This window comes from Urechidicola vernalis (assembly GCF_031846385.1).
Taxonomy (GTDB): domain Bacteria; phylum Bacteroidota; class Bacteroidia; order Flavobacteriales; family Flavobacteriaceae; genus Urechidicola; species Urechidicola vernalis.
Map to the genome: position 1 here is coordinate 173,015 of NZ_JAVRHV010000002.1, position 115,343 is coordinate 288,357.

Sequence of the window (115,343 nt, forward strand, 5' to 3'; positions counted from 1 at the left end):
AAAAGAAGGCGTATCTGCTTTGCAAGTAGTAATGACCAAAATTGGTGCCGGTGGTAAGTTTGACAAAGATTCTTATAAAGTTTCTGGTGGACTGCACGGTGTTGGGGTTTCTTGTGTAAATGCACTTTCTAATCATTTAAAAGCGACCGTTTATAAAGAAGGTAAAATTTGGGAGCAAGAATACGAAAAAGGAAAAGCGCTTTACCCAGTTAAATCTATTGGAGAAACAACAGAGAATGGAACAGTTGTAACATTTACTCCAGATGATACGATCTTTACGATTACTACAGAATATAGTTACGATACTTTATCTGCAAGATTACGTGAGTTAGCGTATCTTAATAAAGGATTAACGATTTCTATTACAGATAAAAGAAGAACAGACAATGAAGGAAATCTAGTTTCTGAAACTTTTAAGAGTGAAAGAGGTTTGCCTGAGTTTATCGAATACCTAGATGCAACTCGTGAGCAATTAACTGCTGGAGTTATCTCTATGGAAGGTGAGAAAAATGGTGTACCTGTAGAGGTTGCCATGGTTTACAATACTTCATTCTCAGAAAATTTACATTCATATGTAAATAATATCAACACACATGAAGGTGGAACACACCTTTCTGGATTTAGACGTGGATTAACGGCTACCCTTAAAAAATATGCTGATAATTCAGGGATGTTGAAAAACTTAAAATTTGAAATTGCTGGTGATGATTTCCGTGAAGGATTAACGGCAATTATTTCTGTAAAAGTTGCAGAACCTCAGTTTGAAGGGCAAACCAAAACAAAATTAGGAAACAGAGAAGTTACTGCTGCTGTAAGTCAGGCTGTATCTGAAATGTTAACCGATTATTTAGAAGAAAACCCGAACGATGCTAAAACAATTGTTCAAAAGGTAATCTTAGCGGCACAAGCCAGACATGCTGCACGTAAAGCACGTGAAATGGTGCAACGTAAAACAGTGATGTCCATTGGTGGTTTACCTGGAAAATTAAGTGACTGTTCTGAGACAGATCCAGAAAAATGTGAGATATTCTTAGTCGAGGGAGATTCGGCGGGTGGAACTGCAAAACAAGGACGTGATAGAATGTTCCAAGCAATTTTACCATTAAGAGGGAAAATATTGAATGTTGAGAAAGCCATGCAGCACAAGGTTTTTGAAAACGAAGAAATCAAAAATATGTTTACTGCTCTTGGAGTATCCATTGGAACAGAAGAAGACCCAAGAGCTCTAAACTTATCAAAACTTAGATATAAAAAAGTAGTAATTATGTGTGATGCCGATGTTGATGGTAGTCACATTGCGACGTTGATTTTAACATTCTTCTTCCGATTTATGAAAGAATTAATTGAAGAAGGTTGTGTGTATATTGCTGCTCCACCTTTATATTTAGTTAAGAAAGGTCAAAAAAGAGAATATGCTTGGAATGATGACCAACGTGATTTAATTGTTCAAAAAATGGGTGGAAGTGCATCGATTCAAAGATATAAAGGTCTTGGAGAGATGAATGCTGAGCAACTTTGGGATACAACAATGAATCCAGAGTTCAGAACTTTACGTCAAGTTGTAATAGACAATGGAACAGAAGCAGATAGAGTATTCTCTATGCTAATGGGTGATGAAGTGCCGCCTCGTAGAGAGTTTATCGAAAACAATGCGAAATATGCAAATATTGATGTATAATATCGATAAAATATAAATTTAAAAGCCTCGTTTTTACGAGGCTTTTTTATTGAATGTATTTTACCTTTTTATTATAAAATCTATTCTTTTAATCGTCTTAAAATCACTAAATTTGCGACTCAAAATTTTATCAATCTAAAAAAATACATAAATGAAAGTAACAGTTGTTGGTGCAGGTGCCGTAGGAGCGAGTTGTGCAGAGTATATCGCAATGAAAGATTTTGCTTCGGAAGTTGTAATTCTTGATATTAAAGAAGGATTTGCAGAAGGAAAAGCAATGGACTTAATGCAAACTGCCTCTTTAAATGGTTTTGACACTACTATTGTTGGAACAACAGGTGATTATTCTAAAACTGTTGGAAGTGATGTAGCAGTTATCACAAGCGGTATTCCTCGTAAACCAGGAATGACACGTGAAGAATTAATCGGAATCAATGCTGGAATTGTAAAAATGGTTTCTGAAAATCTAATTGCACAGTCTCCAGAGATTATTATAATTGTTGTATCGAATCCTATGGATACAATGACTTACTTAACTCATAAATCAACTGGATTGCCAAAGAATAGAATCATTGGTATGGGTGGTGCTTTAGATAGCGCTCGTTTTAAATACCGTTTAGCTGAAGCATTAGAAGCTCCAATTTCTGATGTTGACGGAATGGTAATTGGAGGTCACTCTGATAAAGGAATGGTTCCTTTAACCAGAATGGCTACAAGAAATAGCGTAAGAGTTTCTGAATTTTTATCAGAAGAGCATTTAGGACAAGTTGCTGCTGATACTAAAGTTGGAGGTGCTACTTTAACTGGCCTTTTAGGTACAAGTGCATGGTATGCGCCAGGTGCTGCTGTTTCTGAATTGGTAAAGGCTATTGCTTTAGATTCTAAAAAGATTTTCCCTTGTTCTGCTCTATTAGAAGGAGAATATGGATTGAATGATTTATGTATCGGAGTACCTGTCGTTTTAGGTAAAAATGGTATCGAAAAAATCGTTGAGATAGAATTAGATGGGGCTGAAAAAGCAAAATTAATTGAAAGTGCTGAAGGCGTTAAAAAGACCAACAGCCTATTGAATTAATTCTTAATTCAAACTGAATAAAAAAATCCTCATTTTTTAATTAGATGAGGATTTTTCCATTTTTAAAAATGTATATTTACGGAACTATCGGATTAATGAGAAAATTCAAATATTTCTTTATTTACATATTACCTTTATCTGCTTTTGTAGCATTTGTATCTGAAGGTCTTTTTACTTTCTTACCTTTTATTTTAGCATTTATAATCGTTCCTCTCTTGGAACTTTCTATAAAACCAGATCATTCAAATCTTTCTAAACTTGAAGCAGATATTGCTAAGCACTCATTTCATTACAGAGCCATTGTATACAGTATGGTACCGATTCAAGTTGGATTACTAGTTCTGTTTCTAACAACCGCTACAAATTATTTTTCTACATTAGAAATTGCTGGACGTATTTCTTCAATGGGGATTTTATGCGGAATTATTGGAATAAATGTTGGTCATGAATTGGGTCATAATGATTCTCGGTTGAATCAATTTTTGGGGGAATTACTGCTTTTAACTTCACTTGAGACTCATTTTTTAATTTATCATAATTACGGGCATCATGTAGAGGTCGCAACTCCAAATGACCCAGCAACTGCAAGAAGAGATGAATGGCTTTACACATTTTGGTTTCGCTCTCAAATTGGAAGTTATTCTAAAGCTTGGCAACTACAAAAAAAGAAATTAATAATTCAAAAAAAAGCGTTCATATCACTAGAAAACAAAATGTTATGGTATACAGTTTCACAACTTATATTATGTATTGTTATTTTTTCCACCCTTGGAATTTCAATTCTGCTTCAATTTATAATTGCTGCTATTGTTGGGATTCTTCTTTTAGAAACAGTTAATTATATTGAACACTACGGTCTACTGCGCAAACGGAAGAAAAGTGGTAGATATGAACTCGTTAACCCAACACACTCATGGAACTCCAATCATATTGTAGGACGAATTTTGTTATTTGAATTATCACGTCATTCAGATCATCACCATAGAGCAAATAAGCCCTACCAAATATTAAACTCGCATAAGGATTCACCTCAAATGGTCACAGGTTATCCCGGCATGATGTTTTTAGCCTTATTCCCTGTAATTTGGATAAGAGTAATGAACAAGAAATTACCTCAGTAAAAACAAAAAGTCAGAACATATTTTCTAACTTTTTGTTTTTTAGATTCATCTTTTCCTAAGATAATCCGGAAATAACACCGTTATTATCTATAGTCATATTTGTTGATGCGGGCACACTTGGTAATCCTGGCATCCGCATCATTTTTCCAAGGATTGGAATTACAAAACGAGCTCCCGCAGCAATTTCAATTTCTCTTACTGTAACTTTAAAGCCAGTTGGCCTTCCAATTCTAGATTCTACATCAGAAAATGACTTTTGGGTTTTTGCCATACATACTGCAAAATCATTAAATCCTAATCGGTCTATTCTTTTTAAATTTAATGCTGCTTTCTTATCGAATACCACGCCGTCAGCGCCATAAATTTCTTTCGCAATGGTTTCTATCTTTTCTTTCATAGGCGATTTCCAATCGTAAATTGGCTTAAACTGAGTTGCTTTGTTTTCTACAACATCTACAACTGCTCTTGCTAAATCTTGAGTACCTTCACCTCCTTTCGCCCATCCTTCTGAAAGGACTGCCTGCACTCCTAAATTAGCACACGCATCTTTTATAAATTGTACTTCTTCATCTGAATCAGAAATGAACGAATTAATTGCAACTACTGGTTCAATATTAAACTTTCTAATATTTTCAATATGCTTTTCAAGGTTTTTAAACCCTTCAGTAACGCGCTCTAAATTAGGCGTATTGTATTCTTCCTTCTTCGCTCCACCATGATGTCTTAGCGCTCTAATAGTCGCTACTAACACCACACATTTAGGATTCAAATCTGCTGCCGCACATTTTATATCTAAAAATTTCTCAGCGCCTAAATCTGCACCAAAACCAGCCTCTGTTACCACATAATCACTTAAAGAAAGTCCCATTTTTGTAGCAATAATAGTATTGGTGCCTTGCGCAATATTCGCAAAAGGACCTCCATGAATAATTGCTGGGTTCTCTTCTAAAGTCTGTACTAAATTTGGTTTAATTGCATCTTTCAATAAAATAGCCATCGCATTTTCTGCATTTAAATCACGAGCAAAAATTGGTTTCTTATCAAATGTAAATCCGATAAAAATATCCCCCAAGCGCTGTTTCAAATCTTCAAAATCTGTTGCCATACATAAAATGGCCATCACTTCAGATGCAGGTGTGATATTGAATCCGTCTTGTCTAGGAATTCCGTTAGCAGTACCTCCCAGTCCAATTGTTATATCTCTTAGAGCGCGGTCATTCATATCGATAACTCGCTTCCATAGAATTGTTCTCGGATCAATATTTAAATTATTGACCTTACTTTGTAAATTGTTATCAATTAAAGCTGATAACAAATTGTTTGCCTTCTCAACCGCATTAAAATCACCTGTAAAATGCAAATTGATATCTTCCATCGGAACTACTTGAGAATAACCTCCACCAGCAGCACCACCTTTAATTCCAAATACTGGCCCCAAAGAAGGTTCTCTTAAAACAACGGTTGTTTGTTTTCCAATTTTATTCAATCCTTCTGTAAGACCTATCGACACCGTAGTTTTTCCTTCACCAGCCGGTGTTGGAGTTAATGCCGTAACCAACACTAAATTGCTGTTTTTTATTTTCGATTCATTAATTAAGCTAAGCGGTAATTTCGCTTTATACTTTCCATACATCTCCATATCATCCTCATCAATATTGATTTTTTTAGCAATATTTTTAATGTGAATTAAGGTTGCTTCTTGTGCTATTTCAATGTCTGTTTTGTAACTCATGGCATAAATTTTTTAGTATGTAAATATACTATTTCCTAAATTGTGCATTCCTGATAATAATCAGTTTTTTACGGAACAATCAACAATCCCATGTACATAGTGAATTCGCTAACAATCAAGCCCTTGAATTAATCTTAAAAAATACTAGCATTTCGTGCTGAAAATTTTATATTTGCACGTTTATAAAAAATATTAGATTAAAATTAGTTTAGAATGCAAAACAAAGGACTTATAAAGTTATTTGCAATCCTCTTTGGATTAGTGAGTTTGTACCAATTATCATTTACTTGGTTCGCAAAAAATGTTACGGATGATGCAAAAGAATTTGCGATTGAAAAAGCAGCGGGTGATGCTACACAAATAGCAAGGTTTGAGAGAATCTATTTAGATTCTGTAGCAAACGATACCATTGTTCCTCTTTTCAATTATTCTTACAACGATATTAAAGACAAGTCTATGAATTTAGGGTTGGATTTAAAAGGAGGGATCAACGCTATTTTGCAAGTATCTGTTAAAGACATCTTAGTAGGGTTATCTAACGATTCTAAAAACCCAGTGTTTAGAGAAGCTTTAGAAACTGCAAGTGCAAAACAAAAAAGTAGTAACCAACGTTTCTTAGATATCTTTTTTGAAGAATTTGAAACAGCTAGTAATGGAACTGTTAAACTAAGTGACCCTAGTATTTTTGGTAACAAATCTTTAAGTGATAAAATTACATTTAGAAATACAAACGACGAAGTAAAACCAATTATTGAAGAAGAAATTAACGCTTCGATCTCTACTGCGTTTCAAGTATTAAGAAACAGAATTGACAAATTTGGTGTTACACAACCAAACATTCAACGTATCGGAACTTCAGGAAGAATCTTAATTGAATTACCAGGAGCAAAAGACGTTGATCGTGTTGAAAAATTATTACAAAGCACAGCTGAATTAGAGTTTTGGGAAGCATATAAAAATGTAGATATTCAAAGTTTCTTATATGCTGCTGATGCTAAAACTGCGGAGTTATTTGCTACTGAAGAAGTTGCAGACACTGCTTCAACTGAAGAAAACTTAGACGACTTATTAGGAGAAGTTTCTGATTCAATTACGACTCCAACAAGACAAAACAGATTATTTGCTTACTTATATCCAAATGTTGCTCAGAACCCACAACAAGCAAGTTCTTTAATTGGACAAGCGGCCGTTGCAGATACAGCAAAAGTAAATGCATTCTTAGCAAACAAAGATATTAGAGCATTATTACCATCAGAACAGCGTTATGCTAAGTTCTTATGGGACGCAAAACCAAATGGAGAAATCTTAGGTTTATATGCTATTAAATCTAACCGTGAAGATATTGCTCCAATTGAGGGAGATGTAATTGACGATGCTAGACAAGGGTTTGACCAATTTGGTAATAACCCAGAAGTTAGTATGAAAATGAATTCTGTTGGAACAAAATTATGGGCTAAATTAACTACGGAAAATGCAAACGGAGGGTTTGTTGCTGTAGTTTTAGATAACGAAGTACACTCTGCTCCTAGAGTAGGTGATCCTATCTTAGCGGGTAGCACTTCTATTTCTGGTGGTAACATGACCATTACTGAAGCAGAAGATTTAGCAAACGTATTAAAAGCCGGTAAACTACCAGCTGCAGCACATATTGTTCAAAAAGCGGTTGTTGGACCATCTTTAGGACAAAAAGCAATTGATAGCAGTTTTAGATCTTTTGGATTGGCCTTAATCTTGGTTTTAATTTGGATGGTATTCTATTATGGTAAAGCAGGTTTGTATGCTAACATTGCCTTAGCGGTAAACATTCTATTCTTATTTGGTTGGTTAGCATCGTTTGGTGCAGTATTAACATTACCAGGTATTGCAGGTATTATCTTAACAATTGGTATGTCTGTAGATGCGAACGTAATTATCTTTGAGCGTATTAAAGAAGAATTAGCGGGCGGCAAAGGATTGAAAGAAGCCATTGCAGGTGGATTCAGTTTTAAAGGAGCCTTATCTGCAATTTTAGATGCCAACGTTACTACTTTCTTAACCGGTGTTATCTTATTTGTATTTGGTACTGGACCAATTAAAGGATTTGCTTACACCTTAATGTTAGGTATTGTAACTTCATTCTTTACAGCAGTATTTATTACGCGAATTATCTTAAACTGGTCTACGAATAAAAACAGCAGTTTAACTTTTAACACGAACATCACAAAGAGTTGGTTCCAAAATATCAATGTAGATTTCTTAAAGAAAAGGAAAATTGCATATGCTATTTCAGGTTTGATTATATTAGGAGGTATTGGTTCTTTGTTTACAAATAGCTTAAACTACGGAGTTGATTTTGTTGGAGGACGTTCTTACGTTGTTAAATTTGAAAACGCTATGAATGCTTCTGAAGTTGCAGGAACATTGAAAGATGTTTTTGAAGATGCTCCAGAGGTGAAAACATACGGTGCTGCAAGTCAGTTAAAAATTACAACGAAGTTCAGAATTGACGAAGATGGAAACACTGTTGATGATGAAGTAAGAGATTTACTATTTACAGGATTACAAACTTATTTACCAGACGGAATGACATTAGATCAATTTAAAGTTGATTATGAAGGTCCTCGTGCTGCTGGTATAGAAAGTCAGATAAAAGTTGAGCCTACAATTGCAGATGATATTAAAACTGCTGCAACTTGGGCTATCGTTGGATCGTTATTGGTTGTATTCTTATACATCTTGATACGATTTAGAAAATGGCAATATAGTTTAGGTGCTGTTACCGCAGTATTCCACGATGTATTAATCGTATTATCTATATTCTCTTTATTATACAAAGTGATGCCATTTGATATGGAAATAGGACAATCATTTATTGCAGCAATCTTAACAGTTGTTGGATATTCATTGAATGATACCGTGGTAATATTTGACCGTATTAGAGAGTATACAAATCAGCATAGTTCTTGGAAATTCAATAGAATTGTAAACAGCGCATTGAGCAATACCTTAGGTAGAACAATTAATACTTCTATTACAACATTAGTAGTGTTATCTGCCATATTCCTTTTCGGTGGAGATTCTATTAGAGGATTTATGTTTGCTTTAATTGTTGGTGTAATTGTGGGTACATACTCATCATTATTTATTGCATCTCCAATTATGTATGACACGACAAAAAAATTAGACGAGGGTAAAAAATAAACCCTACTCAAATAAGCTAAGAAACCGTCTCACTATGAGGCGGTTTTTTGTTATTTTTGCATTTTCCTATTTGAAAAGATATGAGCACTATTAAACTGCACGACAAATACTTTGAACCATATATTTCTAAAGAAATTGTTCAGAAAGTAACCAGCAATTTAGTTAATGAAATAGCGAATGACTGTAAAGATGAAGTGCCAATTTTTATTGGAATTCTAAATGGCTCATTTATGTTTGTTGCTGATTTTATTAGAGAATACCCTCGTGCATGTGAGGTTTCTTTTGTAAAAATGGCGTCTTATGAAGGCATACAATCAACAGGAGAAGTAAACGAATTGGTTGGTATAAATGAAGATTTAACGGGTAGAACTGTAGTAATCTTAGAAGACATTATTGATACCGGAAACACACTTCAAAAAATCTATGAAATTTTTAAGGATAAAAATGTTGGTAAATTAAAAATTGCCACGCTTTTCTTTAAACCAGATGTATTTAAAAAGGAATTACCAATAGATTTTATTGGTTTATCTATTCCCGATGAATTCATTGTTGGGTACGGATTGGATTATGATAATTTAGGAAGAAACATAGACAGCATATATAAAATAACAACACCCAACATGACTAATATTGTATTATTTGGCCCTCCAGGTGCCGGTAAAGGAACACAAGCAGATTTATTAAAAGAAAAATACAACCTTGTACACATTTCAACTGGAGATGTGTTTAGATTCAACATCAAAAACCAAACAGAGCTAGGCCTTTTAGCTAAGTCTTATATGGATGATGGAAATTTGGTTCCTGATGAAGTAACAATTAATATGTTAAAAGCAGAAGTAGAGAAAAATGCGGAAGCCAATGGATTTATTTTTGATGGATTCCCAAGAACATCTTCTCAGGCAAAAGCATTGGATGTATTCTTATCCGAAAAAGGAGAAACCATTAATGGAATGATTGCTTTAGAAGTTTCTGAAGACTTATTAGTTGAGCGTTTATTAGAACGTGGAAAAACGAGCGGAAGATCGGATGATCAAGATGAAGAGAAAATCCGTAATCGATTTAATGAGTACAATACAAAAACAGCTGTTTTAAAGGACTATTACGCAAAGCAAAACAAATACTTTGGTGCAAACGGTGTTGGAGGAATTGAAGAAATTACAGATAGATTAAGTGCTATCATAGACACGCTTTAAAAGAGCCGCAAATTAAATTGTTTCCCTGATTTTATCATTCGGAGTTGAACAATAAAACTTGAAATCATGACTGAAGGAAATTTTGTCGACTATATAAAAATTCACGCTGCTTCTGGAAAAGGAGGTAAAGGCTCTGTGCATTTACATCGCGAAAAGTATATTGCCAAAGGTGGGCCCGATGGTGGTGATGGAGGACGTGGAGGCCATGTTATTTTACGTGCCGACAAAAATCTTTGGACTTTGTTTCATATGAAGTTTAAAAAACACTTTAAGGCCGAGCATGGTGGTGACGGCTCTTCTGGCAGAAGTACTGGTAAAGATGGTAAAGATGTTTATATAGATGTACCGCTTGGCACCATTGTACGAGATCCGGAAACCGAAGAAATAATTCATGAAATCACTGCTGATGGTGAAGAAATTATTTTACAAGAAGGTGGTAAAGGTGGTCGCGGTAACTGGCATTTTAAGTCTTCTACAAATCAAACACCTCGTTATGCACAACCTGGAATTGATGGTAAAGACGGGTGGTTTCAAATCGAATTAAAAATATTGGCTGATGTTGGTTTAGTTGGCTTTCCGAATGCTGGTAAATCTACCTTACTTTCTGTTTTAACGGCTGCAAAACCAAAAATTGCTGATTATGCCTTTACAACATTAAAACCAAACCTTGGTATTGTAAAATATCGCGATTACAAAACATTTGTAATGGCTGATATTCCGGGTATTATTGAAGGAGCACATGAAGGAAAAGGTTTAGGACATCGATTTTTAAGACATATAGAGCGTAATTCTACATTGCTCTTCTTAATTCCTGCTGATAGCGATGATATTGCTAAGGAATATGCAGTATTATTAAATGAATTAAAACAGCACAATCCAGAACTTTTAGATAAAGAACGCTTATTGGTGGTATCTAAATCTGATATGTTAGATGAGGAATTGAAAACAGAACTTGAAAAAGAAATTCCAAAAGAAATTCCACATATGTTTATTTCTTCGGTGGCGCAAATGGGCTTAGTGGAACTAAAAGACAAGTTGTGGCAAATGCTAAATGATTAATTCACAATAACTATTGGAAGGCTAAATTCTGTCGCAACAGGAATCCCTCTTTTCAATGCTGGTTTTAAAACCGGCATAGTTACGATACTATTTTTAAGCAAACTATCTATTGTAGGTATTTGCTTTAATAAATTATCTGACATTTCTACATTGGTAAGTGAAACTTTTCCCGAACTTGAAACAAGTAGCTTTACTCTAACCGTATCAGCAACCTTTCTGGCAGTTATAATATTACTTTCAGAGAGCGACGCAAATATATGCTCCGATAATTTTATTTGAGAACATACACGTTGTTTATCCTGTGAAGGAATACTGTCACAATCAGGAAATAATGGAAACGTATCTACCGATTTATAATCTATTATGGTATCAATCATTTCTTCTTCAGCAAGTTTTTTCTTTTGAAAAAAATCGCATGACATCAATAACAATCCACAAAAAAATAAACAAGTAAAGCGTTGTATCATTTGGAATAAATAATAACGTGAAAATACAATTTTAATTTGGAATAGGAAGATCTATATAGATTTGAGTCCCGGTATTCTCAAATGGTTTAATTTCAATTTTTCCATTCATAACCTTCACTCTCGCCTTCACTTGTGTTAGACCAAGTCCATCCTTTTTAGTCACTTCTTGTAAATTGAATCCATCTCCATCATCAAAAATTTCGATATTTAATTTATTCTTTACAACCCTCATTCTAATAGATGCATTATAAGCATTACTATGCTTCATAATGTTATTTGCCAACTCTTCAATAATATGATGCGTCTTCACTTCAAAATGTTCATCATACCGGCCAACGTCCTTGACCTCGAACTTAAATGTTAATCTCGAATTTGAATATTTCTCACATAAATCCTCAATTGCTGTACGCAATCCAAATTTTAATAATACCGATGATATCAATTTATGAGAAAGATCTCTAACCTTATCAGAAGTCTCTGAAATAATAGCCTGAATCTTTTCTACCTCCGAAGGTGACTGATCTTTCAATTGCATTTTAACAGCAACTACATGTAAATTAGCCGAAGACAACAAAGAACTAACAGTATCATGCAATATTTCAGAAATATGTCTACGCTCTGCTTCCCTTCCATCTAAGGTTGCATTTAATATTTTCATTTGCACATCATTCTGCATTTTTTCAATTTCGTGTGCTTGTTCAATCTTTTCTCTTTCAAACTCAAGTTTAGTCTTCGCTCTTTTTAATTTAGTTGCTCTAATAAAAAGAAATATTGAAACTAAAGTTCCTGCCAAGGCAATTCCTAAAATGTATAAAAGTAATTCACGACTTTCTTTTTTTGAGCGCTCTATTTCCGTTTGCTTTTCTTTTTCCTCTAAAGCATATTTCGCACCAATTTCAGATATTTTGTTTTCTAGTTTTTCCTTACTTAACTCACGTTCTATTGAGGTGCCTTCAAACAAATAGTCATACCCATTCTTGTAACTTTCTTTTAAATAATACACCTGCGAAATATTATCTAAAGTTAAGGCTGTTATCTCTCTAGACTTAGTATCTGTTCTATCTTTCAACAATTCGTACGCCTTAAAATAATAATCGTTAGATTTATCTAATTCTTTTAAATACATACTAATAGAACCCAAATTAGAAAGTACTCCAGCTAATTTTAATGTGTCTTTATTTTGAGTGTGAATTTCGAGTGATTTTATACCATAATCCTGTGCCAAATCAAATTCTCCTTTACCTAAAGCTATTCCAATTAAATTGCTATAAACCGTTGCCAATGTTTCCGTATCTCCTCCTTCAGTAGGAAAAAAGCGCAGCACTTTTTCATAATTTACCTCAGCAATACCCATCTCTTGCTTCATTTGATAAATGCTTCCAATATTTAAATAGGCACTACTAATTGCAAGCGAATCATTTTGTTCAGTTGCAAAACTTAAACCTTGTTTAAAAAAATCTATCGCTAACTTAAAGTCATTAGCTCTTCCATAAATCCGTCCAATCTCTTCGGCGTATAAATGATGATATTTTGATGTTTTTAATTTCTTTAATTTTGTAAATCCCGTTAACAATCCTTCCAAAGCCAAATCATCCATATCATCTCCAATATTAATAGCTGCTTGATAATAGATAACGCGCAAAGCGTCTTTTACAGAAAGTTCTGGATATAATTCTTGAATTTGATTCAAAGCATTTTGAGCTTTACATTCCTTGCTTAAATTTAATTGGAATGCCGTTTCAGCAAATAAAGAATCTAATTGTTTTTGTGAATATAAAGATTGAATAAATAATCCATTAATAGCAATAAAGACTACTATTAACAGTCTATAGGGACTACGATACATGTAAACTTTTTCTTTGGTTAATTTAACACTTAACCTAGCAATATAATTAAGTGATTATTACAAACATAGGCTTTTAAATTTTAATAACCTCAATAATAGCCGCTTATATTTTAACCAACTATTCCGCTACTGTTTCTCCTTCCAAAAATAGTTCTTCTTTAATTTCTTGAATGCGCTTTTTAATGAACATGGTCATCTCTTCATCTTTAGAAGCAAACCTTTTCAAATAAGAATTATAGTGTTTGTAAACTCCTTTTTTGTCCTTATAAAAGGCATCAGAAGTAGTTGCCAATGCATACAAACTTTTATAATTTCTTGTATTGTTGTAATATGACTTTTCAAAACTAGTTAAAGCTTGTTTTAATTTACCCTGTTCTTTTTGCAATAATCCAAGTAAGTAATATTCTTTGTCAAAATCTGGTTTCAGTCCCATAACAGCGGTCATTGCATAAAAAGTTGCCTTTTTAATACTGTCTTGTGCATGATATAACTTTGCCATTCGATAAGAAATAATTGGATCTCCACGCTCAATTTTTAAGGCTTTATCAAAATATATTTTAGCGGAATCATATTTTTCTAATTTTAAGTAAGACATGCCAAACATGTCGTAAATATTCTTAGTTCTATAATTCAATTTTTCCAACTTTTTTAGTTGTGCAATTGCCAATGGATACTGTTTATCTGTATAAGAAAAGTTTGCCTTTAATTGTAAAAAATTAATGTCGTTCGGTAAAATTGCTAAGCCTTTATCGATAAACAATTGCGTAGAATCTTTTTTAGAAATGGCTTTATAAAACTTAGCCAATCGATACATGCTTTTGGTATGAGTCGAGTCTAATTCAAAGGCTCTTAAAAAGTAATCTACCATTTCAAACTTTTTCCCTTTATCATTTAAAGCACGCCCCAGTTGGTATTGAAAATTTGGATTTAGCGAATCTTTTTTAATTAAATAACGAAAGACTTTCTCTGCACTTTTAGGTCTCATTTTTGCCAAATACAAATTACCTAATGAGTTTAAGGCTAGAAGATTTAAGGAATCTTCTTTCACCAGATTTTCATAAATTCCTATGGCCTCGTTAGATCTTTGCACATTATTATATGCCTTCGCTAATTTCATTTGAACTGAAGTACTTTGTTCCAAAGTTACACCCTTTTCAAAATGTGTAATGGCCTTGGATATGTCTCCAATCTGATAATAAACATCACCAATCCGTTCATGTAATTTTAGGGTCTTAGGAGTTTCCAACTCTAATTTTTCCAATGCCACTTGGTACTTCCCTTGCAATAACAAACTATCTACAACGGTAAAAACCGAAGACTGTGCTTCGGTTTTTAACACTATCAAAGATATGATAGCAAACAACAATTTCTTTTTCATAGAATTTTTTTTATTTATTTTCGCTGTCGTCAGCAATGTTAAATGTAATTGGTAACATATACGTTACATTTACTTCTTTTCCATCAAACTTTCCAGGTTTAATTTCTGGCAATAATCCAATTACTCTTCTTGTTTCTTTTTCAAGATCAGGATGCGGAGCACGTACACCAACTATTTCAATTTCGCCTGTTTTCAAAATTTTAAACTGGGTGTAAATTTTCTTTTTACCAGGCGTTATATCCGAGTTCTTAGCCACGTTCATATCGAAATTGATTGCAACAAATTTTTGTAACTCCTTATTAAAACAGCTTTTCAATTCTTCTTGAGTGCCAGTACAAATTTCAAAAGTTGGAGATTCATCTACAACAGCAAATGGTACATCTTCTGCATTTTTATAATCTGCTTTATTAAGCTTTTTACTTTTAGGTAATTTATATACAACTACTTTCCTTCCAGTTTCTATTTGAATAACTGGTAAATCTTCGATCTTCATTTTAAAATTGTTCGCGAATTCCTCTAACTCAACTTGCTCTTCTGCCGATAAATTTTCTCTTTTAATTAAATTACCTTTTAATAATGGTTCGCTCCCGTCAAAAGAGGTGTACATATCTAAATAAGTTTCTTTTCTTCCTTTCTCCACATTTAGTTTTCCTTTCTTAGAAGAATAAAGCGTTACTAACTCCTTTTTAGCCTCAAAATTTTCAACTTGATTGTTTTGTATGTCTTTAGTCTTACAAGAAGAATACATTAGCATCCCCCCTAAAAGAGGAACTAAAACCAAATATTTTAGTTGTTTCAATTTGTGCGACTGTGTTTTTGTAATCATAGCAATTCGTTTTTTAATTAAAGATTTTTTATAAAATTGATTGGTAAAAGAGATACCCTCAACATTAAATGTTTGTGACAATAAATTATTGAAGTAGGTTTTCTTGTCGTTCTCTTTTACCACCTCAGCATCGGATATGAACTCGTGCAACACGGTTATTCTTTTTTGATAGATAAAAATCAATGGATTGAACCACATTGCAATTTTAAAAATTTCAAAAAAGAGTAAATCAAGTGTGTGGTATTGTTTTGCATGCACTAACTCGTGTTGAATTATTTGAAAGTCATCTTTCTTTAAGGTGTCTTTATGAATAAAGATATAGTTGAAAAATGAAAATGGAGATTTTTGATTGTCCATCAAAACCAACGAAAACTGTTGCTGCTTCACCTTTTTGTTTTGACGAATTAATCGTACTATTTTGGTTAAATTCCATAAAAATAATAGCACTGATACACCAACTCCAATATAAAACAGCCAATTTAAAAGGTTAAATGTTTCAGTGGGATTCGACATCTGTTCTACCATTACCATTTCAGGGTTAAGCACTACTTCTGGTAGCCAAATGATGCTTTCTTGAGATACCGAATTCTTTAAAGACTCGAACTTAATAAATGGAATAATAAATGACAAAACCGGAGTTGCTAAAAGGTATAACCGATTCCATTTAAAGAAGGTCTCTTTTTGCAAAAACAAATCATACACCACCAAAAACAAAATCTGAAATAAAACGACTTGTACTATATAATTTATCATACCTATTTATTTTCTTTATTAATTTCTTTCATAATTGACTCTAAATCTTTCAAGTCGACGTCATTCTTTTTCATAAAAAAGGACACCATACTTTTAAAAGAACCACCAAAATAGCCGTCCACTAATTTGTGCAAACTTTGATTTGTATATTCCGTTTTTTCAATAATTGGAAAATAAATATACCCTCTACCCATAGGTCTATGCCCAACAAATTCTTTGGTTTCTAATATCCTTATAATTGTGGAAACGGTATTATAAGCAGGCTTTGGATTGGGTAATTTTTCAATAATATCCTTTACCGAACTCTCTTCTAAGTCCCATAACACGTGCATAATTTGCTCTTCTGCTTTTGTTAATTGTTTACTCATTTTTCAACTAATTTTTTAGTTCAACAATACAAATGTAACTAATTATTTAGTTTAAACTAATTTTTTAGTTAAAAATATTCTCACCGATGAAACAAACTTCTGTTAGAATCGTTTTACTTTTACTAACAATTTATAAGCATGGATATCTTTTTACTCATCATCGGATTTTTATTTGTAATACTCGGCATCATTGGGTCATTCCTTCCGGTATTACCCGGTCCAATTACCGGTTGGGTCGGATTACTCCTACTCCACTTCACAAGTATCATACCAATGGATTGGACTTTTTTAGGTATCGCTTTAGCAGTATCCATATTTGTTTGGGGAATCGACTATGTGATTCCCGCTTGGGGTACCAAGAAATTTGGCGGCAGTAAATTCGGGGTTCGTGGCTCAATGATTGGCCTTATTGTTGGATTAATTTTTATGGGACCATTGGGTATAATTCTTGGTCCATTTGCTGGTGCACTTATCGGCGAACTAATCTACAATTCTAAAGACTTTAACAGAGCTCTCAAAGCGGCTTTCGGTTCCTTTGTTGGATTCCTTTTGTCAACAGGATTAAAACTTGGGGTAAGTATTGTGTTTGTGTATTTATACTGGATTGAGTTTTGGGAGTATAAAGAGTTGTTTTTCTAAAGATTATTTCCAGAACATTAGAAACCGCAAAAAATGAACTCCCGTAAAACAAAAAAAGCGTCCCGAAATACGGGAAGCTTTCCATTGGTTTTAATAAACCTATTGACGTCTTTCAACGCCAAACAACACAACTAATCTGTATCGTTAAATACAGACTGCAAACATAGCGCATTTATTTAACTATTCGTAATATTACTATGTATATTTTACAAAATCTACTATTTGTTATTAATCAATTGGTTGTATCTTTGCAAACTAATTAATTAAGACACTAAAAAGTTTCCATAATGCAATTATCAGAATTAGAAATTGTAAGAAGACAATCACTACAACAATTACGCGAACTAGGTATCAACCCGTATCCTGCGGCGCAGTATAAAACAACCGCAACAATTAAAGAAATTGTTGAAAATTTTGATACGTTTGAAGATAAACAGGTAGTATTGGCTGGCCGTATTATGAGCCGAAGAATTATGGGAAAGGCTTCTTTTGCAGAATTAAAAGATAGCAGTGGGCGTATGCAAATCTATATCAATCGTGATGAGATTGCAGCGGGAGAAGACAAAACATTGTACAACACCGTATTCAAAAAATTATTGGATATGGGAGATATCATCGGTATTAAAGGAACTGTATTTAAGACGCAAGTTGGTGAAACTTCGGTTAAAGTTACAGAATTGACTTTGTTATCAAAATCCTTAAAACCATTGCCTGTGGTAAAAACAGACGCCGATGGTAATGTACACGATGCTTTTAATGATGCTGAGTCTAGATATAGACAGCGTTATGTAGATTTAATTGTAAACGACCATGTAAAAGATACCTTTATTAAGCGTACAAAAATTACAAATTCTATTCGTCAGTTTTTTAATGAACGTAATTATTTAGAAGTAGAAACACCTATTTTACAACCGATTCCTGGTGGTGCAGCGGCAAGACCGTTTATGACACATCACAATGCGTTAGATATGCCATTATATTTACGAATTGCCAATGAGTTATACTTAAAAAGATTAATTGTTGGTGGTTTTGATGCAGTGTATGAATTCGCAAAAGATTTCCGTAACGAAGGAATGGATAGAACGCATAACCCAGAGTTTACTGTTATGGAATTGTATGTTGCTTATAAAGACTACAATTGGATGATGGAAATGACCGAGGAGTTGTTAGAGAAAGTAGCCATGGATTCTAACGGAACAGCTGAAGTGCCTGTTGGTGATAATATGATCAACTTTAAAGCACCATACGCACGAGTGCCAATTTTAGAGGCCATTAAAATTCATACTGGGCATGATGTTGCTGGAATGAATGAAGAGGAGTTACGCGATGTTTGTAAACAAGTTGGACTAGAAGTTAATGAAACCATGGGTATTGGTAAAATGATTGATGAATTATTTGGCGAAAAATGTGAGCATTTATACATTCAACCAACGTTTATCACAGATTACCCAAAAGAAATGAGTCCGTTAACTAAAGAGCATAGAGATAATCCTGCGTTAACAGAACGCTTTGAATTAATGGTAAACGGAAAAGAATTGGCCAACGCTTATTCAGAGTTAAATGACCCAATTGATCAAAGAGAGCGTTTTGAAGATCAAATGAAACTGTCTGAAAAAGGAGATGATGAAGCTATGTTCATTGACCAAGATTTTTTACGTGCCTTAGAATATGGAATGCCTCCGACATCTGGAATCGGAATTGGAATTGATCGGTTGGTTATGTTTATGACCAACAATGCTTCTATTCAAGAAGTATTGTTCTTCCCGCAAATGAAACCGGAAAAGAAAGCACCAACTGTGGAATTGAATGATGAAGAAAAAGTAGTGTTGGCAATCATACAAAAAGTTGAAAAAATTGACTTAAATGAATTGAAATCTCAAAGTGGATTAAGCAATAAAAAATGGGACAAAACCATTAAGGGACTTACTAAAAAGGATGTTGCCAAAGTAAACAAAACTGACGAAGGTTTATTCGTAGAATTGGTATAAACGTATAATGTCATCCTGAGTTTATCGAAGGATCTTATTAATATAGAAAAGGAATTACTTAATGGTAATTCCTTTTTTTTGTTCATCTAATACCAAATATAACTTTCATATATTTATAAAACCAAACCAACCTACTGAACATGATAAAATTTTTTAGAAAAATTAGACAACAATTACTTTCAGAAGGAAAAACTAGAAAGTATTTTAAATATGCTATTGGAGAAATAGTTTTAGTTGTTATAGGCATTTTAATCGCATTGCAAATTAATAATTGGAACGAGGCTAAAAAATCTAAAACCAATGTTATTCAGTTAATGGAAAATGTTCAAAAGGAATTAATTTTAAACATAAATAAGGCTAATGCCGTTATTGCTGAATCTGTAGAAAGAGATGACATCTTACATAAGATAAACAATAAAATCTATACGCGCGAAGATTATAAAAATGAAAGAGAACTTACTCGAATTATAAGCCACGAATATCCATTTTATATTGCTGATAATGCTTTCGCAAATCTAATGCAGGCTGAAGATAGAAACCTGCAAGAATTTTATTCAATAATAAATGAATTAAAGAGGTTATATATTGATTTAAAGCAAGTAAGTGAATCGACTGACGAAATTGAAAAGAAAATGGTTTGTGACTTTGCGAATTATTTACGGGACACCAAAGATTGGTATGCAACTTGGAATGTGTTTAATTACTTAAATGACAATTACACCGATGAAATGTATACCTACTTTCTTACGGATCCTTCATATTTTAATTTCGCCTCAGATTATTTTCAAGTGGCTATACATCAAAAATTTACTTTAGCACATAACTTTAGAGCACTTGCTCTAAAAGTATATAGAGAAATTGATGAAGTTTTGGATGATGAGAAAATATTACACACTAAAATTTCACCTACCCCAAGTTACAAACTAGCAGATTACGAACATTATGTTGGAAGTTATAAAAGTCCTTGGGGAAGAGCCGAAATTAAAATTAAAGACGGGAAATTATTTTATAGTTGGGACGGAAATCATGGTGGACATTTTGTTTCAGAAATTTACCCAATCAATAAACATTCATTTACGTATGAAGCATTTACTAATGCCTCATATATGTATACCCTTCAATTTAACGATAACGACAAAGTTGTAAGTATTCAATCGCATTATGGTGCAAAGCGAGATTTGATGCCTAAAATAAAACCATAAAGGAGTCTTTAAAAAACCTTGTCAAAGTAAATAAAATTGGCAAAGAGTTATTCATTGAATTAGTTTAAATTCGTCAGCAATAAAAAAACTTTAAAATGGAATTTACAAAAAGTGAAAACGAATACAATATGTTTGACTGGTGGAAAAAAGTGGTCATCGATAATTACTTCAATTTTGAAGGAAGAGCCAGAAGATCTGAGTATTGGTATTTTACCTTAGTCAATTTAATTATATTACTTGGAATATATGCTATAGGGGCGATAGGAATATTAGCCGAACTTGAAATAATATTAATCTTAACTGGTATTGTTATGTTCGCTTTTGCAATATTGTTGATTATTCCTAGTATCTCGGTTGCAATAAGACGGTTACATGATACCAACAAAAGTGGTTGGTGGTATTTAATTGGATTGATTCCGCTTGGAGGAATTGTACTACTTGTTTTTTACTGTACAGATGGAGATTATTCAACGAATGAGTACGGGGAGCCAACAAAATAAAACAATCCGTCATTACAATCATGATTCTTTTTAACAATACCAAAAGTCACTAAAAACCTTGAATTCTCTTCGCTTAATTCTTACAAACAAACGTTATTTTGCACCATGTTGGGTCTTTGCATCTATTAATTTATTAATGGGTACGTGGGTGTTATACATTCCAGATATTAAAGAGAAACTGCGTTTAAATGATGCCGAATTAGGAATTGCGTTATTCTGCTTAGCTGCTGGAATTATTCTTATTCTACCTTTTGTACCGTTTTTATCAAAAAAAATAGGAACGGGAAAACTAACATTAATAGGAATTAGTCTATTTGCATGTTCCTTTATTCTTCCTTTTTTAGCAACTAATTATTCGTCGTTATGCATGAGTTTATTTGTAATCGGAATCTTTTCTGGAACTACGGATATAACAATGAATGCCTTAGTATCAGAAATAGAGAAATCTGAAAGTTCAAATTTCATGTCCGCCGCTCATGGATTTTTTAGTTTAGGAGGTGTGCTTGGAGCAGGTATTGGTAGTCTTTTAATTGGGTTGTATATCCCAAGCCTTACTCACGTTATTTTGATGATAGCGCTTGTGTTAATTACTAATTTTATAGTTTCTAAAAACTATATAAAAATAAAAGAAACTTCAAAAAATGAGGATAAGAGCGCGTCAAGTTTTAGCAAATTAATACCGCTATTAGGTCTTGCATTTATTGCCTTTGGAATAATGGCGAGTGAAGGTGCCATTGAACATTGGAGTAATTTATATTTTTTAGAAATTGTTGGAGTTTCTAATAAAAGTGTTGCTGGGCTAGGATTTGTTCTATTTTCTACCACCATGACTATTGGTCGATTTTTTGGCGATAAAATAAGTACTGAAATCGGAGGTTTAAAAGTCATTATTTACGGAGGCATATTAGCATCAGTTGGTTTCGGGTTTGTTTTAACTTCTCAATATTTAATTACACTATTAGGGTTCGCAATTATTGGACTTGGTTTATCAGTAATAATTCCTGAAATATTTAGAGCCGCAGGAAAGGCAAAGAACATATCAGCTTCTGCAGCGATATCCTTTGTTTCTGGTGTTGGTTTTATTGGTTTTTTAATTGGACCCGTTGTACTAGGTTTTATCTCTAATAACAGTAATTTAAAAATGAGTTTTATTACGCTTTTAATTGTCGTTATTATTTCCATTTTAATCGCACTTGGAAAATTCAAATCTAATACGTCAAAAAACAATAATTAACTCTGTAGTTTTTGAAAATCCTTACCTTTAAGGAAATATTCAAACTAACTACACTATGAAAAACAACAACTTAACCTTACTTACCACATTCGTATTCTTATTATTTACTTCTCAAATTTTCTCACAAGAAAATGAAGTAAAAAAAGATTCTACCAAAAAAGCAACCAAAGAACTTCCTTTAGAACCTGAAAGGAAAATTTCATTTACAACCAATGAAGGGACATGGATTTCTGTAGATGTACACCCAGATGGAAAATCAATTGTTTTTGATATGATGGGAGATATATACTCCTTGCCAATTGCGGGTGGAAAAGCAACAAAAGTTACTTCTGGAATGCCCTATGATGTACACCCAAGATTTAGTCCTGACGGAAAATCAATTGTATTCATTTCAGATAAAAGTGGAAACGATAACATATGGACTTTAAACCTCGGCTCAAAAAAAGACAAACAGCTTACTAAGGACAAAAACAAGTACCACTTCTCTGCGGACTGGAGCCCAGACGGAGAATATATTGTTGGGGTAACTGGTCGAAGAAATATTAAACCATTTCTATATCATATAGATGGTGGTAGTGGCGCCCAATTAATTAAAGAACCAAAGAACCTAAAACTAATAGACCCAGCATTCAGTGCTGATGGAAGTCATATTTACTTTTCTTCTAGAACAAATGCTTGGAATTACAATGCTCAATTTCCGCAATATCAAATAAGAAGTTTTGACAGAGAAAATGGAGATACAGAGGTTATTACTTCTAGATATGGCTCTGCCTTTACTCCTACTTTTTCACCAAATGGAAACTATATGGTGTATGGTAGCAGATTTGAAGATAAAACAGGATTGGTTCTTAGAAATATTAAAAATGGTGACGAACGTTGGTTAGCCTATCCTGTGCAAAGAGACGACCAAGAGTCAGTTGCTGATTCAGGTGTTCTACCAGGCATGTCATTTACTCCAGATAGTCAAAGTCTAATTGCTTCTTATGGCGGTAAAATTTATTCTATATCAGTAGCGAATAATGTTGCAACTGAAATCCCATTTGAAGTTGATGTTGAACTAGATCTTGGTCCAATGGTGTCTTTTGATTATGAAATTGATGATGCTCCTGAAGCCTTCGTAACACAAATTAGAGACGTAACTCCTTCTCCAGATGGATCAAAAATTGCCTTTACAGCGTTGAACCGATTATACCTTTTAGACGTTTCAAATAATGATCTAAAAAGATTAACCAATAACGATTTTACAGAAGCATTTCCTGCCTGGTCTCCAAACGGACAATTTATTGCTTTCTCTACATGGCAGCATGGAGGTGGGCATATTTATAAAGTTGCTGTAAGTGGAGGAAATACTATAACTCAATTAACAAAAGAACCGGGAACCTACGCTTCACCGGCATGGTCTTATAAGAGTGACCGTATCGCTTTTATGAAAGGAAGTGCACAAACTTATAATGATGCAATTGACCCATTTAAACCAAGGGTATTTGAAGAACTAGCATGGATACCTTCAAATGGAGGGTCAATTTCAGTTATTGAAAAATCGAAAGGAAGAACACTACCACATTTTACAAAGGTAAATGACCGTATATATTTAAATCATGCTAAGAAAGGATTGATCTCTATTCGATGGGATGGTACAGATGAAAAGTCGCATCTCATATTAACTGGTATTACAACTTATGGTTCTTCTGACATTTTTAACGATAGCCATGGACATCATATTTTACCTTCTGAAGAAGATGCTTGGAGAGAAAACAACAAGGCTTCTAAACCCTCAGTAATAAAAATTTCTCCTGATGGATCAAGAGCTTTAGCTCATATTAATAATGATATTTATTCAGTTATAATTCCAAATATTGGCAAAACACCTACAATCTCTTTAGCCGATGCAAATAAATCGGCATTCCCTTCACAAAAATTAACTATTATGGGAGGTGAATTTCCTTCTTGGTCTGACAATAGCGAGTCTGTAAATTGGTCATTAGGTTCTAGTTATTTCAGTTACGAATTAGCAAAAGGAAAAGCATTTAAAGATAGTCTGACACTAGCCAAAAAGAATGAAAAAAAACTAGAAAAGAAGAAAGATACGGTTCAAAAGGATAAAACAGAAAAGAAAAAGAAAGATCCAAAATTTGAGGCTAGTGAATTAAAAGTCAAAGTTCCATATCAACGTGCAACTCCACAAGGAACAATTCTGTTAAAAGGTGGAAGAATAATCACTATGAATGGAGTAGAAGTTATTGAAAATGGAGATCTATTAATTGAAAACAATCGAATTAAAGCCGTTGGTGCATCAGGCAGTTTGACGGTACCAAGAAACACAAAAACAATGGATGTTTCTGGTAAAACTTTAACTCCTGGTTTTGTTGACACCCATGCGCATATGTGGCCTCATTGGAATCTTCATAAGAATCAGGTTTGGATGTATAGTGCAAATTTAGCCTATGGTGTTACTACAACAAGAGACCCTCAAACCGCAACAACCGATGTTTTGACATATGCCGACATGGTTGATGCAGGAATGATCCATGGCCCACGTGTGTATAGCACAGGTCCAGGAGTAGGTTTTTGGGCATACAACATTAAAAATCAAGAACACGCGAAAGAAGTTTTAAAACAATACAGCGAATACTATCATACCAAAACTATTAAAATGTACATGGCTGGAAACAGGCAACAACGCCAATGGATTATAAAGGCCTGTAAAGAATTAGAATTAATGCCTACAACCGAAGGTGGCTTGCAGTTTAAAATGAATATGGTTAATTTAATTGATGGATATCCAGGACACGAGCACTCGTTCCCTGTTGCTCCTATTTACAAAGATGTTATCCAAACCGTTGCCGAATCAAAAATGGCGGTTACTCCAACGCTTCTAGTTTCATATGGTGGCCCATGGGCTGAAAACTATTATTACTCACGAGAAAACCCATACCATGATGCCAAAATGCAATACTTTACTCCTTACCAAGAATTGGCTGGTAAATCTAGACGCCGACCAGGATGGTTTATGGATGAAGAACATGTATTTAAAAAACATGCCGCTTTTATGACTGATTTAATTGAAGCTAATGGAATTGGTGGTATTGGAAGTCATGGTCAATTGCAAGGACTTGGTTATCATTGGGAGCTATGGTCTGTTGCAAGTGCAAATATGAAAAATTTAGATGCTTTAAGAACGGCAACCATTATTGGAGCAGAAGCCATAGGTCTCGAAAAAGAACTCGGTTCATTAGAAGTTGGAAAAATGGCTGACATCGTAATATTGGATAAAAACCCTCTGGACAATTTAAGAAATACAAATACCATTACACATGTTGTTAAAAATGGAATTGTATATGATGCCAACAATTTAAATGAGGTTTTACCAATTGAAAAAAAGGCCGAAGAATTTCATTGGCAAACAAAAAAACCAGAAAACATTCCAGGAATAAAAGAATAACTAAAACTATTTAACAAGTCAAAACTAATCTATAAATAAACCAACACTATGAAAAAACATACTATCATGATTTTAGCAATTTTAGTTGCTAGTATATCGTGTAAAAAAAATGAAGCACAACCAAGTAAAACTTATCCAAAAGGACCCACTGCAAAGAAAATCCCAGAAACGCTATCAATTCACAACGATGACAGAATTGACAATTACTTTTGGATGCGTTTAAGCGATAAACAAAAAAATGCTGAAACTCCTGATGATCAAACACAAGATGTCTTAGATTATTTAAATGCAGAAAATGACTATTTAAAAGAAACCACGAGTCATACTGAGGGTTTACAAAAAAGCCTTTATGAAGAAATGATTGGTCGTATAAAAAAAGACGATCAATCTGTTCCTGTTACCGAAAACGGGTACTCCTATTATTCAAGATTTGAAAAAGGCGCAGATTATAGATTGTATTGCCGTAAAAAAACAGGAACTGACAAGGAAGAAATTATGCTTAACGGTCCAGAACTTGCAAAAGGCTATGCTTATTATGGATTTAGTGGTCGCTCTGTAAGTCCAAACAATAAATTATTAGCCTACGGAATAGATACTGTTTCTAGAAGACGATATACTATCTATTTTAAAGATTTAACCACAGGAGAATTATTAAAGGACAAACTGGAAAACACTACTGGTGGAGCTACTTGGGCAAATGATAACAAAACTGTGTTTTACACAACAAAAGATCCACAAACATTACGTTCAAATAAAATTTGGAGACACGTTTTAGGTTCAGATCAATCTGAAGATGTTTTAGTTTTTGAAGAAAAAGATGACACCTTTAGTACGGGTATTTATAAATCTAAATCTAAACAATACTTGTTTATCTGGAGTTCTCAAACCCTATCTACCGAAATGCAATTTTTAAATGCAAACACACCTAATAAATCTTTTAAAGTAATTCAGCCTAGAGAAGAAAATCTGGAATATGATGTAGAACATTTCGGAAATGAATTTTATATCAAAACAAATTTAAATGCTAAGAATTTTAAAATTGTAAAAGCCCCTATTTCCAAAACTACAAAGGATAATTGGACAGATGTTATCCCTCATTCTGAAGATACTTTTATAAATGGATTTGATGTTTTTAAAGATTTTCTTGTTATTTCTGAAAGGAATAATGGGCTGTTGAAAATTAAAATTAGAAAATGGTCTGGACAACCATATGACTTACCTTTTAACGACCCAACCTATTCGGCATATACAACTTCAAATTTAGATTTCGACACTGCTACACTTCGTTATTACTACACTTCTCTAACAACACCAGGCAGTACTTTTGAATTTGACATGAATACAAAAGAGCAAGTTTTATTAAAACAAAACGAAGTGCTTGACGCTAATTTTAAACCGGGAAATTACACATCGAAAAGATTGTTTGCTACCGCCAAAGATGGTACTAAAGTTCCTATTTCCTTAGTCTATAATATCAACACAACATTAGACGGTAATAATCCTTTATTACTTTATTCATACGGTTCTTATGGAAGCAGTTCGGATGCTAGCTTTAATAGTTCTAGGTTAAGTCTTTTAGATCGAGGCTTTATATACGCAATTGCACATATTAGAGGTGGACAAGAAATGGGAAGAGATTGGTACGAAGATGGAAAATTATTGAATAAAATAAATACGTTCTCAGATTTTATTGATTGTGGAGAATATCTAATTAAAGAAGGGTATACAAATTCTGACCATCTATATGCCTACGGTGGATCGGCTGGAGGATTACTAATGGGTGCAATTCTTAACATGCAACCAGAATTATGGAACGGAGTTATTGCTGCAGTTCCTTTTGTAGATGTGGTATCAACCATGCTAGATGAAACCATTCCGCTAACTACATTTGAGTTCGACGAATGGGGAAATCCAAAAAACAAAGCGTATTATGATTATATGAAATCCTATTCTCCGTATGACAATGTAGAAGCCAAAGATTACCCTAATATATTAGTTACTACTGGTTATTGGGACAGTCAGGTACAATATTGGGAACCTGCAAAATGGACGGCAAAACTAAGAGAACTAAAAACCGACGACAATCTCTTAATAATGGATTGTAATATGGAAACTGGACATGGCGGCGCTTCAGGAAGATTCGAACGCTACAAAAGAACAGCACTTACATACGCCTTTATGCTAGACCTTGAAAATATAAAGGAGTAATTTTTTAATATTCAAATAAAAACGGGTTGTAATTAGGTAGAAGTTCTAAATACAATCCGTTTTTAATTTATGTCATTTTTAGTTATTAGCCAAGCCAGCCAAGAGGGCCATCCCACCAAAAACGAATAAGAAAAAGAAAACTAATACAAATCCTAAAACCATTATTAAAAGATTTCCTTTCGCCCAATTTTTTTTATGAATATTGGTATTACTATCGAAGGCCCAAACCAAGACCATTATCAATCCAATTAAAGGCAAGGATGCAATAAAAATTGTTAATGCCCATTCTTTAAATGACATTACTTTTTCTTGATGAGATAAATTTTCCATTATTTTTTAATTTTAAGTTACTTTCAAATATAACACAATCACAACTCTTTATCAATTACTTACAACTTTTCTATTAACAATTACAATTTCTCTTTAACACTTTTTTAAGAAATTTTAACATTTAGTTTAATACATTCGTTCACTCATTATTTAACAATAATTCAAATATAAATTATGATCAAAAAATTACTACCAGGGTTTTTGGCATTTGCGCTTATAACCACGTTCAGTTTAGATATTTCTGCCCAAAGGAAGAAAAAAAAGAACGACAAAAATGCTCCCGCTACAGAAGCAAAAAAACCTGAACCAAAACCTAAAAAAGGTGCAATTCAGCCTTATGGAAAGGTTATTACCAAAGACGCTAAGACTGACGAAGGTCTTTTTAAAGTTCACAAAATAGACCAAAAATATTTCTTCGAAATTCCAGATTCACTTTTGGAGAGAGAAATGTTAATGGTTACAAGAATTGCTAAAACTGCAACCGGAATTGGTTTTGGTGGCGGTAAGCAAAACGAACAAGTTTTACGCTGGCAAAAGAAAGATAATAAAATAGTATTGCGTGTTGTATCTCATGATATTGTTGCCGCAGATTCTTTACCAGTTCATGAAGCGGTTGTAAATTCTAATTTTGAGCCTGTCTTATTCACATTTCCAATCAAGGCATTTGGTAAAGATTCTACCTCTACAGTTATTGAAGCTACTGACTTATTAGCTAAAGATGTAAAGTCTTTAGGCATGCCTGTAAGATCTAGAAAACGTTACAAAGTAACGCGTATGGAAGCTGACAAATCTTATATTGAAAGAATTAGCAGTTACCCGTTAAACATTGAACTTAGACATGTAAAGACTTATGCAGCTAGTGCCGCACCTTCAAATTCAAACCTAGGAACCATTTCTTTAGAAATGAGTAATTCTATGATCTTATTACCAAAAGTACCAATGCAAAGAAGGAATTTTGACGAGCGTGTTGGTTGGTTTACATCTAGCACACAAGACTATGGAGATGAAGCTCAAAAAACGAAAACAAAGACGTTCTTAGATAGATGGAGATTAGAGGTGAAAGATGAGGATATTGAGAAATTCAAAAGAGGTGAGTTAGTAGAACCTAAAAAACAAATCGTTTATTATGTAGATAGAGCAACACCAGAAAAATGGAGACCATTTATAATGCAAGGAATTAACGATTGGCAAGTTGCTTTTGAAGCAGCTGGATTTAAAAATGCCATTGTTGCAAAGGAAGCTCCGACACCTGAAGAAGACCCTGAATGGAGCCCTGAAGATGTTCGTTATTCTGTTGTACGTTATTTAGCATCTCCAATTCCAAATGCAAATGGGCCTCACGTAAGTGACCCGAGATCTGGTGAGATTTTAGAATCTGACATTAACTGGTACCACAATGTAATGAGTTTATTACAAGGTTGGTTCTTTGTTCAAACTGCTGCCATCAATCCTGATGCTCAAAAAGTTGGATTTAAAGATGAAGTAATGGGCGAATTAATCAAGTTTGTTTCTTCTCACGAAGTTGGTCACACAATTGGATTACCTCATAACATGGGTAGTTCTTCTGCAGTACCAGTAGATTCTTTACGTTCTGCTTCATTCACTCAAAAATACGGAACAGCACCGTCTATTATGGATTATGCTCGTTTCAACTATGTAGCGCAACCAGGAGACGAAGGTGTTTCTTTAATGCCTAATATTGGTGTATATGATAAATATGCAATCTCTTGGGGATACCGTCCTATTTTAGCTGCGGAGAATGCTGCTGATGAAAAAGCAACATTAGATGCTTGGATTTTAGAACATGCTGGTGATGCTAGATACAGATTTGGTCATCAACAAGCAGGAGGTGTCGTAGATCCTAGTTCTCAAACTGAAGATTTAGGTGATGATGCTATCAAAGCAAGTGAATATGGAATTGCTAACTTAAAGAGAATTGTTCCTAATCTAATGGAATGGACAACTAAGGACGGTGAAAATTATAGCGATTTAAGCGCTATGTATGGTCATGTAGTTTCTCAATTCGGAAGATATATTGGTCATGTTTCATCTAATGTAGGTGGCGTTTATGAGTTTTACAAAACTAGCGACCAAGACGGTGCTGTTTACACCCACGTGAACAAAGACAAACAGCGTAATTCTGTAAAATTCTTAAACAAGCACTTATTTACTACACCAACATGGTTAATTGATAATGAAATTATTGGAAGAACTGAATACGCTGGAAATATTGAAAGAATTACATCTATTCAAAAAAGAGGATTACGTAATTTATTAGATATGCAACGTATGATGCGTATGGTAGAAAATGAAGCAATTAACGGTAGTTCAAATGCATATACCTTAACTACCTTAATGTACGATATCCGTCAAGGAATTTGGGCTAACGGAGCAAGTGATGCTTACGCAAGAAGTTTACAACGTGCACACGTAGAACATTTAGCAAGTCTTATGAACGCTAAAAATGTTAGTGGTAGATCTTCATCTCCATATGTTAAAACAACTGCAGTTACGGTTAACCAATCTGATATGATACCTGTTATTAGAGGAGAATTAAACAGAATTAAGCGTGATGCAACTCGTGCTGCTGGAAGTGCACCAAACACAATTACTCGTTATCATTTACAAGATATCACTGCTAGAATTGATGGTATTTTAGATCCTAAATAAGGTTTCTTAAAAGCATTAAACTTAAAAAGAGGTTGTCAATTAATTGGCAACCTCTTTATTTTATAAAAGTATCTGTTTTCTTATCATATCCAAACGGGCAATGTTTACATCCACTTTTACAACAATAGCCCCGTTTTAAATGGTATTTTTCTGTAAATACCCGATAGCCCTGTTCATTCCAATAAAAATCATCTGGCTCAATAGCAGGCAAATTGTTATAATCCATGGCACAAAAATACTAAAACAACCTTGTTAAAACATATGTATTTTTATGTTAATTAATAGATAGCGTTTTGATATTTTTCCATAGTTTGGTAATTTGCAACTCCTTCAAAAAATAGGATTTGATTTAATAAATGAATAAGTATTTAAAATTTACTGTAATTGGTCTCATTGTATTCTTAAGTGGGTTTATAATTGCTACTTCTAACAATCAAATATCCGATGATACTGAAGAATCTAACATCAAACCAGTTGAAGAGAAAAACGAACATTTTTCTATTGACTTGCAGTATTACCCAGAAGAAAAAACAAAAAAAGTAAACCATAAATTGGATTCTTTATTTAAAAGAATTCATAAAAGACACGATTTTCATGGAAGTGTTCTAGTAGCCCAACAAGGAAAGGTTATTTTCAAAGGGAATTATGGCTTTGCTAATTTTAGTAAAAAAACAAAAATAGACTCCAATTCTATTTTTCAATTAGCATCTGTAAGTAAGCAATTCACAGCAGGGGCAATCATGATTTTAAGAGATCGTGAAATGCTAAAATTAAGCGATACCATAACGGAATATTTTCCAGACTTCCCCTACAAAGAAGTCACAGTAAATCACCTTTTAAATCATACTGCCGGTTTACCAAATTATTTTTGGATTGCAGAACACAAATGGAAGAAAGACCTAGCACCGACAAATTCAGAAATGCTGGAATTAATGAATACGGCAGGTGTAAATCGCTTTTTTAGACCAGGTCGAAAATTCGATTATTCCAACAGCGCCTATTTTGTTTTGGCCTCTCTTATCGAAAAGGTAAGCAAACAAAGTTATGCTACATTTTTAAGAGAGAATATCTTTAATCCATTGCAAATGCACAATTCATATGCTTATAGTTTTGAGCACGATGCAGTGCATACAAATCAATTAGATGGGTATCGTTTATACCGTGGTTGGCGTCATGCCAAAATTAGAGGAACGGTAAACGATGGTGTCGTAGGAGACAAAAACATCTATTCTACCGCAGAAGATTTATACAAATGGATAACTGGGTTGAACTCAGGTAAACTTATTTCGGAAGAATCTCTAAACCTAATGTACAGTAATGGTGAAACCCGGTACGGTAGAAAAATCCCATACGGATTTGGTTTTAGACTCGATTTTAAAAATAATGAAAAACGAATTTATCATTATGGTCGTTGGAATGGGTTTAGCACAGCACTTACCCAATTTACCGATGAGGACCTTGTTGTAATCGCTTTAGACCACTCAAGCTTTAGGTCCATGACCTATCTAAACAAATCTGTCAAAAAAATTGTTTTAAACAATTTTAAACCAGATATAAATGATCTGATTTACGCGGATTCTGGAACATCTACCGCCAATTAATCAAAAAAAAAAATGCGCTGAATTTCTTCAACGCACATTTTAACTAAGTATTAATTCAAATTATTTTTTACTCTTTTTATCCTCTTCCATAAAAGGCGGATATTTCTCTAGTATCCTTTTTATAAACTCTTTTATTCTTGCCTCCTTTTTAACCGCATTATCAATAATAAGTGCTCCTTTACCTATTCCTTGCCAAACCAATTCTTTCTTTTTATTATCAATAAAATCTACAAATAACGTGCCCTCTTCATGTACAGAAACCTGTTGTCCATAATTTGGTCCATAATACCACGGGCTCCAATATCCGTATCCATATGGGTAAAAATTGTTGTAACCTCCATAGATATCCACTTTCTTAGTGGACTTAGCGAAAATACTCACAACCAAATCCGGATCATCAGATTTCACCATTCCTCTTGCCGAGAATTCAGTCTCAATTGCTCTTAAAATTCTCTTTTTATCAATATCAGATATTTCTACTTTATCAATTCCTTTTTTATAAAAAGCATATGATTTATACTGCGTAAAGTCCGCCATCGTATCATAATCTGCAGCTACCCTTATAGGAGAACATGAAAATAATATTGCCATTACAAATAGAAAGGAAAGTAGTTTTACAAATCTCATTTTAATCAATTTTAATTAAGAATTAATTCCAGCACACTGCATAGATAAAATCGAAAACAATACATCAATAATCATACCAAAGGCAATCAATTTAAAATTGCAATTTTCGCATTGAAACAAAGGAATTACACTCTTTTTTTCTACTATCTACAATCATTCTATTAAATTATTAATAATAATTTAGCCACAACCCATAAATCTACTCGAAAGCGATTAATTTTTGACTAACTTGCAACCTTATCAATCATCATTCTATGGAACAAATTGCGCCTTATACGCCAAAAAACAAAATACGTATTGTTACTGCTGCATCTTTGTTTGATGGGCACGATGCTGCCATCAATATAATGCGTCGTATCATTCAGGCAACAGGAGTAGAAGTAATACATCTTGGCCATGACAGAAGTGTTGAAGAGGTTGTAAATACCGCAATTCATGAAGATGCCAATGCCATTGCCCTAACTTCATATCAAGGTGGGCATAATGAGTATTTCAAATACATGTACGACCTACTTCAAGAAAAAGGAGCAACACAAATCAAAATTTTTGGTGGTGGAGGCGGCGTAATTTTACCTCATGAAATTAAAGATTTAATGGACTATGGAATTACGCGGATCTATGCTCCAGATGATGGTAGAGAAATGGGCTTGCAGGGCATGATTAACGACTTAGTTTCTAAATGTGATTTCCCAACTGGTGAACAAATTAATTTTGAAGTTGAAGACCTAAAACACAAAATTCCTGCCCAACTTTCAGCAGCAATATCAGGAGTTGAAAATTTCTCTGAAAAGCATGCGCAATTTATTACTGCTATAAGAAAAGAAGCGGATGCATCCACAATTCCTATTTTGGGAATAACAGGTACTGGGGGTTCTGGAAAATCTTCATCCATTGATGAAATTGTAAGGCGATTTTTAACTGATTTTGACGATAAAAACATTGCCATTGTCTCGGTAGACCCATCAAAACGAAGAACTGGCGGAGCATTGTTAGGTGATAGAATTCGTATGAACTCCATTAACAACAATAGAGTTTACATGCGGTCTTTAGCCACAAGACAATCAAACCTCGCCTTATCCAAACATATCAATGATGCCTTAAATATTTTAAAATCTGCTGAATTTGATCTGATCATTCTAGAAACATCAGGTATTGGTCAAAGCGATACAGAAATCTTGGAACACTCTGATGTCTCATTATACATTATGACTCCAGAATATGGAGCGGCAACACAACTCGAGAAAATTGACATGATCGATTTTGCCGATATTATTGCCATAAATAAATTTGATAAACGCGGTGCAGAAGACGCTTTACGTGATGTAAAAAAACAATACCAACGCAATCATAATCTTTGGGAGACATCCTTTGAAGACATGCCAGTTTTCGGAACAATTGCATCACAATTTAACGATCCAGGCACCAATCAATTATATGCTGCCATCGTAAATAAACTAAATACTAAAACAGCGGTTAATTTTAAAAGTTCTATTAATTTTGAATTAGGCGACAGTAAAAAACAATTTATTATTCCGCCTAAAAGAGTTCGTTATTTAGCAGAAATTGCAGATGACAACCGAGGTTATAGCGAATTTTGTAAGCAAGAAAAACAAACAGCTCAAAAACTTTTTGGAATATATAAAACATTAGAATCTGTAATTGGATTTGTTCCAAGTATACATGCTTCTGGATTGAACACCTCTGAAATATTAGAGCAAAGCAATTCAGAAAACAAGGATTTTGTTTCTCTTCTACTTGCTGAATTTAATCGTGTTAAAAAAGATTTAAACCCATACAACTGGGAAATTATTTGCAATTGGAAAACAGTAAAATCTAATTATTCGGACCCTATATTCAAATTTAAAGTCCGAGAAAAGGAAATTAAAATTGAAACACATACTAAATCCTTGTCTCATATAGACATTCCTAAAATTTCCTTACCAAAATATGAGGCATGGGGAGATATCTTGTATTGGACTTTACAAGAAAATGTTCCTGGAGAATTCCCGTATGCTGGAGGTATTTATCCTTTTAAAAGACAAGGTGAAGACCCAACGAGAATGTTTGCAGGGGAAGGCGGACCGGAAAGAACCAACAGACGTTTTCATTACGTAAGTGCGGCTATGCCAGCCAAAAGATTATCTACAGCATTTGATAGTGTTACTTTGTACGGGAACGATCCCGACCTTAGACCAGATATCTATGGTAAAATTGGAAATGCAGGTGTGTCTATTTGCTGTTTAGACGACGCAAAAAAATTGTATTCAGGATTTGAATTAACCAACCCGATGACATCCGTTTCTATGACCATTAATGGTCCGGCACCGATGCTATTAGGCTTTTACATGAACGCTGCCATAGATCAAGAATGTGAAAAATACATTCATGAGCAAGGAATTACAATGGAGATCGAACAGAGAATTAATGACTTCTACTCAAAAAGTAAAACCGAAAGACCTTCATATCAAGGCAAGTTGCCAGATGGAAACAACGGTCTTGGATTATTCCTCTTGGGCATAACTGGAGATCAGGTTTTACCGAAAGATGTCTATGATAAAATTAAAAAAGACACGATTGCAAAGGTAAGAGGAACAGTACAGGCAGATATACTTAAAGAAGACCAGGCACAAAACACTTGTATTTTTTCAACGGAATTTGCATTGCGATTAATGGGAGATGTTCAAGAATATTTTATTGAAAATAACATTCGGAATTTTTACTCGGTTTCTATTTCTGGCTATCATATTGCAGAAGCAGGTGCGAATCCTATTTCTCAATTGGCTTTTACCCTTGCCAATGGCTTTACCTATGTTGAGTATTATTTAAGCAGAGGAATGGATATTAATAAATTTGGTCCAAACTTATCATTCTTCTTCTCTAATGGAATTGATCCAGAATATGCTGTAATTGGTCGTGTAGCTCGTAAAATTTGGGCTAAAGCCATGAAAAATAAATATGGTGCAAATCCAAGAGCACAAATGTTAAAGTACCACATACAAACATCTGGGCGTAGCTTGCATGCTCAAGAGATCGATTTTAATGATATTAGAACAACTTTACAAGCGCTTTATGCTATCTATGACAACTGCAATTCATTGCACACCAACGCTTATGATGAAGCTATAACAACACCAACCGAAGAAAGTGTTCGTAGGGCGATGGCCATTCAATTAATTATCAATAAAGAATTGGGGTTGGCTAAAAATGAAAATCCAATTCAAGGCGCCTTTATAACAGAAGAATTAACCGATTTAGTAGAGGAAGCCGTATTGTTAGAATTTGAACGTATAACAGAACGTGGCGGTGTTTTAGGGGCTATGGAAACAATGTATCAACGCAGTAAAATTCAAGAAGAAAGTTTGTATTACGAAACCCTAAAGCATACTGGTGAATTTCCAATAATTGGTGTGAATACATTTCTAAGCAGTAAAGGCTCTCCTACAAATATTCCTGGAGAGGTTATTAGAGCAACAGAAACGGAAAAACTATATCAAATTAAGGTTATTGAAAACTTACACAAAACGCAACTAGACAAAGTTGAAAATCAATTGACTAATTTACAAGATGCGGCTGTAAAGAACGCCAATCTTTTTGAAGTATTAATGGAAGCAACTAAGGTTTGTTCTTTAGGACAAATTACCAGCACCTTATTTAATGTTGGAGGTCAATATAGAAGAAATATGTAATTAAAATTTGTTTTGCTTGACTTGCCCTGCTGCATAGTTAGCTGCCCTAGCCGATATTGCCATATAGGTTAAAGAAGGGTTTTGATACGCTGATGATGTCATACAAGCTCCGTCAGTAACAAACACATTCGGCACAGCATGAATTTGATTGTATTTCCCTAAAACAGAAGTCTTAGGATCGCGTCCCATTCTTGCCGTTCCCATTTCGTGAATGGTAGTCCCAACATAAACAGGATTTTCATATTTTTCCACGTTTTTATATCCTGCCATCTTCAGCATCTTCTCCGCTTCAATTTGCATATCAGCAATCATAGCCTTTTCATTTTCTTTGTATTCAGCATCGAAAATTACTCTAGGTTCACCCCAATCATTTAATTTGTCAAAATTTAAATACATTCTATTTTCATGATAAGGCAAACATTCTCCAAATCCTCCAACTCCAATTTTCCAAGGTCCAGGTTTCAACAATGTTTCTTTTAACTTATTACCATAGGTCATTTCAGCAATTCCTCGTTGCCAATTTTCTCTACTCGCACCACCCTGAAAAGCATAACCTCTTAAAAAGGATGTATCTTCCGATTCTTTATCTCCAAGATTCTTAAAACGTGGTATATGAAAACTTGCAGGTGTTCTTCCTTTATAATACTTACCATCGAACCCTTCTACTTCTGCTGTTGCACCGGCTCTAAATGGATGATCCATTAAATTGTGCCCCAACTCTCCACTATCATTTCCTAAACCATTTGGGAATCGATTCGAAATTGAATTCATCAAAATAGCAGTACTACCAACAGTAGATGCACAACAAAAAATTACTTTGGCTTTATAAAACGTCACTTCTTTCGTTAACCGATCAATAACCTCCACACCTGTCGCTTTATTTGTAGTATCATCAAACGATATTTTTCGAACGATCGAATTTGGCCTTAGCACCATATTTCCAGTTCTCTCTGCTGCTGGAAGCGTAGAAGATAAACTACTAAAATATCCTCCAAAAGGACATCCTCGAATACATCTATTTCTAAATTGACAATTTGATCTACCCTCGTGTTTTTTATCGCCCGTTAAATTGGCAAATCGCCCCATAAAAAGGTGTCGATTGGAATAGTGTTTCTCAATTTTATCTCTAAAATCTTGTTCGACACAATTTAGAGGAATTGGTGGTGTAAATTCGCCATCTGGCAATTGCGGCAAGTCCATTTTTTCGGCAGCAACGCCAATAAATTCTTCGCATTTACTATACCATTTTGCTAAATCTTTATACCGAATAGGCCAATCTACTCCATGCCCATCTTTTTTATTCGCCTCAAAATCCAGGTCGCTAAATCGCAGGGCTTGCCTGCCCCACATGATAGATCGGCCACCCACATGATAACCACGAATCCAATCGAATCGTTTTATTTCGTCATATGGATGATCTATATCATCCACAAACCAATGATTACTCACCGCTTTATGAACATATCCAGATCTTGCTTGTTTCTCTTGTCGTTTTGCTTGTTGAGGAGATACCTCTCCTCTATTTTCGAAATCCCATGGGTCCATATTCATGGTAGGGTAGTCCTTTATATGTTCTACCATTCTACCACGTTCTAACACCAACGTTTTTAAACCGTTTTCACAAAGCTCTTTTGCTGCCCAACCACCTGAAATTCCTGAACCAATAACTATAGCGTCGTACAGTTCATTTTTTTGCATGCAGTACTATTTAATCTCTTTAATTTTTAAATCCTTCCATCTCACTTTAATTCCTCCTCCATCATGAATTTGTAATGCAATAGAACCAACACCCGCTCCTATTTTTTCATCTGAAATATGTACCATTTCTGTACCATTTAACCAAGATGTTAAGTCGTTACCTACTACTCTGATTTTCATCTCATTCCATTCTCCAACTTTTAAAGCTTCTTCTTTTTCTGCTTCCGGCTTAATTAACCATCCTCTTCCATAAGATTCGTATACACCTCCTGTATGTTTACCCTTTGGAGCAACTTCAACTTGCCATCCAGAAACTTTTGTTCCTTCAACTGTCGAACGAATAAAAACTCCACTATTTCCGTTCGCTTCTTGCTTAAATTTCAAGGTTAAAACAAAGTCCTTGTAGTGTTCATTTGTTGCCAAATAACCATACGCCTCATCCGGTCCGCTTTCACATACTAATAATCCATCTTCTACATACCATTTCTCCGTTCCATAGTTGGTCCAACCGTCTAAATTTTCACCGTTGAACAATGAAGTTGTTCCATCTGAAGCACAACTCATTAAAAGTAATATTGACACAATTCCTAAGGCTAATTTCTTCATTTTAAATCTTTATTTATCTGTTAATTGTTTAATTCTAATATTTCTAAATTCTAAAGGCGAGCCATGACCTAAAAAGCCAATATGTCCCTTATTTTTTTTCAATCCTGGATGCTTTTTCCCATCTATGGTTCCATTTTTTGACGCCTCTAATACATCAGCGTCAACTATAACCTCACCGTTTAATGTTATTTTAAAATGATTTCCACGCACCTCAACTTCTTGTGTATTCCATTGCCCTACTGACTTTTGATGCCCTCTTTTTGCTGCAACAACTCCGTATACAGAACCATGATATTGATGTGGTTTAAGATCTGCATATTTTTTTGCTGAATTATCTAAAATTTGCAATTCTTTTCCAACATATGCAGCATCCCCTTCTAACGGTGTATGCACTCCTAATCCATTATTTGCACCAGGTGTAAGTTTAAATTCAAATCTTAATATAAAACTATCATACTCTTCTGCTGTATATAAATTTCCACTCCCACCATTTTCAGGTCGAACCTTTAAAATTCCTTTTTCTAAAAAATAATCTGTTTTATTCCCAACCCATTGGTCTAAATTACCATCTTTTAATAAGGAAACAAACCCATCTTTCCGCTCTTGTTTCGATACCTTTTTTTGCGCTATTAACACCATATTAAACAGTATGAAACCAACAATTAGAATAGTCTTTTTAAAATCCATATTTGAATAAATTAGATGTTCACAAATTAGCAACTTTTCCATAATTTTTAAGTATTAAATGCGTCTATTTTACCTTTTATAGTTCGATTACTTCAATAAAAAAACGAACAGCACTATTCAACCTATTAACTGCAATTCAAATATTTACTTAAATGAATAAAAAGTAACATTTAAATGCATCTTTTTTGTAATTTGTACGTCTATTGTATGAATTTAAAAGGAAAACCCATGAAAAATACAAATTGTACATGCAATTGTGAACCTTGTAAAACCGGACAGTGTCAAAACTGTACTTGTGAAAATTGTTCATGTTCTAATTGCAACTGTTAAAGAGCTATTTAGTTAAACTTGATAGGTGAAAATTCAAGCAATATTCACCTGTCAAAACATTTTATTTATGACTACACAGCACGTTTGGAATACGTACTCCAAAGATGTCTTTTCCTTTATTTATAGCAAGGTTAAAAATCGCACCTTGTCCGATGATTTAACGCAAGAAACTTTTCTAAAAGTTCACACCAAACTAGACACTTTAAAAGAGGCTTCTAAATTGAAATCTTGGGTGTTTTCAATTGCTAGAAATACCGTATTGGATCATTTCAGAAACTCGAAACCAGAAAGCGACACTCCTATTTTTGAAATAGAAGATGATTCCGAAGAGTTTGAGCACACCGAGAAAGATTGCTTACTAAGCCATATCATGAACCTCGATAAAAAATATAGAACTCCTCTTTTTCTAGCAGATGTAAAAGGGGTTAAACAACAAGAAATAGCAAATCAATTAAACCTTGCTTTACCAACTGTAAAATCTCGCATACAACGTGCACGTAAAAAAGTAGCCGAAGGCTATATGGACTGTTGTGGCTATGAACTAAATGAAAAAGGAGTTTTGGTCGGTGAAATGAAAAATCGCGACGAATGCAAAATTTGTCGCTAACCTAAACACCTATTTCCATTAGTTAGAGCGCCTTAATAAATACATAAAACACAAGATACAAACTACTGAAATTATTGTAAAAATGTACCAGGCACTTTCAAAACCATAACCATCTACCAAACGCATTCCGGCATTGTGCGCAATAATATGAGAAACAGAAAAAGACATGCTATACAAAGCCATATATTGGCCTTGCTTACCATTCTTTGCTCTGTCTAATGCGTAGGAGTTTGAAAACGGAAATGTTATCATTTCTCCTAAAGACATCAACAACATACCAATTACCAAAACACCTGTCCAAGCGCTAACATTTAAAATGACTAAACTCAATCCCAACAACACCGTTCCAAAAATCATATAATCGACTTTAGAGTATTTTAATTTCTCTAACCATTTAATCAGCGGCATTTCAAAAATAAATATGACAAACCCATTCATTCCAAGCAATAAACCAATATCAAATTCAGATAAAAAATGAGATTGCTTGTAAAAAATTGGAATGGTAGAAAAGTATTGCAAAAACACAATTCCGAATAAACACAACGCCACAAACAACACCCAAAATTTGCCATCAGAATAGGCAGAAACCGGATTCTCTACCACTACCTCATCCAGAACGCGTGCCTTTTTAGGATGCAAAACGTTAAGCAATAAAATACCTGCTAAGATACACGTCACTCCATCAATCCAAAATAATTTATCATAACCCATAGAAGTTATAATAATACCGCCGATAGCCGGCCCTGCAGAAAACCCAAGATTAATAGCCAATCGGATTAAAGTTACAGACCGAGTTTTATTTTCGGGTTTGCTATAAGCACTTAAAGCCACAAACATGGCTGGTCTAAATACATCTGCGGCCAAAATAACTGTGAATATCCCCAAACAGAACATAGCAAACGTTTCTAAGTATTGCAAACCAATAAATAGGACTCCAGTAACAATAATACTGCACACCATCACTTTATAATAACCGAACTTATCCGTTAAAAATCCGCCAAACCAAGTTCCAACCAATGAGCCTACGCCAAAAGCAGACATGATCCAACCCACATCTACAAGTGTAAAATGTAAATGTTCGGTTAAATACAGAGACAAAAAAGGGATTACCATTGTTCCTGCCCTATTTATTAACGTAATCAAGGCCAACCACCAAACTTCGGTCGAAAGTCCTTTAAATGAATCGCTATACGAAACGGTCATTCTTTTTAACATAGTCTAAAATTAAAAAATCCGGCGCAAGGCCGGATTTGATTATATTGATTTATCTTATTTTTAAATAACTACAACACATACAAAATCCGGCAAGTATTTTTAATACTCGACTTATAGACATTTTTATAGGTTGTACAAAGCATCATGCTTATTCTGTTTTATGAAGTTTCAAAACTACAAAATAAAATAATACCTTTAACGCAAATCAGAACAACCCATGAGAAAAACTACATATCTTCTTTTATTTTTAGTAACATTAATAGGATGTAATCAAAAGGGTCCAATGACTCACAAAGAAGAAATTGAACAATTTAGGTACAAGATGAATGTTGAATTTTCTGATTTAAAAACAACTCCACTTAAGAAAAAAGATTTTAAGAAATTTAAAGAATTGGCATTCTTTGAAATTGATGCATCATTTAAAATTGAAGCCTCGTTTAAAAGTACACCTAATGAACCTATTTTTGAAATGCAAACAACAACAGATAGGAAACCATTATATACGCAATATGGAATTGCAACTTTTAAACACAGCGGAAAGGAACATACACTGAGAATTTATCAAAATCAAGAATTAATGTTAGACCCAGAATATGCAGATCATTTATTCATTCCTTTTAACGACTTAACAAATGGAGCCGAAACCTATGATGGCGGCAGATATATTGATGTTGATATTCCGAAAGGCGAAATTATTGTAATAGATTTTAATAAATCGTATAACCCTTATTGTGCTTATAACGATGAATATTCGTGCCCGATACCTCCTAGAGAAAACGACTTAGATTTAGCAATAAAAGCGGGCGTGCTTGCTTTTAAAAAGCATTAAACAAAAAATCTAACGGCATAGATACCTGCAAAAACAGCAAGGAACCCAACTATAAAACTAGCAATTGTATAAACGGCGAAGCTCATAAAATCACCTGATTTTAAAAACACGTGGTTTTCATAAGCAAATGTAGAAAAGGTGGTAAAACCTCCACAAAATCCTGTTGCTAACAACAAGGTATGATTTTGCGTTAATGCTTCATGTTTCAAGGCCAATCCTAAAATTAATCCAATAAATAAACTCCCCAAGATATTGGCTAAAAAGGTTCCGTACGGAATTCCGTCTCCAGAATTATTCAGCGCTTTACCCAACAAAAAACGAGCAACACTTCCAAATCCTCCTCCAATAAAAACTAATAGGGCTTGTTTCATAAAACATTAAGATTTTATACTACATACACTTCGACATGCTCAGTGTGACAATCAATTAAACCAATTTGAATTTACGGTTTAAAATCATCAGCATCGATCCAGTTCCATTTACCGGTTACCGTTCCTTTATCCATGGTAATAATTCCTGGATTTGCTCTAATTATGGTTTTTAAGACAGTCGCATCTACAAATAACCATTCCATATTCAATCCAGCGTTAGCATTCAATTCTAGTAAATCGTCAATATAGGATGCAGACAAGCCATAAACGGTATATCCATTAGCCATGGCTAAATCCGTTGTAGTCTTTACCTGAGAAAATCCATTGCTATCCGCAACATCCAAATCATACATCACCACAAACATCACCTTATCTTTATTCAACAATTCATCCGTTAAATCATCTCCATCATTGGTTTCTAAATAGAAGTCATGCACTTTTGGCAATCCGTCAACCGCAATTTCAGTCATACCTTGTTGAATGTTTTTTCCAACCGCATAAGGTCTAAAATCAATTAACGGCAAATGCACTAATACATGATACGATATATACATAAACACCATTAACGAACCTAATGAAATCCAATTTAAGGCCTTATTGTTCATAATTGGCGTAATGTACTTACGTGCTAAAATTAAAAATGCAATTACGATTATAAGTACAACATTTTTGTTGAATGTTTCCCAAGGTGTCAACTTAATAGCATCACCAAAACAACCACAATCTGTAACTTTGTCATAATACGCAGAATACCATGTTAAAAACAGAAATACAAGTGTTATTAAAAACAAACTCCAAGTTGTTAGTTTTGGTTTAAAGCCTATTAAAAGCATTACACCCAACATGATTTCTATCAAAATTAAAACGATAGAAAACGGTAAGGCGTATGGAATAAAAGATTCCAAATTCAAAACATCTGCACTAAAATATTCTTGGAATTTATAAGCGGAACCCAATGGGTCAACCAATTTTACAAATCCAGAAAATAAAAAGGTGGCGGCAACAAAAAGGCGTGCAATAAGTACAAGTAATTTCATTTCTTAAAAATATTCGAGCGCAGTCGAAACCTAATTATTTTAAAATTCCACTCGACTGCGCTCGAGGGAATTTATATCTTTATTTCATGTGAATTAATGCAAATACGGCATAGTTTATCATGTCTTGGTAATTGGCATCAATACCTTCAGAAACAATCGTTTTTCCTTGATTGTCTTCAATTTGTTTTACACGAAGTAACTTCTGCAAAATTAAATCGGTTAAAGAACTTACGCGCATATCTCTCCATGCCTCACCATAATCATGGTTCTTGTTCTCCATTAATGTTTTCGTTTCTAAAATATGCTTGTCGTATAATGCTGTAGCCTCATCAGTATTTAAATCTGGCTGCTCTACAATTCCCTTTTCTAACTGAATCAACGCCATCAATGAATAATTGATAATTCCAATGAATTCAGACACTTCACCTTCATCCACTTTGCGTGTAGAATTTTCTTGTAACTGGCGAATTCTTTGTGCTTTGATAAAAATTTGATCGGTAAGCGACGGCAATCTTAAAATGCGCCAAGCACTTCCGTAATCCTTCATTTTATTAATAAACAATGAGCGACATTTTTCGATTACGTCGTCATATTGTTTGGAGGTATTTTGCATACAGATGATTTATTTTGCGTAAATTTCGGATAAATTTAACGATTTAAAAAATTTAGTTTTCCAGATGAAAAAAATCGCTGTTTTTTGTGGTGCTAGCATTGGTTTCAACCCTATTTATAAAGACGAAGCGCAACGTGTTGGGGCATTCTTTGGAAAGAATAATATTGGCCTGGTTTATGGCGGTGGTAAAATTGGAATGATGGGCGCCCTTGCCGATGAGTTGCTAAAACACAAAGGAGAAGTTATTGGTATCATTCCGCATTTATTAAAGAATGAAGAAGTGGTGCATTCTGAGTTATCACAACTTATAGAAACCAAAACTATGAGTACGCGAAAAGTAAAAATTAGCAAACTTGTAGATGGTTATATTGCTCTAGCTGGTGGATTTGGAACTTTAGACGAAATATTTGAGGCTTTAACCTTAGGTCAACTGGGTATTGAGAGCAAGCCGATTGGATTGCTAAATACACAAGGGTTTTTTAGCCCTATGTTAGCACAATTAGATTTAATGGTTGAAGAAGGGTTTCTTAAAAAAGCAAACAGGGATATGGTGTTGGTAAGCGATAACATTGAAGAACTAATTGAACTTATGTACCAATACAAAGCACCCAAAATGACAAAAATTGTTAATACCGTAGTAAAGAAATGACAATTAACTGCAAGGGAGAATTGATCGATTTATCTAGTCCAAAAGTGATGGGAATTTTAAACGTTACGCCAGATTCATTTTTTGATGGAGGCAAATACAAATCAGATCATGCTATTCTAACTCAGGTAGAAAAAATGCTGACCGAAGGTGCCACTTTTATAGATGTCGGCGCCTACTCTTCTAGACCCGGTGCAGCCCATATTTCTGAAGAAATTGAATTGCAAAGACTACTTCCCATTTTAGAATTAATTCTTGCAAAATTTCCAACAACACTTATATCAGTAGATACCTTTAGAAGTACCATTGCAAAAAAGAGTATTGAAACTGGCGCAAGCCTTATCAATGATATTTCTGGTGGTAGTATTGATACCAATATGTTTGCAACCATTGGTAAACTTAAAGTACCGTATATATTAATGCATATAAAAGGAACACCTCAGAACATGCAACAGAACCCGAGTTATACGGATGTTACTTCTGAGGTATTGTACTATTTCTCAGAAAAAATTGCAGCCCTTCATAAAGAAAAAGTGAACGATGTTATCATTGATCTTGGATTTGGATTTGGAAAAACAACAGCGCATAATTATGAACTATTAAAAAACATGGATTTGTTTCAAAAGTTAGAATTACCTATATTAACTGGGGTATCGAGAAAATCTATGTTGTATAAACTTTTAGATTCTGATGCCAAAAATGCCTTAAATGCAACTTCTATTGTCAATACCATTGCCTTGCAGAAAGGCTCCAATATACTGCGGGTGCACGATGTTAAAGAAGCCGTGGAATGCGTTAAAATCCTTGAACAAATCCAATAAATGCCTTTCATAAAATTTAGTACATTTACAAAAAACAATCCATGCTCGACTTTCTAGAATTTTCTATCCTTGATGTAATTGATGTCCTTTTAGTCGCTACTTTGTTATTTTATATATACAAGCTACTTCGCGGTACTGCAGCCATTAATATATTTATTGGTATTACTATTATATTTCTAATTTGGAAGGTTACAGAAGCGCTTAAAATGGAAATGCTAAGTGGTATTTTAGGCACTTTAACTGGCGGCGGAGTTATTGCATTGATTGTGGTATTTCAGCAAGAGATCCGGAAATTTTTATTGATGCTTGGAACGACCAATTTTACATCGAAACGAAATTTTTTAAAGCAACTGAATTTTATGAAATCAGAGGCTCAAATTACGACCGATGTAGAAATCATTGTGCATGCTTGTGAAGCCATGTCAAAGGCTAAAACTGGAGCCTTAATTGTGTTGGAACGCGATCAAAAGTTAGATTTTGTAAAAACAACTGGAGACGCCATGAACGCTCAGGTAAACAAACCTATTTTGGAAAGTATTTTTTATAAAAATAGCCCTTTACACGATGGCGCCATTATTATTAAAGACAATATGATTACGGCTACTAGAATAATACTACCGCTTTCTGATAAAACCATTCCAACACGATTTGGATTGCGCCATAGGGCTGCAATTGGTATTACTGAAAAATCGGACGCCATTTGCTTGGTAGTCTCTGAAGAAACAGGAATGATTTCTTATATAAAAGATGGTGAGTTTATGCTATATGAAAATGAGTTTGGTTTGATTGAAACGATTAAGAACGATTTGGCTTAATTAATTCATAGATACTTCGACAGGCTCAGTTTGACATCAAATTAAACCTAAAAAGTTCAAAAATTTATTGCTAAAATTCAAATGTCATTTCGACACCGAGAAGAATGAACTACGAGAAATTTAACCAATACCACTCCGCTTCATTCCCCAAAATACGCTTCAATTTTCATTCTTCATCATCAACCAACAACTAACTCGCCTCTGCGTGCTTAAATTGCATTTCGTGTAGGTTATGGTAATAGCCTTTGTTTTTCAATAATTCGGCATGCGATCCTTGCTCAACAATTAACCCTTTATCCATAACAATAATGGTATCGGCTTTTTTAATCGTTGTCAATCTGTGCGCAATTATAATAGATGTCTGGTTTTGAGTAATCTTATCCGTAGCATTCTGAATCAACTGTTCTGAATACGAATCAATAGACGATGTTGCTTCATCTAAAATCAGCACACTTGGGTTGCTTACATACGCTCTTAAAAAGGCGATTAATTGGCGCTGCCCAGACGACAACATAACTCCACGTTCTTTTACGTTGTAGTTATAACCTTCTGGTAAACTCATAATAAAATCATGAATCCCTATTTCTTTGGCTGCCTTTTGCACCTCGTCTAAACTCACTTCTTTATTCAATACAATATTGTTGTAAATCGACTCTGAAAACAAGAACACATCTTGTAAGACAACCGCTACATTGGCACGCAAACTTTCTAAGGTGTATTCATTAATAGATTTATTATCTACAGAAATAATCCCTGAATCTATTTCATAAAAACGGTTGATTAAATTTATGATCGTTGATTTACCCGCTCCTGTGGCTCCAACAATCGCCACGGTTTCTCCAGGGTTTACTTTAAACGAAATTCCTTTTAAAACTTCCTCATTTTCGATATAACTAAAATGTACATTTTCAAATTGAATATGCCCGTTAAATCCTTTAGCATCTATAGTACCAGTTGCATCAATATGACTTTCGGTATCAAACACTTCAAAAACACGAGTACCTGCAACCATACCCATTTGTAAGGTGTTGAATTTGTCTGCAATTTGACGTAAGGGTCTAAACAACATTTCAGACATCATTACAAAGGCGATTACTTCACCGGCCGTTGTATTAGAACCTTCGGCAATAATCTGAAATCCACCGAACCACACTATCAACCCAACCGTTACAGAAGTAATAATTTCTACAACCGGAAAAAAGATGGAATAATACATGACCGTATTTACCCATGCTTTTTTATGTTTGTTATTGATCTCTTTAAAGTTTTTGTACTCAATTTTTTCTCTATTAAACAACTGCACTATTTTCATACCAGATACGCGCTCTTGCACGAAACCATTTAAATTGGCCGCTTGTTCACGTATTTCTTTAAATGAAGCCTTCATTTTTAATTGGAATAACTTTGTTGCATACACAATAACAGGTAATACTGTTAAGGTAATCAAGGCCATTTTCCAATTCATAAATAGCATCATAATAATAACAGCTAACATGGTTAATAAATCTGCTATAATCATAAAAAAACCTTGCCCAAAAAAGTTCGCGATTTGTTCAATATCCGTAACTGCCCTTGTAACTAATTTACCCACGGATGAAGTATCGAAATAAGACATTTTAAAGTTAAGCATATGCTTGTACAACTTCATACGCATATCTTTAATAATACTATACCCTAATTTATTGGCTATAAAAATAAACACAAACCGAACCAGTACCTCACCTAAGAGTACCGCTGCCATTATTAGTACATAATTTAACAGCCCTGTTTTATCTTTCGATTCAAAAAAGGTATCTATAATATATTGCAACAGTTTTGGTCTTGCCACGGCCAAAAGTGCCAATAGAATAGCAGATACAGATGCCACTAAAAACTGCGTTCTGTAATTTTTTACAAAACCCATTAAACGCTTAAATATCCTGGCATCAAATGCTTTACCGGTGGTATTACTCATTTTCTAAAACTGCTTTTGGGTAGACTATCTTTGTCAAAAATAAACCTTTTGCCGGAACTGATAAACCTGCCTTTGTTCTATCTCTACTTTCTATAATATTTGCAAATTCTTCTAAGCTTGTTTTTCCCAATCCAACATCTACCAACGTACCAACTATGGCTCTTACCATGTTTCTTAAAAATCGATCTGCAGAAATATGAAACACCAACATTGCTCCATCTAATTTCCATTCGGCTTCAGTAACATTACAATTATAGGTCTTTACATCTGTTTTCGATTTTGAAAAACATTTAAAATCTTTATAATTCAACAACAATTTCGCTGCTGCATTCATTTTTTCTATATCTAAAGTTCTATGAAAAAACTGCCAAGTAGTGTCTAGTAAAAATGGATTTCTACCCAGTACTATTCTGTACTCATAACTTCGGTCAGTTGCATCAAAACGGGTATGTGCTTTATCGCTCACTTGTATAAAACGATAAACTACAATATCATCAGGTAAATAAGAATTTAACTTAAATAAGGTCTGGTCAAAATCGAACACTGCAGTAGTATCAAAATGTGCAAACATTTGTGTGGCATGCACCCCAGCATCAGTTCTACCCGCCCCCATAATATTGATGGATTCCTTTAAAATTTTAGACAAACCATCATTTAGTTTTTCTTGAACAGATATGGCATTTGGCTGATATTGCCAACCATGGTACTCCGTTCCTTTATATGAAAGTTCTATAAAATATCTCAATCGAATCGTTTATTTTTGTGCTTACAAATATACTGAACCTATTTGAAGGCAGCACAGCCAATTCAGTTAATAGAAATCTTAAAAATTGTACTAAACTTTTTAACTGAATGAAAAAAATCTTATTGCTTTCCGATACCCATGGGTTTATAGATGATCAGATTTTAAAATACGTAAAACAAGCCGATGAAGTTTGGCATGCCGGTGATATTGGTACCATAAAAGTTACCGATACCATTAAGGCTTTAAAACCCTTACGTGCTGTTTATGGCAATATAGACGGAACGGAAATTAGATCAGAATTCCCATTGAACAATCGATTTTTATGCGAAGAAGTTGATGTTTGGATTACGCACATTGGCGGTTACCCCAATAGATATGATCTTCGCGTTCGTGAAGAAATAAAACAAAATCCACCTAAAATATTTATTAGTGGGCACTCGCATATTTTAAAAGTACAATTCGATAAAAAACTAAACTTATTACACCTTAATCCTGGTGCTGTGGGTAAACACGGATTTCATAAAATTAGAACCATGTTACGCTTTACCATTGATGGTTCCGATATTAAGAATTTAGAAATTGTTGAGTTAGAAAAAAGACATTAGGCTTTTTTAACTGGCACTGGTACATTGATATAAATGCGTGTTCCAGTTTCTTCAGATGATTTAATATCGAATACACCATTCATCATTTTAATACGCGCCTCTATTTGCGTTAAGCCCAAGCCTACTTTTTTCTTTTTCTTCATCTGAGCCACATCAAAACCAGTTCCGTTATCAAAAATTCGCACTTCTAATTTACCATCATATTGTTTCAACAAAATATTGGCATATGAAGCGTTGCTATGTTTTAAAATGTTATTGATCAATTCTTCAATAATACTGTGCATTTTAATTTCGAATTCCGATTCAAAACGTTTTATGTTATTCGATTCCGCTTTAAATGTAATTTTAGAATTGGAATATTTTTCACATAAATCATCCATGGCAAAGGCCAAACCGAACTTTAGTAAAACCGATGAAATTAAAGTGTGTGATAAATCGCGGATCTTTTCACCAGCCTCGGAAACAATATCTTGGGTCTTGGCAATTTCTTCGGGAGCTTGCTCTTTTAAAGTCAACTTAGCCGCTTGTAAATGCAAGCCTGCCGATGACAATAAAGCACTAACACTGTTATGTAAAATTTCTGCTATATGCCTACGCTCGGTTTCTTTACCGTCTATGGTAGCGTTTAGAATTTTTATTTGTGCTTCGTTTTGTATTTTCTCTAATGCGCTCTCCTTTACCAAGGTTTCTTGCTCTAACACCAATAATTGTTTTTCTCTTTTTAAACGCCTACTTCTGTATACCATGAATAGCAATGATAAAACTAATACAGAACTGATACTAATGATATACAACCATAATTCTGTCCGTTGGCGCCTATTTTTTTCTTCAATCGCCAATCTTTCTTTTTCTGTATAATTATATTGACCTGCTACTAATGCATAACCTCTTTTATCCGTAACTTCAGCCAAAGAGTCTTTAATACCAATTGAAAGCAATCTATATTCATAAGCCTTTTTAAAACTATCCATTCGAGCATAGGCATCCGAAATATTACCAAAAGACCTCCCCATAGCGGTAGCCGAAACAATATCTTTTCTGTCCTTAACTAAATTATAACTAATAGAATAATACTCTATAGCCTTTTTGTAGTCTTTCTTACCAATATTAATAGCACCCAAAGTATTAAAAGTGTTTTGCGCCTTAATAGAATCTTCAAGATTTTTCAAAAGTAAAAGAGACTTGTTTCCATAAATGTCTGCTTTATCAAACTCTTTTGAATAATAACAATAACTCATTAAATTTGTATAGACTTGTCTTAAAATTGTTTTGTCAGTGTACTTTTTCGGGAATAATTTAATTGTGTTATTATAATAATAATTTAAACTATCTTCATGAATAGAGTCTAATTTCTTTTCTCTATACAATCTAAAATGCTGCCCACCTAGTCCAATATATCCCATACTTTTACCGAGAGAATCATTTTGAATTTCCGCATACTCTAAGGTAATTCTAAAATATTTAAACGCATTATCATAATTTTCAATAAGAGAAAACCCAGAAGCAATTTCATAGGAAAACGGAATGATATATGGATTATATGCATTCTGTTGGGCAATTGTGAGACCATCAAGAAGAATTGACAATGCCTCTTTAGTTTTATTTTGTACTGCATCTAACCTTGCTCTTTCTAAATCGATTTTTAATTTGATATTTCCCTTGTACTCAGGAGTATTAGTTAAACTATCTAAAAGAAATTCGGCTAAATCATAATTATCAGCCATTATAACTCTATCAACTTTACTAAATACCTTATCAAGTGAAAATGAATCTTGACCAAAAACAAGTGTAGCATTGATAAAAATCAATGCTACCGCAAATACTTTTTTAAAGAAGTTTTTCATTCCTTAAATATACACTTTTTATGGTTCAATTGTAATCTCTGGATCCGGCCCAACTGGCCCTGGGTCTCCACTTTTAGTCAGTTCTTGTGGGTGTTGAAAAAATTGTACGTTTAAAGGTCCTTTTACATTGTAGTTTTTTTGGGTATCATTACCTCCGGTTCCATAGCGTAATTGAATCTTATTGATGTCTCCATCTTGCTCAAAAGTAACACCAACACCTTTGGCAACTTTAAATTTTAACTGATACTCTTTTTCTCCATTCTTTTTACCTTTAAAGTCTAAAGAATACGATTCTAACATGTTTGACATAACATTTTGGGGTTTTAAAAAATTAAACTAATTGATTTTTATGTGCGTAAATTGCCAATCCTACGGCATTTTTTACTTTCAATTTTCGAATTAAATTTTTGCGATGCGTTTCTACGGTATTAACGCTGATATGAAGTTGGTTGCCAATTTCTTTGGTATTAAATTCCTTGGCAATTAATTTTAATATTGATAATTCTCTGTCTGTAATAGAACTTACAAACACACCATCTTGGGCTTGTTTAGATTCGTTGTCGGCACCAGAAAATAACGAAACGATTTTTTGCTGTACGCCTTCGCTAAAATACTGCTCACCGTTATGCACTGTTTTAATTGCTTGTACAATTTGTTCACCAGCACATTTTTTTGCTAAAAATCCATCAGCACCAATTTTCAAGACCTCCTTAACTAACTTAATATCGTCGTAGCTAGATAAGACTACTATACGAGGTCTTGAAGTCTGGTTACTAAATTCCTGCAAAACACCAATACCGTCTACTTTTGGCATATTAATGTCGAGTACTAACACATCAGATTTGTTTGATTTGTACCATTCTATAACGTCTTCGCCGTTTAAAGAACTTCCTACAACATCAATTTCCTCATCCGTTTTAAGCACCGCCTTAATGCCATCTATAAGCACCATGTGGTCATCTGCAATATGGACTTTTATCTTTTTCAATTTTCCCAAGTCAAAGATATTTTAATTACTAATACCAAACAATCACGGAAAACCGTGATTTTTTTAGCTCACGGTTTTCCGTGAGCTCGATTTTGTCTGCAATTGATTTTCAATGGTTTAAATATACAAAAAATCCACCCTAAAAAGGATGGATTTTTCCACTAAATATACTAAGATACTAGAATTATCGCAATCGATCTACAGATTTTACAAGGTCTTCATCTTTCTTAATTGCACGGTTTGCCATGACTAGCAATACAATAGCAATTAAAGGAAGCGCAGCCCCAATACCTTTCTCAGAAGCAAAAACTTCTCCAGATAAACTTTGTAAATGATACACCAATAACCCCAATATAAAAAGGTTGATCAAAATGTTAACTCTACCAAGAACAAACTGAGATTGTCTATTCTTGTATTTAAAAATAGTAATGAATGATACAAATGCAGAAGCATAAAATAAAACTGGTATACTGCTAACGGTTACACTATCATACTTTAATAGGTCATGTGCATATACCACATACCCATCTACACTTACCCATAAATTTAATACAAAAGGTAACACCGCTGAAACCAGCACTGCTAACAATAAATATATGGACTGAATACGTTGTAACATTCTATTTTTTAGAGATGCCAAATGTAAACTAATCTTTTATGGTATAAAAATTTTGCTTTTAATTTTATTTACTATATTTGTCATCTATTCATATAGCAAATTGCGTTACAGCGATTTATATTCAAAAAAATATTCAAACAAAACATATTTCATTTTCTACGTCAGAAAATATAATTAATCATAAATCTACATAATGTTAGACATTTCACAACTCAAGGAGAAATCTCTTGTTGATTTGCAGAAAATTGCAAAAGAAATTGGTTTACCTAAGTTCAGTCAATTAAAAAAATTAGATCTAGTATATCAAATATTAGATCATCAGGCAGCCAATCCTGTGGCGCCAGCAAAACCAACAGAAAAGCCTAAGCGTAAACGTATTTCTAAACCTAAAACAGAAAACAAAACTGCAGAAGCAAGCACAGTTGCTAAAACGGAAGTTAAGGCTGAAGTTAAAGCTCCAGTGGAAGCGAAGAAAGCAACTCCAAAACCTCAGAGAGCAGCAAAACCAAAAAAGGTAGAGGCTACTGAGAAAAAAGAACCTGTTGCTGCTAAGGAAAACACTCCTGAGAAGAAAGAGGATACAAACAAAAAGCCTCAACATCAAAAACAGGAGAAAAAACCGCAGCATAAAAAACAAGAGAATTCTGGTCAAAGACAAGAGAACTCAGGTCAAAAGCAGGAGCATTCTAAAAACAGAAAGCCACAGCATAAAGACCAAAAGAATCAACATCAAAAGAAAAATGGGAACAAATACAGAGACCCAGATTATGAGTTTGATGGTATTATAGAAAGTGAAGGCGTTTTAGAAATTATGCCTGATGGATACGGATTCTTACGTTCATCTGACTATAACTATTTATCATCTCCAGATGATATCTACGTTTCACAATCGCAAATAAAATTATTCGGGTTAAAAACCGGAGATACTGTTAAAGGAAATGTACGTCCGCCAAAAGAAGGTGAAAAATATTTCCCATTAATTAGAGTGTCTAAAATAAACGGATTGAATCCTAATGTTGTGCGCGATCGTGTAGCATTTGAGCATTTAAAGCCTTTGTTTCCTGATGAAAAATTAAACTTAGAAGGTAAAACGCTTTCTACTAGAATTATTGATATTTTCTCTCCTATTGGAAAAGGTCAACGTGGTATGATCGTTTCGCAACCTAAAACGGGTAAGACCATTTTGCTAAAGGATATTGCAAACGCTATTTCTGCAAACCATCCAGAGGTCTATCAAATTATTTTATTAATTGATGAAAGACCTGAAGAGGTTACAGACATGCAGCGCAATGTTAAAGGTGAAGTTGTTGCTTCTACTTTTGATGAGCCTGCTGACAAACACGTTAGAGTTGCAAATATTGTTTTGGAAAAAGCAAAACGTTTGGTAGAATGTGGACATGATGTTGTAATTCTATTAGATTCTATTACGCGTTTGGCAAGAGCCTACAATACGGTTGCTCCGGCTTCTGGAAAAATACTTTCGGGTGGTATTGATGCCAATGCATTACACAAACCAAAACGTTTCTTTGGTGCTGCTCGTAATATTGAAGGTGGTGGTTCTTTATCTATTATTGCAACTGCATTAACTGATACTGGTTCTAAAATGGACGAAGTAATTTTCGAGGAGTTTAAAGGAACTGGTAATATGGAATTACAGTTGGATAGAAATATTGCCAACCGTAGAATTTACCCTGCTGTTGATTTGGTTAAATCTAGTACACGTAGAGATGATCTATTGTTAGATGAGGCTACAATGCAACGCATGTGGGTAATGCGTAAATACCTTGCAGACATGAACCCAATTGAAGCGATGGAGTTCTTAAACGATCGTATGAAAGGCACCTTAAACAATCAAGAATTTTTAATGTCTATGAACAGATAATTCATAGCATTTATAAACATAACTAAAAAATCCAGTAAGGCAACTTACTGGATTTTTTGATTTAAGATGTTCTTACTTTTTGTCAAGCTGAGCCTGTCGAAGCAGACAAAAAAAACAATCTATACTAAACACATCGACAAGTTCAGACTGACACTTAATCTTTAGAAATAGATTATTTCTTTGCTACGTTTCTTTTATTGGCGCACAAATAAGGCATAAAAAAAGAGGCACAGTAACTGTGCCTCTTTTTTAGTTTTTATAAAACTTCTCTTAGTAAGTTTCACCTCTATAATCTTCAATTTCGTAAGCCGATTTTAAAGAATTAAAAATCTGATTTGTTCTTAATTTTAAAGAGTTCTGAATTCTTGTTCTAGCAACATCGTAATTTGGTAAAGCTGGCGCTTCTTCTACTGATGTTACTTGTATTGCAAATACTCCCTTAGCACCTGCTATATTGTTATGAACTTCTCCTTCTTTTGCTCCCATCATAGCTCCTACAATAGATGGCTCTGCGCCTACTCCAGAAATAGTAGGACTTGCCAATGTAACAGACGCTGCTGTTCTAACATTCGTTCCTGCACTAGAAGCAATCTCTTCTAAAGTAGATCCGTTCATTTTGTCAGCAATCAATTCAGCCTTTTTTCTATTTACGAGAATAGGTCTGATTTCTGTAATTACATTTGCAGCTGGTACTAAACCTTTTGGAGTCTTTGCAGCTAAAACAGCAACAACATACCCTCTTTCTACATCAAAACGTCTTACGTCTCCAACAGAAGTCTCAGAATTGAATGTCCAGTTTACAATTGGTCTTTGATTACCTCCAATACCAGGAACGTACTCGTCTAGAATCTTTAATCCAATTGCTGGTGCTAAAACATACCCTTTATCTTTTACCAAAGTGTATACATCATCTCCATTAGCAATATCAGATGCAAATGTTTCTGCCTCTAAATAAAACTCGCTTTCTGTTTGTTCAGATGGTGTAATTTCTCTTGCTAAAGTTGTTAATTGAACTGCTTTCTGATACGTAGTCTGGTCATCAATTTTAATTACATGGAAACCAAACTTCGTTTCAACAACCTTTACCGTTCCTTTTTTATTATTGAATAAGTATTCAGCAAAGTCTATATCAAAATTAGGAGAAAAAGCCTGTGCTTTTGTAACCCATCCAATGTCTCCACCTTTTCCTTTAGTTCCGTCAGTATTAATTTCATCTGCAACTTCTGCAAACTTAGTACTGCTTCTTCTTACTAAATTATAAACGCTGTCTGCTTTTTTCTTGGCCGCTTCTTTTGTCAATGTAGATGTAGATCTATTTGTTCCTGCAAAAGGAATAATAATATGACGAGACTTTACAGAATCTGGCATTTGTTTAAATGCATTGATTTTAGAAATCTTAAAGAATCCGTTGTGCTCGTATGGCCCAAAAACATCGCCTTCTTTTCCGTTAAATATATCATCTGCAATTACTGCTGGCGTTGCATTTTGAAATTTAAAACTAGTATCGTTTGGCAAATCAGATTTAGACTCATCTAAAAACTCCTGCGCATTTGTGCTGTTTTTCAACCCTTTGATACCGTAGTTTTCATCATCTTCAATAAAACTTGCAACAGTTTCTTTGATTGCGTTTTTATCCTCCTCTGAAGCAACTACATTAAAACTAACATAGTTAATATCTCTAGAAGCTTCTACTTGGTATTTCTTTGCGTTTTCTTTAATGTATGCATTCTTCTCTGCATCAGTAATCACTATTAAACTATCAGCAATTGAAGTGTAAGGAACATACACAAACTTTGAAGTTACTTTATTGTTATTGAAACTGTAATCGTTTTCTCCTTCTTTTAATGAAGCACTTAATCCAGCACCAACTAAATTATTATAAGCTGTACGCTTTAAGTTTTGTCTAATATCTGCTTCTGTTCTTAACCAATTTTGCCAAGCGTTATAAGGAGCAGTACCAGGTGCAGCACCAATAGCATCATCTTTCATATTTGCGATGTACTCTTTTGCTCTTTCAGCATCAAATAAACCACCTTCGTTTTGAAATTGTGGGTTTTGATTAAAAAATGGTAAACTGATTATTGAATTCCAAACATCTTCTTCACCAACAACAACTCCAGCCTTTTCTAACTGATCGTTATAAATTTTATCGCTCACCATTTGATTCCAAGCATAGTTCATTGCTTGTGTGTTTGATGAACTCCCTGTGTTTGCTTTATAAGCTTCAACCAAATTAGCAAATTCTTCTCTGCTTATATCCTCTCCATTTACTTCTCCAATAGTATTAACCTTAGCCCCTCCTCCATTATTATTGAATGCATCTCCAATAACAAAAGAAAATAATGCTAACCCTATAATTAATATTAAAGCAAAAGTTTTTTCTCTAATTTTCGATAAAATCGCCATACTGTACTATTCTTTTAATTTAGTGTGCGAAAGTACAATTTACAATTGAAATATAAAAGTGAATATTTCAATAAAAACGTGGATTTAAAGCAATTGATTTGGTGTGGAATAGCCAAGGAATTTATCCTAGTCTTCTTTGTCTAAAACTTTTAAATAAATCTCTTCAATTTTTACGGAAGATGCCGTTAAAATAGTGAACTGAAAATGATCAACTGTTATAATTTCTTTTTCTGCCGGAATGGTTTCGGAATGATATACTACGAGTCCACCTAAGGTTTCATAAGACTCATCTTCTGGCAATTTCAAGTCGAATGTTTCGTTTATATAATCTACCTCTAAACGTGCGGAAAACTTAAATTCTCGATCGTTTATCTTCTCTTCTTTTAAAGCAATGGTGTCGTGTTCATCTTCAATTTCACCAAACAACTCCTCTACAATATCCTCTACCGTTAATAAGCCAGATGTACCGCCATATTCGTCTAGAACCACGGCAACGCTCTTCTTCTTTTTGGTAAGCACATTTAGTATTTCATTAATCATCATACTCTCCGGAATAAATTCTACTGGCATTAAAATAGAACGCAAACTTTTAGGTTTTTTAAACATGTCAAAAGCATGTACATACCCTACAATTTCATCGAGCGAGTTTTTGTAAACAATGATTTTAGAATAACCTGTATCGATAAACAACTTCTTAATATTCGCCACCGATTCACTAATGTCTACTGCTAAAATTTCCGTTCTCGGAATCATAACTTCACGAGCCTTTACATCGTTAAAATCTAAAGCGTTTTGAAAAATCTGAATCTCAGCATCCAACTCTTCCTTCTCGTCCGACTTTTCTACCTGCTCAGAAATATACGATTCTAGTTCTGCCTTACTAAACTCGGTTTGCTCAACGTCTTTACTCGTATTAAACAAAACCCTTAGACAGAAATCAGAAATGGCATTTACAAAATCAGATAAAAAATGAAAAATGATGAAAAAGAAATACGCTGGATAGGTGAATATTTTTAAAAATTCATCGGCATAGATCCTAAAAATTGCCTTTGGTATAAACTCGGCAGTAACTAGAATAACAATAGTTGAAAAAAGCGTATGAATTAATAAGGTTCCAAAATTGCCCAATACATCAATAGGCAATTGCTGCACTAACAATTCACCCATATAGAAACTATATACCACCAATGCAATATTGTTTCCAACAAGCATGGTGGCAATAAATTTTGATGATTTCTGGGTGAGTTTCGCTAGAATTTTTGCTCTAAACCCTTCCTTTTTCTTTTCTAGTTCAATATGCATTTTGTTTGCAGAAACAAATGCAATTTCCATCCCTGAGAAAAAGGCCGATAGTAATATTGATATGATAATTACAACAAACTGTAATTCCATTAAGTGGGTTTATTATTTTTTATTTTCTCTGTTTTTTCTAAACCTACGTCTAAATAAAAACATAAAAACGGCCATTGCAGCCATTAAAAGATAAATATACGCTTTTTGATCTCCCCAAACTAAATAGGCTTCATAACCAAAGATTACGGCAACCGCCAAATATGCAATTTCAAAAAATCTTCCTGCTTTATTCATGTTTAATTATTTTCGTTTATATAAATATTACCTCGCTGACGCTTTGCTACAAACTTATCTAAATCTTCGCTTGCATCGAATCCAACTCCATAAATTGTATCTGTTGCCGTGTATAAGGTAAATACTTTTTCGGTATAAAAGTATTTTGTCTTCTGATCCCAAAAAAGTTGCTCTGTTGTTAATTTTTTGCGTTGGCTAAAATTATTAATGATAACATTTCCTGTTATTTCTGAAATACTAGTTTTAGACCAAGAAACGGCATAATTGCCAACAACAACTAAGGAGTCATTATTTTCATCAAAGGTTACAATTCTTACCCCTTCTGGAAACTCGGAATACGGATGCTCCTTTCTATTGCTAAAATCATGTAATAAAGGAGCCGAAAATTTCAAATCTACGCGGCCAGAATCTGTATGCACTGTATATACATTTTTAGCGACACCAATTGGTAAATTCTTGTCTGCCAAGAAATCGCGCACCTCTTGAATATCATTACCACAAGAAAAAAGCATTGCTGTTGAAACTACAACAGCAATGCTTTTTAATATATTCTTAAATGATTTATTCATTTAGCAAAAGTACTAAATTAAAAATCTATTTATTTCAATTTCACCTTTACATTTTCACCAATCCAACATCCAATTTTAAACGGATCGCCTTCTTTAATACCATCAGCAAATGCCATTTGCTTAGATGGGATGTTAGACTTATAATTCTTGATGTATTTACTTGCTGTAGAAGCAATACTTGGATCTACTGCAGCAGCTCTTTGCGCTTTATTCAATGCAGCAACATAAACCATACGCTTAGAGAACTCATTAGTTCCACAAGAGTTTGCACTACTAGCATATAAAGAAGCAATTAATAAATATGCTTTACCGTAACTTGGGTTACTTGCTAATGCTTGGTTTGCATATTTCCTTGCACTACTTTTTTGACCTTTCTTAGCCATATCACGTGCAATAGTTAAAAGGTGTCTTGCCTTTCTAACAGGATCAATTTCTAACTCAATTGCTTTCTTACGCATTTCTAAAGCCTCGTCTTTCTTTCCTTTCTTTTCTAAAATACCAGATAAGAAAATATAAGCATCAGAAGATGGATCTGCTTCAGCGTATGCTTTTGCTAATTCCTCATATAATGGATCTTCCGTACATTCTTTATTAAACATTCTAGAAACTGCACGCTTTAACCATTGGCCATTAGACATGTTTGCAGCAAAATCTCTTCTATATAAAGGCACTAAACGCTCACACGTCATTAATTCTTCAATTCTCTGCTCTAATCCAGCTTTTACAATTCCAATATTCTTTAAAGTACCTTCAGCAATTCTCTTTGATTTTGCATCTTTAGAACTTAAAGTTGCTCCACCATCTTCCTTCGCTATTAATTTACTCAATCTTGTTTGATATCTACCTGCTTTTTCATCCAAAGCGTCATTGATATTATCATAAGTATCTAAAATCAACTGCACATCAATGTCTTTGTTTCTTAACATTACCATTTCAAAATATAAGTAAATGTTTTTAGCAGACATTGCCGATGGATCTTCTTTATATGCTCTATCTAAATGTTGAAATAACTCCTCGTGCGTATAACCACTTTTCTTTAAGAAGTTTACCAAACTATCGAATACTTTTCCTAAATCTTTAGGAAAGTGAATAATTCTCGTATCCATAATTTTACTGTATAATCTCACTGCTTCCTCCCTTTCACCTTTGGCCAACATATCTTCAGCAATCTTATATCCATACTTATAAATATTTACAGATAACGTTGGGCAATTCTCCATTAAGTTATCTAAGCGTTTCCTGGCTTCCGTAAAATTCTTAGCCTGAATATCTCCTTTATACAAATTATATTCTACGGTGCATTCTTGATTAGACAATCCATTGTTAAATGCTGCTGCATTTAAACTCCCTACCATAAAAAATAATCCCGCGATTATGTAAGTTATTTTTTTCATTTTAACTGTTGTATTTAGTATTAGTATATTTGTTTTGGTTTAAACCATTTGTTTTGTAAAGTTAACCCTAATCTGAAATTAAAGTAATTTTCTTTTACTAAGCCATTATTTGTACTTCCACGTTGACCAAATTCAAATCCTAGATTTAATCTAGATAATTCGCCACCTACTGGTATTCCTACACCAAAAGACATGCCAACTTTATCTACAGGTTCATAATTAGCGCCATCTCCAATTGCATCAACCATCAATCCTGTTTTCTCCATATTGAATCCCCAACGGTAAATTACACGGTGCCAATAACTTGAAATTGAGTTGTATCTCGGAATATAAAATCCACCAACTGCTAAATTATTAGCTTCTTGATATGCTACCTGAGGATTATAACTTTCTAAATTCCCTGTTGCGTCAATTGCATTTCTAAAACTATAATCTATCCCTGCAGACCACTTATTTGTTTTACCGACATTAAACCCAACTGAAGTCTTTAATGGTGTTGTAAAAACACCTCTAGAGGTTTCGCTCCAAATTGTATCTCTCGGAATCTCAATACTTGTCACATTTACAGAATACAAGTATTCATTTCCTTTGGAATCTAAATTAGATTCTAACTCTAATTTTGCACCAACATTAAAATATAGATTCTTTTCTAACTTCTTATGGTAAATTGCACCTAACTCAAATTCAAATCCTTCAACATCCGAAATTGACCTATATTTTGTACCTAATTGTACATCTTTTATTTGGTTTAATATACTGTTTTCTACATTACCAAAAATGTACTCTCCTTCTAAACCAATACTTAAGCCTTTAAACACTTCATATCCAGCTCCTAAGAAAACACTATTGGTTCCACCTTTACCTTCATACAATGACGCCTGTAGTGGTTCATCGTCATCGTTGTATATTGTGTTAGTAATATTATATCCGGTAGTTGTTTTTGGTTGAAATCCAAAAGCAAATCCACCTTTAGGTCCCATAGGAATACCTACAGCGATATAAGATAAGTATGCGTTTGAAGATTTATCCTTTCCATTGTCATCCTCAAAAGAATAGGCTCTATTCTCTCCGGCTAAAGTGTATGTGGTAAAACTTAACGCGGCAAAAGAAGCCGGGTTGTTAAAGTTTAAATTAAATCTATTATTATTAGAAACTCCTACGCCACCCATACTCATTTCTTCAACGGTTTTTTGAGGTGAGTCATCACCAATTCCTAAACCAGAATAGGGCGAAGAACTCGTTTGTTGAGAAAAACTTTGTATGCTAAAAAGTACTACAAGTAGCACTAAAATTCTTTTAATCATCCTTACAATTATGTATCAAAATACTATTCAATCCTTCCAATAAAAAATTTGGATTGGCAAATATGCTATTTTTTAATTGATTCGCCAAGAAATATGTATCTCCTCCTGTTAAAACAACTGTTAATTTTTGATATTTCGATTTATACCTCTGTATTATTCCATTTATCTCAGCCGTAAGCCCATTTACTACACCACTTTGCATTGATGTTTCTGTCGAATTACCAATAAGATTTATATTTTCCGATTTCTTAAGATGTGGTAATTTATCGGTAAAAGTATGCATGGCTTTGAAACGCATTTCTAACCCAGGTGAAATAGCGCCTCCTAAATAACTACCATTCGCATCTATAAAATCGAAAGTGATACAAGTACCTGCGTCTACAACCAACACATTCTTTTTTGGGTATTGCACAAAAGCAGCTGCCGCTAAAGCAATCCTATCTACCCCTAATGTTTTTGGGGTGGCATAAGCATTTTTAAACGGAACTTTTGAAGTTGCACTTAACTCATGTATAGGAAATATCTGACGTATTTCAACTAATTGATTTGTCGATAAATTAGCTACCGATGAAATAATAGCCCGGTTTATTTTATGCTTTTTATGAATCTCTAGAAGTTTAAGTAAAATTTCTTTTTTACTAAATACATCTTGATAAATAATGTTAGCATCCTCAAAAAGAGCCACTTTGGCAAAGGTATTTCCAACATCAATTACTAAATTCATTCGTTCAAAAAAATAAAGTTCAAAAATACGAATGATTTTTTAGTTTTTGTTTTGATAAATCTAAAAAAACCATTTATATTTGCACCCGCTTACGACAGGTTAGCCTGCAGCATGCAACTGGTACCTTAGCTCAGTTGGTAGAGCAAAGGACTGAAAATCCTTGTGTCCCTGGTTCGATTCCTGGAGGTACCACTTAAAAAGCCTTAAGATTTATCTTAAGGCTTTTTTGTTTTTTATCAAATTTCATCACTCTATTTACAATCCAAACAAACTTGGCAACCAAAGACTTAATTCCGAGAAGTAGGTCACTAAAAATAAAGAAACGATCATTGCAAAAAACAACGGCAACAAGGGCTTCACTACCTTTTCAATAGTGGTGTTTGCAATTCCAACTCCAACAAACAGAACGGAGCCTACGGGTGGTGTACAAAGCCCAATAGAGAGATTTAAAACCATTACAATTCCAAACTGCACAGGATCCATTCCTAATTTTGTAATTATTGGTAAAAATATTGGTGTAAAAATTAACACTGCAGGTGTCATGTCCATAAAAATCCCAACAAAGAGCAAGATTAAATTTATCAAAAGAAGAATTATAATCGGGTTCTCACTAATTCCCAATAAGGCCGAACTAATATCTTGCGGAATGTTTTCATAAGACATTACCCAAGACATGCTCATAGAGGCTCCAATTAAAAGCATAACAATGGCTGTAGTACCACAAGACTCTAATAATATTTGAGGTAAATTCTTTAAACTAATTTCTTTATACCAAAAACCTAAAAGTAGCGTATATAAAACTGCAATTGCTGATGCTTCCGTAGCAGTAAATACTCCCGCTACTATACCACCAATAACAACCACTAGCAACATTAAACTTGGAAATGCACGCACAAAAGTTCGTCCCACTTCATTTAACGTACTTCTCTTACCAACTTTGTAGCCCTTCTTTTTGGCCCATAATGATGCAACTATCATTAAAAACAACCCGGTTAAAATACCTGGTATATACCCTGCCAAAAACAACGCCGCTATTGAAACACCACCACTTGCTAATGAATAAACGATTAACACATTACTTGGTGGAATGATCAGCCCTGTTGTTGAAGATGTAATATTAACAGCGGCACCAAACTCTTTTGAGTAGCCCTCTTTTTCCATTTCTGGACCTAAAATACTCCCCATAGCAGAAGCAGAAGCCATGGCTGAACCGGCAATAGCGCCCATCAACATTGCCGATATGATATTGATCAATGCCAAACCACCTGGTAGCGCACCAACCAATGTTTTTGCAAAATCTATAAGCCGATGCGCAATTCCTCCTTTATTCATCAATTGACCTGAGAGGACAAAAAACGGGATAGCCAATAAGGCAAAACTATCTAATCCAGTGGCTATTCGTTGTGATACTGTTGTGAATGATGCCACAGCAGAAATACTCACCATCATTGTTAGTAATGACGAAATTGCAATACTCCATGCAACGGGAACACCGATTATCAGTAACCCAATAAAACTTACGATTAAAACTAAAATTGGTAAATACTCCATTACGATTGCTTGTTTAAAATATCAGAAACTTTATAGAAAATAATTAAGGCTCCACTTATAGGAATAACCAAATAAACCAAGGCCAATGGAATTTGTAAGGCAGGAGAATATTGCTCTAAGGTATACGTAATATAAACTAATCTGCCGCCTCCAATAAATAATGCAAAAAAGCAAAACAGGATAATAATAACACTTACAATCATCTTTAAGCGCAGCTGACTATTTTTATTCAATTTTGAAGGTATTAAATCTATGGCTACATGCATATTTTTACCCGAAATATAAGCCGCACCTAATACACCAACCCAAATCATTAAATACCTCGCCAACTCATCAGTAAAAGAACTTGGAGACCCCAAAACAAATCTTGCAAACACTTGCCAAAGCACATTTAAAACCATTACAGCCATAATTACCACTAGAACTCTACCTAAAACGATATCTATTTTTTCTTTCAACATCCCAATTTATTTTATTTGTTGAATTTCTTTTAACAACTCATATACTTTCACATCGTCTTTGTACTCTTCATAAATGGATGAAACTTTTTCCATAAATGGATTCTTATCTGGACGAATCACTTGTACCCCAGCTTTGACAACAGCATCTAAAGCCTCTTGTTCAGCCAAGGCCCATAATTCCCTTTGATAAACAACAGATACATCTACTGCTTTTTGCAACCACTCTTGTTCCTGAATATTTAATGAATCCCATAAATGCGTACTTACAATTAAAACATCCGGAATGGTGGTATGCTCATCTAATGCATAATATTTACACACTTCGTAATGTCTCGACAAATAAAAACTTGGAGGGTTGTTTTCTGCGCCATCTACAACTCCTTGTTGCAATGAGGTGTACAATTCTCCCCAAGAAATAGGCGTTGGTGAGCCTCCTAACTTGCTTACCATATTCATAGCAGTAACGCTTTCCATTACTCTAATTTTTAAACCTTCAAGATCTGCGGGTGTTTGTACAGGTTTTTCTTTTGTATAAAAACTACGGCTTCCAGAATCATAATACCCCAAACCTTTTAGCCAATATTTTTCAGCGCCATCTAATAATCCCTTTCCAATTTCACCATCTAAAACCTTAAAAGCATGCTCTTTATTTCTGAATAAAAATGGTAATCCGAACACTTTCATATCTGGTGAAAAGTTTTCCATAACTGCGGCAGATACTTTTGTCATTCCTAAACTACCTATTTGCAACAACTCCAAGCATTGCCTTTCAGATCCCAATTGTTGATTTGGATAAATTTCAATTTTTAATTCACCATCAGATATCTTTTCCAATTCCGCCTGCATCATTACCATCGCTTTATGAACAGAATGACTCATATCTAAGCCATGCGCTAGTTTTATGGTTTTTTCTTGACGTACTGAACTGCAAGAAAATAAGGTTAATAGCACTAAAACCAGCGCCATAAATTCAGGTTTTTTCATACAAGGATAATTCTATTTTGGTTTTTACAATATTAATATTCGTAAGCCTTACTACTAATTCTGCTAAAGAATAAATACACATATCATCAAAATTTAAACACTTTCTAAAGCAAACCATTAAATGTACTAAATTCAATGACAAAAATGAATTCTTCGAAATTCTATTGATATTTTTCGATTTCTAAATTAGTTAGAAATTTGAACTACCTCAACTACCAAGAGCACATTCATCTATACTATTTTAACCTGAAAAAAATTTTATTCGAAAATATTCAAAAAAAAACCACTCATTTTGAGCGGTTCTCCTACATCTTCTATTATTAAAATAGATTTTAATTCAAGGTTATCTTTTCTGAGAAACTCTCAATAAGTTTCAATTGGTTTTTAGCACGTACTAAATTATGCTCAGCATATATCGTTTTATAGTACACATCGTTATTTAAGAAATCTGTTAAAAAACGAATAGCCATTATAAATATCATGGACTTTGCTCCTAAAGGCAAATACTTGATTTCGGCTGGGGTTAAAGAACTTTCTACTTTCTCCATAAATCCTTTTACGTAGGCATGATAAAAAGATTCATTGAAAGTAACCTTATCTAAATCCTTTTCATCTTCGGCTGCTGTATTACAAATAGTTCTAATAGCATCCCCAAAATCATAGTGCACAATTCCTGGCATTACGGTATCGGTATCAATAACACAGAGACCTTTATTCTCCATATCAAATAAAGCATTCGAAATTTTTGTATCGTTATGTGTAACTCGCGTTCTAATTTCGCCAGCATCTTTTAAATTCTGAATAATGTGCATTTCTTCTCTCAGTTCTTCAACTTTTTGAATGCAGTCATTTGCCTTTTCTTTTCTTTCATCTGAAGCGGTTTTCATCGCTTCGTCAAATTGCCAGTATCTAAATGACATGTCATGAAATTTTGGAATGACATCAATTAATTTGGATTCGTCAAAATCGCTTGTTAAATTCAAGAATTCTCCCGAGAGTTTCCCTCCTTCATAGGCTATTTCCTTATCAGTCACTAATTCAAAGGTTTGACTATTGTCAATAAAAATCATAAGATTCCAAAAATTACCTTCTGTATCTTTATGATAAAATGCGCCTTCTTTTGTTTTTACAAAAGTCAACACATTACGTTGCAACTGATCTTCCGGTAAATGACTCATTTTTTTACGTAAATACTCACTTACTAAAACTTTGTTAGAAATTAAACCAGGTACATCTTTAAACACGCCATGATTAATTCTTTGCAACACAAATTTATTATCCGATTTTGTATGTACTAAATAGGTATCATTAATATGTCCTGAAGCCAACACAGAAAAGGAATCATATTCTGAATCGTGTTCAAAATATCTGAAAATTGAATTTAAAAGTTCATTTTTCATCTCTATTCCCAAAGTTTTGTAGGATATACCTTAACGTCTCTTAATTTCTGAATAGCATTTACTACAATTTCTTTATCTTCTTTATAGGTAACTCCAAACCATTTGGCGTCCGATTTCAATACCTCAACCGATGCAATGTCAGAATTGATTATTTCATTTACAATGGTTGGTAAATAAAATTCTGCTTTTAAATTTTCTTTATTGTCTTCTAAAAAAGTTTCGAATAACTCTCCTCCAAACTCAAAACATTTTGGAGTGAATCCCCAAAAATTCATTGAAACCACCGTGTTTTCTGCAATAGGAACAAATCGACCTTCATCATCTTTACGTTTCAATTCCCCATCAATCATTTCAATATGCGTTCTTTCAGTAACGTCGGTTAAAAATCCCTTTTCATCAACAGAACATTCACCTCTCGACACAAAACCATGCTCCGAAATGGTATTAATTAATGCATATGCCATCATATTAAACTCATACGAATCTGTCGATTTACTTTCTAAAGATCTCGCCATAACTTCAAAAGCTTCCTGCCCATAAAAATCATCTGCATTAATAATTGCAAAATTTTCTTTTACTTCATCTTTTGCAACCATCATAGCATGTCCAGTCCCCCATGGCTTTACCCTATCAGGATTCACATACTTTTCTGGCACGTTGTCTAACTCTTGAAATACATATGCAACTTCTGCCTTACCTTCTAACTTTTTATCAATTACTGCACGAAAATCAGCCTCAAAACTTTTTCTAATAATAAATACAAATTTTCCGAAGCCTGCTTTTAAGGCATCATAAATTGAAAAATCCATAATTGCATCTCCTTCTGGAGTGAATGAATCCATTTGTTTTAACCCTCCATATCTACTACCCATTCCTGCTGCTAGGATTACCAAAGTTGGTTTATTTTTACTCATAAAAGTTTTTATTATTTTATTTTAATATTTGTTTTTCTTTTCTGTAAAAAACGAACACAAACATAAGAAATTAAAAGGGTTTCACCTTAAAAATTTAGATTGATAAGCCCTGAGGGAATCCAATTGATTTTTTACATATATTCGCTGAATTGTTCACAATTCCAACAATTTAATATCATATATGAATCTCAACAGATTTTTTGCCCTTTTACTATTGCTTTGCTCCATTGTATCAAGTTGTAAAAATGATGAATTTAACGAACCTAAAATATCTTTAGAAAACTATGTAATTGAAGAAGGGTTTAAAGTTGAAGCCATCGCTTCTGAACCTTTTATTGAAGCACCTGTTGCCATGGACTTTGATAATGAGGGGAGAATGTGGGTTGTTGAAATGAAAGGGTACATGCAGACTATTGAAGGTTTATCTCAAGAAATGCCAAATGGAACGATTTCCATTTTAGAAGATTTGGACAAGGATGGTATTGCAGACCACTCTAAACTTTTCATGAAAGATCTGGTGCTACCTAGAGCATTGGCGCATGTGTATGGTGGCTTACTATATGCAGAACCACCAAATTTGTGGTTTGTAAATATTGAAAATGACAAACCTACAAACAAAGTTTTAGTAGATTCTTTATATGCCGATGGCGGAAATGTAGAACATCAACCAAACGGGTTAATGATGCATACGGACAACTGGATCTACAACGCTAAATCAAATTTTAGATACCAGAGAAAAAACGGAATATGGCATAAAGAACCAACCTCATATCGAGGGCAATGGGGAATTACGAAAGACAATTTTGGCCGTTTGTATGTTAACAACAACGCCATTCAATTAATGGGAGATCATGTGTTACCAAATACAGCAATTGGCAATCCATATCACACTCCGAGAAAATTAATAAACAAAACACTTACAGAAAGTCAGCGGGTTTATCCATTGCATGCAACCTCTGTAAACAGAGGCTATATGAAAGGTGTTTTAGACAAAGACAGTATTTTGGTAGATGTAACTTCTGCGTGTGGTCCTTTAATTTATAGAGGTAGCACTTTTCCGCATAGCCACAGTCAAAATGCTTTTGTATGCGCACCGGAAGCCAATTTGATAAAGCGTAATATTCTGTCCTTCAATGGCGATATTACAAGTGCCGAATATGCTTGGGATGATCGCGAATTCTTAGCGTCTACAGATGAAGGATTTAGACCAGTAAATCTTTTTAATGGCCCTGACGGCAATATGTATATTGTTGACATGCATAGAGGTATTATTCAGGATAAAGCCTATATGTCTCCTTATTTAAAAGAACAACTTGCCATAAAGCAATTAGATACCATCATTGGTATGGGTAGAATCTTAAAAGTCTCTCCATCTAATTTTAAGGAAACTCCATTACCAAATCTAGAAGCTTTAAGCAGTAAAGAACTGGTTAAAAAATTAGACAGCAAGGATGGATGGATACGAGATCGAGTTCAACATATGATTGTGTATCAGCATAATTTGGATGCAGTTCCATTTCTAAAAGAACTGATTGAAACAAGTGAAAACGAATTAGTCAAAATACATGCATTGTATGCATTAGAAGGTTTAGATCAATTGAGTTTTAATCTTTTATTTGAATACGCTTCTAATATATCAGATATAAATTTCATGTCACACTGCCTAGTTCTTTTAGAAAAATATGCCTCTGAAGAAAATGAATCTAAAATGATAGAACTAATTAGTTCTGCATTAGAAAAAAATGATACACAGTTAGACTTATATGTTGCTCTGTCTTTAGGAAAATGGGCTAATATTTCTCCTAAATTATTTTTACCGATCCTAAAAAAAATCAATAAAAAACATCTGAATAATGAGCGTTTCAATGATGCCATTATTTCTAGTTTAAGTAATAACGAGGAGTCTTTTTTAATAGCAATTGAAAATTCAAATAATTCAATTGAAGAACAGCTAATTCAAGTAATTACTAAAAAGAAAACGGATAAAAAGAACTCTATATTTGTAAACGAATCTGTAAGCACAGATTCTAGAACAGCAGGTTATTATTTGTTTAAAAACACCTGTGCGGCTTGTCATGGTACTGGTGGAGATGGTATTTCTGGCGTTGCTCCTCCGTTATCAAATTCAGAGTTTGTTACTGGCAGTGATGAAACTTTAGCAAGAATTATTTTACATGGTTTACACGGCCCTATTACTGTGAATGGGGTTGACTACGAGTATAATGGAGAAATGCCAGGTTTGGTTAACAATCCATCAATTACTAATAAAGATGTTTCTGACATCATTAGTTATTTGCGAAATGCCTTTACCACAAAATCTAAAAAAATTACTCTGGATGAAATTGAGTCGATAAGAAATGAAACTCCAAAAGATGGAAATTCTTACACTCAAGAAGAAATAAACTCCCTTCTAAAATAAGGGAGTTTAATAGTTTATTTTACAATTTAGGCTTCCAACCTTGTTCGTATTCTCTTGACCAAAACTCCATGGCTTTTCTATCGTAAATAACACCAGATTTATCATCTATCTCTAAAGTTGACTTACCAACTCTATAAGCAATATTCGCATAGTGCGTCATTGCCTGACTCGTTGCTCCCTCAGTTATTGGAGAAGTTAACTCTTGCTTTCCACGTATTGTTTCAAAAAAGTTTACCGCATGCCTTGTGGTCAAACTTCCACCGCCACCTAAAGCCAATCCGCTTTCAGTTTCTTCGTTTTCACTATTTCTAATTGATTTTCCGGTCAAATCAAACACTTCATAACCGCTTCTATCAATAAATATAGAACCTTCAGAACCATAAACTACCGTACCTCTACCTTTTCCATTATATTTTTTATAGCCATTTCTACTTTGACCATCCCATTCAATTACTTGTCCATCTGCAAAAGTAAATCTTGCTTCCATAGCATCGTACATTTCCCAGCCGTCATCTAAAAACTGATTTTTAGCTGCTCTCACATTTACTTGCTGCGGTAATTCTACATTTAATGCCCAACGAGCTATGTCTAATTCATGAGTAGCATTATTTCCCATTTCAGCAGTTCCAAAATCCCATCCGTACCAGTGCCAATTATAATCCCAAGTATTATGAGTGTATTCCCTTCTTGGCGCAGGCCCTTGAAACAAATCCCAATCCAAACCGTCTAAAACAGGAGCCTTTGTTTGATTAGGAACGCGACCTCTAGTGTTAATATAAAAGGCTGTAGACTTATATGTTTTACCGATTAATCCATCGTGAATCTCTTTAATAATTGCCGCAGAATCTCCAGAAGAACGTTGTTGATTTCCCATTTGCACAACTTTGTCGTACTTTTTTTGAGCATCGACAATCAATCCATTCTCAAACATATTATGCGAGCATGGTTTTTCTAGATATACATGCTTTCCAGCATTCATTGCCATTATTGCTCCTGGAGTATGCCAGTGGTCTGGAGTTGACATAAAAACAGCATCTAAATCTTTATCATCTAACACCTTTCTAATATCTCCTTCTAGTTTAATCTTATAGTCTAAGTCTTTTCCAAAATACTGATTTGCCTTATCCATTTGACTTTTCATAACATCGCATAAATACAACAATCTTACATTGTTTTCTTTAGTCACAATAGGCTCCTTAAATCCACCTCCTCTTCTACCTAGCCCCTGAATTGCCACATTTATTCTGTCATTGGCTCCAATGATATTTGAGTAACTCTTTGCCGACATAGCATTCACTTTACTCCCTAGTGTAACGCCCACAGCACCAACAGCTGCCTTTTTTATAAAATTTCTTCTACTTGTACTCATACTAATTAGTTTAAAGATTTAATTTTAATATTTCTAAAAGAGACCCTGTCTCCGTGATCTTGTAATAATATTCGGCCTCTGTCGGCTTCTCCAAAATTAGGCCATTTCACATATTTACTCTCACTTACCAATTTTCTATACTCAGGACTCTTTCTTACATATTCCAATACTTTCTGCCCATTTAACCAATGCTCTACATGATTGTTTCTTGAACGAATTCTTGCTCTATTCCATTCACCGATTGGTTTTACAAATTTTGATGGATTCGCTTGAATTAAATCATATAAAGAAGAAATGGTTCTACTCCCTTCATGATTTCCCAATTTTGCATCTGGATGTTTTACATCATCCAAAATTTGAAACTCCAACCCAATAGAAGACCCTGTCCCTTTATTCAATTCTGTATCAACATAATATTTGATACCGCTATTAGCACCTTCCGTAATTTTGAATTCCAATTTTAAGTCAAAATCGCCAAACTTTTTTTCAGTTACAATGTCTCCTCCTGCCTCAGATTCACCACCACCAGAAGCCAACACCGTTAATTCACCAGATTCAATTTCCCAACCTTGTCTTGGAAATTCCGGTAATTTTGCACCTCTCCATCCATTTGTTGTTTTTCCGTCCCACAATAATTTCCAACCTTCTTTTATTTCATTTCCAACTAAATTATTCTTGGTTACAATTGGTTCTAGAACCGATTTACGAGCATGCTTTTGGACATCTTTTGTCAACATCTTAATGTTTCTCCAAATTACTTGTGTTCCATCTTTCGAGCTGTCTTTTCCAATACCATGGACTTGTAGACCAATGAATCCTTCTGCAGTCATATCATCGATTAAATAAGAAGCGGCAACACCATTTATCCATGTTTTTATAGTATCACCAATCGCTTCAATTCTATAGTGATTCCAATCATTTTGCTTAAAGGCTTTTTGTGCATCAGGATTTCCATTCAGCGGGCTTAACCATCCTCTTCTAGATTCATCATATATTCCAGCACTCCAAGCCCTTTCCGATGGATCTATCTCAATTTGATATCCATGTACAGTTCCATTGTAATAATTTGGAATACTATTACTTCGTATTTGAATTCCAGAATTCAATAACGAGTCTACTTTATATTCTAATTCCAGAATAAAATCACCATACATCTCATTTGAACATAGAAATGTGTTTGGCGTATTTAGGGTTGATGTTCCAACAATGGTTCCATCAACAACTTCATAAGAAGCCTTCCCCCCTTTAATATTCCAACCATCTAAGGTCTTCCCATCAAAAATCTGTTCCCAAGGAGTTTGATCTTTACCTTGACACCCAATTAAAATGGTAGATACGATAAGAGCAGTGAATAGTTTGTAAATTTTGTTTGAATTCATATAAGTAGCTTTAATTAAATATTTTCTTTGGTTAAAATTTCTATTGGGGAATACATTTTAGGAGTTGGTAGTTTTTTCTCTATTAAAAAATCCACCATCAATTTTATAGCATTATAGCCTTGATTAAAGGATTGCTGAGAAATTATAAAGGAGATTCTATCATCTTTTAAACTATTTAAGTTTTGTTCGGTACCATCAAAACCTACAACTTCGAGTATGTTTAATAAGTCGGAATTTAATGCATCAACAAAAACCGATGCACGACTACTTGGAACAAAAAGACCAGACAAACCATTAATTTTACTTAATTCTAGATTTAATGTGTTCTTTACCATCTTAGCATCTAGAACATCATCAATATTTACCATTTTCAATTCTAAAGGAATTTCCTTTTTGACAAAATAATCTGAAAACCCTTGTATTCTTCTTGACAATGCTTGATTGTTTTCTACATTCAACTTTGTTTGAATAACAGCAATTACCGCTGGCATACCCAAACTAACATGCATTAATTTACCCGCTAAGTAGCCACTTTTATAAGATTGTTGTCCTAGAAAAGAAATATTTTTAAACCCATCGAGGTCTATATTGATAAATATATAAGGAATCTTATTTGCTTCTATTTTAGGAATATGTTTCGCAGTTTCATTTCGAAATGTTGGTGCAATAATGGCTCCATCAGGATTGGATTCAATCAATTTTTGAAATTCTTCTTCATAACTAGAAGCATCAAATTGTTGAAAGACAAAAACTTCTAATTTTACGCCAAATTTCAAAAACTCTTCCAATGCTTTTTCAACCCCTAACCTAGTGTCCTTCCAAAAAGTATTCGTTTCAGAATAATCTGGAATTAGAACTGCAATTGTTCTAGATTTCTTGTTAGCTAAAGAACTTGCAACTGCATTAATTTTAAAATTATTATCCTTTACTATTTTTCGAACCCGTTCCGCTGTTTTTTCCGATACGCCTCCACGATTATGTAATACCCTATCAACTGTCCCTGCTGAAACATTCGCTTTGGTAGCAATATCGCTTATTGTAATCATTGACTTTTAGAAATATTAAATGGGCTTTATTCGCCTTGGTATTTGATTTTTTATATATTTGCGTGTGCGCACACGAAACTACAAAATAATTATGGAAATTATTTGTAATAATCTAAAAAATCTTATTTACAGCCATGAATTCATTATTTAACATCTCTAATAAAACCGTCATAATTACTGGCGGAGCCGGTGTTTTAGGAGGCAGCATGGCTAACTACCTAGCCAAGCAAGGAGCGAACATTGCAATAATTAGCAGAAACGAAAATTCTGTAAATAATAAGGTAAAAGAATTATTAGATATTACATCAAATGCAATTGGTATCCCCTGTGATGTATTAAATGAAGACAATTTAAATTCAGCAAAAAACAGCATCCTTGATAAATGGGGTACAATTGATGTACTGATTAATGCTGCTGGAGGAAATTTACCCGGAGCAACCATTGGAGAGCATCAAACGATATTCGACTTAAAAATGAATGACTTTAGAACAGTTTCTAGATTAAATCTAGATGGTTCGGTTTTACCATCGCTTGTTTTTGGAAAAGTAATGAGTAAGCAAGGATTTGGTAACATTATCAATGTTTCGTCTATGGCAGCAATAAGCGCCATTACACGTGTAGTTGGATATTCTGCTTCAAAAGCGGCTATCGATAATTTTACAAAGTGGATGGCGACAGAAATGGCGCAAAAATTCGATGGAAAAATTAGAGTAAACGCCATTGCTCCTGGGTTTTTTATAGGTAATCAAAACCGAGAATTATTAACCAATGATGATGGCTCCTATACAGAAAGAGGAAATACAATTATTAAAAACACACCTATGAACAGATTTGGTAACGCCGATGAATTAAATGGCACAGTGCACTGGTTAATGAGTGATGCCGCATCTTTTGTAACAGGGACCATTATACCAATTGACGGAGGCTTTAGTGCTTTTAGCGGTGTGTAAAATTAATTTTTATGGAACAGACATTTCGATGGTTTGGTGCCGCTGACACCGTAACATTATCAGATATAAAACAAGTAGGAGCGACAGGAGTTGTGACTGCCTTGCATCATATACCAAATGGAGAGATTTGGAAAATTGATAAAATTAGCGAAGTTCAGCATCAAATTAAATCTTCAGGATTAACCTGGTCTTTCATCGAAAGCATTCCAATTCATGAAAATATTAAACTTAGAACTGGTGACTATTTAAAACGAATTGAAAATTATAAACAAAGCATCAGAAATATTGCGCAATGCGGTATTAAAAACATCTGCTATAATTTTATGCCAGTTTTAGATTGGACCAGAACAAATCTGTATTGGTCACTTTCAAACGGAAGCACGGCTTTAAGGTTTGATATGGTTGATATGGCTATTTTTGATTGTTTTATCCTTAAACGAACAGATGCTTGCCATGATTTTTCTGCTGAAATAATGGATTCAGCCACGTCAAAGTTCCATGTAATGACAACCAATGAAATTGAAGTGCTTACAGACAATATTCTTAAAGGACTTCCAGGAACTGTTGATGATTTATCTTTGAATGAATTCCGTTCCATGTTAAGTGCTTATGACGGCTTAACACATGCAGACCTTAAATCAAACTTGTCTTATTTCTTAAACCAAGTAATTCCAGTAGCAGAAGAATTAGGCGTAAAAATGGCAATACACCCAGATGACCCACCTATGGATATAATGGGGCTACCAAGAATTATAAAGTCAGAATCAGACCTAGAAGATTTGGTGAATTATATTGACAGCCCTTCAAATGGCATCACTTTTTGCACGGGTTCTTTAGGTGCAAACCCAAACAACGACTTGCCAAAAATGATTGATAAATTTGCGGATAAAATTCATTTCTTGCATTTAAGAAATGTAAAACGCGAACCAAATGGAAGTTTTTTCGAAGACAATCATTTGGATGGTTCTAGCGACATGTACTCAATTGTAAAGGCAATATTAGAAATTGAAGACAAAAAAGGAATTCAAATTCCAATGAGACCAGACCACGGTCATCAAATGCTAAACGACCTAAAAAACAATAATGCTTACGCGGGTTATACTGCAATAGGTCGATTAAAAGGCCTTGCAGAACTACGAGGGCTTGAATTAGGAATCAAAAAATCATTTAGATTATGAGCATAATAAATTCATCATCCTTTATAACCGCCGATTTTTTGCTAGAATCTGAAATTGCAAAAAAACTGTTTTTTGAGTACGCAATAGATATGCCTATTATTGATTACCACAATCACTTATCTGCTAAACAAATTGCCGAAAATGAACCACTAAAAAATATAACAGACACATGGCTAAGTGAAGATCATTACAAATGGCGTGGAATGCGTGCTAATGGAATTGATGAAGAATTTATTACTGGTAATGCCTCTAAACAGAAGAAGTTTCAAAAATGGGCAGCAACAGTTCCATATACAGTTCGCAATCCGCTATTTCATTGGACACAATTAGAACTAAAACAGTATTTTAATATTGACGAAATTTTACAACCAAGCAACGCTGATGAAATCTATCATCAAACAAACCAAATTCTTGAAACTAGAAGGCCTACAGATTTATTAGAGGCAATGAAGGTTGAAGTTGTCTGTACAACCGATGACCCTTTAGATGATTTAAAGTACCATGCTTTAATTGCCCAGAAAGAATACGAAACCAAAGTCTACCCAACATTTAGACCTGACAATTTATTTCTAATAGGTCAAGATAATTTTATTGGTTATATCGAAAAGTTAAAGAAAATGACACCATTCGAAATCACAAATTTCGAAACATTCGTAAAAGCCATTGATTTACGAATAGATTTTTTTGACAAACACGGCTGTAAACTTTCTGACTTTGGAATCAGTGGTAAAAATGAGTTTATTGAATTTACCAATGCTGAAGTTGAAATTATTTTTCAAAAGGGAATTAAAGAAGCGAACATATCAGAAATAGAGGTTTCAAAATATAGATCAGCGCTTTTTTTACATTTAGGTAAAAAGTATCATGAAAAGCGCTGGGTACAACAATACCATCTTGGCCCAATTAGAAACAACAATAGCCGTTTATTAAAACTTGTTGGCGCAGATGCGGGTTGCGATTCTATCGGAGACTATTCATTTGCCGAATTTATGTCAGCCCTATTCAACAAATTAGACGCATCCGACCAACTGGCAAAAACCATTACCTATAATCTAAATCCAGCACACAACGAAATTTTTGCCACTATGATGGGAAATTTCAATTCTGGAGCGACTCCCGGTAAAATGCAATGGGGCGCTGCTTGGTGGTTTTTAGATCAAAAAGATGGAATTGAATCACAACTAAACATCTTATCAAACATTGGGCTTCTTAGTAGATTTGTTGGCATGCTAACCGATAGTAGAAGTTTATTGTCATTTCCAAGACACGAATATTTTAGAAGAATTCTTTGCAACTTATTGGCAAAGGATATTGAAAAAGGATTGATTCCTAACGATATTGAGTTTATCGGAAAATTAGTCCAAGACATCTGTTACAACAATGCAAAGGCGTATTTTAATTTTGATAATTAGAACAATCCAATTTTAGTTTTCTTACTTTTGTTTGACAAAACATTTATGAAATGAAAAAACTAATTTTACTTATAGCCATCATCGGATTTTCTCTAAATGGGATGGCACAAAAAAAATCTGATTTCGAAAAAAGAGCCAAAAGAAGTTCCAATGCAATAGCGGACAAAATGAATCTTAAGAAGGATCGAAAAACCTTTTTATACGAGGCAATTTTAGATAAGCAAAAACAAAATTTAGCACGATTAAAAGATCAAGAATTAACTGAAGATCAAAAATCAGAGATCTATGCAGAAACAAGTAGAATGATGAACGAGAAACTTTCAGAAAAGTTTACTCAAAATGAGATTCAAACTATAAACTCTTTAATTAGAGAACAACAATCGCAAAAACGGAAAGGCTATTAAACGCTTCCTATAAATTAAAAAAGGTCAAAATGAAATTTCATTTTGACCTTTTTTAATTTATACCCTTTTGAAAAGTAGGAGTCGAACATCTATAACTTTTTTACCGGGCTTTTTGAGCGCTTTTAGTTTTAATTGCCCTTCCCCTTTCTCTAAATTAATTACTCCCATTGATAAAGGTTTAAATTCTTTAACATAGGACTCAATTCTCTTTATTTTGTCATGCTCCATTCCGGTTAAAGGCGTATCGAATACCTCTTCTATTTTGGTAACAACTTTTGAATCCCCAAAAGACAATTCAATCTCAGAGCCTTCATCTCCTTCAGCACAAGTATAATATAACATGACTTCAAAATTTCCAGATTCCAATACCTCAACATCCCAGATAATGCTATCTTCAATATCTATCCAATTGGTGTAAAATGAACTATTAGGGTATTTATTGGATCTTACAATATTTCCATGCCCTACTCCATCTCTAGCCGGAATTTGTGTAATTTTCTCTTCTGGATGCCCTAAAGGAAATGTTCTCAAATCCTTTTCGGGTAATTCACCTACTACGGTGTTTAAATATGCCTCTTTCGCTTTTAAAAGTTCAGATTTAATTGCTGGAAACTCTTCGCTTAAATCTTTATTCTGCCCACGATCAATCGTCATATTGTATAACCCATTAGCATTATCCAAGCGATATAGCTGATTTCGAACACTTAGTTTTTCTCTCCAGTAATTAAAAATTAACCTATTAGGCTTCTCAGAATCAATATCAAATAAGGCGTTAGACAAATCAATTCCATCTAATTTTTTTGTGGTTGAATATTCAATATCAGCCAATGAAGTTAAGGTTGGCAATAAATCTATGGCTCCGGAAATCTGATTAATTTTTAATCCTTTTTTAATTTTATTTGGCCATTTTACAAATAAAGGAGAGCGTACTCCTCCTTCGTCGGTACTTCCTTTTCTACCCTTCATTTCGCCATTCCACCTGTTTCCGTTTGGGCCATTATCGGTAAAATAAAGAACTATAGTATTTTCGTTTAATTGCAGTTCTTTTAACTTTTGCAATATTCTTCCTACGTTCCAATCCAAATTTTCTGTCATTGCTAAGGCCGCCTTTGTAAAGGTCTCATCCTCTTTATCTCCAGGTCTTGATTTCAATTCTAACTCCTTATTTTCAAATTTACTCCAATATTCTTCAGGTACTTGCATTGGAGAATGCGGAGTATTAAATGGTACATAAACCAAAAACGGTTGTTCTTTATTTTCTTCAATAAAATTTATCGCTTTGGAAGCGATATCATCAGCCAAAAAACCAGAACCTTTAACAATTTCTCCATTATGCTCTAACATGGGGTCAAAATAACTTCCCCAATGCCCGGAACAAAACCCGTAAAATTCTTCAAATCCTCTAGCATTTGGATGGTATGGGAACTGCATACCACTGTGCCATTTCCCAAACGCACCAGTTGCATATCCGGCTTTTTGAAAAATAGTTGCAATGGTAGTTTCATCCAAATCAATTCGCTCCCCTCCTGCTGAAGTCGAATACACGCCACTTCTAGAAGCATATCGTCCTGTCAAGAATTCTGAACGAGTTGGTGAACAAACTGCTTGAACATAAAAGCTATCAAAACTAGCACCCTCATTTCCAATTTTATCAATATTTGGTGTCGCTACATTCGTGTTTCCATTAAAACTAATATCTCCCCAACCTTGATCATCCGCAAGAAAAACAACAATGTTTGGTTTTTTAAATTCTTGATCTTTATCATTTGAACATGCATTCAAAAGAACAACAACACATAAGAACAGAACAAAAATTTTAATACTTTTCATAAATACGGCTGAATTTTATAATTTATGGATAACGATATCGCTGGCTTTATAACCAATTCTTTCAGAAACTAAATATAAATATTTACCAGAAGTTGCATTGAATGGCTCGGAGTACAATTGCCAATCACTATTATAATCATAATTCTCCATTAAACTATCTGAAATAATATAGGCGATAGAAGCCCCTTTTGTTTCACAAGAAATTCTAATGGAATTTCCTGTTTGCTTAACTCTTGGCAATGCTGTAATTGGTTGCTTCAAGTCTGGCCACATTTTTTGAACCATTTCCAATTCTGGAACCTCTCCAAAATCTTCATGTTTCTTTTGGTATTTATCATACATTTTTTGCAATTCATTTAATTGCTTCTTAAAATTTGGATCTGAAATTAAATTATGCATCTGATAAGGATCTTCCTTAACGTTATATAATTCCTCCTCTGTTTTCGTTGTAAACCATGTTTCTTGTTCCTCATTTAGTTCACCATTTTCTTTAGACTCTAAAAACTCAACCATCATTGGAATCTGCTTTCTATATCCTACATCTTTATATTTAATTTTATTAGGATAATAATTCTTCACATACAAAAAGTCCTTAGTTCTGATAGCCCTAGAGCGATCTGAAAATTCATCAAACCGATCAGAACTGCCAAACACGTACTCGTTTAATTCTTTTTTGAATGAACCCATAAATGGTTTTCCATCAATATAATTTGGAGGTTTTATTCCGGCTAAACTCAAAAGTGTCGGAGCAAAATCTACAAATGAGATCAAATCATCCATTCTTCCTTTTGTTTTACCATCTAGGTCTTTTATAATCAGTGGAACTTTTAATCCAGAATCATAAATAGCACGTTTTTCTCTGGGCAAGGGACCTCCATGATCCGAATAAAAGAATATAATGGTATTATCATACAATCCATCTTCTTTTAGTTGATCGATAATCTTAGCAATTTGATCATCCATCAATTCTATATTGCTGTAATGCCTTGCAATATCATTTCTCACCTTTTGTGTATCTTGTAGGTAAGGAGGCACAGTAACATCATCAGGAGACACAGTCAATTCTTTATCCACATTCATCCATAATCTACTCTCGTGCGTAACGTTAAAATTAAACACTGAAAAGAAGGGCTGTTCATTTTTTCTATTTCTCCAATGTGCTTGATTTCCATTCTCATCCCAAGAAGTAATTGGTGCAGCAAATTGATAATCCGTTTTACTATTATTTGTACAGAAATATCCAGCTGCTCGCAAATATTCAGTAAAACATTTTACCTCTGAAGGAATAACCGCAGAATATTCCGGGATTGCATTATCATTAACATCTATTCGTTTTTGGCTAGGATTTGGATTATACATTCTTTTACCCCAACCTCCAACATCCAATCCTGTCCTCATATGCATGGTACCAATAGAAGTTGGGTACATACCGGTAATTATAGCTGATCTCGAAGGCGCACAAACCCCAACCGGGGCAAAAGCATTATCATAAATCATTCCTTCTAATGCCAATTCATCCAAGTTCGGAGTATTCGCAATAGTATCACCATACATAGATAAATCGAGGCTAATATCTTCAGCAACCATCCATAAAATGTTAGGTTTACTTTGACTAAAAGTCAGATTTGATATTATAATCAACACAAGACTTAGTATACTTCTTTTCATATTTTAAATTCAACGTTTATTAGAAACCGTTAATTTAAACATATTTATAGTCAGAATAATTTATCAGATAAATTTAAATAGATATAGTCATTTCATTTTAACTTAAAATCTTAAATTTACGATACAAAAATTAACCCTTTATTATGAAGAAAATTGTTTTAATTCTTTCTCTTTTTGTTTTTGCGCACGGCACTTGTCAAAACACCGCATATTCTGATCAATCGTCTACAGATAAGTTTTATTTAAAAAGTATTTATAACACATCCGATTATACTGTAGTAGTATTTAGCGGATTTATGGTTGATGACTACACAGGAACTTTGCACAAGCCTGGAGGAAAAAGTCCATATATTTTAAAAACTAAAAACGGTAGTGTGCATGCTCTTGTTAAACAGGCAGGCTGGAACGGACCAGGTTATAACGGATTTGGGACTCGTAAATTTATGGGTGGAGAATCTGTGATGTTCAAATTATATTTTGAAAAAGTAAATAATTTAGATAATATTTCTGGAGTTGTTGAAAAAGATTGTTACGGTTCAAACTGTTGGAGCTTTGAAAAAATTAAAATATACAAAGATGACGCTGATGAATTTGACCCACATAATGACCATATAAGCATCACTAATTTTAGCCTTAACGCATCATATGACTCCTATAACAACAATAATAAAAAAGGTGTAGAACTATCGATAAATATGACCGTAAAAGGATTAAAAAGTAAACCACTTGCATTAACAGTGCGAGTTAAGAATCGCGCATCAGGGCAATTTGAAATTCCAAATCATTATGCAAAATTTGATTATAATTATGATGAGAAAAAATTAAACCCGGATTATGATGAGAGTGTATTTAACGATATTAAATTATTTGTGCCGTACGATGAAATCATTTTAGATAAAGGAAAGAATAATTTAAGTTTCGATATTGACTTAATAGTTGATGACGCACAACATGAACTTATAAAACATTTAAAAACTCAAAACTGGCATCTAACTAATTAATTTATTTTAATAAACTTAAAACGTCTTCCCTTATTCGAGTAGGCTTTTGAGTTTTAGCATCTACCAAACACCAAGTAGATGCTGTTTCTGCAATGACTTTTCCGTTCTTCACAACTTGAACATGACGTACAGATTTAACGCCGTGCGTTTTTCCTACCCAAGTTCTAACGGTTAATTCATCATCTAAAAACGCTTCTCCTTTGTAGTCTATTTCATGACGAATACAAATCCAAACATACTTGGCATTAATCTCATCATTCGATAAAATCTCCCAATGCTTTTCCGCAGCAACATTCACCCAAGTGAGGTAAACCACATTGTTTACATGATTTAAATAATCGATATGTTCTGCATTTACAGTAACTGCAAATTCATATGAAGGCGTATTCTCTGGAATTCTATTCATTACTTCTGTCTAGATTTTAATTCTTGAACTATATCTTCCAATCGATAACCTTTTGCTTGTAATAACATTAAATAATGGAATAGTAAATCAGCGGATTCGTATAAGAACAACTCATCATTACTATCAAGTGCTTCAATTACAGTTTCAACCGCTTCTTCTCCCACTTTCTGCGCAACTTTATTTATTCCTTTTGAAAACAAACTTGCTACATATGATTTTTGAACATCTTTATTCGCAACACGTTCTGCAATGGTGTTTTCTAAAGTAGTTAAGAAACCATAATCTTGTGCATTTTCTTGTTTCCAACAGGTATCCGTTCCTTTATGGCAAGTTGGCCCGTGTGGTTGTACTTGAATTAATAAGGTATCTTCATCGCAGTCGTTTTTTAAACTCACCAATTCCAGAAAGTTACCGCTTTCTTCTCCTTTTGTCCACAGCCGTTGTTTGCTTCTGCTAAAAAAAGTAACCTTATTTGTTGCAACGGTTTTATCAAACGCTTCTTGGTTCATATACCCAAGCATCAGCACGTTTTTAGTTCGCGCATCTTGAATTATCGCCGGAACTATGCCTGTTGTCTTATCGAAATTTATGTTCATTATAACCTAACTTTTAAACCTTCTTCTGCCAAGGCATTCTTCAAATCTACAATTTCTATTTCTTTAAAGTGAAAAACACTCGCTGCTAATGCAGCATCTGCTTGCCCTTCTTTAAAGGTATCAACAAAATGTTGAACAGTACCTGCACCTCCACTTGCAATAATAGGAACATTTACTATTTCACTTAATTTCTTTAGCGCGTCATTTGCAAAACCATCTTTGGTACCATCATTGTTCATAGATGTAAACAGAATCTCTCCTGCTCCTCTATCTACACCTTCTTTAACCCAATCAAATAAATTCAATTCCGTTTCAACACGACCTCCAACTAAAAAGATCTTCCACTCGCCATTTATGTTTTTAGCATCTACAGCCAACACAACACATTGACTCCCGAACTTGTTTGCCAAATCATTTATTAGTTGCGGATTCTTAACGGCTGAAGAATTAATAGAGACTTTATCTGCTCCTGCTCGCAACAGCGCATTCACATCATCTACTGATGAAATTCCACCACCCACGGTAAACGGAATATTGACTTTACGTGCCACTTTTTCAACCATATCTATCATGGTTTTACGCTTATCTTTGGTTGCTGTAATATCTAAAAAAACCAATTCGTCGGCTCCTTCTTTAGAATATCTATCGGCCAACTCAACTGGGTCTCCCGCATCGCGAAGTCCTACAAAATTTACACCTTTAACAGTTCTTCCGTCTTTAATATCTAAACATGGAATAATTCTTTTGGTCACCATTCTAACTCTGATTTAAAATAAATTGTTCCAATTGTTTTAACTGAATTCTTCCTTCATAAATTGCCTTTCCAATAATGGTTCCTTCGCATCCTAACTCGGCTAAAGCAGGTAATTCATCAAAAGTCGAAATACCTCCAGACGCAATTAATTTTATTCCTACAATTTCCGAAAGCATTCTTTTATACAATTCAAAAGATGGTCCTTGAAGCATTCCGTCTTTAGAAATATCTGTACAAATTACATTTTCAACTCCTTTTTTCTGATAATCTTGAACAAACGGAATCAACTCCAAATCTGATTCTTCTAACCAACCACCAACGGCTATTTTTTCATTATTGGCATCTGCCCCTAAAATTATTTTATCAGAACCATATTTCTCCAACCAACTTTCAAAAATGGTTGGATTTTTAACCGCAATACTGCCACCTGTAATTTGGTTGGCTCCACTTTCAAATGCAATTTTTAAATCTTCATCAGATTTTAAACCACCCCCAAAATCAATTTTCAAATTTGTTTTAGAAGCAATGCTTTCTAGTACTTTGTAATTTACTATATGACTTGCTTTTGCGCCGTCTAAATCGACTAAATGCAAATATTCAATTCCATGATCTTCAAATTCTTTAGCAACTTCTAAAGGGTTTTGATTGTACACTTTTTTGGTAGCATAATCTCCTTTAGACAATCTTACACATTGTCCTTCAATAATATCTATGGCTGGTATAATTCTCATAATTCAATAAAATTCTTTAGAATTTGTTCTCCTATACTACTACTCTTTTCTGGGTGAAACTGACATGCATAAAAATTATCTTTTTGAATTGCACCTGCATATTGCAAACCATAATCTGTTAAGGCAATTGCATTCTCATTAACTGGTACATAGTAACTATGAACATAGTACACATATTCATCTTCATGAATGCCTTGAAATAAATCCCCTTTCAAATTATTAATTACATTCCAACCAATTTGAGGCACCTTTAATTCATCATTAAACTTCAAGACATCCACCGGAAATATTCCCAAACAGTCTGTATTATTCTCTTCTGAAAATTGACACATCAACTGCATTCCTAAACAAATACCTAAAACCGGTTGTTTTAAAGATGGAATCAATTTATCTAGACCTTGCCCTCTAATTTCTATCATAGCACTAGAGGCCTCTCCTACTCCAGGAAAAATCACCTTATCAGCCGATTGTATAACCTCAGCATCATTCGAACAAATTGCCTCATAACCTAATCGCTCTAAGGCAAACTGAACAGATTTTACATTCCCTGCACCGTAATCTATAATTACAATCTTCATATTCAATTTCAAATTATTATTTGGGAATTACGAATATTTCAGTCATTCTATTTCTCTCAATTTTGCAATTCATAATTCGTAATTATTATAACATTCCTTTTGTTGATGGTAAAATCATTTTATCTACATCTCTTTTTACCGCCACTTTTATTGCTTTTGCAAAGGCCTTAAAAATAGCCTCAATTTTGTGATGCTCGTTTTGACCTTCGGCTTTTATATTTAAATTTGCCCTAGCGCCATCTGTAAATGATTTAAAGAAATGTAAAAACATTTCTGTTGGCATTTTACCAACCATTTCTCTTTTAAAATCTGCTTCCCATACCAACCAATTTCTACCTCCAAAATCGATAGCCACTTGTGCTAAACAATCATCCATTGGCAGACAAAAACCGTAACGCTCAATACCTAATTTATTTCCCAATGCATTTGCAAAAACTTCGCCTAAAGCAATAGCCGTATCTTCTATGGTGTGGTGTTCATCAACCTCTAAATCTCCATCTACCTTAATTGTTAAATCCATAGCACCATGACGCGCTATTTGATCTAACATATGATCAAAAAAGGCTATACCAGTACTAATTTCACTCTTACCAGTTCCATCAAGATTTAATTTGATATAGATATCGGTTTCATTTGTCTTTCTAGAAATTTCGGCAACGCGATCTTCTAATTTTAAAAACTGGTATATCGCCTCCCAATCATTGCTCTCTAAAGCAATAAAAGCGTCTAACTCTTCACGCTTTACAGTTATTTCATCGGTTCCAAAGTTTGTCTCGTCATTGATGAAAATTCCTTTAGCACCCAGGTTCTTGGCCAATTCTATATCTGTTAATCGGTCTCCAATTACAAACGAATTTTCCATATCATATTCTTCCGTAAAATATTGCGTCAATAAACCCGTATTTGGTTTGCGAGTAGGCTGATTGTCTTTGGCAAAAGTTTTATCAATAATCACTTCATCAAAAACGACTCCTTCTCCCTCATAAGTTTTCATGATAAAATTATGGATAGGCCAAAAAGTATCTTCAGGGTATACCTCTGTACCTAAACCATCTTGATTGGTAACCATGACCAATTCAAAGTCAAGATCTTTTGCAATCTTAGGCAAGTAGGCCAAAGCCTTTGGGTAAAATTCTAATTTTTCAAATGAATCTGTTTGTTCATCTGCAGGCTCCTTAATCATGGTGCCATCTCTATCTATAAAAAGTACTTTACGTTTAGTCATTATCCAATTCTTTAAGTGCTTCTATTAATTTATTATTTTCCGTTCTCGTACCAATTGTCAAACGCAAGGTGTTTTCACACAACGGTTGCGTGGTTCTATTTCTAATTACAATTCCTTTTGCAATCAATTCATTATAACGTTCATTCGCATTATCAACTTTTACCAGCAGAAAATTAGCATCTGAGGTAAATATTTTAGTAATAAATGAAATAGCTTCTAATTGCTTTTCTAACCGAATGCGCTCCGCCAATATTGATCGAATTTCTGTTTGAACTTCATCAAACTTCATCAATCGCTCCTTTGCTTTCTGTTGCGTTAATTCGTTTACATTATATGGTGGCTTGATACGATTTAAAATTTCAATTATTTCTGGTGAGGCATAACAAATTCCAAGTCTAATTCCCGCCATTCCATATGCTTTTGATAAGGTTTGGGTAACGATTAAATTTGGAAAATCATTCAATCTTTTAGACCAACTTTCATCAGATGAAAAATCAATATAAGCCTCATCAACAACTACTATTCCGTTAAAAGACTTTATAATCCGTTCAATTTTTACAGATGAAAATGAATTTCCTGACGGGTTATTTGGCGAACATAGAAACAACAACTTAGAATTATCATCAACAATATCTAATGTTTCTTGTACTCTAATATCAAATTTATCAGAAAGTAAAACTTCTTTAGTAGTCACATCATTCAAACCAGCCAATACGCCATACATGCCATAGGTTGGAGGTAGCAAAACAACATTGTCTTGCTTAGGCTCGCAAAAGGCCCTGAAAATTAAATCTAACACTTCATCGCTTCCATTTCCTAACAAGATTTGATTTGTAGGAACATCTTTAATTTTTGATAGCAACTGCTTTACAGATTGCTGTTTAGGATCGGGGTATCTGTTTACACCATTTTGAAACGGATTCTCATTGGCATCTAAAAAAACCATGTTAGCAGTAGCCTCTTCAAACTCATCACGTGCTGAAGAATAAGCCTTTAATTTAGCAACGTTTGACCGAACAATTTTATTTAAATCAAATTCCACCTTCATCTTCTTTTAATTCATTCAACCTTAACGTTACTGCGGTTTTATGTGCTTGCAACCCTTCTGCGTCCGCCATCAATTCAATAGCGTTCCCAATATTCTTAATCCCTTTTTTCGATATTCTTTGAAAGGTGATTTTCTTTACAAAAGCATCTAAATTTACACCGCTATACGATTTTGAAAAACCATCAGTTGGCAATGTATGGTTTGTACCACTCGCATAATCTCCTGCACTTTCTGGTGTGTAATTCCCAATGAACACAGAACCTGCATTTACAATATTATTTAAATAAAAATCTTCATTGTCAACTGCCAAAATAAAGTGCTCAGGTCCATATTCGTTAATCAAATCAATAATATCTTCCTTATCTCTTAACAAGATTGACTTAGAATTTTCAATGGCCTTTTCTGCAATTTCTTTTCTAGGTAAAACCAACAATTGCTTCACAACTTCTTCTGAAACTTCTTGTAAAAACGACTCAGAATTAGACACACATATCACTTGGCTATCTGCTCCGTGTTCTGCTTGAGACAACAAATCGGAAGCCACAAAAGTAGCATTGGCAGTCTCATCTGCAAGCACCAATAATTCAGATGGACCAGCAGGCATATCTATCGCTATTCCTTTTGAAAGTGCCACTTGTTTAGCCGCAGTTACAAACTGATTTCCAGGGCCAAATATTTTATATACATTCGGCACAGATTCGGTTCCAAAGGTCATTGCTCCAATTGCCTGAATTCCTCCAACTTTAAATATCTTGGTAACTCCACAAAGTTTAGCAGCATACAAAATTGCTGGATGTAATTTCCCTTCTTTGTTTGGTGGTGAGCACAACACAACTTCTTGACACCCGCCTAATTTAGCAGGAACTGCCAACATCAAAACGGTAGAAAATAATGGAGCAGACCCGCCCGGAATATAAATTCCTACTTTTTCTATTCCTCTAGATTCTTGCCAGCATTCTACTCCTGGTGCTGTTTCAATGAGTTTCTTTTCTATTTTTTGAGAAGAATGAAATGTTTCAATATTTTTTTTAGCCAATTGAATGGCATCTTTTAATTCATCAGAAACTAAGGCGACACCTTCAGATATTTCAGACTCAGAAACAGATATATTGGTTAACGAGACTTTATCAAACTTCTCAGTATATTCGATAACCGCTTTATCTCCTTCAGATTTCACAGCATCAAATACCCCTTGAACTAAGGCATCTAAATCCAATTTATCTAAAGTTGGTCTTTTCAATATTTCAGACCATGATTCTCTTAATGGATTTGCAATTAGTTTCATAATTACAAGACCATTTTTTCGATTGGACACACTAAAATTCCTTCAGCCCCTTTCAATTTCAACTCATCAATTACTTCCCAAAAACGGTCTTTCGCAATTACCGTGTGTACAGAACTCCATCCTTTTTCTGCTAAGGGTAAAACAGTCGGACTTTTCATTCCGGGTAAGGTTTTTATAATTTCATCCACTTTATCATTTGGAACATTCATTAAAACATACTTAGATTCTCTTCCTTTTAGAACAGATTGAATTCTAAATTGTAGTTTATCTAAAATTGTTTGCTTCTCTGACGACAATGATGGGGAAGATGTTAAAACAGCTTCAGATTTCAACATCACCTCTACTTCTTTTAAGTTGTTTTTAAATAATGTACTACCACTAGAAACAATATCAACAATGGCGTTTGCCAATCCTATATTAGGAGCAATCTCAACCGATCCATTAATAACATGTATATCTGCAGTTTCACCTTTACTTTCAAAATACTTTTGCACCGTGTTCGGGTAAGAAGTGGCTATTTTCTTTCCTCTTAAGTCTGAAATACCATTGTATGATACTTCTTTAGGAACGGCAATAGAAACCTTGCATTTAGAAAAACCAAGTTTCTCAATTATCGGTAAATCCGAACCTTTTTCAATCAATGTGTTTTCTCCAACGATGGCAATATCAACGACTCCATCCCTCAAATACTGAGGAATATCTCCATTTCTCAAATACAGCACTTCTAGAGGAAAATTTCTTGCATCTGCCTTTAATTGATCTTTTCCATTCTCAATAGAAATTCCACAATTCTTCAACAATTGCATTGAATCTGTATTGAGTCTTCCTGATTTCTGAACCGCGATTTTTAATTTATTCATTTTCTTTTTAATTATGACCGAACCATTAAACAGATTGAAATAAAAAACCCGCCTGAATGATTCAGACGGGTTTTGATATTTTTTTAGATTTTAATCCACAACATCACTAACTCACCTGAATAGTAAGGATAAAATGATGATGATGTCTGCGATTAAAATTCATTCTTATTAATTTTTACGTTGCAAATATAAAACCTATTTTATTACCTCCAAACATAAATATGATTATTTTATTGATTTTTATGTATTGTTAAATTATCCTTAACAATATGTAATTTTTATTGAAAATAGTTTTACATATTAAAATATAGTTGTAGGTTTGCCACGTGGAAGTAGAAAACACACATACACGTACATTTTTCCCTCGCTTACGTCGCCGCCCGTAAGGGTTATTCTATTTCATGGAATTAGGTGAGTCCAATTCCGCTTTCAAGACAAAGACACATTTCAAATTTTTTATAATTTAATCATAATTTACAATGAAAATTGTAATTGCTGATATATCACATATTAGATTCGCACAAGATATTTGCGACACCATTGAGAATTCTGCCTCACAAAGAGGAACCGGAATTGCAAGAAGAACCGTTGAGTATATTACTGCAAAACTAGAGAACAACAATGCGGTTATTGCTGTTGAAGGAGATAAATTTGCTGGATTTTGCTATATAGAAAAGTGGGACCACGGTAAGTATGTAGCTCATTCTGGTTTAATTGTTCACCCTGATTTTAGGAATAGAGGTTTAGCTAAAAAAATCAAAAAAAAGATTTTTGACTATTCACTAGAAAAATTTCCCGAAGCAAAAATATTTGGGATCACAACTGGATTGGCTGTTATGAAAATTAACTCTGAATTGGGATACAAACCTGTTCCATTTTCAGAATTAACAGATGACAAAAAGTTTTGGGCCGGATGTCAAACCTGTACCAATTATGAAATTCTTAAATTAAAAGAACAAAAAATGTGCTTATGTACGGGCATGCTGTACAATCCAAAAAAAGAAGAAATTTTACAAAAAGAAATCCATAAACATCCGTACGATAAAAAAGTATGGACGCGTTTAAAGAATATTAAACAAGCATTGTTTTTAAAAAAGTCCTTGAAAAAAGGCAAAAAATAAGATGGGCAAGAAATTAGTTTTAGCATATAGCGGAGGATTAGATACCTCATATTGCGCAAAATATTTATCAAAAGAAGAAGGGTATGATGTTCATGCTGTAAGTGTAAATACCGGTGGTTTTTCAAAAGATGAAATCAAAAATATTGAAGAAAGAGCGATTCAATTAGGAGCAACATCCTACTTATCTATAGACGCTGTTGAAACCTTTTACAGCAATGTTGTAAAGTACCTTATTTATGGGAACGTATTAAAAAACAACACCTATCCATTATCTGTTAGTGCTGAAAGAATTGTACAAGCAATTGAAATTGTGAATTATGCAAAAAGTATTGATGCAGAATACATTGCACATGGTTCTACAGGTGCAGGGAATGATCAGGTAAGATTCGACTTAATATTTCAAACTTTAGCGCCAGAAATTGAAATCATTACACCGATTAGAGACAACAAATTATCAAGAGAATACTCAATCAACTATTTAAAAGACAACGGGTTAAATTTACCTTGGGAAAAAGCAAAATATTCAATTAACAAAGGGCTTTGGGGAACTAGTGTTGGTGGTGATGAAACCTTAACATCTAATTTAACATTACCCGAAGAAGCATATCCAAGTCAATTAGAAAAAGAAGGTACTGAAAAAGTTGTATTGTCTTTTGACAAAGGACAGTTGGTAGCTTTAAATGGTGAAAAAGATACTTCAGTAAACAATATCATAAAGTTAGAAGAAATCGCCTCTAAATTTGCAATTGGTAGAGACATGCACGTTGGTGATACCATTATAGGGATTAAAGGAAGGGTCGGTTTTGAAGCTGCCGCATCCTTGGTAATTATCAAAGCACATCACACCTTAGAAAAACATACTCAAACCAAATGGCAACAACATTGGAAAGAGCAGTTGGGTAACTGGTACGGAATGATGTTACACGAAGGTCAGTATTTAGATGAAGTGATGCGGAATATTGAAGTGTTTTTAGAAGACACTCAAAAACAAGTAACAGGTGATGTTATTGTGAGTTTGTACCCATATAGATTTATTGTTGAAGGAATTGAATCTGACAACGACTTGATGAATGCTTCTTTTGGAAGTTATGGTGAGATGAATAAAGGCTGGACGGCTGATGAAGCGAAAGGGTTCATTAAAATCTTATCGAACTCTGGAAAAATATTTAACCACGTAAATAAGTAAACCATGTTAAAAGCAGGAATTATTGGAGGAGCTGGTTATACAGCAGGTGAATTAATCAGATTATTGATACACCATCCGGCTGTGGAGATTGATTTTGTGTATTCAACTTCGAATGCAGGAAACAAAATATATGCAGTCCATCAGGATTTAGTTGGGCAGACCGAACAATCGTTTTCAAGTGAAATAAACTCGGATGTAGACGTGATTTTTCTATGCTTGGGGCACGGAAATTCGACCGTCTTTTTACAAAATAATTTGTTTTCAGTAAATACTAGAATCATTGATTTAAGTAATGATTTTAGATTAAACAATGACGCAAATTTTGAAGGTAAAGAGTTTGTGTACGGTTTACCAGAATTAAATAAAGATGCAATTGAAAAAGCATCAAATATTGCAAATCCAGGTTGTTTTGCAACTGCAATTCAACTTGCCCTAATACCATTGGCTAAAGAAGGCGTTTTAAATACTGATGTTCATATTAATGCTACAACTGGAGCAACTGGAGCCGGAGTTTCACCTGGCGCTACTACTCATTTTGCTTGGAGAGATAATAATTTTTCTACCTATAAAGTATTTACCCATCAACATTTAGGAGAAATTGGAGAGACTTTAGAATCTTTACAAAACGGATTTGATAAAGACTTAATATTCATTCCTAACAGAGGAAATTTTAGTAGAGGAATTTTTGCCTCTATTTACACAGATTTTGAAGGCACACTTGAAGAGGCATATGCTTTATATGAAAAATTTTATGAAGATGCTCCGTATACCCATTTAAGTAAAAACCCTGTTCATTTAAAGCAAGTTGTAAACACCAATAATTGCTTTATTCATTTACATAAACACAATAACAAACTATTAATTACTAGCGCTATAGACAATTTACTTAAAGGTGCTTCTGGACAAGCGGTTCAAAATATGAATCTCATTTATGGTTTAGAAGAAAACCTTGGACTAAATCTAAAATCAACTTATTTCTAAAAACTAATAAAAACCAAACATTATGAAAATTGCTATAATCGGAGTAGGAAATTTAGGCTACTCAATTGCACTAGGAATTGTAGGACAAAGCGACATAGATGTTGAATCGCTATACCTTAGCAAAAGAAACACTTCTACCTTAAGTCTTTTTGAACATATTCCAAATGTTACAATTACTTCGGATAATCTTGAGGCTGTCAAAAATTCAAATGTTATTATCTTGGCTGTTCAACCTGGTCAATTTGATAATGTGGTTGAATCTATAAAACCTGTATTAGATCCAAAACAGCATTGCATAGTATCTGCTGTTACTGGCAGAAATATTGAACATATAGAAAACTTAATTGGTAAGGAATATCCGATTATAAGAAGTATGCCAAATACAGCTATTTCAGTTTCTCAATCTATGACATGTTTAAGCGCTAATAAATTAGGTCAAGAGAATATTAATTGCGGTAAACAAATATTCAATTCTTTAGGTAAAACACTTTATATAGAAGAAGACTTAATGCAAGCGGCAACTGTAATTTGTGCTAGCGGTATTGCTTTTTGGATGCGATTAATTAGAGCCACATCTCAAGGTGCTGTTCAACTAGGTTTCGATGCTGCTGAAGCACAAGAATTAGCGATGCAAACAGCTTTAGGTGCAGCAAGCTTATTAGTTAAATCAGAAACCAGCCACCCTGAGCAAGAAATTGATAAAGTAACAACGCCAATGGGTTGCACTATTTCTGGATTGAATGAAATGGAACATCAAGGAATGAGTAGTGCGTTAATAAGAGGCTTGGTTAAATCTTATGAAAAAATAAACGAAATAAAAAATTAGAAAATGAACCTATTCAATGTATATCCTCTTTATGATGTAACTCCTGTAAAAGCCTTAAACTGCAACGTTTGGGACGAAAACGGAACAGAATATTTAGATCTATATGGTGGTCATGGGGTTATTTCTGTTGGTCATTCACATCCAGATTACGTATCAAAAGTTACGGAACAATTAAACAATATTGGTTTTTATTCTAATGCAATTCAAAACCCACTTCAAAAAGAACTCGCTAAAAAATTAGGTGAAATTTCTAATTGCGAAGACTATGAATTATTTCTATGTAACTCAGGTGCCGAAGCCAACGAAAACGCTTTAAAAGTTGCTTCTTTCCATACAGGAAAATCAAGAGTTGTATCTTTTAAAAACTCATTTCACGGTAGAACTTCAGCAGCAGTTGCGGTAACAGACAATAAAAAAATTAATGCCCCAATTAACAAACAGCAAGTCGCCACATTTTTACCTCTAAACAATATTGAATTGGTAGAAAACGAATTAAAAAAAGGAGATGTTTGCGCTGTTATAATTGAAGGAATCCAAGGAGTAGGTGGATTGGATGAAGGAACTCCTGAATTCTTTCAAGATTTAGAAATGGTATGCAAAAAATATGGTGTTGTTTTAATTTTAGATGAAATACAATCTGGATATGGTAGAACAGGTAAATTCTTTGCATTTCAATATCATGGAATACATCCAGATATTATTACAACGGCAAAAGGAATGGGGAATGGCTTCCCAATTGGCGGAGTTTTAATTTCTCAAAAATTTGAAGCAAGTTTTGGCTTACTGGGAACCACATTTGGCGGAAATCATTTAGCCTGTGCTGCAGCCATTTCAGTATTAGTCATTATAGAAAAAGAAAAGTTAATGGTTAATGCGAGTGCCGTTTCAACTTATTTTCAAGAACAAATAAAAATAATTCCACAAGTTAAAAACATCAAAGGAAAAGGGTTGATGACGGGTATTGAATTTGATTTTGAAGTAGGAGAACTACGAAAAAAGTTGATTTACAACCATCACATATTTACTGGAGGTGCAATGAATAAAAATTTACTGAGAATCCTACCACCTCTTACGGTTACTACGGACCAAATAGATCAATTTATAAAGGCTTTAAAGCAAGAATTATGATTCCATTAACCGGACAACAAAAAGATGCGGTATTGCATTCCATGGCTCATTTAATTGCTTTAAACAAACAAGTAATTATAGATGCTAATTCAATAGATCTAGAAAGTTATAAAGGGAATGATATTTCCATGCATGACCGACTCATTGTGAATGACGCCAAGGTTGATGGTATGATTCTTTCTTTAGAACAATTGGTAGCGGATAGCGACCCAATTAATAAAGAACTGTACAAATTCACGCATCATAACGGAATGAATATCGTAAATAAAACGGCACCTTTTGGTACTGTTATGATTATCTATGAATCTAGACCCGATGTTACTGTAGAGGCCGCTGGAATCGCATTCAAGTCTGGTAACAAAATACTATTAAAAGGAGGAAAAGAATCTATAAATTCTAACCTCGCCATTGTTTCACTTTGGCATCAGGCCTTGGAACAACATAATATTTCTAAAAATTGGGTGGAATACCTAAACTATAACAGAACAGAAACTCAGGCTTTTTTAGAAAAGCCAACTCAAAAATTAGATTTAATAGTTCCAAGGGGTGGAGAGAAATTAATCGCCTTTGTTAAGAAAAATGCACAATGCCCTGTAATAGTAAGTGGTCGTGGAAACAACTTTGTATTTGTAGATAAAGAGGCCGATTTAGAATTGGCATTAAGTTTAATCAACAACGGAAAAACGGCAAAAATTTCGGCATGTAATGCTGTAGACAAAGTACTGATACATGCAGAATTACCGAATAAAGATAAGTTTATCAATTCATTGATTTCGAAATTGAAAGAAAGTGATGTTGAAATATTAGGTGATGATAAATTATCAAGTAATGACCATATCAATCAAATTGACTCTGATGATATTTGGTTTGAAGAATTTTTAGATTATAAAGTTGTAATTGGACAAGTGATTAATACACAACAAGCCATTGAAAAAATAAATAAATATAGCGGAGGGCATTCCGCCGTTATTGTAACGAAAAATGATAGCGAAGCAAATGGTTTTATGGCCGCAGTAGATTCGGCAGCAGTTTATCAAAACGCATCCAGTAGATTTACGGATGGAGGTCAATTTGGATTGGGTGGAGAATTGGCAATTAGCACAGATAAATTACACCATAGAGGCCCAATGGGACTTCATCATTTAGTAACCAACAAATGGTACATTAAAGGCAATGGGCAAATTAGATAGAAAAAGAATCGTTCTAAAAATTGGCTCAAATGTTTTGACAAAGGGCACCGATCATATTTCACGAGGAAAGATTGAGGATATTGCACGTCAAATTGCAGCCTTAAATAACACTTATGAATTTATTATTGTAAGTTCTGGGGCTATCGCTGCTGCAAAACAATTTGTACAATTAGAAGGAAAAGAAGTCACAGTAAAACAAGCCTTAGCCTCTATAGGCCAGCCACACTTAATGCGAATTTATCAAGAAAACTTTAGAGAATTAGGGTTATTAACATCGCAATGTCTTTTGTCTTATTCTGACTTTGAAAAAGAGCAAGCTAAAACAAATATTGTGAACACTATTAATGTATTAGTTGAAAATAATTACATTCCAATTATTAACGAAAATGATACCGTTGCAACAGACGAAATTAAGTTCGGAGACAACGATAAACTAGCGGCACTTACTGCAGAATTGGTAAAAGCAGACATCTTATTAATTGCAACGAATACTGACGGAATTTATACCAAAGCATCTATCCAAAATAACGAAATGGAAACGATTACATCTATTACAGATGTTGCTCAACTAGGGCAAGAAATATTTGGTTCAGTTTCAAAACATGGAACTGGAGGTATGGCAACTAAAATTGAAGCAGCTACCATTGCACAAAACGCTGGGATTGACACATGGATCGTAAACGGAATGAAAGACGAGTTCATTAAAAATTCGGTAAATGACGACGTGAACTTCACAAAAATAACAACAGCATAAGTATGAAACATTACGCACACATAAACGATTTAGAAAACCTTGAAACTACAGTTCAAGAAGCAATCGGACTCAAAAAAAACGAGTTAAAATTTGAATCCTTAGGTAAAGGAAAAACCATTTGTTTATTATTCTTTAACAATAGTTTACGTACAAGATTAAGCACTCAAAAAGCGGCACAAAACTTAGGTTTAAATACCATTGTTATGAACTTTGGTAGTGAAGGCTGGCAGTTAGAATATGAAGATGGAGTTATAATGAATCAGAACAAATCGGAACATATAAAAGAAGCGGCAAAAGTTGTTGCGCAATATTGCGATATTGTAGCCATAAGGGCATTTGCTTCTTTAACCGATAAAGAAAAAGATGAGGCAGAAATTGTCATAAATAGTTTCAAAGAATTGTCAGGAATTCCAGTTGTGAATTTAGAAAGTTCTTGTGGGCATCCCTTGCAAGCACTAGCTGATGCAATTACTATGAAAGAAAATGCTGCAAGGCATAAACCAAAAGTAGTTTTGTCTTGGGCGCCACACCCAAAGGCATTGCCACATGCAGTTGCAAATTCATTTATAGATATGATGCACTTACAAGATGCAGATTTTATAATAACGCATCCAGAGGGATATGATTTAAATCCTGAAATTGTAAAAGATGCCAAAGTAGAATACGATCAAGAAAAAGCATTTAAAGATGCTGATTATATCTATGTAAAAAACTGGAGTTCATATCAAAATTATGGTCAAGTAATTCCACAAGAAAAGAATTGGACAATAACAGCCGATAAAATGGCAAAAACCAACAATGCAAAATTTATGCACTGTTTGCCGGTGAGAAGAAATGTGGTCGTTGCAGATGAAGTGATTGATTCTGAAAACTCATTGGTTATTGAACAAGCAAATAATAGAACGTATTCAGCGCAAATTGTATTAAAGAAAATTTTAGAGAATCTTGGGTAAACAAAAACTACATATTGTAAAAATTGGTGGTAACATTATTAATGATAAAAACACCTTATCAGCATTTATTAAAGATTTCGCCCAGTTAGATGGAAAAAAAATCCTAGTTCACGGAGGCGGTAAACGTGCTACCGAATTAGCGAATTCTATTGGACTAGAGCCAAAAATGGTCAATGGTAGACGTATCACTGATGAGGCCAATTTAGAAATTGTAACCATGGTCTATGCTGGTCTACTAAACAAAACTATCGTAGCAGAATTGCATCAAAACAACTGTAATGCACTCGGTCTTTCAGGTGCCGATGTAAATACAATACAGGCTCATAAGCGAATGGTAAAAGATATTGATTATGGTTTTGCGGGAGACATAGACGCTGTGAATCATAAGGCTATTGATGTGTTTCTACAAAATGACATGACTCCTGTATTTTGTGCGATTTCACACGACAAAAAGGGTCAATTACTAAATACAAACGCCGATACTATAGTGTCAGAAGTGGCAATTGCAATGTCAAAAGACTATGACACATCTTTAATTTATACGTTCGAAAAGAATGGTGTTTTAAGAACCATTGAAGACGATAATTCGGTTATTGAGCACATCAACTCAAAGTATTACGAGCAATTAAAAGAAGAAGGTATCATTGCAGATGGAATGCTGCCGAAAATGCTGAATTGTTTTAATGCTTTGCAAAGAGGCGTATCTGAAGTAAAAATTGCCAATCCAACCATACTAAAAAATCAAAATCAATTACATACAACCTTGGTATTATGATAGAAAATCTTACTACAGAAGCCATTGAATTACTCAAAAATTTAATTCAATCGCAGTCTTTTTCAAAAGAAGAAGAAGGTACTGCGCTGTTAATTGAATCTTGGTTTAACACGAATAACATACCGTTTGAACGAAGCGGAAATAACATCATTACTTATAATAAACATTTTGATAAAAGCAAACCAACTTTGCTTTTAAACTCTCACCACGACACTGTAAAACCAAACGCTGCCTATACCAAAGATCCGTTTGATGCACATATTGAAGACGGTAAACTTTTTGGATTAGGAAGTAACGATGCAGGAGGCTGTTTGGTATCGCTTATCGCTACGTTCAACTATTATTACAGCCAAGAAAATTTAAACTACAATATTGTAGTTGTAGCATCAGCTGAAGAAGAAAACTCAGGAGCAAATGGGTTGAATAGTACTCTGAAATTACTTCCAGAAATTGAATTTGCAATTGTTGGCGAGCCAACTTTGATGAATTTAGCAATTGCTGAAAAAGGTTTGGTTGTTTTTGATGCTGTTGTGAAAGGAACTCCGAGTCACGCCGCACATCCTAACGATAACAATTCTATTTATAATACTATAAAAACCTTGGAATGGTTCAAAGATTTTAAATTTGAAAAGGTTTCTGAAGTTTTAGGTGAAGTAAAATTAACGGTGACACAAATAAATGCCGGAAAACAACACAATGTAGTGCCAGCAGAAACCCATTTGGTTATTGATGTCCGTGTAAACGACAAATACTCCAACCAAGAAGTCTATGACATCTTAAAAGAGTTGGCTCCGTGTGAATTAAAACCACGATCTTTGCGATTGAATTCATCAGCCATAGATAAAGTGCATCCAATTGTTCAAGCTGGTATTGAAATGGGCCGTGAAACTTATGGGTCTCCTACTCTATCAGATCAGGCAGCACTAAGTTGTCAATCTTTAAAATTAGGGCCGGGCGACTCAACTCGATCACATAGTGCTGATGAGTTTATTTATGTGCATGAAATTGAAGAAGGGATTAAAATTTATATTGAATTATTAAGCAAAATATTATAATATGAAACTTTGGGACAAAGGCTTTAGTACAGATAAAAAAATAGACATCTTTACAGTTGGTAACGACCGTGATTTAGATCTTATCATTGCAAAATATGATATTATCGGAAACAAGGCTCATGCAGAAATGTTGGCCAAAATTGGGTTGTTAACTTCTGTTGAGAATAACGCCCTACAAACGGAATTAGATAATATTATGCTATCCATTAAAGATGGTACTTTTACTATTGAAGATTCATTTGAAGATGTACATTCTAAAGTTGAGCATTTACTTACTGAAAAGTTGGGTGACACAGGAAAAAAAATTCACTCTGCACGGTCTAGAAACGACCAAGTTTTAGTTGATATGCATTTGTATTTAAGAGATGAATTAGCAGAAATAAAAGCACTTACCAAAGCGTTTTTTGATTTGTTAATTTCATTATCAGAGAAATACAAAGAGGTATTATTACCTGGATATACACACTTGCAAGTTGCAATGCCTTCGTCTTTCGGGATGTGGTTTTCTGCCTATGCAGAAAGTTTGATAGATGACATTTACTTTTTAAACGCTGCCGAAAAAGTAACCAATCAAAATCCATTAGGTTCTGCTGCTGGTTACGGAAGTTCTTTCCCAATTGATAGAACCATGACAACTGAACTGATGGGTTTTGAAACGTTAAAATACAATTCGGTTGCTGCACAAATGGGGCGGGGAAAATTAGAAAAGTCGGTTTCATTTGCAATGAGTAGTTTGAGTGCAACCTTGTCTAAAATGAGCATGGATATTTGCTTGTATATGAGTCAGAATTTTAATTTTGTTTCCTTTCCTGACGAATTGACAACAGGCTCTAGTATTATGCCTCACAAAAAGAATCCGGATGTTTTTGAATTGATCAGAGGTAAGTGCAACAAATTACAAGCCTTACCTTACGAATTGACTTTAATTTCCAACAACCTCCCAAGCGGATATCACAGAGATTTACAATTATTGAAAGAAGGTATTGTACCCGCAATCCAAACCTTAAAATCTTGCTTGGAAATGATTACATTTTCAATGGAACAGATTCAAGTGAATGATGACATATTAAGCAATGATAAATACCTGTATTTATTTAGTGTAGAAGAAGTAAACAAATTGGTGCAAAACGGAACACCGTTTAGAGATGCCTATAAAATTGTGGGTAAAAACATAGGTGACGGAAACTTCAATCCTGAGAAAAAAGTGAATCATACACACGAAGGAAGTATTGGTAACTTATGTTTAAATGAAATTGTGGCTAAGATGGAGAGTGCCTTAAAATCCTAAACCAATTCTCTCTAAGCCTTTGTAATCGAGAATTTTGATTTTTTTTCCTTTAAGAACAATCAATTCTTCTTTTTTGAATTCAGATAATAATCGAATTGCAGATTCAGTGGCTGTACCGATTACATTGGCAATTTCTTCTCTAGACAATTGAACATTGATATTATCATCTACGTCCAGACCGAAGATTTTCTTTAAAAACAATAAAGTATTTGCCAATCGCTCTCGAACTGACTTTTGAGCCATATTGGTCAGTGCTGTATTTGCCATTTGTAAATCATGACACGCAGTTTTAAATATATCTAGAGAAAAATTAGGGTTGGTTTTCAGCATTTCGAAAACCTCTTCTTTAGATATAAAACAGGCTTGCATTTCTTCCAATGCTGTAACCGTTAATCCTGCCGGTTCTTCACCAATTACAGAACGGTATCCCAACAACTCTCCTTCACGAACAAAACGAACAATCTGATCTTTTCCATTGCTACTTAACTTTGACAACTTACAACTTCCAGCACTCACACAGTAAATTCCGTTTAGATTAGCACCTTCTTCAAATACAACATCTCCCTTTTCAAAAACAGTTTGAGTTTTGGTGTCAGAAATTGTTTTAAGCTGACTTTTAGATAGTTTCTGCAGTGCGTTGAATTGCCTTGTAATACATTGTTGACAGTTGGCCATGGGTGAATAATTATGGAACAAATATACTTTAAAAATGTGATAATTGTCATACTTTTAATTTTTGAAATTTTACAATCTTTGGCAAATTTTTATTGAATGAACAAACACTCATGTTTTCATTGTGGCATTGAGCATACAAATAAAGTTACAATCGCATTTGCCGATAAGAACTTTTGCTGTAACGGCTGTAAAACCGTGTTTGAAATTTTTAATGAAAGTGAATTAACAGATTACTATTCTATTGAAAAAACTCCAGGAAAAATACCAGAAGCTATTCAAGGCAAATACGATTATTTAACCAACGAATCTATTGTAGAAAAACTATTAGAATTTCAAGATGATGAATTGGCCATTGTCACGCTACACATCCCTTATATTCATTGTAGCTCCTGTATTTGGATTTTAGAAAACCTGAATCGACTGCTCCCTGCGGTTAGTTCATCCACAGTAAATTTCCCTAAGAAAACTGCCCGAATTATCTATAAAAAATCCGAGACTGATTTAAAAGGGATTGCTGAATTGCTTGGATCCATCGGATACGACCCGTACATCAGTTTGGAAAGTATTGAAAGTAATACTGATAAAAAACTACATCGAGAATTATTGTATAAAATTGCCGTGGCTGGATTTGCCTTTGGTAATTCTATGTTAATGGCATTTCCAGAATATTTCGAAGTTGATGAGTTTTGGTTAAATCAATACAAAACTTTTTTCCGATGGTTGATTTTTGCTTTTTCAGTTCCTGTTGTTTTTTATGCAGGCCGCGATTATTTCGTTTCTGCATTTAAAGGCTTAAGAAAAGGATTACTTAATATTGATGTTCCAATATCATTAGGAATCTCCGTATTATTTATAAGAAGTACTATTGAAATTATTTTCGATTTAGGCCAAGGCTATTTCGATAGCATGAATGGATTGGTGTTCTTCTTGCTTTTAGGAAAGTTTTTCCAACAACGAACTTATAATTTCTTATCATTTGAGCGTGATTACAAATCTTATTTCCCAATTGCAGTAACAAGAGTTAAAAATAAAATTGAAGAAGTTGTTCAAATTATAGATATTGAAAAAGGCGATAGATTACTAATTCGGTCTCAAGAACTAATCCCAATTGATGGAATCATAATAAAAGGAAATGCATCTATAGATTATAGTTTTGTTACAGGCGAATCTACCCCAGTTGCAAAAGAATCAGGGGACAAAATTTACGCTGGGGGTAAGCAGTTAAATGGCGTTATAGAAATTGAAGCTTTTAAAACGGTATCACAAAGTTATCTTACACAATTATGGAGTAACGACGTATTCAACAAGAAAAAGAACGAACACTTTAAAGGCATTACGGATAAAATTAGTAAAAACTTTACCATCGCAGTTTTACTAATAGCAGCCATTTCAGGAGCCTATTGGTTCACCATAGAATCATATAAAGCAATTAATGTAATCACAGCAGTTCTTATTATAGCTTGTCCATGTGCTTTAGCGCTATCGGCTCCATTTACTTTAGGGAATATGCTCCGAATTTTTGGACGTCATAAATTTTATTTAAAAAATGCAACAGTTATCGAAAACTTAGCAGATATCAACCATTTAATATTTGACAAAACAGGAACTATTACAAGTACCGATAAGCACACTATTAATTTTGAAGGCGATGAATTAACAACTGAAGAGTTCATCAACATCAAGAGCTTATTAAGGAATTCTAACCATCCCTTAAGCAGAATGCTGTATGATTTTCTACCTCAAGAACCAATTACAACTTCTTTCGAATTCAATGAAATTATAGGAAAAGGAATTGAAGGAATCATAAACGAACATCTTTATAAGTTAGGATCGGCTTCATTGGTAAATAAAGCAAATACAATGCTTAATGAAACCGCTATCCACATTGAAATAGATGGGAACTATAGAGGAAAATTTATATTTAAAAACAATTACAGAAAAGGAACAAAAGAATTATTTAATAAGTTGCAGCAATCATTTAAACTCTCCATACTTTCAGGAGATAACGATGGTGAAAAAGAGACGCTCTCAACCTTACTTTCTAATAAAACTGAACTGCACTTTAACCAGAAACCAGAAGATAAATTAGATCACATTAAAAACCTTCAAGAAAATAAGGATAAAGTGCTTATGTTGGGAGATGGATTGAATGATGCTGGTGCATTGGCTCAAAGTAATGTAGGTATCGCAATTTCAGAAAATATAAATGTGTTTTCTCCTGCTTGCGATGGTATTATTGATGCATCGGTATTTGAAAAAATTCCTTTGTTTTTAAAATTGGCAAAACAATCTATTACAGTAATTAAATTCAGTTTTATTTTTTCATTCGTATACAACATCATCGGATTGTATTTTGCCGTAACCGGACAGTTATCACCAATAATAGCGGCAATTCTAATGCCTTTAAGTTCAATAAGTATTGTAACGTTTGTGACTATTTGCACCAATTATATAGGTCAAAAACTAAAGGCGTAGCGCAATTATTTTTTTATTTTAACAAATATTGATTAACTTTCCTACTTATAATCAACAACTTAAAAATTCGGTTGTTTAATTTAAAAAGTATGATAATTATCATACTTTTTAAAAAGACCAAATTTTAGTTTTGCTTGTCTTAAGATGTTTAACTAAATGAGTGTAATTTATATTTTAATTTCTATCAGTTTAGCACTGGCACTTTTATTCTTTTTTATATTTATAAAATCGGTAAAAAGCGGTCAGTTCGACGACTCTTATACTCCATCTGTTCGAATGCTTTTCGAAGACGAAACAAAAATTAGCTCAAAAAAACAATCCATTTCTAAAACTAAACCTAATTCATAATTTTTATGGAAGCACAACAATTTTATTATGACAACAAGATTGTAAAAAACTTCATCTATGCCACCATTCTATGGGGAATTGTTGGTATGGCTGTTGGATTACTCTTGGCACTCATGTTTTTATTCCCAGGTATTACCGATGGTATTTCTTGGTTAAGTTTCGGTCGTTTACGTCCGTTGCATACCAATGCCGTAATATTTGCCTTTGTTGGAAACGCACTTTTTGCAGGAATTTACTATTCTTCGCAACGATTGCTTAAAGCACGAATGTACAGTGACTTTTTAAGTAAATTCAATTTTTGGGGTTGGCAGTTAATTATAGTTGCTGCAGCCATTACACTTCCTTTAGGTTTTACTACAAGTAAAGAATATGCAGAATTAGAATGGCCTATAGATATTGCAATTGCACTAGTTTGGGTTGCATTTGGTGTAAATTTAATTGGAACTGTTTTAAAACGTAGAGAACGTCACTTATATGTGGCCATTTGGTTCTACTTAGCAACTTTTGTAACGGTAGCAGTACTTCACATATTCAATAGTTTTGAATGGCCTGTAAATATGTTAAAAAGTTATTCTGTTTACGCAGGCGTGCAAGATGCCTTGGTGCAATGGTGGTATGGACACAATGCGGTAGCATTCTTCTTAACTACACCATTCCTTGGATTGATGTATTATTTTGTACCGAAAGCCGCAAATAGGCCGGTATATTCGTACAGGTTATCGATCATTCACTTCTGGTCATTGATATTCTTATATATCTGGGCAGGACCACATCACTTATTATACACAGCATTACCCGATTGGGCGCAAAACTTAGGAGTTGTATTCTCAATTATGTTAATTGCTCCATCTTGGGGTGGTATGATTAACGGACTTTTAACCTTAAGAGGTGCTTGGGATAAAGTAAGAACAAGCCCGGTATTAAAGTTTATGGTCGTAGCAATTACTGGTTATGGTATGGCTACTTTTGAAGGACCAATGTTATCGTTAAAATCTTTTAACGCTATTGCTCACTTTACCGATTGGATTATTGCCCACGTACACGTTGGCGCATTGGCATGGAATGGATTCTTAACCTTTGGTATGATTTACTGGTTGGTTCCTAAAATGTTTAAAACAAGCTTACACTCTATAAAATTAGCCAATACACATTTTTGGCTTGGAACTTTAGGTATTATCTTATATGCTTTACCAATGTATGTAGCAGGGTTTATGCAAGCTTCTATGTGGAATCAGTTTACTCCACTAGGTGGATTGGTTTACGGTAATTTCTTAGATACAGTAACGCAAATTATACCGATGTATTGGATGCGAGCAATTGGAGGTTCAATGTATATCTTCGGTATGTTTATTTTGGTATACAACATCTTTAAAACTGTTAAAGGCGGAAGTGCTGTTGAAGACGAATTGGCTGAGGCTCCTGCATTGAAAAGAATTGTTAGAGGTCGTTTGGCTGGTGAAGACTGGCACAGAGTATTAGAGCGTAAGCCTGTTAAATTAACAATCTTGGCTACGATTACCATCTTGATTGGTGGAGCATTCCAAATTTTACCAACTATTTTAGTGAAATCGAATATTCCTACAATTAGTAGTGTAAAACCATATACACCGTTAGAATTAGAAGGACGTGATTTATACATCCGTGAAGGTTGTGTAGGGTGTCACTCTCAAATGGTTCGTCCGTTTAGATCGGAAGTAGAGCGTTATGGTGAGTATTCTAAAGCAGGTGAGTTTGTATATGATCATCCATTCTTATGGGGGTCAAAAAGAACGGGGCCAGATTTACATCGTGTAGGCGCAAAGTATAATGATGCTTGGCATTTTAATCATATGTATGAACCCTCATCAACGTCACCTGGATCAATAATGCCAGCGTACCAATGGATTATTCATGACGAATTAGATACTTCAGAAACCCAAACGAAGATGGAAGTTATGGTAAACCTTGGAGTTCCATATACTGAAGAAGAGATTGCTAATGCTGAATCTGATATGGCTGCGCAAGCAAATCAAATTAAGGAAAACTTATATGGAGATCCTTCCATTAAAAGTTCATTCGACGCTGAAGAAGAGGCATTGGGCACCGATTTTGTACCATTAGAAAAACGTGAAATTGTAGCAATGATTGCATACTTGCAACGTCTTGGAACAGATATTAAAGTTAACGATACTAAATAATAAAGGTCATGTTAAAGTTCATAAAACATCATATGGAAGGTATCGACGGAGTCGCTATTTATCCGATTATATCCTTGTTAATATTCTTTATTTTCTTTGTTGTTCTATTCTATTGGGTAAGCACAGCCAAGAAACCGTATATAGACAAAGTAAGTAACATCCCTTTTGAACCATCAACTAATAACAATCAAAAATCATGAAAGGATATTTAAAAACAACCGTATTTGCCATCATCATTTTTGGTGTGCTTTGGTACTTTATCGGAACAAAAGCAGCACTTGATTTTGTAAAAGAACCAGAATTGGTTTTTGGACTAGTCATTTTATTAATTGTAATACTTATCAATAGTAAAGTTCGAAAAAACTTAAGACAGGTGAGATTCGATAAATTATCTGATGAGGAAAAAGCACTAGAAACTACAGCACAAGCAAATTGGTATAAAAATCTAATGCAAAAATTAACGGCTACAAAACCGATTGAAGAAGAGCAAGATATTTTAATGGATCATGCTTATGATGGTATTAGAGAGTTAGATAACGATTTACCGCCATGGTGGTTGTACGGATTCTATGCAACCATTGTATTCGCGTTTGTTTATATAGGATATTATCACATGTTTGATGGTGATGACCAAACTGCAGAATTTAATAAAGAAATGGCGCAAGCTGAAGCTGATATTGCAGAGTACAAAAAGAACGCTAAAGGCTTAATTGATGCTTCTACAGTAGAAGTTATGACAGAACAATCTGATCTAGATGCTGGCAAATCTATCTACGAAGCCAACTGTATGGTTTGTCACTTAGCAGATGGTGGTGGTAGTATTGGACCTAACTTTACTGATGATAATTGGATTTTAGGTGGTGGTATTAAAAACGTATTTACAACAGTTAGTGAAGGTGGAAGAGATGGTAAAGGTATGATTGCCTGGAAATCTATGTTAAGCCCAGAACAAATTGCACAAGTATCTAGTTATGTTTTATCATTTCAAGGTACAACGCCTGCTGCAGGAAAAGCACCTGAAGGTGATGTATGGAGTGAAGACTAAGATGTACCTATAAAGGTAGAAGATCCTATAAATTATAAGTTGTCTAGAATAAGTGTTCTCTGTCATATTGAGCGAAGCCGAAATATCTCATAATTTTAAATTTGAGAATCTTCATTTCATTCAGAATGACACAAAAGAATAAAATTGTTTTAGACAACTTTTTATCTTTATTGAAAAAGAATAAACCATGTCAAATTACGAAGATGAATCTTTTAGAGACTCCATAGGAACCATGAAAAAGGATGGGAAACGCCAATGGGTGTATCCTAAAAAGCCAAAAGGTCGTTATTACAAATATCGAAAGCAGTTAAGTTATATTTTATTGGGGATGCTTTTTTCAGCTCCCTTTATTAAAATTAATGGCAACCAATTTATTTTAATAAATGTAATCGAACGAAAATTTAATATTTTCTCTATTCCATTTTGGCCTCAAGATTTTTATCTTTTTGTAATTTCCATGCTCATAGGAGTGGTATTCATTACCCTTTTTACAGTTATTTTTGGCCGACTATTTTGTGGGTGGATTTGTCCGCAAACTATTTTTCTAGAAATGATTTTTAGAAGAATTGAATATGCAATCGAAGGAGATAGAGGTGCACAAAGACGTTTAGCAAAACAAGATTGGAATGCAGACAAAATTAGAAAGAAGCTTTTAAAATGGTCTATTTTTTTTATCATCTCTTTTATAATTGCCAATATATTTTTGGCTTATATAATAGGGTCTGATGAATTGATTGCTATTATTACCGACAGCCCAAGCAATCATGTTAGTGGTTTAATTTCTTTATTAATTTTTACCGGAGTTTTCTATTTTGTGTTCGCTTGGTTTAGAGAGCAAGTTTGTATAATTGTTTGCCCTTATGGTCGTTTACAAGGTGTTTTATTAGACAATAAATCGATTAATGTCGCTTACGATCACAAACGCGGAGAAGGAGAAAAAGGGCGTGCAAAATTCAAAAAAAATGAAGATAGAGATGCTGCTGGTAAAGGCGATTGTATAGATTGTATGCAATGCGTCCATGTTTGTCCTACTGGAATTGATATTAGAAATGGTACGCAATTAGAATGTGTAAATTGCACCGCTTGTATTGATGAATGTGACCACATAATGGACAGCATTGACAAACCCAGAGGTCTGATTCGATATGCGTCTGAAGAAAACATTGAAAAAGGGTGGAAATTCGAATTTACAGCAAGAATGAAAGGATATACAAGTGTTCTTATTATTCTTACTGGAATGCTCATTGGAATGTTATTTTTAAGAAGTGATATTGAAGCAACTGTTTTAAGATTACCTGGGCAATTATTCGAAACAAAAGAGAACAATATCATTAGTAATGTATTCACTTATAAATTGGTTAACAAAACTTCAAAGGATGTAGAAAATATTACGTTTGAACTCATTTCACATGAAGGAGAAATTAAACTAATTGGGAATGAAGGTTTCAAATTAAAAAGACAAGAACTGACTAGTGGAACCTTGTTCATCGAGATTAATAAAAAAGATTTAGAAGAATCTAAGGAAAAGCTCAGAATTGGAGTTTATGCCGATGGTAAATTAATAGAAACAACAACTACAAACTTTCTTGGACCGAGAAGTTATAGATAAAACAAACTAGATTCCCGTTTGCACGGGAATGACAAATAACTGTCAAACTGAGCCTGTCGAAGTGCTAACCAATAGATTCTTCGACAATCCCGATAACTATCGGGACAGAATGACAAAAAATTAAGCCATATAAACACATGAAAATAAATTGGGGAACTAGTATTGTAATTGCCTTCGCACTATTTATAAGCTTTATTTTATTCTTTGTGATTAAGTCACACAATCCAAATAACAAACACGATTTGGTATCTGAAGAATATTATAAGGATGAATTAAAATTTCAAGACGAAATTGACAAGCAAAACAATGTTAAGAACTTAGAGGAGGCTTTCATAGTTCAAAAAAATTCAGACGGTATTGAAATACAGTTTCCATCTCAATTTACTAATGATAATATTTCAGGAGTTGTTATAATGGCAAGGCCTTCTAATAAAGCGCTGGATTTTGAAACAGCAATTCAATTAAATAATAATAAACTTCTATTGTCAAAGAGCAACTTGGTGGAAGGTAATTGGAACTTGAAAATTGAATTTAGTTCTGAAGGGACTCCTTATTTATATAAAAAATCAATTCAATTTTAGTTGTTGTACTCGGCGTTCATATTAGGATTATTAGGTAGTTTTCACTGTGCAGGTATGTGTGGCCCTATTGCCTTTGTTTTACCTATTGATCGCTCTAATAGTGCCAAAAAATTAGTTCAAATTGGCCTCTATCATATCGGCAGGCTCCTCACCTATTCTTTTATTGGATTTATTTTTGGCTGGATTGGTAAAGGCCTATATCTGGCAGGATTTCAGCAGCGTATTTCAATTTTAATTGGCGTTTTAATGATTATGATGATTTTGATACCGGTTAGAATTTTCAATAAATATAATTTCTCTAAACCTTTGTACTCTGCAGTTGGAAAGGTTAAATCAGGTTTAGGAAAATTACTGAAAAGAAAATCGAATAAAGCACTTTTCTCAATTGGCATATTAAACGGTTTTCTTCCATGTGGAATGGTATACATGGCCTTGGTAGGTGCTATGGCCGGGGGCACGTCTTTAGATGGCGCATTCTATATGGCTTTGTTCGGTTTAGGAACTATTCCTTTAATGACTATGGCCGTTTATTTAGGCAACTTTTTATCTTTAAACGTACGTGCTAAAATTCAAAAAGCGGTACCCATATTTGTTGTGGTTATTGGGCTACTTTTTATTACTAGGGGATTGGGATTAGGCATCCCTTACATCTCCCCTTCGGACGCTTCATTGACTATCAGTAATGAAACCATTGATTGTGTGGACATACCAATTGAATAATCTTGTCATTCGGAGTGAATACGAAGAATCTCATAGCATAAAGATTCTTCACTTCGTTCAGAATGACAATAAAAAATGGCAACCTTTTTAGATTGCCATTCCCAATTTTATTTTATCCGAAATGATTAAATCATATTTAAATTAATCACTTCTTGATTTGTCAAAGGTCTATAATGACCTCTCGGTAAATTCTTTTTTGTCAATCCTGCAAAAATCACACGATCTAATTTGGTAACTGTATATCCAAAATGATCAAAAATCTTACGTACAATTCTATTTCTACCAGAATGAATTTCGATTCCAACTTCTGTTTTTGGCTGTCCGTCTATATAAGAAATTGCATCAACAAAGACCATCTTCCCTTCTAGCATAAAGTTCTGGCTAATTTTTTGCAAATCTCTTAAATCTAACTTCTTATCTAACGTAGCATGATACAACTTTTTTACATCGTGCTTTGGATGCGTCAACTTTTTAGCCATTTCACCATCGTTGGTAAACAACAACAAACCCGTTGTATTTCTATCCAAACGACCTACCGGATAAATACGTTCTTTGGTAGCATTGTCTATAATATCCATAACTGTTCTACGACCGCGATCATCATCCATGGTAGTGATATAATTCTTTGGCTTATTTAACAGTATATAGCGCTTTTCTTCAATTGATAATAACTGCCCATCAAAATGAACAGTGTCATTTTCTTGCACCTTATAACCCATTTCTGTAACGATTTTACCGTTTACAGTTGCATTACCAGCGGCAATAAATACATCCGCTTCTCTACGAGAACAAATTCCAGCGTTGGCAATATATTTATTCAAACGAATTCCATCTGCAACATTTTCCTTTTTAGGCATTGCATTCGGTTTTCTTTTAAACGTTTTGATATTCTGAGGGTTGGGACGAAAATTTTTCGTTTTCATCTTTTTAACACCCGATTTTTGAGGAGTACTTTTTTTAGCATGTCGTCCTCGCGACGATTTTTCTCTGGCCATAATTTTAAATTTTTGCAAAGATATGACTTTAAATCATTTAATTATTCAAAATCTTATCAATTATAAGATTTACGTCTATTAGTACTAAACTGAATATCCCTGCAAAAATGAGTAATTTAATTAAATTGTGTAATAATCTATACCTACTCTTTGTATCTGACTTCCATAGCAAAAATAAGAACAGTGGCATGCCAAATAACGAAGTTATAAAGTATATTTTCATCCATCCAATTTCTGGGTATTGCCATAAAATATACATTGGAACGATCATAGCAATACTAATAATGGTTATAAACTTTTTAGTCAATGAAATTCCATACTTAATTGGAACAGTGTGATAATTAACCAAAATATCACCTTGCATGTTTTCCATGTTTTTTACTAGTTCACGAATTAGCAATAAAGCAAATAAGAAAAAAGCATGAATAAAAATGATTTCTGAGAAATTCTTAAAATAAACAAATACTGCAAAGAATGGCAAAATAGTAAGTGTCGTCACAGAAAACAGCCCCACCATTGGATATCGTTTTAACTTATGTGAATAAAACCAGATAAGAAATATATACACAGAAAAGAACAATGCCGCTTTCCAGGAAACAAAAAAGGCAAACAGAACTCCAACAAAATTTAATGAAAAGTAGATTGTCAGTTTAGTTTGCTGACTTACATAACTATCGATTCTAGATTTAACCGGCCTATTGATTTGATCTGTTTCTTTATCATAGAAATTATTAATGATATATCCTGATGCTACAACACAAACAGTTGCCAACACTACCAAAAATAAATTGGCATCCAATAATACATTCTTAACTGACTTTTGAGGAGAAAAAATGAAAAGTGCCGCTAAATATTGTGCTGCAACTAAAGTGAGGATATTATACCCTCTCACTACAGAAAATAAACTTAATAGTTTAAATAAATAAGTCTGATTATTATTAGAAGTACTCATAATTCTTTTTGAAGTGTTGAATTATGAATTAAATTTAAAATCTGTAAACCAATTCTAACTTGTATTTTTTTAGCAATTCCTTAGCGTGGACGTAATCTTCAGTAAACCCAAGAATATATCCTCCACCTCCAGAGCCACATAACTTTAAAAAATAAGCATTTGTGTCTATCCCTTGCTGCCACAGCGAATGGAATGCTTTTGGTATCATCGGTTTAAAGTTCGATAATACCACTTTAGATAATTGCTTCACATTACCAAATAATGACTTTACATTTCCATGTAAAAAGTCCTCAATACATGCATCGGTATAATTTGCAAAGTCTTCATTAATCATTTTACGGAACCCTTCATTCTTCATCTTATTCATAAAGATGTTAATCATTGGCGCTGTTTCACCAATCATTTCAGAGTCTAATAAAAACACGGCTCCCTTTCCTTCTTTTTGAGAAGGAATACCAGTTGCTTCTAAGTTATCTTTTGAATTGATTAAAATTGGCAAACTTAAATAGGAGTTTAATGGGTCTAAACCAGAACTCTTTCCATGAAAAAAAGATTCCATCAAAGAAAAAATTGATTTCAATTTCAATAATTTCTCTCTAGTAAGGCTTTCTAAAACTGTAATCTTATCATCTACATACTTATCGTAAATAGCTGCTACCAATGCCCCAGAACTTCCTACCCCATATCCCTGTGGAATACTAGAATCGAAATACATACCGGCATCAACGTCTGATTTAAATTCATCCAATCTAAACTGAACCAACTCCGAATCTAAATTTGACAAATACGAATGGAACTTTAACAAGTTTTTGTTCGACTCTAAAGCCTTTTCACTTAATTCTTCAGAAGATTTTAATGCACCTTGATAAGAATTATATGGAATCGCCAATCCTTTAGAATCTTTGATAATTCCATATTCTCCAAACAATAAAATTTTTGCGTAAAAAAGGGGTCCCTTCATATGTTTCGTTTTATAATTAGCAATAAATAATTGTCAATTATATCTGGAGTAAATTTTGGTTTAATTCAATTGTTGGGCTCCCTTGCCAACAACATCGCAAATATAGTGATTATTTTGACAGTATTGTGCCATTTCTTTTTCAACAAATTTAGCAACTGTCTCTTTTTCAGATACTGGAAATAACAAATGAACATTTGCTCCTGCATCTAACGTAAAGCATAAATGAGAATTACTTTCTTTTCTATACTCCCAAATCTTGTTAATAATTTTTAAGGTATTTGGCTTCATTAAAATAAAATAGGGGTTCGAAGTCATCATCATTGCATGTAAAGTAAGAGCTTCACTTTCTACCAAATTAACAAATGCGTCGAGATCTCCTGACTTTAATATTCCTTTTATT

Annotated in this window: 101 protein-coding genes and 1 tRNA gene (2 of these 102 running past the window's edge); 49 read left to right on the plus strand and 53 right to left on the minus strand. The window is 33.9% G+C overall.

Going from position 1 to position 115,343, the window contains the following annotated elements; translation table 11 throughout:
• The 3 genes from gyrB to RM519_RS06050 form a co-directional block, all read left to right on the plus strand.
• On the plus strand, positions 1 to 1,678 hold the 3' portion of the coding sequence (gyrB, locus tag RM519_RS06040; protein WP_311592737.1) for a DNA topoisomerase (ATP-hydrolyzing) subunit B. 263 nt of this gene lie to the left of the window's left edge; the window shows 1,678 of its 1,941 coding nt (coding positions 264-1,941); its start codon lies beyond the left edge, outside the window; its stop codon occupies positions 1,676 to 1,678.
• A 151-nt stretch (positions 1,679 to 1,829) separates the two neighbouring features.
• Complete coding sequence (locus tag RM519_RS06045) at positions 1,830 to 2,753, plus strand: malate dehydrogenase (RefSeq protein WP_311592738.1); 924 nt, start codon at positions 1,830 to 1,832, stop codon at positions 2,751 to 2,753.
• Positions 2,754 to 2,848: 95 nt separating this feature from the next.
• On the plus strand, positions 2,849 to 3,874 hold the full coding sequence (locus RM519_RS06050) for an alkane 1-monooxygenase (RefSeq protein WP_311592739.1): 1,026 nt from the start codon (positions 2,849 to 2,851) through the stop codon (positions 3,872 to 3,874).
• Between the two features lie 55 nt (positions 3,875 to 3,929).
• On the opposite strand, the gene RM519_RS06055 is transcribed toward RM519_RS06050, so the two are convergent.
• The gene (locus RM519_RS06055) at positions 3,930 to 5,606 is read right to left on the minus strand and encodes a formate--tetrahydrofolate ligase (protein ID WP_311592741.1); all 1,677 of its coding nucleotides are present in this window, start codon (positions 5,604 to 5,606) and stop codon (positions 3,930 to 3,932) included.
• A 213-nt stretch (positions 5,607 to 5,819) separates the two neighbouring features.
• Here RM519_RS06055 and secDF point away from each other — a divergent pair, with 213 nt between their 5' ends.
• The 3 genes from secDF to obgE all read left to right on the plus strand — a co-directional run bounded on the left by secDF (position 5,820) and on the right by obgE (position 11,038).
• Entirely contained in the window at positions 5,820 to 8,786 is a 2,967-nt protein-coding gene (gene secDF / locus RM519_RS06060; RefSeq protein ID WP_311592742.1) for a protein translocase subunit SecDF, read from the plus strand.
• 80 nt (positions 8,787 to 8,866) lie between these two features.
• Entirely contained in the window at positions 8,867 to 9,979 is a 1,113-nt protein-coding gene (locus tag RM519_RS06065; protein ID WP_311592743.1) for an adenylate kinase, read from the plus strand.
• Between the two features lie 66 nt (positions 9,980 to 10,045).
• The gene (gene obgE / locus RM519_RS06070; RefSeq protein ID WP_311592744.1) at positions 10,046 to 11,038 is read left to right on the plus strand and encodes a GTPase ObgE; all 993 of its coding nucleotides are present in this window, start codon (positions 10,046 to 10,048) and stop codon (positions 11,036 to 11,038) included.
• Here the strand turns inward: obgE and RM519_RS06075 are convergent.
• The 5 genes from RM519_RS06075 to RM519_RS06095 form a co-directional block, all read right to left on the minus strand.
• On the minus strand, positions 11,035 to 11,460 hold the full coding sequence (locus RM519_RS06075) for an energy transducer TonB (RefSeq protein WP_311592745.1): 426 nt from the start codon (positions 11,458 to 11,460) through the stop codon (positions 11,035 to 11,037). The genes obgE and RM519_RS06075 overlap by 4 nt on opposite strands.
• Positions 11,461 to 11,536: 76 nt before the next feature.
• Positions 11,537 to 13,351, minus strand: coding sequence for a tetratricopeptide repeat-containing sensor histidine kinase (locus RM519_RS06080; RefSeq protein ID WP_311592746.1), 1,815 nt, complete (start codon positions 13,349 to 13,351; stop codon positions 11,537 to 11,539).
• A 118-nt stretch (positions 13,352 to 13,469) separates the two neighbouring features.
• On the minus strand, positions 13,470 to 14,729 hold the full coding sequence (locus tag RM519_RS06085) for a tetratricopeptide repeat protein (protein ID WP_311592747.1): 1,260 nt from the start codon (positions 14,727 to 14,729) through the stop codon (positions 13,470 to 13,472).
• Between the two features lie 10 nt (positions 14,730 to 14,739).
• Positions 14,740 to 16,308, minus strand: coding sequence for a M56 family metallopeptidase (locus RM519_RS06090; protein WP_311592749.1), 1,569 nt, complete (start codon positions 16,306 to 16,308; stop codon positions 14,740 to 14,742).
• Between the two features lie 2 nt (positions 16,309 to 16,310).
• Complete coding sequence (locus RM519_RS06095) at positions 16,311 to 16,676, minus strand: BlaI/MecI/CopY family transcriptional regulator (protein WP_311592750.1); 366 nt, start codon at positions 16,674 to 16,676, stop codon at positions 16,311 to 16,313.
• A gap of 138 nt (positions 16,677 to 16,814) precedes the next feature.
• On the opposite strand from RM519_RS06095, the gene RM519_RS06105 reads away from it, so the two are divergent.
• The 7 genes from RM519_RS06105 to RM519_RS06135 all read left to right on the plus strand — a co-directional run bounded on the left by RM519_RS06105 (position 16,815) and on the right by RM519_RS06135 (position 27,889).
• On the plus strand, positions 16,815 to 17,315 hold the full coding sequence (locus tag RM519_RS06105) for a DUF456 domain-containing protein (protein ID WP_489753984.1): 501 nt from the start codon (positions 16,815 to 16,817) through the stop codon (positions 17,313 to 17,315).
• A gap of 287 nt (positions 17,316 to 17,602) precedes the next feature.
• Positions 17,603 to 19,303 carry a lysine--tRNA ligase gene (gene lysS / locus RM519_RS06110; protein WP_311592751.1) on the plus strand — a complete coding sequence of 567 codons (1,701 nt, stop codon included), beginning with the start codon at positions 17,603 to 17,605 and terminating at the stop codon, positions 19,301 to 19,303.
• A gap of 140 nt (positions 19,304 to 19,443) precedes the next feature.
• Positions 19,444 to 20,505, plus strand: a complete 1,062-nt coding sequence (locus RM519_RS06115) for a DUF6090 family protein (protein ID WP_311592752.1) — start codon at positions 19,444 to 19,446, stop codon at positions 20,503 to 20,505.
• Positions 20,506 to 20,600: 95 nt separating this feature from the next.
• Complete coding sequence (locus RM519_RS06120) at positions 20,601 to 21,005, plus strand: DUF805 domain-containing protein (RefSeq protein WP_311592754.1); 405 nt, start codon at positions 20,601 to 20,603, stop codon at positions 21,003 to 21,005.
• Between the two features lie 136 nt (positions 21,006 to 21,141).
• Positions 21,142 to 22,239 (plus strand): MFS transporter, encoded by a 1,098-nt coding sequence (locus RM519_RS06125; RefSeq protein ID WP_349254808.1) that lies wholly within the window; start codon positions 21,142 to 21,144, stop codon positions 22,237 to 22,239.
• A gap of 55 nt (positions 22,240 to 22,294) precedes the next feature.
• Positions 22,295 to 25,681 carry an amidohydrolase family protein gene (locus tag RM519_RS06130; protein ID WP_311592755.1) on the plus strand — a complete coding sequence of 1,129 codons (3,387 nt, stop codon included), beginning with the start codon at positions 22,295 to 22,297 and terminating at the stop codon, positions 25,679 to 25,681.
• 48 nt (positions 25,682 to 25,729) lie between these two features.
• Positions 25,730 to 27,889 carry a S9 family peptidase gene (locus tag RM519_RS06135; protein WP_311592756.1) on the plus strand — a complete coding sequence of 720 codons (2,160 nt, stop codon included), beginning with the start codon at positions 25,730 to 25,732 and terminating at the stop codon, positions 27,887 to 27,889.
• A 78-nt stretch (positions 27,890 to 27,967) separates the two neighbouring features.
• Here the strand turns inward: RM519_RS06135 and RM519_RS06140 are convergent, their stop codons facing one another.
• Positions 27,968 to 28,219 (minus strand): hypothetical protein, encoded by a 252-nt coding sequence (locus tag RM519_RS06140; protein WP_311592757.1) that lies wholly within the window; start codon positions 28,217 to 28,219, stop codon positions 27,968 to 27,970.
• A 174-nt stretch (positions 28,220 to 28,393) separates the two neighbouring features.
• On the opposite strand from RM519_RS06140, the gene RM519_RS06145 reads away from it, so the two are divergent.
• On the plus strand, positions 28,394 to 30,889 hold the full coding sequence (locus RM519_RS06145) for a zinc-dependent metalloprotease (protein WP_311592758.1): 2,496 nt from the start codon (positions 28,394 to 28,396) through the stop codon (positions 30,887 to 30,889).
• A 55-nt stretch (positions 30,890 to 30,944) separates the two neighbouring features.
• On the opposite strand, the gene RM519_RS06150 is transcribed toward RM519_RS06145, so the two are convergent.
• Positions 30,945 to 31,115: a C1orf53 family protein gene (locus RM519_RS06150; protein ID WP_311592759.1), complete on the minus strand. Its 171-nt coding sequence runs from the start codon at positions 31,113 to 31,115 to the stop codon at positions 30,945 to 30,947.
• Between the two features lie 130 nt (positions 31,116 to 31,245).
• On the opposite strand from RM519_RS06150, the gene RM519_RS06155 reads away from it, so the two are divergent.
• Positions 31,246 to 32,490: a serine hydrolase domain-containing protein gene (locus tag RM519_RS06155; protein ID WP_311592760.1), complete on the plus strand. Its 1,245-nt coding sequence runs from the start codon at positions 31,246 to 31,248 to the stop codon at positions 32,488 to 32,490.
• Positions 32,491 to 32,550: 60 nt separating this feature from the next.
• Here RM519_RS06155 and RM519_RS06160 read toward each other — a convergent pair whose 3' ends face one another.
• On the minus strand, positions 32,551 to 33,117 hold the full coding sequence (locus tag RM519_RS06160) for a DUF4136 domain-containing protein (protein WP_311592761.1): 567 nt from the start codon (positions 33,115 to 33,117) through the stop codon (positions 32,551 to 32,553).
• Positions 33,118 to 33,371: 254 nt separating this feature from the next.
• Here RM519_RS06160 and RM519_RS06165 point away from each other — a divergent pair, with 254 nt between their 5' ends.
• Positions 33,372 to 36,803 carry a methylmalonyl-CoA mutase family protein gene (locus RM519_RS06165; protein ID WP_311592762.1) on the plus strand — a complete coding sequence of 1,144 codons (3,432 nt, stop codon included), beginning with the start codon at positions 33,372 to 33,374 and terminating at the stop codon, positions 36,801 to 36,803.
• Here RM519_RS06165 and RM519_RS06170 read toward each other — a convergent pair whose 3' ends face one another.
• From RM519_RS06170 to RM519_RS06180, 3 genes are read right to left on the minus strand one after another with little or no spacing between them, the layout of a single operon-like run.
• Entirely contained in the window at positions 36,804 to 38,501 is a 1,698-nt protein-coding gene (locus RM519_RS06170; RefSeq protein WP_311592763.1) for a GMC oxidoreductase, read from the minus strand.
• Between the two features lie 6 nt (positions 38,502 to 38,507).
• On the minus strand, positions 38,508 to 39,107 hold the full coding sequence (locus RM519_RS06175) for a 3-keto-disaccharide hydrolase (RefSeq protein WP_311592764.1): 600 nt from the start codon (positions 39,105 to 39,107) through the stop codon (positions 38,508 to 38,510).
• Between the two features lie 9 nt (positions 39,108 to 39,116).
• Positions 39,117 to 39,794, minus strand: a complete 678-nt coding sequence (locus RM519_RS06180) for a 3-keto-disaccharide hydrolase (RefSeq protein WP_311592765.1) — start codon at positions 39,792 to 39,794, stop codon at positions 39,117 to 39,119.
• A 397-nt stretch (positions 39,795 to 40,191) separates the two neighbouring features.
• On the opposite strand from RM519_RS06180, the gene RM519_RS06185 reads away from it, so the two are divergent.
• Positions 40,192 to 40,731: a sigma-70 family RNA polymerase sigma factor gene (locus RM519_RS06185; RefSeq protein ID WP_311592766.1), complete on the plus strand. Its 540-nt coding sequence runs from the start codon at positions 40,192 to 40,194 to the stop codon at positions 40,729 to 40,731.
• A gap of 18 nt (positions 40,732 to 40,749) precedes the next feature.
• On the opposite strand, the gene RM519_RS06190 is transcribed toward RM519_RS06185, so the two are convergent.
• Positions 40,750 to 41,946, minus strand: a complete 1,197-nt coding sequence (locus RM519_RS06190) for an MDR family MFS transporter (RefSeq protein ID WP_311592767.1) — start codon at positions 41,944 to 41,946, stop codon at positions 40,750 to 40,752.
• Positions 41,947 to 42,229: 283 nt separating this feature from the next.
• On the opposite strand from RM519_RS06190, the gene RM519_RS06195 reads away from it, so the two are divergent.
• On the plus strand, positions 42,230 to 42,775 hold the full coding sequence (locus tag RM519_RS06195; RefSeq protein ID WP_311592768.1) for a DUF1684 domain-containing protein: 546 nt from the start codon (positions 42,230 to 42,232) through the stop codon (positions 42,773 to 42,775).
• On the opposite strand, the gene crcB is transcribed toward RM519_RS06195, so the two are convergent.
• The 3 genes from crcB to RM519_RS06210 all read right to left on the minus strand — a co-directional run bounded on the left by crcB (position 42,772) and on the right by RM519_RS06210 (position 44,796).
• On the minus strand, positions 42,772 to 43,146 hold the full coding sequence (crcB, locus tag RM519_RS06200; RefSeq protein WP_311592769.1) for a fluoride efflux transporter CrcB: 375 nt from the start codon (positions 43,144 to 43,146) through the stop codon (positions 42,772 to 42,774). The two genes, RM519_RS06195 and crcB, sit on opposite strands and share 4 nt — an antisense overlap.
• 71 nt (positions 43,147 to 43,217) lie before the next feature.
• Positions 43,218 to 44,183 carry a BT_3928 family protein gene (locus RM519_RS06205; protein ID WP_311592770.1) on the minus strand — a complete coding sequence of 322 codons (966 nt, stop codon included), beginning with the start codon at positions 44,181 to 44,183 and terminating at the stop codon, positions 43,218 to 43,220.
• Between the two features lie 79 nt (positions 44,184 to 44,262).
• On the minus strand, positions 44,263 to 44,796 hold the full coding sequence (locus tag RM519_RS06210; RefSeq protein WP_311592771.1) for a DUF1599 domain-containing protein: 534 nt from the start codon (positions 44,794 to 44,796) through the stop codon (positions 44,263 to 44,265).
• A gap of 64 nt (positions 44,797 to 44,860) precedes the next feature.
• On the opposite strand from RM519_RS06210, the gene RM519_RS06215 reads away from it, so the two are divergent.
• From RM519_RS06215 to cdaA, 3 genes are read left to right on the plus strand one after another with little or no spacing between them, the layout of a single operon-like run.
• Positions 44,861 to 45,445, plus strand: a complete 585-nt coding sequence (locus tag RM519_RS06215) for an LOG family protein (RefSeq protein WP_311592772.1) — start codon at positions 44,861 to 44,863, stop codon at positions 45,443 to 45,445.
• Positions 45,442 to 46,263 carry a dihydropteroate synthase gene (folP, locus tag RM519_RS06220; protein WP_311592773.1) on the plus strand — a complete coding sequence of 274 codons (822 nt, stop codon included), beginning with the start codon at positions 45,442 to 45,444 and terminating at the stop codon, positions 46,261 to 46,263. Before RM519_RS06215 ends, folP begins: the two co-directional genes overlap by 4 nt.
• Before the next feature lie 41 nt (positions 46,264 to 46,304).
• A complete protein-coding gene (cdaA, locus tag RM519_RS06225) occupies positions 46,305 to 47,078 on the plus strand; it encodes a diadenylate cyclase CdaA (RefSeq protein WP_311592774.1) in 774 nt (257 codons plus the stop codon).
• 190 nt (positions 47,079 to 47,268) lie between these two features.
• Here the strand turns inward: cdaA and RM519_RS06230 are convergent, their stop codons facing one another.
• Both RM519_RS06230 and truA read right to left on the minus strand, forming a co-directional pair.
• A complete protein-coding gene (locus tag RM519_RS06230; RefSeq protein ID WP_311592775.1) occupies positions 47,269 to 49,032 on the minus strand; it encodes an ABC transporter ATP-binding protein in 1,764 nt (587 codons plus the stop codon).
• Entirely contained in the window at positions 49,025 to 49,777 is a 753-nt protein-coding gene (gene truA / locus RM519_RS06235) for a tRNA pseudouridine(38-40) synthase TruA (RefSeq protein WP_311592776.1), read from the minus strand. Before truA ends, RM519_RS06230 begins: the two co-directional genes overlap by 8 nt.
• Before the next feature lie 107 nt (positions 49,778 to 49,884).
• On the opposite strand from truA, the gene RM519_RS06240 reads away from it, so the two are divergent.
• Complete coding sequence (locus RM519_RS06240) at positions 49,885 to 50,382, plus strand: metallophosphoesterase family protein (RefSeq protein WP_311592777.1); 498 nt, start codon at positions 49,885 to 49,887, stop codon at positions 50,380 to 50,382.
• Here RM519_RS06240 and RM519_RS06245 read toward each other — a convergent pair.
• The 4 genes from RM519_RS06245 to RM519_RS06260 form a co-directional block, all read right to left on the minus strand.
• The gene (locus RM519_RS06245) at positions 50,379 to 52,226 is read right to left on the minus strand and encodes a sensor histidine kinase (protein WP_311592778.1); all 1,848 of its coding nucleotides are present in this window, start codon (positions 52,224 to 52,226) and stop codon (positions 50,379 to 50,381) included. The genes RM519_RS06240 and RM519_RS06245 overlap by 4 nt on opposite strands.
• An 18-nt stretch (positions 52,227 to 52,244) precedes the next feature.
• Positions 52,245 to 52,535 (minus strand): hypothetical protein, encoded by a 291-nt coding sequence (locus tag RM519_RS06250; RefSeq protein WP_311592779.1) that lies wholly within the window; start codon positions 52,533 to 52,535, stop codon positions 52,245 to 52,247.
• Positions 52,536 to 52,557: 22 nt separating this feature from the next.
• Entirely contained in the window at positions 52,558 to 53,223 is a 666-nt protein-coding gene (locus RM519_RS06255; RefSeq protein ID WP_311592781.1) for a response regulator, read from the minus strand.
• A 175-nt stretch (positions 53,224 to 53,398) separates the two neighbouring features.
• Positions 53,399 to 53,833, minus strand: coding sequence for a DUF4293 domain-containing protein (locus tag RM519_RS06260; protein ID WP_311592782.1), 435 nt, complete (start codon positions 53,831 to 53,833; stop codon positions 53,399 to 53,401).
• A 193-nt stretch (positions 53,834 to 54,026) separates the two neighbouring features.
• Between RM519_RS06260 and rho the strand changes: the two genes are divergently transcribed.
• Positions 54,027 to 55,715 carry a transcription termination factor Rho gene (rho, locus tag RM519_RS06265; protein WP_311592783.1) on the plus strand — a complete coding sequence of 563 codons (1,689 nt, stop codon included), beginning with the start codon at positions 54,027 to 54,029 and terminating at the stop codon, positions 55,713 to 55,715.
• Between the two features lie 270 nt (positions 55,716 to 55,985).
• Here the strand turns inward: rho and RM519_RS06270 are convergent, their stop codons facing one another.
• The 7 genes from RM519_RS06270 to RM519_RS06300 form a co-directional block, all read right to left on the minus strand.
• On the minus strand, positions 55,986 to 58,121 hold the full coding sequence (locus RM519_RS06270) for a peptidylprolyl isomerase (protein ID WP_311592785.1): 2,136 nt from the start codon (positions 58,119 to 58,121) through the stop codon (positions 55,986 to 55,988).
• Positions 58,122 to 58,247: 126 nt separating this feature from the next.
• Positions 58,248 to 59,513, minus strand: coding sequence for a hemolysin family protein (locus RM519_RS06275; RefSeq protein ID WP_311592787.1), 1,266 nt, complete (start codon positions 59,511 to 59,513; stop codon positions 58,248 to 58,250).
• Between the two features lie 12 nt (positions 59,514 to 59,525).
• Positions 59,526 to 59,708, minus strand: a complete 183-nt coding sequence (locus tag RM519_RS06280) for a hypothetical protein (RefSeq protein ID WP_311592788.1) — start codon at positions 59,706 to 59,708, stop codon at positions 59,526 to 59,528.
• Between the two features lie 2 nt (positions 59,709 to 59,710).
• The gene (gene lptC / locus RM519_RS06285; protein ID WP_311592789.1) at positions 59,711 to 60,277 is read right to left on the minus strand and encodes an LPS export ABC transporter periplasmic protein LptC; all 567 of its coding nucleotides are present in this window, start codon (positions 60,275 to 60,277) and stop codon (positions 59,711 to 59,713) included.
• A gap of 29 nt (positions 60,278 to 60,306) precedes the next feature.
• Positions 60,307 to 61,671: a tetratricopeptide repeat protein gene (locus tag RM519_RS06290; RefSeq protein WP_311592791.1), complete on the minus strand. Its 1,365-nt coding sequence runs from the start codon at positions 61,669 to 61,671 to the stop codon at positions 60,307 to 60,309.
• Between the two features lie 20 nt (positions 61,672 to 61,691).
• Positions 61,692 to 62,975, minus strand: coding sequence for a BamG family beta-barrel-assembly machinery protein (gene bamG, locus RM519_RS06295; RefSeq protein ID WP_311592792.1), 1,284 nt, complete (start codon positions 62,973 to 62,975; stop codon positions 61,692 to 61,694).
• A complete protein-coding gene (locus RM519_RS06300; protein WP_311592793.1) occupies positions 62,968 to 63,699 on the minus strand; it encodes a type III pantothenate kinase in 732 nt (243 codons plus the stop codon). Before RM519_RS06300 ends, bamG begins: the two co-directional genes overlap by 8 nt.
• Positions 63,700 to 63,818: 119 nt before the next feature.
• Here RM519_RS06300 and RM519_RS06305 point away from each other — a divergent pair.
• Positions 63,819 to 63,891, plus strand: a tRNA-Phe gene (locus RM519_RS06305).
• A gap of 63 nt (positions 63,892 to 63,954) precedes the next feature.
• Here RM519_RS06305 and RM519_RS06310 read toward each other — a convergent pair.
• The 5 genes from RM519_RS06310 to RM519_RS06330 form a co-directional block, all read right to left on the minus strand.
• A complete protein-coding gene (locus tag RM519_RS06310; RefSeq protein ID WP_311592794.1) occupies positions 63,955 to 65,250 on the minus strand; it encodes a TRAP transporter large permease in 1,296 nt (431 codons plus the stop codon).
• Complete coding sequence (locus RM519_RS06315; RefSeq protein ID WP_311592795.1) at positions 65,250 to 65,711, minus strand: TRAP transporter small permease; 462 nt, start codon at positions 65,709 to 65,711, stop codon at positions 65,250 to 65,252. Before RM519_RS06315 ends, RM519_RS06310 begins: the two co-directional genes overlap by 1 nt.
• A gap of 6 nt (positions 65,712 to 65,717) precedes the next feature.
• Positions 65,718 to 66,695: a TRAP transporter substrate-binding protein gene (locus tag RM519_RS06320; RefSeq protein ID WP_311592796.1), complete on the minus strand. Its 978-nt coding sequence runs from the start codon at positions 66,693 to 66,695 to the stop codon at positions 65,718 to 65,720.
• A 332-nt stretch (positions 66,696 to 67,027) separates the two neighbouring features.
• Positions 67,028 to 68,095 carry a phosphotransferase enzyme family protein gene (locus tag RM519_RS06325; protein ID WP_311592797.1) on the minus strand — a complete coding sequence of 356 codons (1,068 nt, stop codon included), beginning with the start codon at positions 68,093 to 68,095 and terminating at the stop codon, positions 67,028 to 67,030.
• Positions 68,096 to 68,097: 2 nt separating this feature from the next.
• Entirely contained in the window at positions 68,098 to 69,009 is a 912-nt protein-coding gene (locus RM519_RS06330; protein WP_311592799.1) for a sugar phosphate nucleotidyltransferase, read from the minus strand.
• A 181-nt stretch (positions 69,010 to 69,190) separates the two neighbouring features.
• Between RM519_RS06330 and RM519_RS06335 the strand changes: the two genes are divergently transcribed.
• Complete coding sequence (locus RM519_RS06335) at positions 69,191 to 71,428, plus strand: DUF7133 domain-containing protein (protein WP_311592801.1); 2,238 nt, start codon at positions 69,191 to 69,193, stop codon at positions 71,426 to 71,428.
• Between the two features lie 19 nt (positions 71,429 to 71,447).
• On the opposite strand, the gene RM519_RS06340 is transcribed toward RM519_RS06335, so the two are convergent.
• From RM519_RS06340 to RM519_RS06350, 3 genes are read right to left on the minus strand one after another with little or no spacing between them, the layout of a single operon-like run.
• Positions 71,448 to 72,797, minus strand: coding sequence for a Gfo/Idh/MocA family protein (locus RM519_RS06340; RefSeq protein WP_311592802.1), 1,350 nt, complete (start codon positions 72,795 to 72,797; stop codon positions 71,448 to 71,450).
• Between the two features lie 5 nt (positions 72,798 to 72,802).
• Positions 72,803 to 74,176, minus strand: a complete 1,374-nt coding sequence (locus RM519_RS06345; RefSeq protein WP_311592803.1) for a 3-keto-disaccharide hydrolase — start codon at positions 74,174 to 74,176, stop codon at positions 72,803 to 72,805.
• A gap of 14 nt (positions 74,177 to 74,190) precedes the next feature.
• Positions 74,191 to 75,222, minus strand: a complete 1,032-nt coding sequence (locus RM519_RS06350) for a LacI family DNA-binding transcriptional regulator (RefSeq protein ID WP_311592805.1) — start codon at positions 75,220 to 75,222, stop codon at positions 74,191 to 74,193.
• 134 nt (positions 75,223 to 75,356) lie between these two features.
• Here RM519_RS06350 and RM519_RS06355 point away from each other — a divergent pair, with 134 nt between their 5' ends.
• From RM519_RS06355 to RM519_RS06370, 4 genes are read left to right on the plus strand one after another with little or no spacing between them, the layout of a single operon-like run.
• Entirely contained in the window at positions 75,357 to 76,172 is an 816-nt protein-coding gene (locus RM519_RS06355; protein WP_311592806.1) for an SDR family oxidoreductase, read from the plus strand.
• 11 nt (positions 76,173 to 76,183) lie between these two features.
• The gene (uxuA, locus tag RM519_RS06360; RefSeq protein ID WP_311592807.1) at positions 76,184 to 77,350 is read left to right on the plus strand and encodes a mannonate dehydratase; all 1,167 of its coding nucleotides are present in this window, start codon (positions 76,184 to 76,186) and stop codon (positions 77,348 to 77,350) included.
• Positions 77,347 to 78,762, plus strand: coding sequence for a glucuronate isomerase (gene uxaC, locus RM519_RS06365; RefSeq protein ID WP_311592809.1), 1,416 nt, complete (start codon positions 77,347 to 77,349; stop codon positions 78,760 to 78,762). Before uxuA ends, uxaC begins: the two co-directional genes overlap by 4 nt.
• Positions 78,763 to 78,812: 50 nt before the next feature.
• Positions 78,813 to 79,166: a hypothetical protein gene (locus RM519_RS06370; protein WP_311592811.1), complete on the plus strand. Its 354-nt coding sequence runs from the start codon at positions 78,813 to 78,815 to the stop codon at positions 79,164 to 79,166.
• 57 nt (positions 79,167 to 79,223) lie between these two features.
• On the opposite strand, the gene RM519_RS06375 is transcribed toward RM519_RS06370, so the two are convergent.
• Positions 79,224 to 80,996, minus strand: a complete 1,773-nt coding sequence (locus RM519_RS06375; protein ID WP_311592813.1) for an arylsulfatase — start codon at positions 80,994 to 80,996, stop codon at positions 79,224 to 79,226.
• A 15-nt stretch (positions 80,997 to 81,011) separates the two neighbouring features.
• Positions 81,012 to 82,664, minus strand: a complete 1,653-nt coding sequence (locus tag RM519_RS06380) for a sulfatase family protein (protein WP_311592814.1) — start codon at positions 82,662 to 82,664, stop codon at positions 81,012 to 81,014.
• A gap of 143 nt (positions 82,665 to 82,807) precedes the next feature.
• On the opposite strand from RM519_RS06380, the gene RM519_RS06385 reads away from it, so the two are divergent.
• Positions 82,808 to 83,665 (plus strand): hypothetical protein, encoded by an 858-nt coding sequence (locus RM519_RS06385; RefSeq protein ID WP_311592815.1) that lies wholly within the window; start codon positions 82,808 to 82,810, stop codon positions 83,663 to 83,665.
• Position 83,666: 1 nt separating this feature from the next.
• Here the strand turns inward: RM519_RS06385 and RM519_RS06390 are convergent, their stop codons facing one another.
• The 9 genes from RM519_RS06390 to hisG form a co-directional block, all read right to left on the minus strand.
• Complete coding sequence (locus RM519_RS06390) at positions 83,667 to 84,071, minus strand: acyl-CoA thioesterase (protein ID WP_311592816.1); 405 nt, start codon at positions 84,069 to 84,071, stop codon at positions 83,667 to 83,669.
• Entirely contained in the window at positions 84,071 to 84,667 is a 597-nt protein-coding gene (gene hisIE / locus RM519_RS06395) for a bifunctional phosphoribosyl-AMP cyclohydrolase/phosphoribosyl-ATP diphosphatase HisIE (protein ID WP_311592817.1), read from the minus strand. Before hisIE ends, RM519_RS06390 begins: the two co-directional genes overlap by 1 nt.
• Positions 84,667 to 85,422 carry an imidazole glycerol phosphate synthase subunit HisF gene (gene hisF / locus RM519_RS06400; RefSeq protein ID WP_311592818.1) on the minus strand — a complete coding sequence of 252 codons (756 nt, stop codon included), beginning with the start codon at positions 85,420 to 85,422 and terminating at the stop codon, positions 84,667 to 84,669. The genes hisIE and hisF overlap by 1 nt, the downstream gene beginning before the upstream one ends.
• Position 85,423: 1 nt before the next feature.
• Positions 85,424 to 86,152 carry a 1-(5-phosphoribosyl)-5-[(5-phosphoribosylamino)methylideneamino]imidazole-4-carboxamide isomerase gene (hisA, locus tag RM519_RS06405; protein ID WP_311592819.1) on the minus strand — a complete coding sequence of 243 codons (729 nt, stop codon included), beginning with the start codon at positions 86,150 to 86,152 and terminating at the stop codon, positions 85,424 to 85,426.
• Positions 86,149 to 86,730, minus strand: coding sequence for an imidazole glycerol phosphate synthase subunit HisH (hisH, locus tag RM519_RS06410; RefSeq protein WP_311592820.1), 582 nt, complete (start codon positions 86,728 to 86,730; stop codon positions 86,149 to 86,151). The genes hisA and hisH overlap by 4 nt, the downstream gene beginning before the upstream one ends.
• A gap of 85 nt (positions 86,731 to 86,815) precedes the next feature.
• Positions 86,816 to 87,955, minus strand: coding sequence for a bifunctional histidinol-phosphatase/imidazoleglycerol-phosphate dehydratase HisB (hisB, locus tag RM519_RS06415; RefSeq protein WP_311592821.1), 1,140 nt, complete (start codon positions 87,953 to 87,955; stop codon positions 86,816 to 86,818).
• Complete coding sequence (gene hisC, locus RM519_RS06420) at positions 87,948 to 89,003, minus strand: histidinol-phosphate transaminase (RefSeq protein WP_311592822.1); 1,056 nt, start codon at positions 89,001 to 89,003, stop codon at positions 87,948 to 87,950. The genes hisB and hisC overlap by 8 nt, the downstream gene beginning before the upstream one ends.
• Positions 88,987 to 90,288: a histidinol dehydrogenase gene (gene hisD / locus RM519_RS06425; protein ID WP_311592823.1), complete on the minus strand. Its 1,302-nt coding sequence runs from the start codon at positions 90,286 to 90,288 to the stop codon at positions 88,987 to 88,989. The genes hisC and hisD overlap by 17 nt, the downstream gene beginning before the upstream one ends.
• A gap of 2 nt (positions 90,289 to 90,290) precedes the next feature.
• A complete protein-coding gene (gene hisG / locus RM519_RS06430) occupies positions 90,291 to 91,148 on the minus strand; it encodes an ATP phosphoribosyltransferase (protein ID WP_311592824.1) in 858 nt (285 codons plus the stop codon).
• Between the two features lie 479 nt (positions 91,149 to 91,627).
• Between hisG and RM519_RS06435 the strand changes: the two genes are divergently transcribed.
• The 11 genes from RM519_RS06435 to argH are packed head-to-tail and all read left to right on the plus strand — an operon-like array spanning position 91,628 to position 102,405.
• On the plus strand, positions 91,628 to 92,269 hold the full coding sequence (locus RM519_RS06435) for a GNAT family N-acetyltransferase (RefSeq protein WP_311592826.1): 642 nt from the start codon (positions 91,628 to 91,630) through the stop codon (positions 92,267 to 92,269).
• Between the two features lies 1 nt (position 92,270).
• Positions 92,271 to 93,455: an argininosuccinate synthase gene (gene argG / locus RM519_RS06440; RefSeq protein ID WP_311592828.1), complete on the plus strand. Its 1,185-nt coding sequence runs from the start codon at positions 92,271 to 92,273 to the stop codon at positions 93,453 to 93,455.
• Positions 93,456 to 93,458: 3 nt separating this feature from the next.
• Positions 93,459 to 94,436, plus strand: a complete 978-nt coding sequence (argC, locus tag RM519_RS06445; RefSeq protein ID WP_311592829.1) for an N-acetyl-gamma-glutamyl-phosphate reductase — start codon at positions 93,459 to 93,461, stop codon at positions 94,434 to 94,436.
• Positions 94,437 to 94,458: 22 nt separating this feature from the next.
• On the plus strand, positions 94,459 to 95,262 hold the full coding sequence (gene proC / locus RM519_RS06450) for a pyrroline-5-carboxylate reductase (protein WP_311592830.1): 804 nt from the start codon (positions 94,459 to 94,461) through the stop codon (positions 95,260 to 95,262).
• A gap of 3 nt (positions 95,263 to 95,265) precedes the next feature.
• Positions 95,266 to 96,390 carry an aspartate aminotransferase family protein gene (locus RM519_RS06455; RefSeq protein ID WP_311592832.1) on the plus strand — a complete coding sequence of 375 codons (1,125 nt, stop codon included), beginning with the start codon at positions 95,266 to 95,268 and terminating at the stop codon, positions 96,388 to 96,390.
• Positions 96,387 to 97,580 (plus strand): glutamate-5-semialdehyde dehydrogenase, encoded by a 1,194-nt coding sequence (locus tag RM519_RS06460; RefSeq protein ID WP_311592833.1) that lies wholly within the window; start codon positions 96,387 to 96,389, stop codon positions 97,578 to 97,580. The genes RM519_RS06455 and RM519_RS06460 overlap by 4 nt, the downstream gene beginning before the upstream one ends.
• Positions 97,564 to 98,334, plus strand: a complete 771-nt coding sequence (gene proB, locus RM519_RS06465) for a glutamate 5-kinase (RefSeq protein ID WP_311592834.1) — start codon at positions 97,564 to 97,566, stop codon at positions 98,332 to 98,334. The genes RM519_RS06460 and proB overlap by 17 nt, the downstream gene beginning before the upstream one ends.
• A gap of 2 nt (positions 98,335 to 98,336) precedes the next feature.
• Complete coding sequence (locus tag RM519_RS06470) at positions 98,337 to 99,287, plus strand: N-acetylornithine carbamoyltransferase (protein WP_311592835.1); 951 nt, start codon at positions 98,337 to 98,339, stop codon at positions 99,285 to 99,287.
• Entirely contained in the window at positions 99,280 to 100,062 is a 783-nt protein-coding gene (gene argB, locus RM519_RS06475; protein ID WP_311592837.1) for an acetylglutamate kinase, read from the plus strand. Before RM519_RS06470 ends, argB begins: the two co-directional genes overlap by 8 nt.
• Positions 100,059 to 101,117, plus strand: coding sequence for a M20 family metallo-hydrolase (locus RM519_RS06480; RefSeq protein ID WP_311592838.1), 1,059 nt, complete (start codon positions 100,059 to 100,061; stop codon positions 101,115 to 101,117). Before argB ends, RM519_RS06480 begins: the two co-directional genes overlap by 4 nt.
• 1 nt (position 101,118) lies before the next feature.
• Positions 101,119 to 102,405: an argininosuccinate lyase gene (argH, locus tag RM519_RS06485; RefSeq protein ID WP_311592839.1), complete on the plus strand. Its 1,287-nt coding sequence runs from the start codon at positions 101,119 to 101,121 to the stop codon at positions 102,403 to 102,405.
• On the opposite strand, the gene RM519_RS06490 is transcribed toward argH, so the two are convergent.
• The gene (locus RM519_RS06490; protein ID WP_311592840.1) at positions 102,394 to 103,080 is read right to left on the minus strand and encodes a Crp/Fnr family transcriptional regulator; all 687 of its coding nucleotides are present in this window, start codon (positions 103,078 to 103,080) and stop codon (positions 102,394 to 102,396) included. The genes argH and RM519_RS06490 overlap by 12 nt on opposite strands.
• A 96-nt stretch (positions 103,081 to 103,176) precedes the next feature.
• On the opposite strand from RM519_RS06490, the gene RM519_RS06495 reads away from it, so the two are divergent.
• The 8 genes from RM519_RS06495 (at position 103,177) to RM519_RS06530 (ending at position 112,035) form a co-directional block, all read left to right on the plus strand.
• On the plus strand, positions 103,177 to 105,555 hold the full coding sequence (locus RM519_RS06495; RefSeq protein ID WP_311592841.1) for a heavy metal translocating P-type ATPase: 2,379 nt from the start codon (positions 103,177 to 103,179) through the stop codon (positions 105,553 to 105,555).
• Between the two features lie 156 nt (positions 105,556 to 105,711).
• Positions 105,712 to 105,903, plus strand: coding sequence for a cbb3-type cytochrome oxidase assembly protein CcoS (gene ccoS, locus RM519_RS06500; protein WP_311592842.1), 192 nt, complete (start codon positions 105,712 to 105,714; stop codon positions 105,901 to 105,903).
• A gap of 5 nt (positions 105,904 to 105,908) precedes the next feature.
• Complete coding sequence (gene ccoN, locus RM519_RS06505) at positions 105,909 to 108,080, plus strand: cytochrome-c oxidase, cbb3-type subunit I (RefSeq protein ID WP_311592843.1); 2,172 nt, start codon at positions 105,909 to 105,911, stop codon at positions 108,078 to 108,080.
• Between the two features lie 8 nt (positions 108,081 to 108,088).
• On the plus strand, positions 108,089 to 108,280 hold the full coding sequence (locus tag RM519_RS06510; protein WP_311592844.1) for a CcoQ/FixQ family Cbb3-type cytochrome c oxidase assembly chaperone: 192 nt from the start codon (positions 108,089 to 108,091) through the stop codon (positions 108,278 to 108,280).
• Positions 108,277 to 109,125 carry a cbb3-type cytochrome c oxidase N-terminal domain-containing protein gene (locus RM519_RS06515; RefSeq protein WP_311592845.1) on the plus strand — a complete coding sequence of 283 codons (849 nt, stop codon included), beginning with the start codon at positions 108,277 to 108,279 and terminating at the stop codon, positions 109,123 to 109,125. The genes RM519_RS06510 and RM519_RS06515 overlap by 4 nt, the downstream gene beginning before the upstream one ends.
• A gap of 187 nt (positions 109,126 to 109,312) precedes the next feature.
• Positions 109,313 to 110,734 carry a cytochrome c oxidase accessory protein CcoG gene (gene ccoG, locus RM519_RS06520; RefSeq protein WP_311592846.1) on the plus strand — a complete coding sequence of 474 codons (1,422 nt, stop codon included), beginning with the start codon at positions 109,313 to 109,315 and terminating at the stop codon, positions 110,732 to 110,734.
• A gap of 137 nt (positions 110,735 to 110,871) precedes the next feature.
• Positions 110,872 to 111,315: a FixH family protein gene (locus RM519_RS06525; protein WP_311592848.1), complete on the plus strand. Its 444-nt coding sequence runs from the start codon at positions 110,872 to 110,874 to the stop codon at positions 111,313 to 111,315.
• Positions 111,316 to 112,035: a sulfite exporter TauE/SafE family protein gene (locus RM519_RS06530; RefSeq protein WP_311592849.1), complete on the plus strand. Its 720-nt coding sequence runs from the start codon at positions 111,316 to 111,318 to the stop codon at positions 112,033 to 112,035.
• Positions 112,036 to 112,160: 125 nt separating this feature from the next.
• Here RM519_RS06530 and RM519_RS06535 read toward each other — a convergent pair whose 3' ends face one another.
• The 4 genes in view from RM519_RS06535 to RM519_RS06550 are tightly spaced (at most 60 nt apart) and all read right to left on the minus strand, a layout consistent with a single transcriptional unit that may run on beyond the window.
• A complete protein-coding gene (locus RM519_RS06535) occupies positions 112,161 to 113,030 on the minus strand; it encodes a pseudouridine synthase (RefSeq protein WP_311592850.1) in 870 nt (289 codons plus the stop codon).
• A gap of 37 nt (positions 113,031 to 113,067) precedes the next feature.
• Complete coding sequence (locus RM519_RS06540) at positions 113,068 to 113,982, minus strand: geranylgeranylglycerol-phosphate geranylgeranyltransferase (RefSeq protein ID WP_311592852.1); 915 nt, start codon at positions 113,980 to 113,982, stop codon at positions 113,068 to 113,070.
• 34 nt (positions 113,983 to 114,016) lie between these two features.
• Entirely contained in the window at positions 114,017 to 114,943 is a 927-nt protein-coding gene (locus RM519_RS06545) for a mevalonate kinase family protein (RefSeq protein ID WP_311592853.1), read from the minus strand.
• A 60-nt stretch (positions 114,944 to 115,003) separates the two neighbouring features.
• Positions 115,004 to 115,343, minus strand: partial view of a diphosphomevalonate decarboxylase gene (locus tag RM519_RS06550; RefSeq protein WP_311592997.1) — the end only. It continues 755 nt past the right edge of the window; the window shows 340 of its 1,095 coding nt (coding positions 756-1,095); the start codon falls outside the window, past its right edge — the gene reads right to left on this strand; it ends in the stop codon at positions 115,004 to 115,006.

Excerpts from the sequence above, each read along its gene's own strand:
- RM519_RS06175 (WP_311592764.1), bottom strand. The coding sequence starts at position 39,107 with ATGAAGAAATTAGCCTTAGGAATTGTGTCAATATTACTTTTAATGAGT.
- proC (WP_311592830.1), top strand. The coding sequence starts at position 94,459 with ATGAAAATTGCTATAATCGGAGTAGGAAATTTAGGCTACTCAATTGCA.
- RM519_RS06105 (WP_489753984.1), top strand. The coding sequence starts at position 16,815 with ATGGATATCTTTTTACTCATCATCGGATTTTTATTTGTAATACTCGGC.
- RM519_RS06145 (WP_311592758.1), top strand. The coding sequence starts at position 28,394 with ATGATCAAAAAATTACTACCAGGGTTTTTGGCATTTGCGCTTATAACC.
- obgE (WP_311592744.1), top strand. The coding sequence starts at position 10,046 with ATGACTGAAGGAAATTTTGTCGACTATATAAAAATTCACGCTGCTTCT.
- RM519_RS06280 (WP_311592788.1), bottom strand. The coding sequence starts at position 59,708 with ATGAATAAAGCAGGAAGATTTTTTGAAATTGCATATTTGGCGGTTGCC.
- proB (WP_311592834.1), top strand. The coding sequence starts at position 97,564 with ATGGGCAAATTAGATAGAAAAAGAATCGTTCTAAAAATTGGCTCAAAT.
- RM519_RS06075 (WP_311592745.1), bottom strand. The coding sequence starts at position 11,460 with ATGTCATGCGATTTTTTTCAAAAGAAAAAACTTGCTGAAGAAGAAATG.
- RM519_RS06325 (WP_311592797.1), bottom strand. The coding sequence starts at position 68,095 with ATGAAAAATGAACTTTTAAATTCAATTTTCAGATATTTTGAACACGAT.
- RM519_RS06130 (WP_311592755.1), top strand. The coding sequence starts at position 22,295 with ATGAAAAACAACAACTTAACCTTACTTACCACATTCGTATTCTTATTA.
- RM519_RS06385 (WP_311592815.1), top strand. The coding sequence starts at position 82,808 with ATGAAGAAAATTGTTTTAATTCTTTCTCTTTTTGTTTTTGCGCACGGC.
- RM519_RS06320 (WP_311592796.1), bottom strand. The coding sequence starts at position 66,695 with ATGAAAAAACCTGAATTTATGGCGCTGGTTTTAGTGCTATTAACCTTA.
- RM519_RS06470 (WP_311592835.1), top strand. The coding sequence starts at position 98,337 with ATGAAACATTACGCACACATAAACGATTTAGAAAACCTTGAAACTACA.
- RM519_RS06340 (WP_311592802.1), bottom strand. The coding sequence starts at position 72,797 with ATGAGTACAAGTAGAAGAAATTTTATAAAAAAGGCAGCTGTTGGTGCT.
- RM519_RS06335 (WP_311592801.1), top strand. The coding sequence starts at position 69,191 with ATGAATCTCAACAGATTTTTTGCCCTTTTACTATTGCTTTGCTCCATT.
- hisG (WP_311592824.1), bottom strand. The coding sequence starts at position 91,148 with ATGAATAAATTAAAAATCGCGGTTCAGAAATCAGGAAGACTCAATACA.
- RM519_RS06260 (WP_311592782.1), bottom strand. The coding sequence starts at position 53,833 with ATGTTACAACGTATTCAGTCCATATATTTATTGTTAGCAGTGCTGGTT.
- RM519_RS06525 (WP_311592848.1), top strand. The coding sequence starts at position 110,872 with ATGAAAATAAATTGGGGAACTAGTATTGTAATTGCCTTCGCACTATTT.
- RM519_RS06180 (WP_311592765.1), bottom strand. The coding sequence starts at position 39,794 with ATGGATTTTAAAAAGACTATTCTAATTGTTGGTTTCATACTGTTTAAT.
- RM519_RS06080 (WP_311592746.1), bottom strand. The coding sequence starts at position 13,351 with ATGTATCGTAGTCCCTATAGACTGTTAATAGTAGTCTTTATTGCTATT.
- argC (WP_311592829.1), top strand. The coding sequence starts at position 93,459 with ATGTTAAAAGCAGGAATTATTGGAGGAGCTGGTTATACAGCAGGTGAA.
- secDF (WP_311592742.1), top strand. The coding sequence starts at position 5,820 with ATGCAAAACAAAGGACTTATAAAGTTATTTGCAATCCTCTTTGGATTA.
- RM519_RS06540 (WP_311592852.1), bottom strand. The coding sequence starts at position 113,982 with ATGAGTACTTCTAATAATAATCAGACTTATTTATTTAAACTATTAAGT.
- argH (WP_311592839.1), top strand. The coding sequence starts at position 101,119 with ATGAAACTTTGGGACAAAGGCTTTAGTACAGATAAAAAAATAGACATC.
- RM519_RS06375 (WP_311592813.1), bottom strand. The coding sequence starts at position 80,996 with ATGAAAAGTATTAAAATTTTTGTTCTGTTCTTATGTGTTGTTGTTCTT.
- hisD (WP_311592823.1), bottom strand. The coding sequence starts at position 90,288 with ATGAAACTAATTGCAAATCCATTAAGAGAATCATGGTCTGAAATATTG.
- hisC (WP_311592822.1), bottom strand. The coding sequence starts at position 89,003 with ATGAAGGTGGAATTTGATTTAAATAAAATTGTTCGGTCAAACGTTGCT.
- RM519_RS06155 (WP_311592760.1), top strand. The coding sequence starts at position 31,246 with ATGAATAAGTATTTAAAATTTACTGTAATTGGTCTCATTGTATTCTTA.
- RM519_RS06290 (WP_311592791.1), bottom strand. The coding sequence starts at position 61,671 with ATGAAAAAAATAACTTACATAATCGCGGGATTATTTTTTATGGTAGGG.
- bamG (WP_311592792.1), bottom strand. The coding sequence starts at position 62,975 with ATGATTAAAAGAATTTTAGTGCTACTTGTAGTACTTTTTAGCATACAA.
- RM519_RS06205 (WP_311592770.1), bottom strand. The coding sequence starts at position 44,183 with ATGAAATTACTTGTACTTATTGCACGCCTTTTTGTTGCCGCCACCTTT.
- RM519_RS06090 (WP_311592749.1), bottom strand. The coding sequence starts at position 16,308 with ATGATAAATTATATAGTACAAGTCGTTTTATTTCAGATTTTGTTTTTG.
- hisB (WP_311592821.1), bottom strand. The coding sequence starts at position 87,955 with ATGACTAAACGTAAAGTACTTTTTATAGATAGAGATGGCACCATGATT.
- RM519_RS06195 (WP_311592768.1), top strand. The coding sequence starts at position 42,230 with ATGACTCACAAAGAAGAAATTGAACAATTTAGGTACAAGATGAATGTT.
- RM519_RS06380 (WP_311592814.1), bottom strand. The coding sequence starts at position 82,664 with ATGAAAAGAAGTATACTAAGTCTTGTGTTGATTATAATATCAAATCTG.
- RM519_RS06120 (WP_311592754.1), top strand. The coding sequence starts at position 20,601 with ATGGAATTTACAAAAAGTGAAAACGAATACAATATGTTTGACTGGTGG.
- RM519_RS06275 (WP_311592787.1), bottom strand. The coding sequence starts at position 59,513 with ATGGAATTACAGTTTGTTGTAATTATCATATCAATATTACTATCGGCC.
- RM519_RS06050 (WP_311592739.1), top strand. The coding sequence starts at position 2,849 with ATGAGAAAATTCAAATATTTCTTTATTTACATATTACCTTTATCTGCT.
- RM519_RS06125 (WP_349254808.1), top strand. The coding sequence starts at position 21,142 with ATGGGTACGTGGGTGTTATACATTCCAGATATTAAAGAGAAACTGCGT.
- RM519_RS06210 (WP_311592771.1), bottom strand. The coding sequence starts at position 44,796 with ATGCAAAATACCTCCAAACAATATGACGACGTAATCGAAAAATGTCGC.
- RM519_RS06435 (WP_311592826.1), top strand. The coding sequence starts at position 91,628 with ATGAAAATTGTAATTGCTGATATATCACATATTAGATTCGCACAAGAT.
- RM519_RS06315 (WP_311592795.1), bottom strand. The coding sequence starts at position 65,711 with ATGTTGAAAGAAAAAATAGATATCGTTTTAGGTAGAGTTCTAGTGGTA.
- RM519_RS06480 (WP_311592838.1), top strand. The coding sequence starts at position 100,059 with ATGATAGAAAATCTTACTACAGAAGCCATTGAATTACTCAAAAATTTA.
- RM519_RS06330 (WP_311592799.1), bottom strand. The coding sequence starts at position 69,009 with ATGAGTAAAAATAAACCAACTTTGGTAATCCTAGCAGCAGGAATGGGT.
- lptC (WP_311592789.1), bottom strand. The coding sequence starts at position 60,277 with ATGAATAAATCATTTAAGAATATATTAAAAAGCATTGCTGTTGTAGTT.
- RM519_RS06085 (WP_311592747.1), bottom strand. The coding sequence starts at position 14,729 with ATGAAAAAGAAATTGTTGTTTGCTATCATATCTTTGATAGTGTTAAAA.
- RM519_RS06245 (WP_311592778.1), bottom strand. The coding sequence starts at position 52,226 with ATGAAAAACTTCTTTAAAAAAGTATTTGCGGTAGCATTGATTTTTATC.
- RM519_RS06150 (WP_311592759.1), bottom strand. The coding sequence starts at position 31,115 with ATGGATTATAACAATTTGCCTGCTATTGAGCCAGATGATTTTTATTGG.
- RM519_RS06390 (WP_311592816.1), bottom strand. The coding sequence starts at position 84,071 with ATGAATAGAATTCCAGAGAATACGCCTTCATATGAATTTGCAGTTACT.
- RM519_RS06190 (WP_311592767.1), bottom strand. The coding sequence starts at position 41,946 with ATGTTAAAAAGAATGACCGTTTCGTATAGCGATTCATTTAAAGGACTT.
- RM519_RS06215 (WP_311592772.1), top strand. The coding sequence starts at position 44,861 with ATGAAAAAAATCGCTGTTTTTTGTGGTGCTAGCATTGGTTTCAACCCT.
- RM519_RS06160 (WP_311592761.1), bottom strand. The coding sequence starts at position 33,117 with ATGAGATTTGTAAAACTACTTTCCTTTCTATTTGTAATGGCAATATTA.
- RM519_RS06250 (WP_311592779.1), bottom strand. The coding sequence starts at position 52,535 with ATGTCAAACATGTTAGAATCGTATTCTTTAGACTTTAAAGGTAAAAAG.
- RM519_RS06495 (WP_311592841.1), top strand. The coding sequence starts at position 103,177 with ATGAACAAACACTCATGTTTTCATTGTGGCATTGAGCATACAAATAAA.
- RM519_RS06240 (WP_311592777.1), top strand. The coding sequence starts at position 49,885 with ATGAAAAAAATCTTATTGCTTTCCGATACCCATGGGTTTATAGATGAT.
- RM519_RS06455 (WP_311592832.1), top strand. The coding sequence starts at position 95,266 with ATGAACCTATTCAATGTATATCCTCTTTATGATGTAACTCCTGTAAAA.
- folP (WP_311592773.1), top strand. The coding sequence starts at position 45,442 with ATGACAATTAACTGCAAGGGAGAATTGATCGATTTATCTAGTCCAAAA.
- hisH (WP_311592820.1), bottom strand. The coding sequence starts at position 86,730 with ATGAAGATTGTAATTATAGATTACGGTGCAGGGAATGTAAAATCTGTT.
- RM519_RS06170 (WP_311592763.1), bottom strand. The coding sequence starts at position 38,501 with ATGCAAAAAAATGAACTGTACGACGCTATAGTTATTGGTTCAGGAATT.
- RM519_RS06135 (WP_311592756.1), top strand. The coding sequence starts at position 25,730 with ATGAAAAAACATACTATCATGATTTTAGCAATTTTAGTTGCTAGTATA.
- RM519_RS06185 (WP_311592766.1), top strand. The coding sequence starts at position 40,192 with ATGACTACACAGCACGTTTGGAATACGTACTCCAAAGATGTCTTTTCC.
- RM519_RS06345 (WP_311592803.1), bottom strand. The coding sequence starts at position 74,176 with ATGAATTCAAACAAAATTTACAAACTATTCACTGCTCTTATCGTATCT.
- lysS (WP_311592751.1), top strand. The coding sequence starts at position 17,603 with ATGCAATTATCAGAATTAGAAATTGTAAGAAGACAATCACTACAACAA.
- hisF (WP_311592818.1), bottom strand. The coding sequence starts at position 85,422 with ATGGTGACCAAAAGAATTATTCCATGTTTAGATATTAAAGACGGAAGA.
- RM519_RS06545 (WP_311592853.1), bottom strand. The coding sequence starts at position 114,943 with ATGAAGGGACCCCTTTTTTACGCAAAAATTTTATTGTTTGGAGAATAT.
- RM519_RS06460 (WP_311592833.1), top strand. The coding sequence starts at position 96,387 with ATGATTCCATTAACCGGACAACAAAAAGATGCGGTATTGCATTCCATG.
- RM519_RS06165 (WP_311592762.1), top strand. The coding sequence starts at position 33,372 with ATGGAACAAATTGCGCCTTATACGCCAAAAAACAAAATACGTATTGTT.
- RM519_RS06535 (WP_311592850.1), bottom strand. The coding sequence starts at position 113,030 with ATGGCCAGAGAAAAATCGTCGCGAGGACGACATGCTAAAAAAAGTACT.
- RM519_RS06270 (WP_311592785.1), bottom strand. The coding sequence starts at position 58,121 with ATGGCGATTTTATCGAAAATTAGAGAAAAAACTTTTGCTTTAATATTA.
- RM519_RS06095 (WP_311592750.1), bottom strand. The coding sequence starts at position 16,676 with ATGAGTAAACAATTAACAAAAGCAGAAGAGCAAATTATGCACGTGTTA.
- RM519_RS06115 (WP_311592752.1), top strand. The coding sequence starts at position 19,444 with ATGATAAAATTTTTTAGAAAAATTAGACAACAATTACTTTCAGAAGGA.
- RM519_RS06355 (WP_311592806.1), top strand. The coding sequence starts at position 75,357 with ATGAATTCATTATTTAACATCTCTAATAAAACCGTCATAATTACTGGC.
- ccoS (WP_311592842.1), top strand. The coding sequence starts at position 105,712 with ATGAGTGTAATTTATATTTTAATTTCTATCAGTTTAGCACTGGCACTT.
- RM519_RS06310 (WP_311592794.1), bottom strand. The coding sequence starts at position 65,250 with ATGGAGTATTTACCAATTTTAGTTTTAATCGTAAGTTTTATTGGGTTA.
- RM519_RS06370 (WP_311592811.1), top strand. The coding sequence starts at position 78,813 with ATGAAAAAACTAATTTTACTTATAGCCATCATCGGATTTTCTCTAAAT.
- RM519_RS06300 (WP_311592793.1), bottom strand. The coding sequence starts at position 63,699 with ATGAATTTAGTAATTGATGTTGGAAATACCTTTGCCAAAGTGGCTCTT.
- uxuA (WP_311592807.1), top strand. The coding sequence starts at position 76,184 with ATGGAACAGACATTTCGATGGTTTGGTGCCGCTGACACCGTAACATTA.
- ccoG (WP_311592846.1), top strand. The coding sequence starts at position 109,313 with ATGTCAAATTACGAAGATGAATCTTTTAGAGACTCCATAGGAACCATG.
- RM519_RS06045 (WP_311592738.1), top strand. The coding sequence starts at position 1,830 with ATGAAAGTAACAGTTGTTGGTGCAGGTGCCGTAGGAGCGAGTTGTGCA.
- hisIE (WP_311592817.1), bottom strand. The coding sequence starts at position 84,667 with ATGAACATAAATTTCGATAAGACAACAGGCATAGTTCCGGCGATAATT.
- ccoN (WP_311592843.1), top strand. The coding sequence starts at position 105,909 with ATGGAAGCACAACAATTTTATTATGACAACAAGATTGTAAAAAACTTC.
- argG (WP_311592828.1), top strand. The coding sequence starts at position 92,271 with ATGGGCAAGAAATTAGTTTTAGCATATAGCGGAGGATTAGATACCTCA.
- cdaA (WP_311592774.1), top strand. The coding sequence starts at position 46,305 with ATGCTCGACTTTCTAGAATTTTCTATCCTTGATGTAATTGATGTCCTT.
- RM519_RS06140 (WP_311592757.1), bottom strand. The coding sequence starts at position 28,219 with ATGGAAAATTTATCTCATCAAGAAAAAGTAATGTCATTTAAAGAATGG.
- RM519_RS06065 (WP_311592743.1), top strand. The coding sequence starts at position 8,867 with ATGAGCACTATTAAACTGCACGACAAATACTTTGAACCATATATTTCT.
- uxaC (WP_311592809.1), top strand. The coding sequence starts at position 77,347 with ATGAGCATAATAAATTCATCATCCTTTATAACCGCCGATTTTTTGCTA.
- RM519_RS06515 (WP_311592845.1), top strand. The coding sequence starts at position 108,277 with ATGAAAGGATATTTAAAAACAACCGTATTTGCCATCATCATTTTTGGT.
- crcB (WP_311592769.1), bottom strand. The coding sequence starts at position 43,146 with ATGAAACAAGCCCTATTAGTTTTTATTGGAGGAGGATTTGGAAGTGTT.
- rho (WP_311592783.1), top strand. The coding sequence starts at position 54,027 with ATGTTAGACATTTCACAACTCAAGGAGAAATCTCTTGTTGATTTGCAG.
- RM519_RS06230 (WP_311592775.1), bottom strand. The coding sequence starts at position 49,032 with ATGAGTAATACCACCGGTAAAGCATTTGATGCCAGGATATTTAAGCGT.
- RM519_RS06055 (WP_311592741.1), bottom strand. The coding sequence starts at position 5,606 with ATGAGTTACAAAACAGACATTGAAATAGCACAAGAAGCAACCTTAATT.
- hisA (WP_311592819.1), bottom strand. The coding sequence starts at position 86,152 with ATGAGAATTATACCAGCCATAGATATTATTGAAGGACAATGTGTAAGA.
- RM519_RS06350 (WP_311592805.1), bottom strand. The coding sequence starts at position 75,222 with ATGATTACAATAAGCGATATTGCTACCAAAGCGAATGTTTCAGCAGGG.
- RM519_RS06490 (WP_311592840.1), bottom strand. The coding sequence starts at position 103,080 with ATGGCCAACTGTCAACAATGTATTACAAGGCAATTCAACGCACTGCAG.
- RM519_RS06510 (WP_311592844.1), top strand. The coding sequence starts at position 108,089 with ATGTTAAAGTTCATAAAACATCATATGGAAGGTATCGACGGAGTCGCT.